General features: G+C 63.1%; 73 protein-coding genes and 1 riboswitch (1 of these 74 running past the window's edge). Of the genes, 28 read left to right on the top strand and 45 right to left on the bottom strand.

From position 1 onward, the window contains the following. Positions 1 to 255: 255 nt before the first annotated feature. From ACE3TY_RS16405 to ACE3TY_RS16390, 4 genes are all read right to left on the bottom strand, one after another. Entirely contained in the window at positions 256 to 969 is a 714-nt protein-coding gene (locus tag ACE3TY_RS16405) for a methyl-accepting chemotaxis protein (protein WP_374654896.1), read from the bottom strand. A gap of 174 nt (positions 970 to 1,143) precedes the next feature. Further along, the gene (locus ACE3TY_RS16400) at positions 1,144 to 2,487 is read right to left on the bottom strand and encodes an NAD(P)-binding domain-containing protein (RefSeq protein WP_374654894.1); all 1,344 of its coding nucleotides are present in this window, start codon (positions 2,485 to 2,487) and stop codon (positions 1,144 to 1,146) included. 201 nt (positions 2,488 to 2,688) lie between these two features. After that, positions 2,689 to 3,519 (bottom strand): phytanoyl-CoA dioxygenase family protein, encoded by an 831-nt coding sequence (locus ACE3TY_RS16395; protein WP_374654892.1) that lies wholly within the window; start codon positions 3,517 to 3,519, stop codon positions 2,689 to 2,691. A 67-nt stretch (positions 3,520 to 3,586) separates the two neighbouring features. Beyond that, a complete protein-coding gene (locus ACE3TY_RS16390; RefSeq protein ID WP_374654890.1) occupies positions 3,587 to 5,275 on the bottom strand; it encodes an APC family permease in 1,689 nt (562 codons plus the stop codon). Positions 5,276 to 5,788: 513 nt separating this feature from the next. Between ACE3TY_RS16390 and ACE3TY_RS16385 the strand changes: the two genes are divergently transcribed. Then, positions 5,789 to 6,391, top strand: coding sequence for a hypothetical protein (locus tag ACE3TY_RS16385; protein ID WP_374654888.1), 603 nt, complete (start codon positions 5,789 to 5,791; stop codon positions 6,389 to 6,391). Between the two features lie 238 nt (positions 6,392 to 6,629). On the opposite strand, the gene ACE3TY_RS16380 is transcribed toward ACE3TY_RS16385, so the two are convergent. From ACE3TY_RS16380 to ACE3TY_RS16360, 5 genes are read right to left on the bottom strand one after another with little or no spacing between them, the layout of a single operon-like run. Beyond that, a complete protein-coding gene (locus ACE3TY_RS16380; RefSeq protein WP_374654886.1) occupies positions 6,630 to 7,034 on the bottom strand; it encodes a hypothetical protein in 405 nt (134 codons plus the stop codon). A gap of 10 nt (positions 7,035 to 7,044) precedes the next feature. Continuing rightward, a complete protein-coding gene (locus ACE3TY_RS16375) occupies positions 7,045 to 8,427 on the bottom strand; it encodes an FMN-binding glutamate synthase family protein (RefSeq protein WP_374654884.1) in 1,383 nt (460 codons plus the stop codon). A 52-nt stretch (positions 8,428 to 8,479) separates the two neighbouring features. Then, positions 8,480 to 9,316: a GXGXG motif-containing protein gene (locus ACE3TY_RS16370; protein WP_374654882.1), complete on the bottom strand. Its 837-nt coding sequence runs from the start codon at positions 9,314 to 9,316 to the stop codon at positions 8,480 to 8,482. A 31-nt stretch (positions 9,317 to 9,347) separates the two neighbouring features. After that, positions 9,348 to 10,283, bottom strand: coding sequence for a glutamine amidotransferase (locus ACE3TY_RS16365; protein WP_374654880.1), 936 nt, complete (start codon positions 10,281 to 10,283; stop codon positions 9,348 to 9,350). Between the two features lie 49 nt (positions 10,284 to 10,332). Continuing rightward, on the bottom strand, positions 10,333 to 11,799 hold the full coding sequence (locus tag ACE3TY_RS16360; RefSeq protein WP_374654878.1) for a glutamine synthetase family protein: 1,467 nt from the start codon (positions 11,797 to 11,799) through the stop codon (positions 10,333 to 10,335). 463 nt (positions 11,800 to 12,262) lie between these two features. Here ACE3TY_RS16360 and ACE3TY_RS16355 point away from each other — a divergent pair, with 463 nt between their 5' ends. Beyond that, the gene (locus ACE3TY_RS16355) at positions 12,263 to 12,901 is read left to right on the top strand and encodes a FadR/GntR family transcriptional regulator (protein WP_374654876.1); all 639 of its coding nucleotides are present in this window, start codon (positions 12,263 to 12,265) and stop codon (positions 12,899 to 12,901) included. A gap of 159 nt (positions 12,902 to 13,060) precedes the next feature. Here ACE3TY_RS16355 and ACE3TY_RS16350 read toward each other — a convergent pair whose 3' ends face one another. Continuing rightward, a complete protein-coding gene (locus tag ACE3TY_RS16350; RefSeq protein ID WP_374654874.1) occupies positions 13,061 to 14,401 on the bottom strand; it encodes an NAD(P)/FAD-dependent oxidoreductase in 1,341 nt (446 codons plus the stop codon). A 167-nt stretch (positions 14,402 to 14,568) separates the two neighbouring features. On the opposite strand from ACE3TY_RS16350, the gene ACE3TY_RS16345 reads away from it, so the two are divergent. After that, on the top strand, positions 14,569 to 15,108 hold the full coding sequence (locus ACE3TY_RS16345; RefSeq protein WP_374654872.1) for a DUF4405 domain-containing protein: 540 nt from the start codon (positions 14,569 to 14,571) through the stop codon (positions 15,106 to 15,108). A gap of 40 nt (positions 15,109 to 15,148) precedes the next feature. Further along, positions 15,149 to 15,490, top strand: a complete 342-nt coding sequence (locus tag ACE3TY_RS16340; protein WP_374654870.1) for a hypothetical protein — start codon at positions 15,149 to 15,151, stop codon at positions 15,488 to 15,490. 9 nt (positions 15,491 to 15,499) lie between these two features. On the opposite strand, the gene ACE3TY_RS16335 is transcribed toward ACE3TY_RS16340, so the two are convergent. From ACE3TY_RS16335 to ACE3TY_RS16315, 5 genes are all read right to left on the bottom strand, one after another. Beyond that, positions 15,500 to 17,098 (bottom strand): alkaline phosphatase, encoded by a 1,599-nt coding sequence (locus ACE3TY_RS16335; protein WP_374654868.1) that lies wholly within the window; start codon positions 17,096 to 17,098, stop codon positions 15,500 to 15,502. A gap of 110 nt (positions 17,099 to 17,208) precedes the next feature. Continuing rightward, entirely contained in the window at positions 17,209 to 20,436 is a 3,228-nt protein-coding gene (locus ACE3TY_RS16330) for an EAL domain-containing protein (RefSeq protein WP_374654866.1), read from the bottom strand. 155 nt (positions 20,437 to 20,591) lie between these two features. Beyond that, the gene (locus tag ACE3TY_RS16325; RefSeq protein ID WP_374654864.1) at positions 20,592 to 21,542 is read right to left on the bottom strand and encodes a GlxA family transcriptional regulator; all 951 of its coding nucleotides are present in this window, start codon (positions 21,540 to 21,542) and stop codon (positions 20,592 to 20,594) included. A gap of 10 nt (positions 21,543 to 21,552) precedes the next feature. Continuing rightward, on the bottom strand, positions 21,553 to 22,080 hold the full coding sequence (locus ACE3TY_RS16320; RefSeq protein ID WP_374654862.1) for a glycine cleavage system protein R: 528 nt from the start codon (positions 22,078 to 22,080) through the stop codon (positions 21,553 to 21,555). 22 nt (positions 22,081 to 22,102) lie between these two features. Continuing rightward, positions 22,103 to 23,278, bottom strand: coding sequence for an NAD(P)/FAD-dependent oxidoreductase (locus ACE3TY_RS16315; RefSeq protein ID WP_374654860.1), 1,176 nt, complete (start codon positions 23,276 to 23,278; stop codon positions 22,103 to 22,105). Between the two features lie 236 nt (positions 23,279 to 23,514). On the opposite strand from ACE3TY_RS16315, the gene ACE3TY_RS16310 reads away from it, so the two are divergent. Beyond that, positions 23,515 to 24,012, top strand: coding sequence for a GreA/GreB family elongation factor (locus tag ACE3TY_RS16310; protein ID WP_374654858.1), 498 nt, complete (start codon positions 23,515 to 23,517; stop codon positions 24,010 to 24,012). Between the two features lie 151 nt (positions 24,013 to 24,163). Here ACE3TY_RS16310 and ACE3TY_RS16305 read toward each other — a convergent pair whose 3' ends face one another. Continuing rightward, complete coding sequence (locus ACE3TY_RS16305) at positions 24,164 to 24,562, bottom strand: cold-shock protein (RefSeq protein ID WP_374654856.1); 399 nt, start codon at positions 24,560 to 24,562, stop codon at positions 24,164 to 24,166. A 158-nt stretch (positions 24,563 to 24,720) separates the two neighbouring features. Beyond that, the gene (locus ACE3TY_RS16300) at positions 24,721 to 25,695 is read right to left on the bottom strand and encodes a fatty acid desaturase (protein ID WP_374654854.1); all 975 of its coding nucleotides are present in this window, start codon (positions 25,693 to 25,695) and stop codon (positions 24,721 to 24,723) included. Positions 25,696 to 25,764: 69 nt separating this feature from the next. Here ACE3TY_RS16300 and ACE3TY_RS16295 point away from each other — a divergent pair, with 69 nt between their 5' ends. The 3 genes from ACE3TY_RS16295 to ACE3TY_RS16285 all read left to right on the top strand — a co-directional run bounded on the left by ACE3TY_RS16295 (position 25,765) and on the right by ACE3TY_RS16285 (position 30,745). Beyond that, entirely contained in the window at positions 25,765 to 26,136 is a 372-nt protein-coding gene (locus ACE3TY_RS16295; protein WP_374654852.1) for a hypothetical protein, read from the top strand. A 96-nt stretch (positions 26,137 to 26,232) separates the two neighbouring features. Beyond that, a complete protein-coding gene (locus ACE3TY_RS16290; RefSeq protein ID WP_374654850.1) occupies positions 26,233 to 27,048 on the top strand; it encodes an alpha/beta hydrolase in 816 nt (271 codons plus the stop codon). A 193-nt stretch (positions 27,049 to 27,241) separates the two neighbouring features. Then, the gene (locus ACE3TY_RS16285) at positions 27,242 to 30,745 is read left to right on the top strand and encodes an LAGLIDADG family homing endonuclease (RefSeq protein ID WP_374654848.1); all 3,504 of its coding nucleotides are present in this window, start codon (positions 27,242 to 27,244) and stop codon (positions 30,743 to 30,745) included. Positions 30,746 to 31,159: 414 nt separating this feature from the next. Here ACE3TY_RS16285 and ACE3TY_RS16280 read toward each other — a convergent pair whose 3' ends face one another. After that, the gene (locus ACE3TY_RS16280; RefSeq protein WP_374654846.1) at positions 31,160 to 32,011 is read right to left on the bottom strand and encodes a GyrI-like domain-containing protein; all 852 of its coding nucleotides are present in this window, start codon (positions 32,009 to 32,011) and stop codon (positions 31,160 to 31,162) included. Positions 32,012 to 32,159: 148 nt separating this feature from the next. Between ACE3TY_RS16280 and ACE3TY_RS16275 the strand changes: the two genes are divergently transcribed. Then, entirely contained in the window at positions 32,160 to 32,636 is a 477-nt protein-coding gene (locus ACE3TY_RS16275; RefSeq protein WP_374654844.1) for a DUF1203 domain-containing protein, read from the top strand. 58 nt (positions 32,637 to 32,694) lie between these two features. Here ACE3TY_RS16275 and ACE3TY_RS16270 read toward each other — a convergent pair whose 3' ends face one another. Together ACE3TY_RS16270 and ACE3TY_RS16265 are read right to left on the bottom strand one after the other, a co-directional pair. Then, positions 32,695 to 33,516, bottom strand: a complete 822-nt coding sequence (locus ACE3TY_RS16270) for a C13 family peptidase (RefSeq protein ID WP_374654842.1) — start codon at positions 33,514 to 33,516, stop codon at positions 32,695 to 32,697. Positions 33,517 to 33,529: 13 nt separating this feature from the next. After that, on the bottom strand, positions 33,530 to 35,026 hold the full coding sequence (locus ACE3TY_RS16265) for a PLP-dependent aminotransferase family protein (protein ID WP_374654840.1): 1,497 nt from the start codon (positions 35,024 to 35,026) through the stop codon (positions 33,530 to 33,532). A gap of 117 nt (positions 35,027 to 35,143) precedes the next feature. On the opposite strand from ACE3TY_RS16265, the gene ACE3TY_RS16260 reads away from it, so the two are divergent. Then, entirely contained in the window at positions 35,144 to 35,842 is a 699-nt protein-coding gene (locus tag ACE3TY_RS16260; RefSeq protein WP_374654838.1) for a pyridoxamine 5'-phosphate oxidase family protein, read from the top strand. Between the two features lie 153 nt (positions 35,843 to 35,995). Here the strand turns inward: ACE3TY_RS16260 and ACE3TY_RS16255 are convergent, their stop codons facing one another. From ACE3TY_RS16255 to xseA, 3 genes are all read right to left on the bottom strand, one after another. After that, entirely contained in the window at positions 35,996 to 37,195 is a 1,200-nt protein-coding gene (locus ACE3TY_RS16255; RefSeq protein WP_374654836.1) for a hypothetical protein, read from the bottom strand. A gap of 74 nt (positions 37,196 to 37,269) precedes the next feature. Continuing rightward, the gene (locus tag ACE3TY_RS16250) at positions 37,270 to 38,079 is read right to left on the bottom strand and encodes a M23 family metallopeptidase (RefSeq protein ID WP_374654834.1); all 810 of its coding nucleotides are present in this window, start codon (positions 38,077 to 38,079) and stop codon (positions 37,270 to 37,272) included. Further along, the gene (xseA, locus tag ACE3TY_RS16245; RefSeq protein ID WP_374654832.1) at positions 38,076 to 39,578 is read right to left on the bottom strand and encodes an exodeoxyribonuclease VII large subunit; all 1,503 of its coding nucleotides are present in this window, start codon (positions 39,576 to 39,578) and stop codon (positions 38,076 to 38,078) included. The genes ACE3TY_RS16250 and xseA overlap by 4 nt, the downstream gene beginning before the upstream one ends. Positions 39,579 to 39,638: 60 nt before the next feature. Here xseA and purD point away from each other — a divergent pair, with 60 nt between their 5' ends. Together purD and ACE3TY_RS16235 are read left to right on the top strand one after the other, a co-directional pair. Then, entirely contained in the window at positions 39,639 to 40,916 is a 1,278-nt protein-coding gene (gene purD / locus ACE3TY_RS16240) for a phosphoribosylamine--glycine ligase (protein ID WP_374654900.1), read from the top strand. A gap of 12 nt (positions 40,917 to 40,928) precedes the next feature. Then, complete coding sequence (locus ACE3TY_RS16235) at positions 40,929 to 41,534, top strand: glutathione S-transferase N-terminal domain-containing protein (RefSeq protein ID WP_374654830.1); 606 nt, start codon at positions 40,929 to 40,931, stop codon at positions 41,532 to 41,534. 46 nt (positions 41,535 to 41,580) lie between these two features. Here the strand turns inward: ACE3TY_RS16235 and ACE3TY_RS16230 are convergent, their stop codons facing one another. From ACE3TY_RS16230 to ACE3TY_RS16215, 4 genes are all read right to left on the bottom strand, one after another. After that, the gene (locus tag ACE3TY_RS16230) at positions 41,581 to 42,507 is read right to left on the bottom strand and encodes a DMT family transporter (RefSeq protein WP_374654828.1); all 927 of its coding nucleotides are present in this window, start codon (positions 42,505 to 42,507) and stop codon (positions 41,581 to 41,583) included. A 51-nt stretch (positions 42,508 to 42,558) separates the two neighbouring features. Next, entirely contained in the window at positions 42,559 to 43,047 is a 489-nt protein-coding gene (locus ACE3TY_RS16225) for a hypothetical protein (RefSeq protein ID WP_374654826.1), read from the bottom strand. Positions 43,048 to 43,154: 107 nt separating this feature from the next. Further along, positions 43,155 to 43,877, bottom strand: a complete 723-nt coding sequence (gene phbB / locus ACE3TY_RS16220; protein WP_374654824.1) for an acetoacetyl-CoA reductase — start codon at positions 43,875 to 43,877, stop codon at positions 43,155 to 43,157. Positions 43,878 to 44,066: 189 nt separating this feature from the next. Continuing rightward, on the bottom strand, positions 44,067 to 45,254 hold the full coding sequence (locus ACE3TY_RS16215) for an acetyl-CoA C-acetyltransferase (protein WP_374654822.1): 1,188 nt from the start codon (positions 45,252 to 45,254) through the stop codon (positions 44,067 to 44,069). A gap of 1,084 nt (positions 45,255 to 46,338) precedes the next feature. On the opposite strand from ACE3TY_RS16215, the gene ACE3TY_RS16210 reads away from it, so the two are divergent. Beyond that, the gene (locus ACE3TY_RS16210) at positions 46,339 to 46,815 is read left to right on the top strand and encodes a hypothetical protein (protein ID WP_374654820.1); all 477 of its coding nucleotides are present in this window, start codon (positions 46,339 to 46,341) and stop codon (positions 46,813 to 46,815) included. A gap of 90 nt (positions 46,816 to 46,905) precedes the next feature. Here ACE3TY_RS16210 and ACE3TY_RS16205 read toward each other — a convergent pair whose 3' ends face one another. The 6 genes from ACE3TY_RS16205 to ACE3TY_RS16180 all read right to left on the bottom strand — a co-directional run bounded on the left by ACE3TY_RS16205 (position 46,906) and on the right by ACE3TY_RS16180 (position 52,907). After that, on the bottom strand, positions 46,906 to 48,543 hold the full coding sequence (locus ACE3TY_RS16205; RefSeq protein WP_374654818.1) for an RNA-directed DNA polymerase: 1,638 nt from the start codon (positions 48,541 to 48,543) through the stop codon (positions 46,906 to 46,908). An 82-nt stretch (positions 48,544 to 48,625) separates the two neighbouring features. Beyond that, on the bottom strand, positions 48,626 to 49,033 hold the full coding sequence (locus ACE3TY_RS16200; RefSeq protein WP_374654816.1) for a hypothetical protein: 408 nt from the start codon (positions 49,031 to 49,033) through the stop codon (positions 48,626 to 48,628). Between the two features lie 126 nt (positions 49,034 to 49,159). Then, positions 49,160 to 50,188, bottom strand: a complete 1,029-nt coding sequence (locus tag ACE3TY_RS16195) for an aldo/keto reductase (RefSeq protein ID WP_374654814.1) — start codon at positions 50,186 to 50,188, stop codon at positions 49,160 to 49,162. A 121-nt stretch (positions 50,189 to 50,309) separates the two neighbouring features. Next, positions 50,310 to 51,569 (bottom strand): pentapeptide repeat-containing protein, encoded by a 1,260-nt coding sequence (locus ACE3TY_RS16190; protein ID WP_374654812.1) that lies wholly within the window; start codon positions 51,567 to 51,569, stop codon positions 50,310 to 50,312. A gap of 6 nt (positions 51,570 to 51,575) precedes the next feature. After that, entirely contained in the window at positions 51,576 to 51,899 is a 324-nt protein-coding gene (locus tag ACE3TY_RS16185; protein ID WP_374654810.1) for a hypothetical protein, read from the bottom strand. 195 nt (positions 51,900 to 52,094) lie between these two features. Next, complete coding sequence (locus ACE3TY_RS16180) at positions 52,095 to 52,907, bottom strand: undecaprenyl-diphosphate phosphatase (protein WP_374654808.1); 813 nt, start codon at positions 52,905 to 52,907, stop codon at positions 52,095 to 52,097. Between the two features lie 183 nt (positions 52,908 to 53,090). Here ACE3TY_RS16180 and ACE3TY_RS16175 point away from each other — a divergent pair, with 183 nt between their 5' ends. Further along, a complete protein-coding gene (locus ACE3TY_RS16175) occupies positions 53,091 to 53,387 on the top strand; it encodes a hypothetical protein (RefSeq protein WP_374654806.1) in 297 nt (98 codons plus the stop codon). A 61-nt stretch (positions 53,388 to 53,448) separates the two neighbouring features. Here ACE3TY_RS16175 and ACE3TY_RS16170 read toward each other — a convergent pair whose 3' ends face one another. After that, positions 53,449 to 54,489 carry an alpha/beta fold hydrolase gene (locus tag ACE3TY_RS16170; protein ID WP_374654804.1) on the bottom strand — a complete coding sequence of 347 codons (1,041 nt, stop codon included), beginning with the start codon at positions 54,487 to 54,489 and terminating at the stop codon, positions 53,449 to 53,451. Then, a complete protein-coding gene (locus tag ACE3TY_RS16165; RefSeq protein ID WP_374654802.1) occupies positions 54,470 to 55,060 on the bottom strand; it encodes a hypothetical protein in 591 nt (196 codons plus the stop codon). Before ACE3TY_RS16165 ends, ACE3TY_RS16170 begins: the two co-directional genes overlap by 20 nt. Positions 55,061 to 55,288: 228 nt before the next feature. Between ACE3TY_RS16165 and phaR the strand changes: the two genes are divergently transcribed. From phaR to ACE3TY_RS16120, 9 genes are all read left to right on the top strand, one after another. Further along, positions 55,289 to 55,936, top strand: coding sequence for a polyhydroxyalkanoate synthesis repressor PhaR (gene phaR, locus ACE3TY_RS16160; RefSeq protein ID WP_374654800.1), 648 nt, complete (start codon positions 55,289 to 55,291; stop codon positions 55,934 to 55,936). Between the two features lie 87 nt (positions 55,937 to 56,023). After that, complete coding sequence (locus tag ACE3TY_RS16155; protein WP_374654798.1) at positions 56,024 to 56,827, top strand: alpha/beta fold hydrolase; 804 nt, start codon at positions 56,024 to 56,026, stop codon at positions 56,825 to 56,827. Positions 56,828 to 56,843: 16 nt separating this feature from the next. Continuing rightward, on the top strand, positions 56,844 to 57,761 hold the full coding sequence (locus ACE3TY_RS16150) for a DMT family transporter (RefSeq protein ID WP_374654796.1): 918 nt from the start codon (positions 56,844 to 56,846) through the stop codon (positions 57,759 to 57,761). Next, on the top strand, positions 57,758 to 58,339 hold the full coding sequence (locus ACE3TY_RS16145) for a gamma-glutamylcyclotransferase (RefSeq protein ID WP_374654794.1): 582 nt from the start codon (positions 57,758 to 57,760) through the stop codon (positions 58,337 to 58,339). The genes ACE3TY_RS16150 and ACE3TY_RS16145 overlap by 4 nt, the downstream gene beginning before the upstream one ends. Positions 58,340 to 58,369: 30 nt before the next feature. Beyond that, positions 58,370 to 59,650, top strand: a complete 1,281-nt coding sequence (locus ACE3TY_RS16140) for an NAD(P)/FAD-dependent oxidoreductase (RefSeq protein ID WP_374654792.1) — start codon at positions 58,370 to 58,372, stop codon at positions 59,648 to 59,650. Between the two features lie 143 nt (positions 59,651 to 59,793). Then, the gene (locus tag ACE3TY_RS16135; protein WP_374654790.1) at positions 59,794 to 60,030 is read left to right on the top strand and encodes a hypothetical protein; all 237 of its coding nucleotides are present in this window, start codon (positions 59,794 to 59,796) and stop codon (positions 60,028 to 60,030) included. Between the two features lie 50 nt (positions 60,031 to 60,080). Further along, the gene (locus ACE3TY_RS16130) at positions 60,081 to 61,511 is read left to right on the top strand and encodes an aldehyde dehydrogenase family protein (protein ID WP_374654788.1); all 1,431 of its coding nucleotides are present in this window, start codon (positions 60,081 to 60,083) and stop codon (positions 61,509 to 61,511) included. Positions 61,512 to 61,698: 187 nt separating this feature from the next. Continuing rightward, positions 61,699 to 63,129, top strand: a complete 1,431-nt coding sequence (locus ACE3TY_RS16125) for an aldehyde dehydrogenase family protein (protein WP_374654786.1) — start codon at positions 61,699 to 61,701, stop codon at positions 63,127 to 63,129. Positions 63,130 to 63,195: 66 nt separating this feature from the next. Beyond that, the gene (locus ACE3TY_RS16120) at positions 63,196 to 64,140 is read left to right on the top strand and encodes a ketopantoate reductase family protein (RefSeq protein WP_374654784.1); all 945 of its coding nucleotides are present in this window, start codon (positions 63,196 to 63,198) and stop codon (positions 64,138 to 64,140) included. A 113-nt stretch (positions 64,141 to 64,253) separates the two neighbouring features. Here ACE3TY_RS16120 and ACE3TY_RS16115 read toward each other — a convergent pair whose 3' ends face one another. The 4 genes from ACE3TY_RS16115 to ACE3TY_RS16100 all read right to left on the bottom strand — a co-directional run bounded on the left by ACE3TY_RS16115 (position 64,254) and on the right by ACE3TY_RS16100 (position 67,530). Beyond that, complete coding sequence (locus ACE3TY_RS16115; protein WP_374654782.1) at positions 64,254 to 65,435, bottom strand: iron-containing alcohol dehydrogenase; 1,182 nt, start codon at positions 65,433 to 65,435, stop codon at positions 64,254 to 64,256. A 200-nt stretch (positions 65,436 to 65,635) separates the two neighbouring features. Next, the gene (locus ACE3TY_RS16110; protein WP_374654780.1) at positions 65,636 to 66,547 is read right to left on the bottom strand and encodes a DMT family transporter; all 912 of its coding nucleotides are present in this window, start codon (positions 66,545 to 66,547) and stop codon (positions 65,636 to 65,638) included. 97 nt (positions 66,548 to 66,644) lie between these two features. Continuing rightward, on the bottom strand, positions 66,645 to 67,076 hold the full coding sequence (locus ACE3TY_RS16105) for a hypothetical protein (RefSeq protein ID WP_374654778.1): 432 nt from the start codon (positions 67,074 to 67,076) through the stop codon (positions 66,645 to 66,647). Beyond that, complete coding sequence (locus ACE3TY_RS16100; protein WP_374654776.1) at positions 67,069 to 67,530, bottom strand: MarR family winged helix-turn-helix transcriptional regulator; 462 nt, start codon at positions 67,528 to 67,530, stop codon at positions 67,069 to 67,071. Before ACE3TY_RS16100 ends, ACE3TY_RS16105 begins: the two co-directional genes overlap by 8 nt. A gap of 117 nt (positions 67,531 to 67,647) precedes the next feature. Here ACE3TY_RS16100 and ACE3TY_RS16095 point away from each other — a divergent pair, with 117 nt between their 5' ends. Beyond that, entirely contained in the window at positions 67,648 to 68,028 is a 381-nt protein-coding gene (locus ACE3TY_RS16095; protein ID WP_374654774.1) for a GFA family protein, read from the top strand. Between the two features lie 98 nt (positions 68,029 to 68,126). On the opposite strand, the gene ACE3TY_RS16090 is transcribed toward ACE3TY_RS16095, so the two are convergent. The 4 genes from ACE3TY_RS16090 to ccrA all read right to left on the bottom strand — a co-directional run bounded on the left by ACE3TY_RS16090 (position 68,127) and on the right by ccrA (position 75,361). Beyond that, positions 68,127 to 70,079, bottom strand: coding sequence for a hypothetical protein (locus ACE3TY_RS16090; protein WP_374654772.1), 1,953 nt, complete (start codon positions 70,077 to 70,079; stop codon positions 68,127 to 68,129). Between the two features lie 174 nt (positions 70,080 to 70,253). Beyond that, positions 70,254 to 72,287 carry an FAD-dependent oxidoreductase gene (locus tag ACE3TY_RS16085; RefSeq protein WP_374654770.1) on the bottom strand — a complete coding sequence of 678 codons (2,034 nt, stop codon included), beginning with the start codon at positions 72,285 to 72,287 and terminating at the stop codon, positions 70,254 to 70,256. A gap of 84 nt (positions 72,288 to 72,371) precedes the next feature. Further along, positions 72,372 to 74,039, bottom strand: a complete 1,668-nt coding sequence (locus ACE3TY_RS16080) for an acyl-CoA dehydrogenase family protein (protein ID WP_374654768.1) — start codon at positions 74,037 to 74,039, stop codon at positions 72,372 to 72,374. Continuing rightward, positions 74,039 to 75,361, bottom strand: coding sequence for a crotonyl-CoA carboxylase/reductase (ccrA, locus tag ACE3TY_RS16075; protein ID WP_374654766.1), 1,323 nt, complete (start codon positions 75,359 to 75,361; stop codon positions 74,039 to 74,041). Before ccrA ends, ACE3TY_RS16080 begins: the two co-directional genes overlap by 1 nt. A 394-nt stretch (positions 75,362 to 75,755) precedes the next feature. Between ccrA and ACE3TY_RS16070 the strand changes: the two genes are divergently transcribed. Further along, positions 75,756 to 77,324 (top strand): trimethylamine methyltransferase family protein, encoded by a 1,569-nt coding sequence (locus ACE3TY_RS16070; protein ID WP_374654764.1) that lies wholly within the window; start codon positions 75,756 to 75,758, stop codon positions 77,322 to 77,324. Positions 77,325 to 77,328: 4 nt separating this feature from the next. Here ACE3TY_RS16070 and ACE3TY_RS16065 read toward each other — a convergent pair whose 3' ends face one another. Together ACE3TY_RS16065 and ACE3TY_RS16060 are read right to left on the bottom strand one after the other, a co-directional pair. Next, positions 77,329 to 78,408 (bottom strand): M48 family metallopeptidase, encoded by a 1,080-nt coding sequence (locus ACE3TY_RS16065; protein ID WP_374654762.1) that lies wholly within the window; start codon positions 78,406 to 78,408, stop codon positions 77,329 to 77,331. A gap of 132 nt (positions 78,409 to 78,540) precedes the next feature. Continuing rightward, the gene (locus tag ACE3TY_RS16060; protein ID WP_374654760.1) at positions 78,541 to 79,698 is read right to left on the bottom strand and encodes a YjgN family protein; all 1,158 of its coding nucleotides are present in this window, start codon (positions 79,696 to 79,698) and stop codon (positions 78,541 to 78,543) included. Positions 79,699 to 79,837: 139 nt separating this feature from the next. Then, positions 79,838 to 79,912: riboswitch (SAM riboswitch) on the top strand. A gap of 69 nt (positions 79,913 to 79,981) precedes the next feature. Between ACE3TY_RS16060 and metZ the strand changes: the two genes are divergently transcribed. From metZ to ACE3TY_RS16045, 3 genes are all read left to right on the top strand, one after another. Next, positions 79,982 to 81,178: an O-succinylhomoserine sulfhydrylase gene (metZ, locus tag ACE3TY_RS16055; RefSeq protein WP_374654758.1), complete on the top strand. Its 1,197-nt coding sequence runs from the start codon at positions 79,982 to 79,984 to the stop codon at positions 81,176 to 81,178. 128 nt (positions 81,179 to 81,306) lie between these two features. Next, the gene (locus ACE3TY_RS16050; RefSeq protein WP_374654756.1) at positions 81,307 to 81,714 is read left to right on the top strand and encodes a GFA family protein; all 408 of its coding nucleotides are present in this window, start codon (positions 81,307 to 81,309) and stop codon (positions 81,712 to 81,714) included. Between the two features lie 101 nt (positions 81,715 to 81,815). Beyond that, positions 81,816 to 83,086 carry the 5' portion of a methylmalonyl-CoA mutase family protein gene (locus ACE3TY_RS16045; protein ID WP_374654754.1) on the top strand. Its footprint extends 727 nt past the window's final position, so 1,271 of the gene's 1,998 nt are visible here — the first part of the coding sequence; the start codon lies at positions 81,816 to 81,818; the stop codon falls past the right edge of the window.

The raw sequence follows: 83,086 nt of genomic DNA, 5'->3' as shown, positions 1-83,086 counted from the left end.
AACTGCAAACGCTCATCCATGACACAGGTCTCTTTCCAAGGCATCGGCAAGTCCCCCTTGCCGACCATGTTGACCTGTTACCCATCTCTCCGGTCCAAACTGTTACCTATCTCTCCGGTCTATACCGTCACTTGCGCCCCCCTCCCGACCTCCCCCCTTAAGGTGGGAGGAGATGAGAGCGGGGTGAAGAGCCCTCCCACCTTCAGGGGGGAGGGTTGGGTGGGGGGCAGTTCAGTTTCGTTCCCCGAGAACGCCTCAATGTCCGCTCTGTGTCGGCACGGAAAGCACTTCCTGCAGCTCGTTCATCAGTTTGGTGATGCGCTCCGCCGACGCGCCGGAGGTGGTGGCCAATGTCTTGATCTCCTGCGCCACGACGGCGAAGCCCAGGCCCTGCTCGCCAGCCCGGGCGGCTTCGATGCGGGCGTTGAGGGCCAGCATCTTCAGCGCGCGCAGAACTTCGAGGATGTTGCTGGTATCCTTGACGATATGTTCGGAGATGGCGGCGATACGATTGATGAGGTCCGTATTGGCCTGCTCCATCTGCTTGCGCTCGGTGATATCGATGATGAAGCCTTCGAGGAATTCAAGCTGGCCGCTTGTATCGAAGACACCGCCGCCGATCTCATGCACCCAGACCGGCTCGCCCTGGCGCGGCATGATGCGATAGTCGATGTTCCAGTTGGACTGCGTTTCCAGCGCCTTGCCGACGGCGGCATCGACACTGGCGATGTCGTCGGGATGAGTGATGGAGCTGTAGCCGCGCACCTTGTTGCCGATGAAATCGCTGGCCGGATAGCCGCTCACCGCCAGGATGCCTTCGCTGATATAGAGCATGGTGTAATTGGCATCGTTGCGGCAGCGGTAGAGGAAGCCATCCATGCGGCCGGTGATGGAGAGCAGGGCAGAAAGACGCTCGTCCGCCGGCGTAGCGTAGCTGCTGGAACTTCCCGTGAGGGCTTCGTCGGTCATGGCGCTTCCTGAATCATTCAGTGTCATGGTCCACCGCACCGCTTGGGGAAATTGGCCGTGACGGGAAAATTAGCCTCGCCAGGTAAACAAATGGTAATCCCGCAGCGCATTTGCAGGCTGGCGCCGCAACCTCACCCGGGTCCGCGGCGGCTCAGTTAACGTCTCATTCATCTTTCACTTGGACTTGAGATAGCTCTCAAGGGAATCGTCCATGGCGGTGAGCCAGGGCGTGTGATGCTTGGGCGAGATGTTGCCGGTCATGACGGAGCGATAGCAATTGTTGCGAAAGCCCATGATGTCTTCCGCCTTGTGATGCTCCCATTCCATGAAGGTCTTGTTGACCGTCTCTATGTCGAAGCTGGGATAGTCGGTAAGGCCGATCAGCTCCTTCACATAGTCGCCCTGGAACCAGATCATCTGTTCGGCGTCCTCGAGCTTCTCTTCCCGGGCGCGCCAGTCGGCGCTGTTCTTGCGCATCTCGGAGAGTGCCGGCAATTTCTGGCGCCCGAGGATCACGTCGCGCGCGTACCAGGCCTGGGCATCGAACATGTTGAAGGTATAGAACTGGTCCTGCATGCCGATATAGTGCAGTTGCGGATTGTCCTCCCACACCACGCCGCGATAGAGACCCAGCGGCCACAGCCGGTTCTCGGTCTTCAGTCGCAGACTGTCCTCGATGAAGGGGAAATGGTGCTGGTAGCCGGTGCAGAGGATGATCGCGTCCACATTCTTCGACGTGCCATCCTTGAAAAAAGCGGTCTTGTTCTCGACCCGCTGCAGCAGCGGCTTCTCCTCCCAGTTGTTGGGCCATTTGAAGCCCATGGGGCGGCTGCGATAGGTGTTGGTGATCGACTTGGCGCCGTATTTGTAGCATTGCGAGCCGATATCCTCGGCCGAATAGGAGCGTCCGACGATGAGGATATCCTTGCCCTTGAACTCGACCGCGTCGCGGAAGTCGTGGGCATGGAGGACGCGACCGTTGAAATTGCGGAAACCCGGGAACTCCGGCACGTTCGGCGTCGAGAAATGGCCCGAGCAGACGATTACATGGTCGAAGCTTTCCGTACTCTTGTGATCCTTTACCAGATCATGCGCCGTGAGGTTGAATTTACCGCTGGCCTTGTCGAAATGGATGTCGCGCACGGGTGTGCGGAAACGCACCCAGCCGCGCACACCGGCTTTCTCGACGCGGCCCTTGATATAGTCCCAGAGAACGGCGCGGGGTGGATAGGAGGCGATAGGGCGGCCGAAATGTTCCTCGAACGTGTAGTCGGCGAATTCGAGGCATTCCTTGGGTCCGTTGGACCACAGATAGCGGTACATGGAGCAATGGACCGGCTCGCCGAATTCATCGAGCCCGGTGCGCCAGGTGTAATTCCAGAGGCCGCCCCAATCGTCCTGCTTTTCGAAGCAGACGATTTCGGGAATGTCGGCGCCCTTGGCGGCGGCGGACTGGAAGGCCCGGAGAACGGCGGTTCCCGAAGGACCGGCGCCGATGACGGCAACTCGCTTTTTCATGTCGGCTCCCTGCACCTGATTTTTAAATGGGTAAAAGCGTGTTCAAACCTCGTCTGGCGGGGGTTGCGGGCGGCCAATCGGGCGGCCGGTGGATCCCGCAAAAAGCTGCACAAGAATGACCGAAACAATAGCCTATGGATCGCAGGGCTTTCAATAACTCCGTTACCAAAGGCAGACAAATTTGGACCAATAACGAACCAATCAGAGTGCATCCAGCCAAGCGGTTCGGTAGCCGTCCGCGTGCCAGAGAATCGGGAAGAAGCTTTCATCCATGCCGAGGTCGTCGTGGCGGCGATAGCGGCTGTAGATGTAACTGACGTTGGTGGGGTGGAAGCGGCATTCGGACGATATGCAGTGCGAGACGAGGGAACGGCGCGGCACCGTCGCGGTGTTGGCGCCGGAACCGTGCCAGACCCTGCCGTGATGAATGACGGCATCGCCCGCCTCCACTTCGATGGGCACGATGTCGATGGCGCCGCCGGCTTCGCCGGCCGCGTTCCGCAAGGTGGCGCGATAATCGTCCGGCGCATGGAACTTGCCGCGCGGTGGCGAGAGCGGCCACAGATGCGAGCCGCGCGCATATTCGATGGTCCCGCCTGCGGCGGTGGTGGCGTCGAGCGGCATCCAGCAGGTGATGTAGCCCGCTGGCACGACCCAGTCGCAATAGCTGTCATCCTGGTGAAAGCCCAGCGACCTGGCTCCGGGCGGCTTCCACAACACATTGTCCTGCCCGAGCCGGGCGCCTTCCCAGCCGCCCAGCCGCGCACAAAGTTCGCCCACCTTGGCCGAAAGTATGATGTGGGCGATGGTGCGATCGGACTTCCAGCCGTTGCAGATCTGCCGTGTCCGGTCCGGCGGATCGCGCCCTTCCTGCCAGTTCCATTCGTCGGGATAGAGGCCGGTCTCGAAACGGCCCTGGAACAATGGCTCGAAGCGGGAGCGGGCGGCCTCGATTTCGGCTGCGCCCAGCAGATTGCGGATGGCGACGAAACCGTCGCGGCGGAAGGTGTCGATGAGGTCTTGATCGATCACGATGTAACTCTTCACGCAAAGAAAATGGGCGGAGCCAAGCCGGCTCCGCCCATCATCTGATCATCCATCAGCCTGTGAATATCCAGTTGGATATCAGCACCACGGCGATACCGGCGCCCAGGGTTACATAGGGCAGCATACCAGCCTTCTTTTCGCCCAGATGGCCTGCATCCTTGATGCCGAGATCATCCAGCATCCGGTCCGGGAACTTGCCCTTGTCCTGGATGTAATGGCGGAACCAGAAGACCGGAATGATCAGTGCCGCGGCACCCAGGCCGTACCAGAGAGCAACGGGGTTCCATACCTTGGCACCGGCGCCCATGAACATGGCATTGACGAAGGCGAGGACCGTGCCGGCCGCGAGGATGATGGTCGGTGCCTTGAACGGGCGCTTAACGTGACCATTGTCGATGCGGTGGATCCAGCCGGCGTTGAGGTTGAGGAAGTTGAAGATGATATAGCCACAGTTAGAGACCGCGAGGATGAAGTAGTAGGCGGTGGCATCGGTTGCCGCGATGGAGAGCAGGAACAGATTGAATGCCAGATCCGTCCACATCGCGCCGGTCGGTGCGCCGTTATGATTGACGTGGCTGAGATATTTCGGCAGCCACCCATCCACGGAGCCCTGATAGAGCGTGCGCGACGAACCTGCCATCGCCGTCACGATGATCAGGATCAGTGACGCGATCATCAGGAAGACGAAGATGACATTGATCGCGCCGCCACCGCCCACCATCCGCGCCATCACGTCGGCCACACCGGTTCCTGCGACCACGCCGCCATCGAGCATGCCTGTCAATCCCAGATAGCCCTGGAAGGTGATCGGCACCAGGATGAAGAGGACGAGACAGAGAAGACCGGAATAGAAAATCGCCTTGAAGGTATCCGTCTCCGGATTCTTGAACTCGCTGGTGTAGCAGATCGCGGTCTCGAAGCCGTAGGTCGACCAGGCGGCGATGAACATGCCGCCAAGGATCAAGGTCCAGCCGGCGACATTCCAGGCGCCAGGTTCCGGTGCATAGGGCACGGCCAGGGGTACGAAGGGCGAAAAATTGGTGCTGTCGAAGTTCCCGTTCAGGAACGGCACCACGCCGACAATGAAGAGTGTCAGCACGATAATGAGACCCACAACCGTCTGTACTTTGGCGGTGCCAAGGATGCCGCGATGCTGGATGGCGAAGGCCACGAGCATGAGGATGGCACCGATGACGAACGTCCAGTTGAAGGACAGGCTGAATAGCCCGAAGCTCCACGAGTGGCCCCAATTGTGCAGCGGCATCAGATTGACAATAGCCGCGGCATCATCGATCACCGCGCCGGCCGCCGTTGAGCGGGCGATTTCGGCGGCGATGGCTTCGGCTGCCGGTGCCGGCTCCACGATGCCAAGGATGTAGCCCGCAGCGATGGCGGAGCCCAGCGAGAGCACTGGCGTCCAGGCGATCCAGTTACACCAGACCGAAAGCGGCGCGATGAACTTGCCGTATTTCAGCCAGGCGGCGGCGCCATAGACCGAGGCCCCGCCCGATTTGTTCGGGAAGAGGCCCGCGATTTCGGCATAGGTGAAGGATTGAATGAAGCCCATCACCATCGAAACGGCCCAGATGGCGAAGGCCGGAATGCCGACCGTGCCGGCAATGCCGCCGATCGAGAAGAGGACGAGGGCCGGAACGCCGCTCGCTACCCAGAAGGCACCGCGCCAGTCGATGGAGCGTACCAGTTCGCCCTTTGCAGGGCCTGACATCGTTTCCGCAGACATCTCTCCAGTTCCCCTCACTATTGAAACTTCAGTTTGCGATGCGGGGTCTTTCGTTCCTTGCTACGTCTCACCCGAGCAACCGTGCAGCCCCCGTTGCCGCCGGTCATCTGCAAATGCTGTCAACGCCACGCGTGAGCAAAAGCACCAAGTAACCAAACGCAGAGTAAGCAACGCATATCGGCCGCTGGGATGAACTATCAGCGGATTTGGTCGTAATTGGTCTGTTGTGTCGTGCCAGCACAATGTCCGCCAGCGGCGGGGGCGCCCGCGGCTGCATGGCCCGGGGCCGCTGACGGGGCCGCCGGCCGTTTCGTGATTTCCATCGTCAAACGCTGCAATCCCAAGCGAAATTCCCCCCTCGCCGGTCACGCGTCGCTACTGAATCAACTCCTATCATCATGCGACAATCTGTCCACCCAATCCAGCACAATCTAATGAAACTTGGTCCAGGATTGGTTGAAGCTAAAGGCGCGGCGCGATATCATTTCACAATGTCTATTGGACGAGGCGCGGATGACGAAGGATGCGGACAAACTGGTCCTTATCGGCGAAGCTGCAACTGCGCTGCGGGAGGACTTCCTGCATTGGCAATGCCGCTTGCGGCAGATGGCGATGCGCGAAGGCGGTGGCCGCCCTTCGGCGGGCATGCGGCCGCTGATCTTCGCGCGCGACGACAGCCAGCTAGCCGGATCGACCGTCGTGCTGCTGCACAAGGCCGAACCGGAGAATGCGACGGCTTTTTTTCGCCATCAGGTGCTGAAAACACAGGATCCGGTCGAGCGCTGGGAGAAGGCGACCGAACACATGGCCGCCGGCTATTTCCAGCGCTATCGCGACTTCGACGACACGCTGACGGCCTTGTTCGGTCCGGCATCGGAACTGGTCGACCGGATGTTGAGTGACGGCAAGATCTATCTGGATTTCGCCGAACTCAGCCAGCGTTTCCGGCTGCTCTGCAAGGTGACGGAGCTGACCGAGCGCGATCTGCTCTATCAGGCGACCTATTGGCACAACCGCATGTTCAACCCGAACATTCCAGCCGGCGTCCGCGTCGTATCCTTCGCGCCGGACTGGGGGCGCAGCCAAGGTGAAAGCGGCTTCGAGGATGAGGCGTAGGGTTCTTCATCATGGTGAGGCAGCTGTCACCCGCGCGCCCACCCAACCCTCCCCGTGAAGGGAGAGGGCTCTACGACTGAGTTCGCATTGCCACCTCGCTCTAATCTCCCTCTCCCTTCACGGGGAGGGTCGGGGTGGGGGCGATGGCGGTCGCGCTCTCACAAACCAGCGCACGCAAAAAAGCCCCGCTGCTTGGTTACGCAGCGGGGCAGGACCTTGAGCTCTTGAGGATGCCGGGTCAGAACTTCCGATAGGCCTTGTTGAGGTCGATCATCGGGTGCTTCTTCGACATCTGGAACTTGATCAGCAATTCGCGCGCGATCATGTCGCGGTCCTGCTGATTGTCCGGCAGCTTGAGGTCGGCGGGCACCGTCACCCAGCCGTTGATATTGCGGTCGAACACCGCTGCGCGGCCCTCCTCATAGCCCATATGGACATCTTCGAGCCAGTTGAGGTCGTCCCAGCCCATCGTCTCCAGATACTTCTTCAGGAACGGTGTCAGGCGGTTGTAGTCGGGCACCAGGTTCACGTCGTAGCGATAGCCGATGTGCTGGCCGATTTCCTTCTCGCGGGATGAATCGAGGCCATCGCCCTTCAGATACTTGTCCACGTCTTCCTTGCCCGCAGGTTTCTTGTCTGCCATGGCTTCCTCCTTAGTAGCGGGTCATGTCGGGGCGCCCGACCGTGTGTTGCGATCCGGCGAGCGGCACCTGAGCCAGGGCCGAGGCCTCCATGGTGAGGGCCGCCAGATCTTCCGGTTCCAGCGAGTGGACGTTGGTCTTGCCGCAGGCGCGCGCCATCATCTGCGCCTCGATGGTGAGGCAGTGCAGGAAGTTGTAGACCCGCTCCGCCGCCTCATCCGGGTCGAGCCTCTTGCGCAGAACGGGGTCCTGCGTCGCGACGCCGACCGGGCAGCGGCCCGTATGGCAGTGATAGCAATAGCCTGCCTCGCAGCCGATCTCCTTGGGGAAATCGGCTTCCGGGATATCCTTGTTGCAGTTCAAGGCCATCATGGCCGAATGACCGATGGCAACCGCGTCGGCGCCGAGCGCCAGTGCCTTCGCCACGTCGCCGCCATTGCGGATGCCGCCGGCATAGACCAGGCTGATCTCGCCGGTCTTGCCCACATCGTCGAGCGCCTTCCTCGCCTGGCGGATGGCGGCGATGCCGGGGACACCGGTTTCCTCGGTGGCGATGTGCGGGCCGGCGCCCGTGCCGCCTTCCATGCCGTCGATATAGATGCTGTCGGGCCCGGTCTTGGCTGCCATGCGCACATCGTCATAGACGCGCGCGGCACCCAGCTTCAGCTGAATGGGAATTTCCCAATTGGTGGCCTCGCGGATTTCCTGGATCTTGAGCGCCAGATCGTCCGGGCCCAGCCAGTCAGGATGCCGCGCCGGCGAGCGCTGGTCGATGCCGGCCGGCAGCGAGCGCATTTCGGCGACCTGGTCGGTCACCTTCTGGCCCATCAGATGGCCGCCCAAGCCCACCTTGCAGCCCTGGCCGATGAAGAACTCGCAGCAATCGGCCAGCTGCAGGTGGTGCGGGTTGAAGCCGTAGCGCGACTGGATGCATTGGTAGAGCCATTTGGAGCTGAAGCGGCGCTCGTCGGGGATCATGCCGCCTTCGCCGGAGCAGGTCGCGGTGCCGGCCATGGTGGCGCCGCGGGCGAGCGCGCATTTGGCCTCGTAGGAGAGCGCGCCGAAGCTCATGCCGGTGATATAGACCGGGATATCGAGGACCAGCGGGCGCTTGGCCTTCGGACCGATGACCGTCTTGGTCTCGCACTTCTCCCGGTAGCCCTCGATGACGAAGCGGGTGAGGGTGCCGGGCAGGAAGGTGAGGTCGTCCCAGCTCGGGATCTTCTTGAAGAGCGAGAAGCCGCGCATGCGATAGCGGCCCAGCTCCGACTTGATATGGATGTCGTCGATAACGCTGGGCGGAAACATGAAGCTGTTGCCCAGGCGCGACGTGTCGCGCGACAGCGGCTTCTTGGTCTTGGGTTCGGTGGCCGGAGCCTTCTTCTCTTTTGCCATGTGGCTGTTCCTTATCTGATCGGAGGAAGCGAAATCGTTCCGGACGCGTCCGTCACAGGATCAGCTTCTTTTCCGAAGGCTCGAGATTGTCGTAGTTCCACAGCTGCTTGCCGGCGACGATCTTGGTCATGTTCTTGACTCCGTTCGGCGTCGTCATGCCATAAAGCTTCAGTTTGCGCTCGAGCCATTGGCAGTCGAGATCGGTCATCTCGTCCGGCACCGCATCGACACCCAGGCCCTCGATCTTGCCGCCGACATAGATTGTGCCGTCATACATGGAATCGCCGAGATTCTTGCCGGCATCGCCGAGCACCACCATGCGGCCGCGCTGCATCATGAAGCCGCAGAAGGCGCCGCAGCGGCCGCCGACGATGATGGTGCCGCCCTTCTGGTCGATGCCCATGCGGGCGCCGACATCGCCCTTGCAGACCAGATCGCCGCCACGGATGGCCGCGCCGAAGGTGGAGCCGGCATTCTTCTCGATGACCACGGTCCCGGCCAGCATGTTCTCGGCGCAGGACCAGCCCACGCGGCCCTTGATATGAATGTTGGGCCCGTCGATGAGGCCGCAGCCGAAATAGCCGAGACTGCCTTCGATCTGCAGGTTGAGCTTGTTGAGGATACCCACGGCGATCGCATGCTTGGCGCCTGGGTTGCGCATGACGATGGTGCCATAGCCCTGTCTCATCAGGTCGCGCAGCTTGAGATTGATGTCGGAGGTCGAGAGCTTCTCGGCGTCGAACTCCGCGCGCTTGTTGAAATCGACGTCATGAGCGCCGGGATAGGTGAGGTTCTCCTCTTCGCTAGCCGAGAAGAAGCGTTGTTGGGTGCGACCCGAGAGTTTCTCGGTATGCATGCCCATTTCATGTGACTGGGTGCGAAGCGCCATGTTCGGCTCCTTGCCTCTTTGCTGATTCCGATTACCGCTTCCAGACCCGCACTTCGCCCTCATAGGGGTCGAATGTGTCGATCTCGTGCGGGAAGATGCTGCGGATGGCGACTTCTTCCGACGCCAGGCCGATGAACTTGTCGCTCTCGTAGAGCACCATGGGCTTTGCGGCCATCACGTCCTTGGCCATGCCGAGGCTGTCGGCGGTCGCCACCAGGTAGGTGAAGACGCCATCGAGTTCGTCGATCGAATCCTTCATCGCGTCCTTGAGCTCGGCGCCTTGGCTCATCTTGTCGGCCAGGTAGACGGCGATGAGTTCGCTGTCGCAGTTCGACATGAAGCGATGGCCGCGCCGTTCGAGGTTGCGCCGGCCGGTCCAGTAATTTGTGAGCTGGCCGTTATGGACGACGGAGACGTCGGCGAATGGATAGGCCCAATAGGGATGCGCCGAGCGGATATCGACATCCGATTCCGTTGCCATCCGGGTATGACCCAGCGCATGGCTGCCCTTGAAGCCCTTGAGGTGGTATTGGTCGGAGACGACCGCCGCATCGCCCAGGTCCTTGATCAGTTCCAGGCCATAGCCCAGCGACAGGATCTCGGCGCCGTCGATATCCTCGATATAGTTGGCGAGCTTCCTTTTGTCTCCGCCATAGTCGAGCGTGTAGCGGAAAGCGTACTCGGTGGCGTCTTCCGCCAGGACGATGGTGGCGCCCAGTTCCTTCAGGCGCTTGTCGACCTCGGCTTTGCGTTCCTTCACCTGGTCGTGAATCTTGAAACCGTGCTTCATGTCGTCCTGTTCGGCGACTTTGAAGCGCATGACCAGGGTATTGCCTTTCGGGCTGCCATAAAGGGCAAAGCCCGTCGAATCCGGCCCGCGATGCTTCAGGCTCTGCAACATCGCCGTCATCTCGGTACCGATATCGCCGGTCGAGCCGCGATGGATCAGTCCTGCGATTCCACACATTGTTACTCTCCTTGTTTATCCGCTGAAGAAGAGAAGGTCGTCCCGCCCGTCAGGGCAGGATGTCCCAATACTGCTCCAGATCCCAGTTTGTGACGGTGGCCATGAACTTTTCATGCTCGTCACGTTTGTAGTGCATGAAGACGCGCATCATGTCGCCGGGCAGGGCGCTGCCGATGACCTTGTCGTTCTCGAGATGGTCGAGTGCTTCGCCGAGACTCATGGGCAGCTTCTTTACCTTCTTGCCGGCGGCGATGGCCTCGTACATGTTGCGCTCTTCCGGCTCGCCCGGATCGATCTTGTTGGTGATGCCGTCATCGAAGGCCTTGAGCAGGGCTGCGGCCATCAGATAGGGATTCACTGCGGCATCGACCGAACGGTATTCAAAGCGGCCAGGTGCCGAGATGCGCAACGCGCAGGTGCGGTTCTGATAGCCCCAGTCGGCAAAGACAGGTGCCCAGAAGCCCGTATCCCACAGGCGGCGATAGGAGTTCACCGTCGAGGAGCCGATGGCGGTCAGGGCATTGAGGTGCTTGATCACGCCGCCGATCGAATAGAGGCCGATCTGACCCGGCTTGCCGCCATTCTTGCCGGGCAAGAAGGTGTTCTCGCCGCCCTTGCGGTAGCTGAACACGTCCTTCTGGCCCGGGAGAGGGCTGAGATGCTGGTCGTTGATCTTGTCCTCGCCGCCGATCCACAGCGACAGATTGTGGTGGCAGCCCGATGCCGACACGCCCATGAAGGGCTTGGGCATGAAGCAGGCGATGAGATTATGCTCGCGCGCAACCTGGGCGCAGACCTGGCGATAGGTGGTGAGCCGGTCGGCGGTGCGCAGGCAATCGTCATACATCCAGTTGAGTTCAAGCTGGCCGGGCGCATCCTCGTGATCGCCTTGAATCATGTCGAGGCCCATCGCCTGGGCATATTCGATGACCTTCATGAAGACCGGGCGCAGGCTTTCGAACTGGTCGATATGATAGCAGTTGGGCTTGGAAAAGCCGCCGTCCGGCAGGCCATTGTCGCCCTTCTTCAGCCACATCATTTCCGGCTCGCAGCCATGCCTGAGATGCAGGCCCTTATGCTTCTTCTTGAATTCCTCGTGGATGATGCGAAGGTTCCCGCGGCAATCCGAGGTCAGATGGCCGCCCGGATTCTCGCGTTCCTCGCGGTTGCGGAAGCAAGTGCAGAAGACACGTGCGACGCGCTTGTCCCAGGGCAGCTGGACGAAGGTTTCCGGATCCGGAAGGCCGACGAGTTCGGATGCTTCCGGACCGTAACCGATATAGTTCTTGCGCCGATCGACGAAAAGATTGGCGGTCGAGCCGTAGACCAGCTGGAAGCCTTTTTCGGCCACCGTTTCCCAATGGTCGGCGGGAACGCCCTTGCCGACGATGCGGCCCGTGACGGAGACGAATTGGTAATAGATATACTTGATTCCGAGTGCGTTGATCTGGGCGCGTACTTGCTTGATTTGTTCCTTGCGCCCTTTTTGTGCGACGTGTGCCTCAAGGTCAGTCATCTCACCCTCCCCAAAGCAGCGACTCGTTGGCCGCTGTTGAGCGATGCCGGGACATTCCCGGCATTCCGCGTCAGTTGCTCACAACAACTCTTCTTCGTTTCGCCTGGCCGATTTTTGCTGTCGGCGCACCCATTGTTACAGGCTTGGCGATCCTTCGCGGGCGGTGGGAATTTGGGCCTTCAGGTCTTTCGCAGGTACCTCCGGAGACGGCAGTCGCGCTCGCTGATGTTGCGCGTGGGCGGGCGTGACTGACGGCGATTGACCGCTTGGCTACCCCACTCGCATAATCCAATCTTGCACGGCGGTCCTAGGGCTGCCAACCAATTTTTTTAAAGGAACAGAATTGGGCCGAATTGGTACATCTACGCGGGAGCCGGCGAGAGAGTCGGGCACCCGCAACGCAGCAGAGGGCGGCGCACTGCCGGTCGATGGCAATCGCGGCTCGGTTTGGATTGCCGGTCAATTGCGTCAGGCCATCGTTGCCGGCACCTACAAGCATGGCGAGAAGCTGCCGGCCGAGCGGCATCTCGCAGACGCATTCGACGCCAGCCGCACCACCGTGCGTCTGGCGCTCGATCAATTGGAACAGGAAAGGTTGGTGACGCGCCGGGTCGGCAGCGGCACTTTCGTCAATCACCGGCCCGTTTCGGACCTCGACAACATTGCCGATTCCACCTCGCCGCTGGAGCTTATCGAGGCGCGCCTGGGGATCGAGCCGCATATGACGCGTCTTGCCGTTCTCAACGCGACCAACCGCGATCTCGAAAAGATGAATGAGGCGATCGAAAAGGCGGAAGCGGCCGGCGACGACCCGGAACTATGGACCGAATGGGACACGCAGTTTCATCTGCTGTTGGCGGAGGCGGCGCATAACCGGCTGGTGCTGTGGCTCTACCAGCATATCAACGAGATCCGCTCCCACGACCAATGGGCCTCGATGCGCGACAAGGTACTCACCCCGGCCCGCATCGCCGAATACAACCGCCAGCACCGCGCGCTTCTGGGCGCCATCGCCAGCCGCGACGTCGAAGGTGCCGCCGCCATGGTGACCAGCCACCTCCATTTCGCCAGGCGCCAGCTGATGGGGATCGAAGGGGCGTAGGCTTTCGCCAACCCGTCACTTACCCCCTCACCCTGACCCTCTCCCGCGAGGGGAGAGGGTATGAGTTATCGACTGCAATAATCATCAAAATCGAAGACTATTGCGGGGCCTGCGCGTAGCCCCTCTCCCCTCGCGGGAGAGGGGTTGGGGTGAGGGGGCTCAGCTCCACGGAAACGGCGAGTTCGAGGTCGGGTGCAGTTTGCCCTCGGCGAAGCGCGAGAAGCGGAACGGGCGCAGCAGTTCGTCGCCCATGCCGCAGATATCGTCCGCCACCAGCTTGCCGACACCGATCATCTTATAGCCGTGGTTGCTGTCGGCGATGATATAGACATTCTCGGCGAATTTGTCGAAGACCGGGAAGCTGTCCGCCGTGAAGCAGCCGATACCGCCCGAGGGTTCCTTCTTGTATTTGGGCATCGTGCCCATGAAGCGCTTCTGGCAGAAGGCCAGGGCCGAGACCCACATATGCGCGAAATCGTCGCCGACGATGAATTCCGGGCTGTCCGGGCCATAGGGGTCGACGCGCACCTTGTCGGTCGGCGTCTTCACCTTGAACGGCATGGCGCCGCCCTGGACGCCGCCGAAATGGAAGTCCGGCTTGTAATAGATGCCCCACAGCTTGTCGGTGATGAGCGAGCCGTCCTCGTCGGAATAAAGCGGCGCGTCGGTATCGACATGGATCACCGGCGGCATCTTGCCGTCATTGGTCTTCTGCAGATCGGGATCGACGCCAAGCGTGCCTTCCTGCAGCGACCAATAGACCCACATCGGCACATTCTCGTGCATTTTCCCGTCCTTGCCCTTGATCGAGATGGCGTCGGGCAGGTCCAGCATCTTCCAGACCGAGCGCACCCAGGGGCCAAGGCCGGCAATGACATAGTCGCACTTGATATCGCCTTGGTTGGTTTCGACGGCCGTGACGGCGCCCTTGCCGTCGCGCTTCAGGCCCTTCACCTCGACGCCGGTAACGATGCGGACACCTTCGGCCTCGGCCTTCTTGGCGAGGCCGTACATGGCGGCGGTGTTGTTGGCATAGCCGCCCTTCTTCTCGTGGAGGACAGAGGTAATGCCCTTGGCCTGCCAATCGTCGAAGATGCCCTTCATATAGGTCATGCAATCCTTCTCGCCCTCGATGAAGGATGAGGTGTAGCCGATCTCCTTCTGCTGCGCGTAGATCGAGGCGACATCCTGATGCATCACCTCCGGGCTGATCTGCATGTAGCCCACGGGATGATAGGAGAAGGCCTTTGGGTCGCTTTCCCAAACACTCACCGAATGCGCCATCAGGCGGCGCATGGCCGGCTGGAAGTAATTGTTGCGCACGACACCGCAAGCGATGCCGGAGGCTCCCGCCGCGATCGCCGTCTTGTCGATGATGAGCACGTCCTTGCCTGAACCCTTGCCGGTCTTTCGCAGGTTCTCGGCCAGATGCCAGGCCGAGGAAAGGCCGTGGATGCCGGCACCGATGACGACATATTTGACGTGGGCGGGAAGGGCCATTGGGCGGAACTCCATCGAAGGAAATGAAAACCGATATCAGCTTCCGCCCGTGGCATCGGGATGGATATCGTGAAATCGACATATGACACAGTAAAATCGTCGTTCGCCCCTGCGACAATCAGTACTCACAGGGCCGCCGCGGATAAGCCGTGAAAGGAAGAGCGGCGATGACCGCGGATTTCAAGGACGACATCATGACTATGCGCGATTTCATCTTCAGATATGCGACCGGCGCCACGACCGGCCTGTTCCTGGTTTCGGGGTTTTCCGGTCTCGCCTTGTTTTTTCATTTCCAGCCGGGGCTCTTCAGGGAGATGCACGAATGGATCGGCCTCGCCTTGCTAGTGCCGGTGAGCCTGCATCTCTATCGCAACTGGCCCGCCTTCCTCGGCTATATCCGGCGCCGGACCCTGTTCATTCCGCTGGCGGCCGCGCTGGCGCTGGCTGCCGCCTTTATCGTCCCGGCCGCCTCGTCCGGCACAGGGCCGGCGACCGGCGTCGCCCGCATCATGAGCGGACTGGAAATGGCTACGATAGATGAGGTTTCGACCCTGCTGGCGACGAGTCCCGCCGCCTTGACGGCGCATCTTGCCAGCCTGGGCTACACGGTCTCCGGGCCCGGCGATACGCTGGCGGCCATTGCCGAGAAGTCCGGCCGCCCGGCGCGCGAGATCGTCATGGCCGCGACGGATGCGCCGGCGCCCTGAATGGCTTATCCTGCCCTGGCATATGAAGGGGCAGGGCAGGATGAACGAAGTATCGCAGGCACCGGCACCGAGGCGCGGGCTTCCGGCACGGCTGGGCCGCCGCAATATCGGCTACATCGTCTTCATGGCTGTACTGGTGCCGCTGGCCCTGCTGCTGGAAGCCAACGGACCCGGTGGGCCTGATTCCGGCGGCGGCATCATGTTCGGCATCATCGCTTGGGGTTTGATCTCGCTCGGCTTCTTCGGGATCAACCTCATTCTGCTGTTCCGCGATCTTGCCCGCGGGCAGCCGGCAGGTAAGGCGCTTATCGCCTGCGCGCTTCCGGTCGCCATCATCCTCGGCACGCTGCTGGCGGAGGAGATCATGATGGGCGGCTCATAGACGCGCGGCTCAGGCAGCGGCGGCGCCTATCCTGCCATCCTCGATGACGAAGCTGGCCAGGGTAGAGCGCGCTGCATTCGGGTCGGCCACGTCGCTCAGCGACCTGAAATGCGTGGCGAGAGTGCCGCCGGAGATTTCGACCAGGGAATAGCCGCGCCGCCGGCTTTCCGCGAAGCGAAGATGCGCATGGGCGGCGCGCTTGGCGTCGAGGTGATCCTGCGGCGGCCCGTCCGAGGTGATGGAAGAGGTGACGAACTCGCTTGCCACGGCGCGGCCGTCGAGCATGAGGTCGTTGCTCCAGAAGGAATGGATGTCGCCGCTGAAGACCACCGGATTGCGCGCCGCCGCCATCTGCCGCAGCAACCGCGTGCGCGCCGCGGGATAGCCGTCCCAAGCATCGGTCCAGGCGGTCACCTTGCCTTCCTCGACCGTGCCAAGTTCGGCCATGATGACGTTCTGCGCCATCAGGTTCCAGCGTGCCGGCGAGGTTGCGAGATTGCCCCGCAGCCACGCTTCCTGTTCGCGCCCCAGCATGGAGCGCGTGGGATCGAGCAGCTCCGGGCAGGAGATGCTGTCGACCAGATGCCCGCCGCCCCGATCGGGCGCGCCGTAGCAGGCGCCGCGCGTCCGGTACTGCCGCCCGTCCAGCAACGAGATGCGTGCCAGGTCGCCGAAAGTGACGCTGTCGTGAATGCGCAGGCCCGACGAAGCCGGCCGGGCGCGCACCGGCATATGTTCGTAGAACGCGCGATAGGCTGCCTGCCGGCGCGGCGCGAAGAGATGCGGCGCGGCGAAGCTCTCCGACCAGTCGCCGGCATAATCGTTCTCGACCTCGTGATCGTCCCAGGTGACCAGGGTCGGCGCCACGGCGTGGAGATTTTGCAGATCGGCATCCAGGCGGTACTGCGCATAGCGGCGGCGATAGCCGTCGAGCGTGGTCGGAACCTCGTTATCGCTGTGCCGCCGGACGACCGGGCGAGTGAGTTCGACCTGCTCGTAGATATAGTCGCCGAGCATCAGGACGAGGTCGGGCTGCTCCATGGCGAGGTGCCGATAGCCGGCGAAATAGCCGCGCTCCAGATTGGCGCAGGAGGTGAAGCCGAGGCGCAGGCGGCTGGCCGGCTGGCCGGCGCGCGGCAGCGTCACGGCGCGGCCGGTGGCACTGCTATGCTCGCCGAGATGAAACCGATACCAATAGGGGCGGTCCGGCATCAGGCCGGCGATATCGAGATGGACCGAGAAGGCATGCTCCGCCTCGGCCAGCGCGCGACCCTGGGCATGGACCTGCCGCATGTCCGGATCGAGGGCTATTTCATAGTCGAGGACGATGCCGCGCGGATGATCGCCAGGCGCGATGCCGCCCGGCCGATCCACGTCACCGGCCAGCGGATCGGGAGCGAGACGGGTCCAGAGCATGAAACCGTCGTCGCGCGGACTGCCGGAGGCGACGCCGAGCGTGAATGGATTGCGCGTCGAGGCCAGCGGATTGCGGCTGCGGCGATGCGCGTAATAGGGAGAAAAGTTGGCAAGACCGCTGCTCGACACGGCGATGCCGGCAAGAGTGGCGCCGGTGGAAAAGAGAAACCGGCGGCGGGGTATCTTCGTCACATGCCTCACTCACCTGATCGATCCTCAGGGAAGAATATGGAAGGGAGGTGACATGACGATGCCAGGACCGAGTCAGCTCGGCTAAGGGTACTGGTCAGTTTTGTGACGCTTCAGATCGCGGGTTCGATGAGGCCGCGCTTCAGCAGATCCTCGACTTCCTTCGCCGGCAGCGGTTTGCTGAACAGATAGCCCTGCGCATAGTCGCAGCCATGTTCCTTCAGATAGGCCAGCTGCGCTTCGGTCTCGACGCCCTCGGCGATCGAATCGAGGCGCAGGTTGCGCGCAAGGCCGATAATGGCGGAGGTGATCTCCATGTCGGCGGTATCGCTCGGTATGTCGCGCACGAAGCTCTGGTCGACCTTGAGCTTGTTGATCGGAAAGCGCTTCAGATAGGTCAGCGACGAATAGCCGGTCCCGAAATCGTCGATGGCCACGCGGGCGCCGAGTTTCCTCAGGGCGGCGAGGCGCATTTCCGCGCCGATACCCTGGTCGATGAGGGCGCTTTCGGTCAGTTCCAGTTCAAGATGATGAGCTGGAAGGCCGACATCCTTCAGGATGTCGCCGACGATCTGGTCGATATCCGGCAGATGGAACTGCCGTGGCGACAGGTTGACGGCGATGGTGCTGAGATCGTAACCGGCATCGAGCCAATCCTTCATCTGCTGGCAGGCGAGGCGCAGCACGCGCTCGCCCAACGGCAGGATAATGCCGGTCTCCTCGGCCAGCGGAATGAAATTGCCGGGCGGCACCAGGCCATTGCCGGGTTCCTGCCAGCGCACCAGCGCCTCGAAGCCGACGATATGGCGGTCGGCAATGCGCACCAGCGGCTGGAAATGGAGCAGGAACTCGTCGCGTTCGATGGCGCGGCGCAGGCGGCGTTCCATGCTGAGCCGCTGGTTGGCCTTGTCCGTAAGGGCCGCGGTGTAGAAGCGGTAGGTGCCACGTCCTTCTTCCTTGGCCCGGTAGAGCGCCGCATCGGCATTCTTGACGATTTCGTCGGCCTGGCCGCCATCGTCGGGAAAGAGGCTGATGCCGATGGATGTGCCGATATAGACCTCGTGCCCGCCGGTAAGGACGAAGGGCTCGTCGAACTGGTCCAGCAATGCCTGGGCCAGATTGGCGACGGCATTCGAATCCTTCACATCCTCGACCAGGACCAGGAACTCGTCGCCCCCCAGGCGCGCCAGCGTGTCGCTTTCGCGCAAGCGCGAGCCCAGGCGCTTGGTGACGGCCAGCAGCAGTTCGTCGCCGGCCGGATGTCCCAGACTGTCGTTGACGTTCTTGAAGCGGTCGAGATCGAGGAACAGGACGGCGCCCGTCGCATGCTTGCGCCGCGCCACCTGCATGGCAAAGCCCAGGCGCGACATGACCAGCAGTCGGTTCGGCAGGCCCGTCAGCGCATCGTGGTGCGCCAGATGCACCAGGCGCGATTCCGTCTCCTTTATACCGGTAATATCGACGAATGCGCCGACATAGGACACTGCCTGGCCGGCTTCGTTCCTGACGGCCGAGATGGTGAGAAACTCGGGGTAGGGCTCGCCATTCTTGCGCCGGTTCCAGATTTCGCCCTGCCAGGAGCCTTCGCGCGCGATGTGCAGCCACATGTCGCGATAGAACTCGCGGTCGTGCTGCCCCGATTGCAGGATGCGGATGTTCCTGCCGATCAGTTCGCTCTCGTCATAGCCGGTGATCTTGGTAAAGGCCGGGTTGACGGCGACGATGTCGGCACCCGTGTCGGTAACGACGATGCCCTCCTGCGTGTTGCGGAAGACGGTATCGGCCTGCTGCAGGGATTTCTCCGCGATCTTGCGGTCGGTAATGTCCGTGATGACGTCGATCACGTAATCCGGCCTGCCGCCGCTGTCGCGTACAAGCGAAGCCGTGACTCCGATCCAGACTTCGCTCCCATCCTCGCGATAGCTGCGCTTCTCCGTGCGGTAGCTCTCCCTGGTGCCGCGCCGGACGGCATCGAGGGCCGTCAGCGTCTCCGGCCGGTCCTCCGGCAAGGTGAGTTCGACAATGCCGATCTCCTTCAATGTTTCCAGCGGGTAGCCGCGAATGCGGCAATATTCGCTGTTGGCCGTCAGGATGTGGCCGTCGAAGCCGAGATGCGCGATACCGACCGGCGCTTTCTCGAAGGTCGCGCGGAAATGCGCATCGGCCAGTTCCCTGGCCTGGCGCTCTGAAATCAAGCCAAGGGCGGCTTGCAGGCGGCGACGCTGCCAGACATAGGAGATGACGGCGACAAGGGCGATCAGGACCGCCAATATGGCGATGCTGATGACGAGCGTGCGTCCATGGACGCCGGTCAAGGCAAGCTCGCGGTCCATCTTCGCGACGACGACCCATTGCGTCGGCGGTACGGACAGGGCCGCCGCGAGAACCGGCTTCCCGCGGAAATCTATGCCATCGATCAGATGTTCGCCGCCGGTCAGATAGCGGACGGACGGCACATCGGATCGTATCAGCGGAATCGTGACGTTGAGCGCACTGTCCTGCCGATCAGAGAGCGCGTTGAGGATGACGGCCTGGTCGGCTTGCCGACGGCCGAGCAGGATCTCGCCCTTGCGCCTGGGCAGCGGCCATGAACTCAGATATGGATCGATGAAGTCGGCCGCACGTAGATCGAACAGAAGGACATCGCTGTTCCGCTCGGCCCCGTCGGTGCTCGGCAATGGGACCGCGAAAGCCAAATGCACCTTCGCGTCGCGTGCCTCGCGATAGAGGTCGATGAATTGCGTCTTGCGCTCGGCGTTGGCGCGGCGGGCGATGGCGGCCAGGTCGAGCGACTGGTGGCGGTCCGGATTGGTGGCGACCAGAAGCTCGCCCTGTGCGCTCAGCAGCGTGATGCGGGCAAAGGCGTGCGCATTGCGCGCGTCGCGCAACGCGCGGAGAACCTCTTGGCTGGCGGCAAGGGTGTCGGCGCGACGCCAGGAGCCGATCATTTCCCGCATGGGAGCATTTTGCGCGATCGCCTCGGCATCGTTGCGCCGTTCGGCCAGCCATTGCGACAGTCCGGCCACCTTCAATCGCGCCACTGCCTGCAGATCGTTGAGGACGTCGCGCTTGGCGGCATCGTATTGCGCTCGGTAGCTGGTGAAGGCGACGAGGGCGATGGTGGCGCCAAGCGCGCAGAGTGCGACGAAAGTCAGCAAGGCGGAGCGGCGCGGTTCGGAGACCGGCTCTTCCTCCGACGTGGCCGGCAGATAGCGCAGCGTCACGAAGAGGAGGGCGGTGGTGATCGTCACGAACGCCAGGCCCTTGAAGGTGCCGAAGGCCATTCCCGTTTCGATGTCGGCGAAGCTGGTAAGAAGGCTGTCGGAACCTAGAATCCACAAGCTCGCGCCAACGGCATATGCGGCAGCGATCGTCAGGATCAGGCGGAGTCGCTTCCTAGGTGTCATGGACCGGCAGGTGACAAGGTGGCATCTCGCCGGACGCTAACAATGGGATGTAAAAATCATCTTAATCTGCGCCGGACAGGCACGAATGCCTAAAGCCGGTCTTCCGTCGGCAGACGCCCGAAGCGCTCGCGATAAAGCTGCGCGAAATGGGATGCGGACCCGAAGCCGCAGGAGAGTGCGATATCGGTGACCGGCAGGACGGTCTGCGACAGCAGGCGCCGCGCCTGGTCCAGCCGCAGGTCGCGATGATAGGCGACGGGCGTGCGCCCCAGCTGGGCGCGGAATTGCCGTTCGAGCTGGCGTTGGGAAATGCCGAGATCGCGGGCCAGTTCCGCCGGCGACAGGCCGCGGTCGAGGACGCTCTCCATCCGCTTGACCGCTTCGATGAGAATGGGCTTCGCGGTGCCCAGGCGATGGATGAGGTCGCCGCGCTGATGTTCGCTCGGACCTCGCGCCCCGCTATGGACGAACTGCTCGCCGACCGCTTTGGAGAATGCCAGGCCCTGCTGGTCTGCAATCAGGCGCAGCATCAGGTCGAGTGCCGCAATGGAACCGGCGGAGGTCACGATGCCGCGGTCGATCACGAACAGTTCGTCGACCAGATCGAGGTCGGGATAAAGTTCGGCCAGGCTGCTGCGGAAATCCCAATGCACCGTGCAGCGGTGGCCGGCAAGGAGGCCCGCCCGCGCCAGGACGAAGGTTCCGGTCGAGACGGCGCCGACATCGCGTCCCATGCGCCGGTGGCGGCGCAGCCAGTTGAGCGCGCCCGCGGCGCGGTAGCGCTCGGCATGAAATCCGGCGCAGACCAGGGCCAGGTCGAAGACGCGCTCGCGCATGTCGGCAATCGGCTGCGTCTGCAGCTCGATGCCGGCGCTGGAGCGGATCTGGCCGCCGCCGTCGGACAGCAAGGTCCAGTCGTAAAGCTTCTTGCCGGACAGGCGGTTGGCGATCCGCAGCGGCTCGATGATCATGGAAAAGGAAGCCAGGGCGAAGTCCGGCACCAGCAGGATGCCGATCCGCCGCGATACCGCCTCGCTCATGCGACTGTCGTCAGCCGACCTGCTGCCAGTGGCATTTGAGGTTGAGCTGCGAGGCGGTATTGGCGATCGTCGCCATGCAGCTGGCGGCCTTGGCGGTCGGCACCGACAAGGCCATGCGCAGCAGGAAGCGGGCGCCGGATTCGGACGGGATGGATTCCGAATTGAGGCGCACGATATTCGCGCCGAATTTCGGCAGCGCCTCCGAGAGGCGCGCGACCAGGCCCGGACTGTCGTCGCCGGTGATTTCTATGCGGTGCGTGATATGCGCCTGCTCATCATGACTCTCGCGGTACTGGAATGCCGCGACGGTCAGCTTCGCCTCCTTGAGGAGCGGCAGGCTGCGCAGCTCCTTCTCGACTTCGTTGAGCGAAATGCCCTGCGGCAGCTTGGCGACCAATGTGAATTCGGCGCCACCGCCCAGCACGGCAAAGGTGGTATCGCCCAGATTGACCCCAAGGTCGAACAGCCGCCCCGTCACCTCGGCGATCAGGCCCGAATGGTCTTCGCAGATGATGGAGATCAGGGCGGTGCCGCTCATGAGATCGCTCCCCTTTTGAATGTCAGACGACGTTCTGCTCGCACAGGGCCGCCCCGGTCAGCAGGCGCTCATAACCAAGGCGCCGCAGGTCGAGGCTACGATACTGGCCGAAAGTGACCAGCTCGCTCAAGGCCCGGCCGATGGCCGGCGATTGCTGCAGGCCGTGGCCGGAAAAACCATTGGCCAGCAGGAAATTCTCATAGCCCGGCGCCGGGCCGACGATGACGTTCTGGTCGAAGACATTGTAATCGTAATGTCCCGCCCAGGCGCGCACCAGCTTGATCGCCTCGAAGGCGGGGACGCGGTGGGCCAAGGTCGGCCAGATCAGCTCTTCGAACAGGCGGTAATCGAGTTCGAAATCGAAACTGTCCGGATCGTCATGTTCTTCCGGCGACACGCCGCAGATGAACTGCGCGCCTTCCGGACGGAACCAGGCGCCGCTGGGATCGATGACGAGCGGCACTTTTTCGAGTTCGTCGCGGCAGTCGAACACATAGATGAAGCGCTTCCTCGAATGGACGGGCAGGTCGACGCCGGCCATCGCGGCAATGGTGCGGCCCTGGCAGCCGGCCGTGTTGATGACGCAGCCGCAGCTGATCGTCTCGCCGCTGGCCAGCGTCACCGCATTGATGCGGTTCTTGTCGTGCGTGAGACCGGTCACGGTATTGTTGATATAGCTGACGCCCAGCGAGCGCGCCTTGCGCTTGAAGGCCTGCAGCAGGCTGTAGGGATCGATCCAGCCTTCGTTCACCGGGCCGAAGCTGCCGCCGGCGAGATCGCTGACATTGAGCCAGGGGAACGCCTCCTGCAACTCGCGCGGATTGAGCAGTTCCGTCGCGGCACCCAATTCATGTTGCAGGCGCTGATTGCTGAGAAGCGTCTTGAGGCCTGCACCCGTCGCCAGGAACAGGTAGCCGTTCTCGCGGAACTCCACGCCGGCAGCCTCGTTGCCGACACGCAAATGCTCATCGGCGGCCTTGATGAAGCTTGCCCCGAAGGCCGAGATCAGCACGTTCTCGGCGGTCGAGAATTGCAGGCGCACGCCGCCGGCCGATCGCGGTGTCGCCGCCTCGGTATAGGTCGGGTCCTTTTCGATGACGGCGATCGTGCCGTTGAAATCGGGCTGGGCGCTGAGGAAGTAGGCGGCCGAGGAACCGACCACCCCACCACCGATGATGACGACGTCGAAGCTTTGCATTTTATGAGCAATCACATGTTGCAGTGGCCAGGATCGGGCCCGTTATAAGGGGCCGCTCGGCCGCGGTCCACACTCACGGCGGCCAAGTCCCGTCTTTGGTGTCTCGCGGCCGCGATCGCCTCCCCCCGGGGGTGCATTCCCCGGGACTTTCCGCCCCGCCGGTGGCTTTAACCTTGACGAAGGCCGGCATCGGCCTAGTTTTACATGGATGTGCATTTTTATTGAATGTGAGTTCGATGAGCCGGGCCTTTGTAAAAGAAAATGACGATCAGGCGACCGAATTGCCGGAGCGGCCCCAATCGCCGCACCCCAATCTGGTGACGCCCCATGGCATGGAACTGCTCAGGCAGCAGGAAGAAGCGCTGGAGCTGCAGCGCGGGCGGCTGCTGGCCGATGCGCAATTGCTGGACAAGGAGCAGCTGCTCGTCGTGGAACGCGATCTGCGTTACGTGCAGGAGCGCCTGGCACGGGCGGTCGTCGTCGATATCGAGGCGCAGCCGCGGGACGCGGTGGATTTCGGCGCCACCGTCGATACGGTCGATGAGAATGATGTCGAACGGCATTTTCAGATCGTCGGCGAGGATGAGGCGGACCCCAATGTCGGGAAGTTGTCCTGGGTCTCGCCGATCGCCTTGGCGCTCAAGGATGCCAAGGTAGGCGACACCGTGGTGTGGAAGCGGCCGGCCGGCAATCTCCAATTGGAGGTGACGCGGATTTCCTATCCGCGCGGCTGACCCCCGGACATCGCGGATGGGACACCGCCCCTGGTTGCGGGGGCGAAAGGCAGGCACAAAAAAGCCCACCTGCGATGGTGGGCGTGCTGCTAACGGCGACCTCAGTGGAGGTCGCCGCTCTCAAGCGCAAATAGAACCGAGAGCCGGTCCCTCAGTCGTCGTGATGGCGCGGGCCCCGGCTGTAACCACCGCCGCCGCCCCGATCGCCACCATAGCCGCCACGGTCACCGCCGAAATCGCGGCGGCCGCCACCGCCGCCACCGCCGAACGGACGGCGCGGTGCCGCCGGTCGCGAGGGAGCTGCCGTCGACGTATCCAGATTGATCACGCGGAGCACCTGGATCCCCTTGCGTCCTTGGCCCACCTCACAGGTGATGGTCGAGCCTTCGGGCGCATCCTGCAGGCCGGCATCCTTGAGCGCCGAAATATGCAGGAACACATCGGAAGAGCCGTCGGCCGGCGTAACGAAGCCGAAGCCCTTCTCCGGATTGAACCACTTAATCTTCCCCCTGAGCTCGCTACCGCCGGAGGACTGGTATTGGTCAGTCATGAGTGCGCTCTTAAAATCGGGACTAGAGATAGGCACTCCACCATGACCGCCAATCGAGGATGAGCGGGTCATGCCGAAAAGCCGCTTTCAGAATGGGCTGCGCAAAATGGAAATGCAAGACTGGTAATACGCTTTCCGCCATTTCTTGTTGCGGCGGGTTAAGAGAGTGGCGCAGCCTCTGCCATCTGTTGCGGCGGTGCCACGGCTGCGGGCCCACGCAGTTGCCGCAATGCAGCGCGCGGCAGTGAATCGTCGAACTGTTCCCGGTCCAGCGCGAACTGGCGGGGCAATTGCCACCAGGGCAGCTGCATCCTCCGGTGGTGGACCCGGTGCATGTTCATGTTGAGGAACAGAAGCTGCAGCGGGGCCGGCAGTGAGAGGTTGTAGGCGTAATCGACCCGGTCGAGCGGTGTCCTGAAATGGTAGACATTGTCGAGGAAGGAAACGAGCAGGCCGCGCCCCAGCAGGAAGGCGGCGAAGGCCGGCCAATAGGAACCCCAGGCAACGAGCGCCGCGGCGATGAAGCCGGCCGCCAGCAGCGCGTCCTGCCGGATCTCGGCAAAGCCCTTCGCTCCGGCCAGGGTCTGCTCCGCCAGTTGGCGCAGCCGCGGCATCGGCGCTTCGTCGCCGCTGTATAGGGCCCGGACAATCCGGGCGACCTGGCGTCGCGGCAGCAGATAGAGGAGGGGCGTCAGCACTTCGATCACATAGAGGCCGCCCAGCGCCTCGGCGAAGAAGCGCAGCCGCGCCATCGCCGGGCCGGTGGTCGCCGGATCGAAGCTGTCCGGTCGGTCAAGTTTATGCCGGTTGAAGCGGTGGTGCATCAGATGACCGAAGCGGAGCAGCCGGAAGGACGATCCCCAAAGGATGGCGAGCGTCCGCCCGGCGCGGCGATTCTCCTCGGCCGCCGGGAAGAGCTGGCCGTGGACCGCCTCGTGCAGTGTCGCCCAGTAGCCGTTGGCGATCAGCCCCAGGGGCAGGAGCGGCCACAGCCACAGCGGCGACCCGAAACGGACCAGGAAAGGCAGGACGAAAGCAGCCACGAGGCTGCCGCCGGCATGGAAAGTGAAAAGCCGGCGGTTGATGCGCCGATAATGCGCCCCCTCCGGCGCGGCGATGAAGCTGTCCGTCATGACCATTTGATGACGCAACGCGCCGAAACTGGCAACGTTCATTCTGACGCAAGAACGGGAGAAGGCCAGATGGCTCAAGGCGTTCGGCTGGCAGTGCTCGCGGCCATTCTGGTGCCGGCCCTGGCGCGCGCGGATCCGACCCTGCCGGCCAGCCCGGACCCCGACCTGCTGCGGACCTATTACGATTACGGTGTCACCGAATATTGCGGGCTGGTCGACATGCCGGTCCATAATGGCTTCGCCCTGCTGCGCCTCGATCAGCTGGCGCGGGGGAACGTTGCGCCGTCGGCGGACCGGCACGCACGGCTGGAGGCGCTGAAAGCGGTGGACGATGAATATCTGGACCGCGGCCTCTCCGGCCAGAAGGGTTGGTGCCGGACCGAAGGCGCCGATGCCGTCCGGCGCTTCATCACCTATTTCCGGACCCGGCACCTACCCTGACAGTTCATCGGAACTTTGCTTGAATTCCAGGCGATTGCCGCGTAACGCTGCGAGAGGAAATTGGATTTGTCTTCCTGGTTGCCGGGGGTTTTGAGAATGCTGTGGGGTATCCTGGTCGCGCTGGCGGCGCTCTATCTCGGCGCCTTGATCCTGCTCTACACCATGCAGCGCAAGATCGTTTTCCATCCCGATCCGGCGCTTGCCGCCATCGCCGATTATCCGGCCCCGCGGGGGCTGGAAACGGTCACCAACCGGACCGCGGACGGGCTCGATATCGTTTCCTGGTATCTGCCGCCGGCGCGACCGGATGGCCGCACGATCGCCTACTTCCATGGCAATGCCGGCCATCACGGCGGCCGCGTCGAGCGCATCGTTCCTTACGCCGCCGCCGGCTACGGCATTCTGCTTGTCGGCTATCGCGGCTATGGCGGCAATCCGGGGGACCCCACCGAGGAAGGACTCTACGCCGATGCGCGGGCGGCGCTGGATTTCTTGCAAGGTCAGGACGTTAAGGCGGATCGGCTGATCCTCTTTGGCGAATCGCTGGGCGCGGCGGTGGCGACCCAGATGGCAATCGAGCGCCCGGCCCGGGCAGTGATCCTGGAAGCGCCGTTCGCCTCCATCCTGCGTTCGGCACGCCAGCGCTACCGCTACCTCGCCTTCGATGCCCTGGTGCGGGACAAGTTCGACACGCTCTCCAAGATCGATCGTATAGGCAAGCCGCTGCTGCTCATCCATGGCGACCTCGACCGCACCACGCCGGCCTATTTCGGGCGCATGGTTTTCGATGCGGCAAAGGAACCCAAGCAGGGCTTCTTCCCCGCCGCCGCCGGCCATAACGACCTCATGCAGCACGGCATGCCGGCCCGCGTTTTGGCCTTTCTCGAGAGCCTCGGAGATGGGGAAGGGTAGGATAGGGTGGACAAGTTTATCCACAGTCCGTGCGAACTGTGATTTGATTGATTTAATAATTAAAAATCAAATACATATAGGTACATCCTTGTGGATACTTCCGGGAGAATAAATCCAGAACACCAATTGACGGTCACCCCTGGAAAGTGGTTAACTGGCTGGCTCGATCTTCGGCATAAGGAACGGACTTAAGATGGCGCAGGTTGCCGCGATTTCCCAACAGATCTGGGACATGAAATACCGGCTGAAATCGCTGGACGGCGTCGCGCTGGATAAGACCATCGAGGATAGCTGGCAGCGCGTGGCCCTGGCCCTCGCCGAGGCCGAGGCGCCTGCCGCGCGGGAAAAGTGGACCGAAACCTTCGCCGAGGCGCTGGCCGATTTCAAATTCCTGCCCGCCGGCCGGATCCTCGCCGGGGCGGGCGCCAAGCGGACCGTGACCCTGTTCAACTGCTTCGTCATGGGCACGATTCCGGACGATATGGGCGGCATCTTCGCCCATCTCCGCGAGGCTGCGCTGACCATGCAGCAGGGCGGGGGCATCGGCTATGATTTCTCCACCCTGCGCCCGAAGGGGGCGCCGGTGAAGGGCGTGGGGGCGGATGCGTCCGGCCCGCTCACCTTCATGGATGTCTGGGACGCGATGTGCCGAACCATCATGTCGGCCGGTCACCGTCGCGGTGCCATGATGGCAACCCTGCGCTGCGATCATCCTGATATTGAAGCTTTTATCGACGCCAAGCAGACGGCGGGCCGCCTGCGCATGTTCAACCTTTCGGTCCTCGTCACCGACGCCTTCATGGCGGCGGTGAAGGACGATGCCCCCTGGGAACTGAAGTTCGGCGGCACCACCTACCGCGTCGTCCAGGCGCGCGAACTGTGGGACCGCATCATGCGGGCGACCTATGCCTATGCCGAGCCCGGCGTCATCTTTATCGACCGCATCAACCAGAAGAACAATCTGCGCTATTGTGAATCGATCAGCGCCACCAACCCCTGCGTCACCGGCGAAGCATGGGTCCAGACCGTCGACGGACCCCGCCAGGTCATGACATTGATCGGGCGGCCGTTCACGGCGCTCGTCAACGGCCGGCCTTATCGCAGTGGCGAGGCGGGATTTTTCTCCACCGGCATCAAGCCTGTCTTCCGGCTTGCGACCGAGGCGGGCCCGTCGCTCCGCCTCACGGCGGACCACCCGGTGCAGCGGGTTCGTGCCGCGAGCCGCTACCGGCTGGAGACGGAATGGACCAAGGCGGGCGATCTGTGCCCCGGCGACGAAGTGGTGTTGGCCGATCAGCGCGATTGCGCCGTCTGGGCCGGCGCCCATGGGCGCGACGAAGGCTATCTGCTCGGCCTGCTCGTCGGCGACGGCACGCTCAAGGCGGACAAGGCCGTGCTTTCGGTCTGGCCGGGCGCGCAGGCGGTGAACGGCGGCTATGCCCGGCCGGGCACGGAAGGCATCATGGCGGACGCCGAGCAGGCTGCACGGAAGCTTGCCCGCGGCGGCGACTTTGCGGGGTGGATGGCGGTCCCCGGCCGGGGCGAACGGCGCCTCAGCCTCGCGGCACTTGGCGAACTCGCCGCCTCACTCGACCTCGCGCCCGGCGATAAGGCGATTACCCCGGCACTTGAGCGTTGTTCGAGCGATTTCTATCGCGGCTTCCTGCGCGGGCTGTTCGATGCCGACGGCTCCGTTCAAGGCAGCCAGGAGAAAGGCGTCAGCATCCGCCTGTCGCAATCCGACCTGCCGCGTCTTGAAGCCGTCCAGCGCATGTTGCAGCGCCTCGGGATCGTGTCGCAGATCTATCGGGAGCGGCGCCCGGCCGGCCCGCGCCTTCTGCCGGATGCCGCGAGGCAGGCTGCCCTCTATGAATGCGCGGCCGACCACGAGCTTGTCGTCAGCGGCGAGAATATCCAGCGCTATGGCGACCTGATCGGCTTCTCCGACACGGAAAAGGCGGCAAAACTCGCGCGGTCGCTCGGCGGCTACAAGCGCCGCCACAACCGGGAACGGTTCGTGGCGCGGGTGGCGTCGCTCGAACCCGTGGGCGCGGAAGAAGTCTTCGATGTCCAGATTCCCGGCATCAATGCCTTCGATGCCAACGGCTTCATCGTGCACAATTGCGGCGAGCAGCCCTTGCCACCCTATGGCGCCTGCCTGCTGGGCTCGATCAACCTAACCACGCTGATCCAGGAGCCGTTCACGGCGGAAGCCCATCTCGATCTCACGGCCCTTGACCGGCTGGTCAGGGTCTCCGTGCGGATGATGGACAACACCATCGACGTCTCCAACTTCCCGCTCGAGGCGCAAGCGGCGGAAGCGCGGAACAAGCGCCGCATCGGCTTGGGGGTTACCGGACTTGCCGATGCGCTCATCATGTGCGAGGCGCGCTATGGCGGGCCCAAGGCGATCAAGCTGACCGACGAATGGCTGCGGGCGATATCGCGCGCAGCCTACCTCGCCTCGACCGAACTCGCCGTCGAGAAGGGTGCCTTCCCCCTCTTCGAGCGTGAGAAGTTCCTGGCTTCCGAGACGGTGCAGTCCCTGGACAAGGACGTGCAGGCGGCGATCGCCAGGCACGGTATCCGCAACGCGCTCCTGACCTCGATCGCTCCCACCGGCACGATCTCGCTCTTTGCCGACAACGTGTCCTCGGGGCTGGAGCCGGTCTTCAGCTTCAAATACACAAGGCATGTGCTGATGCCCGATGGCACACGCCAGGCGGAGGAGGTGACCGACTTCGCCTACCGCCTGTTCCACCGCTTGAAGGGCGAGGACGCAGCTCTGCCGGATTATTTCGTCGACGCCCAGTCGCTCTCCCCCCACGACCATGTGGTGATGCAGGCGACGGTGCAGAAGCATATCGACAGCTCGATTTCCAAGACCATCAACTGCCCGGTCGATCTGTCGTTCGAGGAATTCAAAAGCGTCTACACGGAAGCCTATGAGCTTGGCTGCAAGGGCTGCACCACCTACCGGCCGAACGACGTGACCGGGTCCGTCCTCGAAGTGAAGAAGGAGGCGCCCAAACCCCAGGCCGAACTGCCGCTGGTCACCCATAAGGTCACCCCGCAATCCGAGGCCGTGCGCCTCGATGCCCCCAAGCCCCAGGATGTCTATGAAGCGGGCGGCGTCGTCTACATGACCCAGCCGCTCGACCGGCCGGAGGCGCTGCCGGGTGCTACTTACAAGGTGCGCTGGCCGGAAAGCGACCATGCCATCTACATCACCATCAACGACGTGATCCAGGACGGGCGCCGCCGGCCGTTCGAGGTGTTCATCAACTCCAAGAACATGGAGCATTACGCCTGGACGGTGGGCTTGACGCGCATGATCTCGGCCGTCTTCCGCCGTGGTGGCGATATCTCCTTCGTGGTGGAGGAGCTAAAGGCCGTGTTCGACCCCCGGGGCGGCTCCTGGGTCGGTGGCCGCTATGTGCCCTCGCTTCTCGCTGCCATCGGCGAAGTGATCGAACGCCACCTCATCGCCATCGGCTTCCTGCCCGACCCGGCCCAGGACCGCGCCGAAATCGAACGCATGGTCGCGCGCAAAGTCGCCAATCTCGCCGACGGCCAAGGCAATGGCGACGCGGGGGGGCGCAAACTGCCCCACTGCCCCAAATGCAACTCCCCCTCGATCATCCGCCAGGAAGGCTGCGACCTCTGCACCTCCTGCGGCTACAGTAAGTGCGGGTGAGCTTGCACGAGGTGTCATCGCACGACGGATGACGATCCGGACTTTACAACGTCATGGACATCAAGGCGGGCTGCACCAACACACCGATAGCCACCTCGTCATCCTCCGCGAAGGTGGAGGACCCACGAGTTGCTTTCTTAGTGAGCTCCGTCATCCTCGGGCCTGGCCCCATGGCTAGCGTATGTGGCGTTCTTTGGTCGTCATCCCCGGGCTTGACCCGGGGATTTGCCAGCAGCCGAAGAATAGGGCCCAGTCAATCCTGATGCCCGGATCAAGTCCGGGCATGACGAACTTGGGTACATGCGATAGTCCTCGGCCTTGGCCCGGGGATCCACGCTATCATGCGGCACCAGTGGACAGCCGTGGGTCAAGCCCGGCCATGACGAGTATAGGAAGGGTTCGTGGCGTCCAGACCTAAGCCTTGACCGGCAGCCAGATTTCGAAACCGCCGAGGCCGGTCGTCGGATCGAATCCGGCCCTCGGATCGAAACGGGAATGATAGCGTTCCTGCACGGGCGTATCGGCTGCCTTGAAGCCGGAGGCCGGCAGCCACTTGTTCCAGATCGTGTGGCAGACGCTGCGGATGTCGGAGATGTGCCCGTCATGGCTGAAGACGGCGTAACGCTGCGCCGGCACGCGCAGGCGGAATAGTTCCGGCGGCACGTCGGTGAAATCGGTCACTTCGACGCCCGCCATATAGTCGAAATTGCCGCTGCCGTCATGGGTGTGAGAGATGCCATAGGCGGCGCCGATGACAATATGCGGGATGGCCTCCCAATAGGCGCTAAAGCGCTGCCACAATGCGGGAATGCCGGCGACATTGCTGCTGCTGAACCTGTCGTTGATGCCGACGAAAAGGCGCGCCGGTTTTTCTTCGAAACGGGGTTCGCGCAGGGCGATGGTCTTGATATCGTCCATTCGAATGGGCTCCAGGCATGAAAGGTCGTTGAGGGTTCCGTGCGTCCGCACCTCTTCCGGCGTCTTGCCGAAGAAGTCGCGGAAGGCACGGGTGAAGGCCTCATGCGAGCCGTAGCCGGTCTCGATCGCCACATCGAGGATATCTGGCGCGCCAGCGGCAAGCCGCTTGGCGGCCTCCGTCAGGCGTCTGCCGCGCAGATAGCCAATGACGGAATGCGTGGTCGCGGCCGAAAAAGCCCGCGACAGATGAAAGCGGGATACGCCGCCATTCCTGGCGATGTCATCCAGCGAGATGTCATCGCGAAAGTGGCTTTCGATATACCACAAGGCTCTGTCGACAGGTTTCATCTACGTATCTCACTTGGCCACTTCACTTATGCCAAGCCGTTCGATGTTTCATTTGATCGCTCTTGCTGTTTCCAGGCGCAAGCTCCGGATAGCGCGCGACGGCGGCCGCGGACACTATCCGGTCACCCTATTGACCCGGAGCTTTGCCATGACCGCAAGTGTCAAATTCGTATCCATGCCGACCGACATCGCCCGCGCCTACCAGGCGGGTGCCCCGGATGCCAACGGCCAGGTGCCCGAACGCCATATCTCGGATGGCGATGGCGTTCCCTGCCGTCATTGCCAGCAGGATGTGGCCGCCGGCGAGCCCTATCTCATTCTCAACTATCGTCCGTTCCCCAGCCCGCAACCCTATGCCGAGACGGGCCCGGTCTTTCTCCATGCAGATCAATGCCCGCGCTGTCCGGAAACGGCCGAATTGCCGCCGGTCTTTGCAGTGCGCAAGCTGTTCCTGCTGAAGGGCTACAACGCCCAGGACCGCATCGTCTACGGCACCGGCCAGCTGGTGCCGCCGGCCGAGATCAACGAAACCGCCGCGCAAATCCTCGCCCGCCAGGATGTCGCCTATGTCCATGCGCGCTCGGCCTACAACAACTGCTTCCAGTGCCGCATCGAGCGCGCGTGAGCCACTGTTGTCATTCCCGCGAAAGCGGGGATGACAAGATGAGGTGTCGGCCCTTCGCTCAGGGCATTTCGAGACCTGCGACATCGCCGCCGAAAAACGCCTGCGGTTCCGAAGGCGTGGCACCCAGTTCCGTTTCGCGCTCCGCGACACAGGCCCTGGTGCGGCCATAGAGTTCCGTCCAGGTATAGGCCCAGGTCCAGGAATCGAGCAGGCATTTGTCGAAGTATGTATAGGTCTCGCCCGCACCGCAGCCGAAGGAGGCGCGGTCGTCGCGGGCGGCCGTGAGGATGATGCGGTTGGGCTGCTCCATGCCGTCATGCAGGAAGACGCCGCTGTAGCAGGCGGAAACGATGACGACGGTGGGACGCAGGCCGCAATGATTGTCGAGCCACTGGTCGAGCACGCGCGGCGGCAGGATGGCACCCGTGCCGTTCACCTGGCTGAGATAGAAACCGTCGCGCCTGCCGTGCGAGGTCATGAAGACCAGGCATTTTTCCCGCTGCGTCTTGGTAACGTAGCCCAGGGCGGCGTCGATGGTTCCGATATCGGCGATCTCATTTTCCGACGGCGCGATGCTGGGGTCCGAGGTGAGGCGGCTCAGATTCACGTCCGGCTTGCGGTCGATGATGGCATAGAAGCGCCGTGTCGCATTGTCGAAAGCCTTGATGGAATGATCGCCCGCGATGAAGAGCGCGCCCCAATCGGCCTGCGCCGATGGCACCGGTTCGCTTGCCAATGCGGAGACCGCCGGAGCCGGTTCGGCTGCAACCGGCGCCGCCACGGGTGCCGCGGCCGCGACTGGCCTTTGTCCACTTTGGCAGGCACCTGAAGCGAATGCCGCCGCTGCCAGTATCAGAACTCTCAAAGTGCGCATGTTCATCTTCATTTCCTAATTACAATCGCAGGGCTGCCGCGATTGCCTTGGCACCGGGCTCGATGCGGGCATCGGGCACGGCGGCGTAACCGAACATCAAACCGTCCTGCCCGGCCTTCGGTGTCACATCATAGGCGGAGAGGGGTGACACCGTCACGCCCGCAGCGGCGATTTTTTCGGCGATTCTGGCATCACCCTGGCGCCGCAGGGCCGGGTCCGCCAGCCGTCCGACCAGATGCAGCCCTGCGGTATCCGGTTTCAGCACGATCCGCCCGTTGAAATGCCGCTCCGCCGCCTGCAGCAGCAATTGCTGGCGCCTGGCATAGGTCTGGCGCATGCGCCGCACATGGGCGGCAAGATGCCCGCTTGCAAAGAACTCGGCGAGGGCCGGCTGTGTCGCCATGGCCGGCTGATCGTCGACCACGGCCCGCGCGCTGCGGAAGGCGGCGGCCAGGGCTGGCGGCGCCACCAGATAGCCGATGCGCAAGGAAGGGAAGAGCAGCTTCGACAGCGTGCCCACATAGATGACGCGCCCATCTTCGTCGAGGCTGCGCAGGGCGGCGAGCGGCCGGCCGGTATAGCGGAACTCGCTGTCGTAATCGTCTTCCAGCACCCATGCCTTGGCCTTGCGCGCCCAGGCGAGCAGTGCCAGGCGCCGCTGCAGCGACATCACGATTCCCAACGGGTACTGATGCGATGGGGCGACGCAGGCGAGGCGCGCCCTGGGCGCACGGCGCAATCCTTCTGTCACGTCGAGGCCTTCTTCGTCCACGGCGACATGGACGAGCCTGCCGCCCGAAGCGGCGATGGCGGCGCCGATGCCGGGAAATCCCGGCCGCTCCACCCAGACCTTGTCCTGCGGGTCGAGCAGCAGGCGGCAGGTGAGATCCACGGCCTGGCGGATACCGCTGACGATGAGCACGTCGTCGGGCGCGCAATCGATGCCGCGCGCCTGGCGCAGATAATCGGCGATGGCCGCGCGCAAGGGCGGATAGCCGCCAGGGTCGCCGCCATTGACGATGGCGCGCATCGGCTGGCGCCAGGTCTTGGCCAGCAGCCGCGACCAGAGCGCGAAAGGGAAGTCGCCGCTGTCGATCCAGCCCGGGGCGAAGCAGGGGGCAAGGCTGGCGCGGGCGGGTTCCACGCGCGTGCGCGGCGCCCGCAGCAGGATCGTGCTGCGCCGGGCCATCTGCGGCGCGGCAGCGGCCCGGCCGATGGGCCGCGCGCCTTCCGGCGTCCGGTCCGGCAGATCGCCGGCGACATAAGTGCCGGAACCGCCGCGCATGATCAGATAGCCTTCGCTCGCCAATTGCTCGAAGGCCCCCAGCACCGTGTTGCGCGAAATGCCGAGTTCCCCGGCCAGCGCCCGGCTTGCCGGCAGCTTCTCGCCGGGCCGCAGGCGCCCACCCAGAATGGCCTGGCGCAGCTGCGCATAGAGCTGATGGAACAGCGGCGCCGCGGCATCCTCGTCGAGGGCAATATCGAGCAGCGAGCCGATTCCGGCCGGACGCGGCATGGGAGGCATCTCCAAAGTGGTATCAAAGATTATTGCATTTTGGTTCTTTTCCTGGAACCGCTTTATTGGCGATAGTCGGTGCCACAGATCCCTCCCCTAGCCGAGAGCCGGAAGCCCATGCCCGATTCAAGCTTTACGCCGACCGACCGCAGCCGCGTCAAACGCCTGCACGAGCGCGGCAAATATGACGAAGCCACCGTCTTCGCCATCCTCGACGCCGCCTTCATCGCTCATATCGGCTATATCATGGACGGACAGCCCTTCGTGACGCCCACGGCCTTCTGGCGCCAGGGCCGCACGCTCTATTGGCATGGCTCCGCCGCCAGCCGCATGCTGCGCTTCCAGGAGAAGGGCGTGCCGGCTTGTGTCGCGGTGACGCATCTCGACGGGCTGGTACTGGCGCGCTCGGGCTTTCACCATTCGATCAACTACCGCTCGGTCATGGCCTTCGGCACGGCAAGGCTCGTCGACGATCCGAAGGAGGAATCCGATCAGCTCGACCTCTTCATCGACCGCCTCTATCCGGGCCGCCGCGGCGAGATCCGCCCCAATGAGAAGCAGGAGCTGAAGGGCACCACCGTGATCGCGATGGAGATCGAGGAAGCCTCGGCCAAGACCCGCTCCGGCCCGCCCAAGGATGACGAGCCCGACTACGACCTCGATGTCTGGGCCGGAATCATTCCGATCCATCAGACAGTGGGCGAGGCGATCGCCGATCCATTGTTGAAGGCAGGCGTCGGCTTCCCGAAGGGTCTCACCGGCTACGCGCCGGGCGTCAGGTTTGATGAATTGCTGACGGCGAATCTTGCCGACTAATTATCACTCCCTCTCCCCTCGCGGGAGAGGGTAGGGGTGAGGGGGTGGATCGAGCGAAACTGGCCGATAGATCCCCCTCACCGCTCGCTAACGCTCGCCGCCTCTCCCGCGGGGGGAGAGGCTTAGTTGCGCCGCCCAACGATTTGGCCGCCCCTACCGCCCGACCCCGCGATATTCCGACATCGGCACCGGGGCGGGCGAGCTCAGCAGCTTGTCGATGTGATAGCCCTGGAACATGCCGAAGCCGAGGTCGCGGCCCGTCAGATAGCCGTCCTCGTCATCGACGCGGGCGAGAGCCAGCACGACGCCGGATTGGCGCAGTTTGTCGAAATAGGCGCGCCGGCGCAGCAGTTCCGGCCCAATGCCGGGCTGCCAGAAAACCTTCACCATGTTCGGGTTGAGCTGGGCAAGGTCGATCACATTGACCAGCGACGGCAGCAGCCCATCGACGGCGACCGTGCCGCCGCGACCCTGGATGAGGTCGCGGGCCGCCAGGAATTCGTTGAAGTTCTGCATGATGTCGCCGATGCGGAACTCGAAATTGAAACGGCGCAGCGAATTCAACGAGCGTTTCTCGAACGTCTCGAAATCGCTCGAGAACACGCTCTCGATATTGATGTTGAGCGAGGCGCGCTGCTCCGGCCGCTTGATGCCTTCGATGGCTTTGAGGATGATGCGGTCCAGCGTCACCGTCATCTGGTTGAAGACGTTCTTATTGTGCCGCATGTCGACGCCCACCAGCAGATGCTGCCGCAGGGCCGCCATGCTGGCGAAGAACTCGCTCATCACGGGATGCAGCGGCTTGCCTTCCTCATAGATGGCGATCTGCTGGCTCCTGAGGAACAGGTCGGCAAAGCGCGCATCGCCCAGCTGCCGATAGGCGCTCTCGATCTTGGTGATGTGCTCGAGCAGCAGCATGTCCATCATGTGCGAGACCTGATCGACATTGGCGGCCTGGGCGGCGAGGCGCCGCACCAGATCGAGCGCCCGCTGCCGGTCGCGCCGCAGATCGATGATCTGCGTGATGCGATTGACATCGACGGCGCCGAAATAGTCCGGCAATTGCCGGCCGATCATGCGCAGGAGCTGCAGCTTGGTGTCGGAAAGGATGCCGGAGACCAGCACCTCCTGATCGGCCACCGTCATCACCAGGCTGGCAAGGCTCAGGCGATAAAGCCGGCAGCCGCGGCCCGAGAAATATTCGTCCAGCCGGTCGGCAAAGGCCTTGAGGAATTCCATGCCCTCCTTGCTGCGGGTGAATTCCTCCAGATTGAGCACCAGGACATAGGGCACCATGCCGCGATTGATCGGCGGATTGCTGATCCAGTCCACCAGTTCATCGATCTCGTTCATGGCAGAAATACCCAGGTTAGGAAGACGGCCAGTATGCGGCCTGACCTCGAGTCGTCAAGCAGGCGTCATGTCGCCTAAGGCATGGGCGGGACCAGAAGGGCGGGGTCGAGGCGCGTTTCATTCCAGTTGAGGCCCCAATGGAGATGCGGTCCCGTCGCCCGCCCGGTCTTGCCGACGGCGCCGATGAGATCGCCCTGCCGCACATCCTCTCCCGGCACGACATCCACCCGGCTTAGGTGCAGATAGCTGGAGTAAATCCCGAAACCGTGGTCGATGATGATCGTCCCGCCGGTAAGATAGAAGCCGGTCTCGGCCAGGCGCACCATGCCGTCGGCGGGGGCGACGACAGGCGCTCCTTCGGGTGCTGCGATGTCGGTGCCGAAATGCGGCGCCTTGGGTGTCCCGTTCAAGATGCGCTGGCTGCCATAGACGCCGCTGATCGGACCCTGCGCCGGCCAGATGAAGCTTTGCAGAAAGTCGTGCCGCTCGGACGGATTGGCGCGCGCCGTCTTGACCTTGGCCTGGTCGGCCTTGATGCGCGCTTCCGTCGCCGGGTCCGGCGTCACCATGTTCTGATCCAGCTTATCGATGCGCTGTATCTCATAGGTGCGCGGTGCGATGCCGAGCATCTGCTGCTCGGTGTGGCCGTCGGCGTGGATCACGGTCAGCTGGACTTCCGTCCCCTGGTCGCGCCCGAAGCCGATCACGAAAGTGCCGTCGGCACCGACCATCGCCGGATTGTCACCGAGCAGCACGGTGGCGCCCGGTTCCGCCTTGCCCACGGCAAAGCCGCCGGGGACGAGATGGCCTTTGAGATCGATGGCAAGCGCCGGCGTGGCGATGGACAGCATGAGCGCGATTGCCAGCAAGATGCGCGGGGTCACAGCAGCGATCCTTGCGGTCCGGTGGGTGGGGTTGTCTTGCGCTTCGATTTCTCCGGCCCTTTGCCGCCGGCGACGGCATCGACTGAGCCGTCGCGGAACTGCAAGGTGAGCGTATCGCCGCTGCTGACGGCAGCGGCGGTCAGCACGGGCTTGCCGGCGGCATCGCGCACCAGGGCGAAGCCACGCTCCAGCACCTTCTCGTAGGAATAGCTGTCGAGCAATTGCCCCAGATGATCGAGCGCGGTGCGCTTGCGCGCCACCAGTTCGCTCAGCAAACGCGGGTTGAGTCCGTTGCCGATCCGCTCCAATCCGCGATGCTGGCGCTCCAGCGCGAGGTTGAAGGCCGCACCCAATCTGTTGGCGGCAAGGTCGATGGCGCTCCGTGCTTCCGCCAATTGCTGATGCGGTGTCTTCAGCTCGGCGCGCAATTGCGCCACGCGATCTTCGCGGCGGCGGAAATAGGGCAGGCGTGCATTGGCCCAGCGCTCCAGCCAGCCGTCGAGCGACTGCGCCTTCTCCTGGATGAGGCGCATCGGTTCCGGGATGCCGCGCGCCAATCCCTCGATGGCAAGCCGCGCTTCGCCCAGGCGCCGATTGACGGTGCTGCTCAAACGATGGCCGATCTCGCCCAGCATGGTGATGAGCTCGGCCCGCACCGGCACCGCCATTTCAGCCGCCGCCGTCGGTGTCGGCGCGCGGCGGTCGGAGGCGAAATCGATGAGCGTCGTGTCGGTCTCGTGCCCGACGGCGGAGATGAGCGGAATGGCGCTCTCGGCCGCCGCCCGAACGACGATCTCTTCATTGAAGGCCATCAGGTCCTCGATGCTGCCGCCGCCGCGGGCGACGATGAGGAGGTCGGGCCTCGGCACCGCGCCGCCGGGTTCGAGCGCGTTGAAGCCGCGAATGGCGGCGGCGACCTGGGCTGCCGCCCCTTCGCCCTGGACCAAGACCGGCCAGAGGAGCACATGGCGGGGGAAACGATCGCCGAGCCGGTGCAGGATGTCGCGAATGACGGCACCGGTCGGCGAGGTGACGATGCCGATGATAGTGGGGAGGACGGGCAGGGGCCGCTTGCGCTCCGCATTGAACAGGCCTTCGGCGGCGAGCTTCTTCTTTCGCTCCTCGATCATCTTGAGGAGGGCGCCGATGCCGGCCAGTTCCAGCCGCTCGATGACGAGCTGATATTCCGAGCGGTCGCCATAGGTGGTGATACGTCCGGTGGCGATCACCTCCATGCCGTCTTCCGGAATGATGCCGAGGCGCGCCGCATTGCCTTTCCAGCAGACCGATTTCAGGGCCGCGTTCTCGTCCTTCAGCATCAGATAGAGATGACCGGAGGCGGCGCGCTTGAAGCCGGAAATCTCGCCCTTCACGCGCACACGCTCGAACCGGCCTTCCAGCGTGCGCTTGATCGCCTGGGAAAGCTCGGAAACGGTCAGTTCGCCGGCATTGTGGCCGGGCGGCGGGGGACTTTCTGGAATCGAATCGAAATCTGTCATGACGCGCCATTCTATGGTATCGGAGGCGCATCTGGGTAAGCCAAATTGGACCGAAAATCGATGCGCATTCTGGTGGTGGGATCGGGCGGCCGCGAGCACGCTTTGTGTTGGAAAATCGCGGCCTCGCCGCTCTGCGACAAGCTCTATTGCGCGCCCGGCAATGCCGGCATCGCCGCAATCGCCGAATGTGCCCCCATCGCGGTTGAGGATATCCCCGCTCTGGTTGCTTTCGCCAAGGAAAGGTCCGTGGATTTCGTCATCGTCGGGCCCGAGGGGCCGCTGGTGGCGGGCCTTGCCGATGCGATGGAGGCGGCCGGCATCGCCACCTTCGGCCCCAGCGCGAAGGCCGCCGAACTCGAAGGTTCCAAGGGCTTCATGAAGGACATCGCGGCGAAGTACCGCGTGCCCACCGCCGCTTATAAACGCTTCCGCGATCCCGAGGCGGCCAAGGCCTTTGCCCACACCTTGCCTTTGCCCGTGGTGGTGAAGGCCGATGGCCTCGCGGCGGGGAAGGGTGTCGTCATCGCCGAGACCCATGCGCAAGCCGAGGCCGCCATCGATGCCATCATGCGCGACCGGCAGTTCGGCGAGGCGGGCGCCGAGCTGGTGGTCGAGGACTTCCTCGATGGCGAGGAGCTCTCCTTCTTCGCGCTGTGCGACGGCGCGCACGCCTTGCCGCTGGCCTCCGCCCAGGATCACAAGCGGGTCGGCGATGGCGATACCGGTCCCAACACCGGCGGCATGGGCGCCTATTCGCCGGCACCCGTGGCCTCGCCCGAGATCGAGCGGCGCATCATGGACGAGATCGTGCGGCCGACCGTGGCTGGCATGGCGCTCGAAGGTCGCCCGTTCAAGGGCGTGCTCTTTGCCGGCATCATGGTGACCGGGGCCGGGCCGAAGCTCATCGAATTCAACGTGCGCTTCGGCGATCCGGAATGCGAGGTGCTGATGCTGCGCCTCAAATCCGATCTGCTGCCGGCCTTGATGGCGGCGCGCGACGGCGGTCTCGACAATTTCGATCTGCGCTGGCATGACAGCGCCGCCGTGACCGTGGTGATGGCGGCCAGGGGGTATCCCGGAAAACCCGAGACCGGCACGCCCATCAAGGGGCTCGATGCGGCGGCGAGGATTCCGGGGGCCGTCGTCTTCCATGCCGGCACCAGGCTCAATGCGGCGGGCGACGTCATGGCGGCTGGCGGCCGCGTCCTCGCCGTCTCGGCGGTGGCGCCCGATGTGAAGGCCGCGCAGAAACTGGCGTATCAAGCCGTCGATGCCATCGATTGGCCGGGCGGCTTCTGCCGCCGCGACATCGCCCATCGCGCGATAACTCGTTCCTGACAGGAGAAGTCGATGTTCAAGCTGCGCTATTCCTCCACCAGCCCCTTCGTGCGCAAGGTGCGCGTCGTCGCCTTGGAAACGGGACAGGACAAGGATATCGAGCTGATCAAGACCGTAACGGCCGATCCCACTTGCGATATTGGCAAGGACAATCCCTTGAACAAGGTGCCGGCCCTGGTGCTGGAAGATGGTTCGTCGCTCTATGACTCGCACGTCATCTGTGAGTTCCTCGACGCGCGGCATTCGGGCGCCAGGATCTTTCCGGCCACGGGTCCCGCCCGCTGGACCGCCTTGCGCCAGGAAGCGCTCGCCAACGGGATGGCCGATGCGGGTGTCCTGCGCATGATGGAAAACCGTCGGCCCGCGAACGAGCAATCGCCGGCCTGGATCGTGCGCCAGAAGCTGAAGATGGATCAGGGCCTCGACCAGCTGGAACGCGAAGCGCTGGCTTTCGCCAAGGGCTTCGACATCGGCCTCCTCACCATCGCCATCGTGCTCGATTATTTCGACTTCCGTTTCAAGGCGGAAGACTGGCGCAAAGGCCGGCCGAATCTGACGAAATGGCACGAGGCGATATCCGAGCGCCCTTCGCTCAAGAGCACGCTGCCCTTCGAGTGAGAGTCTCGATCTGGTCCCTCCCCCTGAAGGGAGAGGGGGATTTGCCCTACTTCTTCATATAGAGATCGCGCGCCGCCAGCACGGCGCCGCCGACGATGGCGAGGCAGCCGAGCAGGACGGCCATCGTCGCATTGGCCTTGCCGGTGGCGATGAGGAGCAGGGTGGAGATCAGTGGCGAGGCGTAGGAGATGGCGCCCAGGGCCTTGATGTCGCCTTTCTTGACGCCGTAATCCCAGACGAAGAAGGCGGCACCCACGGGCCCGAGGCCCAGCGCCACGATGGCGAGCCATTCCCAAAGGTCGGCCGGCCACACTGTCGTCTCGACGGCGAAATGGCTGATGAAGCCGAGGAGGGCGGTGACGCCGCAGAAGGCGCCGACGAGATCGGTGGGCGCCGAGCCGAAGCGGCGCGACAGCACGGAATAAGTCGACCAGGTGAAGGCACAGGCCAGCGCCGCGCCATAGCCGACGATGTCGCCAGCCGGCTGGCTCGCATCGCCACCCGGCCCGCGCGCGAGGATGAGGAGCACGGCGCCGCCCATGCCGATGACGGCACCGGCCACATGCTGCCAATAAAGCCTCTCGCCCGGCAGCAGCGCCGAGAAGAGCACGATGAGCAGCGGCCACAGATAGGCGATGAGGCTGGCTTCCACCGCCGGCGCATGGTCGAGCGCCACGAAATAGAAGAAGTGATAGAGGAACAGCCCGCCGATGCCGATGGCCCAGACCGGCCAGGCTTGTTTCAGGAACGCGAAGGCGCCGCGTCCAACCGTCAGCGCATCGCGCAGCCACTTCAGGAAAGCGAAGAGGAAGGCGATGGCGAAGGTCATCGCCATCAGCTGGAAGGGCGGCACCGCGCCGGTCGACGAGGTGAACAGCGCCAAAGTCGCCCACAACAGGACGGCAATCGCGCCAATGAGGGTGGCCCGGCGGGTGGCGGATTGGCTGTGGGGGCTGAGGGTCGTGTCTGTCATGGCCCGCCTGCTATCGCAAGCCGGCTCCAAATCGTCAAGCCAAAGGCCGGGTCAGATCCGCGGCGCCAGGAAGACGATGAGCAGCCAGTTCCCCAGGATGATCGAGGCGATCATGAAAAAGAGCAGGACATAACGATGGAAGTTCCGCTCGCGCTCGGTGACGAGGCCGCGGATGTGGCGAGCGAGGTTGGAGAAGCGCTCGGCGATGAGGTTCATCTTCTCGCGCTCGGCATTCTGCCAGAACTGGTAGATCACCAGCGAATAGATGGCGCCCACGGTGAGGACCAGACTGATGATGATGCACAGCTTGAAGAGAAAGCCGGTCTTGGAGGCATAGTCGCCGGCAATGCCCAGCAGCACGAAGAGGCCGATCGCCCCGCCGAGCGTGCCCCATTGCTGGTGCTTGGCGAAACGGATCGCGTCGGCCGAGGCGCGGTAGAGTTCCAGCATTTCCGCATGCGTCAGTTCGTCGAGCTCCGATGGCTCGACGACCAGCAGCTCCTCGGTTTCCTCGACTTCTTCCTTAGGCGCCTTGGCCATGCTCGTTGCTTTCCATTGCCGGCCTAAAGGCTAGGCCGGCAATGGTTAACAAGCGGTATGCGGCAAGAAATTCTATTATTTACAATGTATTAGTGGCCGACAGACCATCAATACATATGCTGTCCACCATTGATGGAGAGGGTCGAGCCGGTCACGAATCCGGCCTCGTCCGCGACCAGGAACAGAACACCGCGAGCGATTTCCGAGGCCTGGCCCAGGCGGCCGACCGGGATCTTAGCGACGATCTTCTCCAGCACCTGCGGCGGCACGGCGCGCACCATGTCGGTGTCGATATAGCCGGGCGCGATCGCGTTCACGGTGATGTTCTTGGCGGCGCCTTCCTGCGCCAGGGCCTTGGTGAAGCCGTGGATGCCGGATTTGGCGGCGGCGTAGTTCACCTGGCCATATTGTCCGGCCTGGCCGTTGATCGAGCCGATATTGACGATGCGGCCGAAGCCGCGCTCGCGCATGCTGTCGATGACGCAGCGGCACATGTTGAAGCAGGAGGAAAGGTTGGTGTGGATGACCGCCTCCCATTGCTCGGCCGTCATCTTGTGGAGCGTGCCGTCGCGGGTGATGCCGGCATTGTTGACCACGATATCGACCGGGCCCAGCTCGGCGGTGATCCTGGCGATGCCGGCCTTCACCTGATTGAAGTCGGAAACGTCGATCTTGTAGGCGGGAATGCCGGTCTCATGGGTGAAGGCCTTGGCCTTCGCCTCGTCGCCGCCATATACCGCCGCCACCTTGTAACCGGCCGCCTTCAGCGCCAGGCTGATCGCCTCGCCGATGCCGCGCGTTCCGCCCGTCACCACTGCCACTCGTTGCATTCAATTCCTCCCTGGTTCGTTTTTTTGTTTGGTGATTCACTTGGCGCTTCACCCTCTCCCTTCAGGGGGAGGGCCGGGGTGGGGGTGGTATCACGCGCGGTGACGCAGATTCGTCACCCATGCCCCCCACCCAACCCTCCCCCTGAAGGGAGAGGGCCCTTATCGTTAGCGTTCCACGCACCCAAAGCGTTAGCGCTCCACGCACATGGCGATGCCCATGCCGCCGCCGATGCAGAGCGTGGCGAGGCCTTTCTTGGCGTTGCGCTTCTGCATTTCGTGGAGCAGCGTCACCAGCACGCGCGCACCCGAGGCGCCGATGGGGTGGCCGAGCGCGATGGCGCCGCCATTGACGTTGACCTTCGCGATGTCCCAGCCCAACTCCTTGTTGACCGCGCAGGCCTGCGCCGCGAAGGCCTCATTGGCTTCGATGAGGTCGAGGTCGGACGGCTTCCAGCCCGCCTTGGCGAGTGCCGCTTGGCTCGCCGGAATGGGACCGGAGCCCATGATGGCCGGATCGACGCCGACGGTCGCCCAGCTGACGATGCGGGCCAAGGGGGTGAGGCCGCGCTTCGCGGCCTCGGCGGCGCTCATCAGCACCGTGCCGGCGGCGCCGTCATTGATGCCCGAGGCATTGCCCGCCGTCACCGTGCCGCCATCGCCGCGCACGAAGGCCGGGCGCAGCTTGGCCAGGCTCTCGGCGGTCGTGCCATGCTTGGGATATTCGTCTTCCGTGACGACGACGTCGCCCTTGCGGCCGGCGATGGTGACGGGCGTGATTTCGTCCTTGAACCTGCCGGCCTTCATCGCGGCTTCGGCCTTCTGCTGGCTGGCGGCGGCGAAGGCATCCTGCTGGTCGCGGGTGATCTGCCATTTCCGCGCCACGTTCTCGGCCGTGTTGCCCATGTGATAGCCGTTGAAGGCGTCCCACAACCCGTCCTTGATCATCGTGTCGATCATCTCGGCATTGCCCATCTTGGTGCCGTTCCGCAAGTGCATCGCATGCGGCGCCTGGCTCATGCTCTCCTGGCCGCCGGCCACCACGATGTTGCTGTCGCCGTTGCGGATCGCCTGATAGCCCAGCGCCACCGCGCGCAGGCCCGAGCCGCACAGCTGGTTGATGCCATAGGCCGTCTTCTCATTGGGGATGCCGGCGCCGATGGCGGCCTGGCGCGCGGGGTTCTGCCCGGCACCCGCCGCCAGCACCTGGCCCAGGATCACCTCGTCGATTTCGGCCGCCGCGACCTTGGCGCGCGCCAGCAGATCCTTGATCACGGTCTGGCCCAGCACATGCGCCGGCACGCCGGAAAGCGCCCCATTGAACGCCCCGATGGCGGTGCGCGAAGCGGCGACAATGACGACGTCAGTTGAATTGGCCATGGGTCTCATCCTCCGGTAGCGGAATTTTTGAAGTTTGTTGCAATGCAGCGAGAACCCTAGGGGAAATACCCAGTGCGCTGCAAGCCTCCTTTCGTCCAGCCGATATCCCCCGCGCCCATCGGCCGCGCAAGCGCCATCGGACACGCCGGCCGACCGAGCGGTCAAGCGACAAGTTGGGGACCGCATCGCGGATCGCGGCGGGGCTCGCTTTCGGCAGCCATCACTTGCGGCCCCCCTCCCGGCCTCCCCCTTGAAGGTGGGAGGAGATGAGAGCGAGGTGGTTGCAACAGCGGCTCCTCCCACCTTCAAGGGGGAGGCCGGGAGGGGGGCCGAGTTGAAGACTTTTCCCAACGTTTCTCCCAACACCCACCAGGAATTGCTCGGGCAGATAAGCCGGCCGTTCGTCTCGGCCGTGACGGGTGCTGCTGCCTGCAGCACCGAAGGGGAACCCGGTCACCGCATCGGGTCCAGCGGGGGCCGACTTGTCCTAAGGCGGCCCGCAGGGAGCGTCCTGTGACCCGGGACTCGCGGGGGATCGCTCATCCAGCCGATCCGGGAGGCCGGTTCGCCACCGGCCCAGGCTGCTCCAAACGTGGGAGCGATATCGCGGCCTGCGCCCCATTGGAGGCTTGCGCCGTAGACAACCGAGCAATTCCGGCTGGGTGCCGGAGGTAATGTGTGCACCTTTTGTCTAGTACCAAATTCCCAAGATTTTGTCAAGAACAAAATAGGAACACAGAGACATATACCGGAGACCCGTCGCTTACCCCCTCACCCTGACCCGTCACCCCGCGAGGGGAGAGGGAATGAGGTGCCGCTGACAAGGATCATCACAACCGACGGCTATTGCAGGCCTGTGCAAAAGCCCCTCTCCCTCCGCCGCGCATGTCGGCATTCGCCTCCGGGCGGGAGAGGGGTTGGGGTGAGGGGGCTTTTCGTGCGCAGCCATTGTGAGAGAGGGGAAGGTCGAACCTTGCCGCGCCTGGCCGCGACGGAATTCTTGCCATGACCCGACGCCAACTCCTGCTCCGAATGGCCGGTGCGATGCTGCCCCTCGGCGGCGCCGCGTGGAGCGCCCGTGCCGATGTGCCGCCGGCCCCCTTCATCTTCTGGGTCGAACGCTTCTACCGCGCAACTGGCGGCAAGGCTCAAGCGCGAAGGCCGCGCCACGCCGGAGAACCAACAGGGCGCCGAGCCGACGCTGGCCTGGCCCTTACGCGACTATCTGACAGCCGAGATGCAAACCCTCTTCGACGCCGCACAAGGCAGGCCCCTCGCAGCCGACACGCCGGACGGCCCGATCCTCGATTATGTCTTCGGCTGGAGCGCACTCCCGGGCCGCGAGATCGAACTCATCTCCGTCCGTGCGGCGCCCTGGTGGCAAAGCCTCGTCACGCGCGACCTCGCATGCGTGACACTCACCATCAACGGCAATGCGCGCGAGCTCACCTTGCGCGGCGAATACTGCGCAGAAATCTACACCTGGCAAATCGCCGACATCGACTACGGCGATGGGGCGGGGGAGACGTTGCGGGTGAGGTTGGAGCGGGTGGAGGGCTAGCGAAGCCGCATTGGCAAATTGCTGCTCCTGTCTTCAATTCCAATAAAACTATGTCAGATCAGTACAGTTTAGCACTGGAATAACCAGTTCTTAGAACAGATCGTCATCATCGTCCTGAGGCTCATCATCATCTTCTTCGTCATCGTCGTACATGCTGATCCTTCGCTCAATTGCCTCAGCAACAGTATTAAACTGCTTCTCATCAATATTCTCGAAGACCACTGGCAAATTCTGCGGCTCAAAAATGACGACGTTTGATTTGGCCATGCCTTCAATAAGCTGCTGGTCAATCTGGATGTTTTCTATCGATGGCCACTTCCTGCTTACCCACTCAAGCATCAATGGCCAATAAGCACCTGTCGCTGATTCCAGGCTAAGAAGTTCGGCGGCGGTTTCAAAGGCAGCTTTCTTGACCAAGCCTTCGGCGACACAATTTAGCAGCGCAACAATCGTGAGAGCCCCGCAGTTTCGGATAATGTTATCAGCGATTCCGGGGGCAATGCTTATCGATAGTCTCAAACACGCGTAGATTGCCCAGCAAACTTCGCTATCATTTCCCAGTCGGCCGTGGCGATCTAGAATTGCTTCCAAGATTTTCTTCCAAGAGCCTATATCAAGATCGCCCTTAGTAAGGTGCCGCCAAACAATAACTCGCACGACGTAATCTACTGTGTGGCCAAAATGAACTGAAGCCCGTTTCAGAAAAGGCTCGATTGAGTCCCAGTGATCCCAGCGAAACTTGGACTGGTCCAAATACCTCAAAGTGTACTTTAAAACTCCATCATCATTGCCAGCAACCGTCATGGAGAAAGCGGATTCCAAAGCTGCTCGCAACCGTTCTGCGGCCCGACGCCCCTTTGAATCAAGGGCTCCATCTAGTTTCGAGGCGATGTCGCTGGGCCAATCATCTGAGAAGCGAAAGTTTTCAGAGTAAATCTGAGTCTTGGACTCGTTGATGTCCAATTCGTATTCGCGAATACACTCTCGATAACGCCATAGCGCCGTCTCAACGTCTGCGTGAGAGTTCGCGCCAATCCATACGTCGTCAACATGTCGAAGGACAGCGCAGTGCTTTGCTTCATGTTGTTTTGAGAAAGACACGTCGATGGCCGTTGCTATCAGTTCGGCAATTGCCCTTGAGGCATCGGGGCCAACTGGAATGCCTATAGTTTGTCCATCCTGGCCACATCGGAAAATGTAATCGACACGATTGAATGGCACCTTTCTTGAGCTTGGACTTCTGTCAATCTTTGAAGCGGACTTGCCATGGATGGCCCAGGGTATCGAATGTGTATATATGGAGTGATAGAAGCGAGAGATGTCAGTTTTAGCGATGAAGCGAAATTCAGATAATCTTGCCAGTCGAGTTCTTTCAAGTTCGCTGTGGCTAGTTATATCAAGCGCCCTTGCGCCGTCCGGCCTATGAACAGGCGCTGATAGACTGTATGCGCTATTGCTGTAGAAATTTTCTATATCTTTCCAATTTGAGGAGCAAAACTCAGCTAAATCGCTTCCTGTCACGGGATGCACCACCGAAAATGTTCGCCGAGTCATCCCGCGCTTTGATGCGTCGTAAGGTGATGAGCGCACGGGTTTTTTTGCATCGCTTAGATAAGTGCCCTTTGCGGCATTCTTTTCCAGGTAGTCTGCGATTTTGGAACTGGTAAAAGCCGGAGGCATATTCTCCGGCAAATAACCTGACTCAAGGAGTGCGCGTTTCAATGTCATGAGCTACAATTTATTGTAGAAATACATCCTTTGCAATTGCTAACCTCTTAGGTGCGCCCACCCTCTTTCAAAATATGAGCTCTCACTTCATCAAGTTCGCAAACTGCGGGCAGATCGCCTTGGCGCGGGCGCTGACCTGGCCGTGTCTTGCGGGGTTTTCGGTCTTGTCGAACTGGAACCATTTGGCGAGCGCGGGGTCCGAGGGGGCGCGGCCTTCGATCATATCGACGAGGCGCTGCACGTCGGCTTCGGGGATGTCGGCGAGAACCGACTTCATGCCGCATTCAAAGACAGCTTGCCGATTGCCGGCGGCCACGCGCGACGTGTTGAACATCGCATCGGGATCCTTGTTGAATTTCTCTTGCGCCAGCGCCATGAAGCGCGCCTTGGCTGGGTTCTTTGCTGGATCGATGACGGAGAAATCTTCCGCCGCCGCCGTGCCGATGCAGGCCGCGAGCATGAGTACCGTCAATAGTATCCTGCGTGTCATCGATCTTCCGCTCTAGCGATGTCTATTGGACGACCACGGTAAGTCATTCGATCTATCGTGGCTCATTTAACCGACGCGGCCGGCCGGCGGTTGAAATCGGCAGCCATCGCGCGTCTCGCAAGCATACTAACCCACCACTCGCGGATTCAGCGCTGGGAAATCGCGCTGGTGCCAGTAGGGATAGACCGGGACTTTTTCGCTCACGGCGTCGAGGCGCTTGATCTGGTCTGGTGAGAGTTTCCAGCCTGTGGCACCCAGATTCTGTTTCAGCTGTTCTTCGGTCCGGGCGCCGAGGACGAGGTTGCAGACGGTCGGGCGCCGCAGGAGCCAGTTGAGGGCCACTTGTGCCACGGACTTTTCCGTTTCCTTGGCGACTGCATCCAGCACATCGACCACGTCGTAGAGGAACTCGTCGGCGACCGTTGGGCCGCCTTCGGCGCCGCCGGATCTGATGCGGCCGGACTGGTCGGGGGCGCCGCGGCGGATCTTGCCGGTGAGGCGGCCCCAGCCCAAGGGGCTCCACACCATGGTGCCGAGGCCCTGGTCGAGGGCCAGCGGCATGATCTCTTCCTCATAGTCGCGGCCGATCAGCGAATAATAGCCCTGATAGACGACATAGCGGGCGAGGCCGTATTTCTCGGAAACGCTGAGCGCCTTCATCGCGTGCCAGCCGCTGAAGTTCGAGCAGCCGATATAGCGCACCTTGCCCGACGTGACGAGGTCGTCCAAGGCGGACAATGTTTCTTCAACAGGTGTCAGTGCATCGAAGCCGTGCATGAAATAGATGTCGATATGATCGGTCTGCAGGCGCTTGAGGCTTGCCTCCGCCGCGCGGACGAGGTGATAGCGCGAGGAGCCTTTCTCGTTGGGCCCGTCGCCCATGGCGAAGGTCGCCTTGGTCGAGATGAGGGCCTGATGGCGCTTGCCCTTCAGGGCCGCCCCCAGGATCGTTTCGGCGAGCCCGTCGGAATAGACATCGGCCGTGTCGAAGAAGTTGACGCCGTGATCGAGACAGAGATCGACCTGACGGTTGCCCGCTTGGCTGTCTACCGCGCCCCATTTGTCGAAGAACTCATTGCCGCCGCCGAAGGTGGCGGTGCCGAAGCTCAGGACGGGAACGTGCAGGCCGGAACGGCCAAGCTGACGATATTCCATGATGTCTTTTCCCTCACATCGATTCATATGTTCATATGTAGGTGGATTTAGGCGCTGGCGAGGAGACTAACTCCATGGGCCGCTCCGGTTCCACCATGAGCGTAGCAGGGGATTGGGCGCGCTATCTGCCCTTCTTGGGTTCGGCACTCTGCGCGGTGGCTTCGGCGATGCGTTCGCGGAAGCCGGCATCGGCCACGATGTCGCTGAGCTTGAAATTCTCCACCACGATTCCTTCCGCGTTCGCCTCGGTGAAATCGGCCTTGGCGAGGCGGCAATCGACGATGACGGTCGGATAGACCGTATCCTTGTGGCCCTTGATCTTGATGATCTCGGGGCTGAGGTCGGCGTTGCGGAAGATGGCGCCGTCGAGGATGCTGTTGGTGAATTTGGCGCCGCACAATTCCGCCGAGGTGAGGTCGGCGCGGGTGAGATCCGTGCCGGTGAAATTGGCGAGGTTGCTCTTGGCGCCTCGGAGGTTGGTGCCGCGCAGCTTGGCGTTGGTGAAGGTGGCGCCGGTAAGCTTGCTGCCGGCGAGGTCGAGGCCGGAAAGATCGGCGCCGGAGAAATCGGCGCGCTGGCCCTTCTCGCCGCCGGTCGCCACCCATTCGCCGTGGGATTCGATGAGCGCCTTCAGCCGCACGATGGCGTCGGGGGAATCGTCGACCTGCAGGCTGTGCGAGGTGTCGACATAGCCTTCCATCGCACTCGAAAGATCGACGCCGAAAAGGTTGGCGTCCTTCAAGGTCACATGGTCGAGCTTGGCGCCGGTCACCTTGGCATGGTCGAGCCTGGCGCCGGTGAGATCGCTGTTGGAAAGATTGGCGCCGCTGAGATCGGCGCCCCTGAGCTGGGTCCCGGAAAGATCGGCGCCGATCATCTCCGCCCCGCGCAGATTGGCGCCGGAGAGATTGGCGTTGCGGATGACGGCGCCGTTGATCTTGGCGCGCTCGAGGTTGGCGCCGCTCAGGGTCAGCTGGTTCATCTCCGATTTGTCGCGCAGGGCCGTGGCGCCGCCATCGACCAGCAGATTGCCGCTGCGGAGGTCGGCGCCGGAAAGATGCGCCTTGGTGAAATTGGCGCCCGTCAGCTGCGCGCCGCGCAGATTGGCGTCCGCGCAATTGGCGCCGGTGAGGTCGCTGCCCGAAAGATCGGCGCCGTAAAGATCGGCGCCTTCGAGCTGCGCGCCGGTGAGGTCGCAATTGACGAGGCGCGCGCCCACCATCTTGGCCTTGGCGAGATTGATGCCGCGCAGCGATGCGCCTTCGAGGTTGAACTTGCTCAGATCGACCCGGCGGCCGCCTTTTTCATTGGCCAGCCACAGCCTGTGCGCGGCCAGCGCCCCCCACAGCTCGTCGATTTCCATGCCGCCCTCGGTCGACATCGCCGCCTAATCGATGGTGAGGACAAGCGCCAGCTTGTCCTCGTGGCGGAGGATGGATTTCTTGGCCCGCTTGGCCACTGGAATCTTCGAACGGATGCAATGGGTCAGCAGCAAGGCGCCGAGAATCTCGCTCTTCAGTTCGACCGTGCGGCCTTCCGGCTTCTCGCCGCCCTTGATCGTGACGGTCACCTGCAGGTCTTCCTCGCCGACGATGGCGATGCGGCCCAGGCTCTCCTTCTCGCCGATCTTGTTGGTCGACAGCAGATAGTGGAGAATCGCCGTGGCCAACTCGTCCATGGTGAAGACCAGCCGCCGCCATTCGGAAATCATCGCTGAATAAATCCCCCTCGTACGCAGTGCAGCCGGTCTCCCGGTCCGTTCGTTCGCCGGCGAAGACGCTGCCCCCAACACAGTCGGCACGCTATACCGTGGCGGCACGGTATACTGTGGCGGAAATAAAGTGAAGTATCTCCGGCTTTATTCCCGCTGCTGTTCCTGACGCCGCTCCAATATTCGGCGGCTGCGTCAATGGACCGTTCGGTAAAGCAAAATCCCCAGCATGACGAGGCCGAGCGCGATCCGGTAATAGGCGAAGGGGGCAAAGCCGTGCCGGCCGACGAAGCCGATCGCGGTCCGTACCACGATCAGCGCCGTCACAAAGGCGCAAAGAAAGCCGATGCCGATCAGCGCCAGACCCTGCGTGTCGAGATCGTGCCAGTTCTTGTAGAGATCGTAGGCGGTCGCGGCCACCATGGTGGGGATGGCGAGGAAGAAGGAGAACTCGGTCGCCGTCCGGCGGTCGATGCCCATCAGCATGCCGCCCATGATGGTGGCGGCGGCACGGCTCACACCGGGGATCATGGCGACGCATTGGAAGAAACCCACGGCGAGCGCGCGCCGCAGCGTGATTTCCTCGGCCGCATGAAAACGCGGGACGGGGCGGAAGCGCTCGATCAGCAGCATGGCGACGCCGCCCACCACCAGCATCGTCGAAACGACCAGCGGCGAGAACAGGACGTTCTTGATGACCCTGTAAGCCAGCGCGCCGACCACCATGGAGGGGAGGAAAGCCGCCAGGATCACGGCGGTGAAATGCCGCGCCGGCGCGCTGTCATGGAGATGCGCCGCCGTGGCGAGGAGCTTGCCGCGATAGACCCAGCTCACCGCCAGGATCGCGCCCAGCTGGATGACGATTTCGAACAGCTTGCCGCTGGGGCCCGCGAACCCCAGCAGGTCGATGAGCAGAATGAGATGGCCGGTGGAGGAAACGGGCAGGAATTCGGTAAGGCCCTCGACCAGCCCCAGGAGGGCGGCCTGCGCCACGCTGATGATGTCCATGAATATCCGGCTTGCTGCGATTGCGAAGGTTGGGCTCAGGCTTAATGTCTTAGGGGCACATTGTCACGGCTCTTACCCGCATTATCGGAGAAACATTTCTGAGACCTTGCCGTTGGTTCGGTGCAGCGCGACGACCTCGATCGCTGCGGAAGCGACGATTGCCAACAAGGAAAGGATCACGTCATGGCGAACCAGCAGAACCCCGAAAATCCGCGCGCGGCGCAGCAGAACCAGCAGAATCCCAGCGAACGCGAGCGCCAGGACAAGAGCAAACAGGGCCAGCAGCAGCAAGGCACGCCCGGCCAGCCGCGCCAGCCTGGCCAGAACCCGGATGCCGACCGTCAGCGTCAGCAATCCCAGGGCGGCGACGAGCGCGACATGGTCGGCAAGGATACGGATGGCGACGGCAAGGTCGTCCAGCCGGGCCAGAAGCCGGGCCAGAGCCACGGCACGGGGATCAAGCCGGATCAGAAACGCTGACCCGTCTCGAATCCCGGGAAAGAGGAACCCGCGCCTAGCCCAGGGCGCGGGCTTTTTTCGCCTATTGCGCCCGCATCCAGGCCGCAACCGGCTCCCACACCGACGGCGCGGCGTGGCGGCCGACCATCATGCCGATATGGCCGGCATTGGGAACCATCTCCTCGACAAGCCGCAACCGCTTGCCGAGTGCCCGCGAACTGCCCGGCGGCACGATGCGGTCGGCGCTGGGAATGACATTGAGCACCCGCCGCTCGAGGCCCGCCGGATCGACCGCCTGGCCGGCGATCTTCCAGCTCAGATTCTGCGGCGCGTTCTCGCCGTACCAGCCGATAAGGCATTCGCGCGCCACAGGGGCAGCGAGGCTGATCCCGTCATTGAGCCAGTCTTCCAGCGCCACGAAGCGCCGCGCGGCCGGGCTGTCCGGGTCGAGCGTGCCGAAATACTGGAACTTCTTGAGGACCTGAAACGGGTCGAGGCCGGAGAAGAAGGCCTGCAGCATATCGACCGGCAGTTCGCCGAGTATCTGCAGGACCGGTTCCAGCTGCCGCCCGATCTGCCCCATCATCTGCGCATGCGGGGCGTTCTCGGCGTGAAAATCCCAGGGTGTCGCGAGGCAGACGAGGCCGGCGATGTCCGCCTGCCGGCGCAAAGCGAGGCCGAGTGCCAGATTGCCGCCCATGCAGTAGCCGACCAGGTAGACCGGCCCGCCCGGTTCGCGCTTCACCGCGTCCAGCGCCTTGTCGAGGCGACCGGCAATGTAGTCGGTCAAGGTGAAGCCGCGCTCCAGATAGCCCGGGCCGTCCCAATCGACGACGAAGGGATCGAAGCCATGGGCATCGAGCCAGCGCAGGAAGGACGCGTCCTTCTCCAGATCGAGCACATAAAAGCGGTTCACCAGCGACGGGATGACCAGCACGCGCGGCCGGCGCGGATCCTTTCCGGCCGGCTCGGCCATGCGGTAGTCGCGCAGCTTGGTCGTTCCTTCGTCCCACAGGACCGGCGCCGGTTCGGCCGTCCGGGTATAGGCATGCTTGCGATAGGCCTCGATGCCGGTGAGCAGCTGGCCGAAGCGGCGGCGCCCTTCAGCTTGCAGCGCCGTCATCAGCGCCGCCGGATCCGCCCGGCCGATCCGGGGCCCGAGTTCGGCGAGGCTTTGCTGCAGCTGCCTTAGGCTTGGCGGGGGGCTTTCGCCTTGATTTCGGGCCGGGTTGTTCCGCCAGCTGTTCAAGGCGGCGTTCAATGCCGGCAAGGCGGCGGCTGAGTTCGTCCAGGTCGCCGCCGCGAGGCTCAGGTGCTGCGGCAGCGGCCGCGGACCCAGGCGGTGTGGCCTTTTGCCGTTCGGGTGCGGGCTCTCCGTTTGCACGTGTCTCTCCCTTCCACCAATCCTGCGCCATCCAGCTTTGCGTCATCCTGGCCCAGGCCCTGGTCAGATCCTCGCCCGAAGTCCCGCCCTGGCCGCCCATCTGGCCCAATTGGCTCAGCCACATGCCGGGAAGGGGCATCGCCGCCATCAGGCGGGCAGCCTGGGCGGCGAGGTCCGGATTGGCGGCAACGGCCGTCAGCTGGTCCTGCCACAGATCCAGCAGGCGCCGCGCCAGCTCTTCCAGTTCTGGGGCGCCCGCCCCAGTGCCTGCCTCGCCCCCGCCCGCCTGCTTTCCCGTTTCATCAGTCATTTAGCGACTATAGCCCGGCGGGCAAGGGGAGGGAACCCGGGCTTTGCTGCACTGCCTCAAGACCGGCATCCATGGCGGTTTCGCGTTGCAGCGACCGCATTGCCATATGCCCCCGCTCTAGTGCTATGCTGCGTTCAGGCGGCGGGAATTCTTTCCGATCACCTTGCTGCAATGCGCCGGACGCGGCGCCAAAAAGTCAGTGCAAAGGGTTTTACCGCAGGGGAGTAGATGATGGCTTTGCCAGGTGACCAGAACAAAGGCGACCAAGCCAAGTCCGGCGACAAGCAGGCGCCCGTCCGCATCAAGAAATACGCCAACCGCCGTCTCTACAACACGGCGACCAGTTCCTATGTGACGCTCGACTATCTCGCCCAGATGGTGCGCGAAGGTCTGGACTTCACGGTCGAGGACGCCAAATCGGGCGAGGACATCACCCGCTCGGTGCTGACCCAGATCATCGTCGAAGAGGAATCGAAAGGGCAGAACATGCTGCCCATCAATTTCCTGCGCCAGCTCATCAGCCTCTATGGCGACAATCTCCAGTTCCTGGTGCCGGGCTATCTGGAAAAGAGCATGGAGAGCTTCGCCACCAACCAGGAGCAGATCCGCCAGTACATGAAGGATAACTTCGCCAACGTCCTGCCGCTCGACCGGCTCGAAGAGATGTCGAAGCAGAACATGGCCTTCTTCCAGCAGGCAATGAGCATGTGGAACCCCTTCAAGGTCGGCTCGACCGGTCCGTCGGCCCCGGGCGCCGAACCCAAGCCGGAAGCGCCGGCCGCGCGCGGCGAAGAACTCTCCGACCTCAAGGCCCAGATGCAGGCCCTGCAGCGCCAGCTGGAACAGCTGACCAAGTCGGGGCAGAAGGCGGATTGAGAGCCAGGTCGTTTTCGACACTCGTATCGTCATGCCCGGGGATGACGAGAAGAGTGAATAGTCCATCGCAAAAGGCTTTAAGAAGATATGCGCGCGAAGATCAACGGGACTGAGCTTTTCATCGCGGCGACCGGCCCGGAAGATAAGCCGGCCCTCATCCTCAATCACTCGCTGGCCACCAGCCATGAGATGTGGGGCCTGCAATTGCCGGTCTTCGCGCGCCATTTCCGTGTCGTCGCCTTCGACATGCGCGGCCACGGCGCCAGCGCGGCACCCAAGGCCGCCTATACGCTCGACCAGCTGGCCGACGATGTCGTCGGTGTCGCCGATCACCTGGGGTTGAAGCGGTTCAGCTTCATCGGCCTTTCCATCGGCGGCATGATCGGGCAGACGCTCGGCTTCCGTCATGGCGCGCGGCTCGAGAAACTCATCCTCTCCAGCACGCTCATGGGCTCGGTCGGCGCCGAAGGTGCCAAGGCCTGGGACGAGCGCAATGCGCTGGTGAAGGAGAAGGGGGTCGCGAACCAGATCGACGGCACCATGGCGCGCTGGCTCTCGGCCGATTTCCAGAAACATGCGCCGCGGACGTCGCAATGGATCCGCGACCTCATCGCAGCCACGCCGGCCGACGGCTATGCCGGCTGCGGCGAGGCGATCAAGGGCATGAAGCTGACCGCCGACAAGATCGCCACCATCAAGACCCCGACCCTGGTCATCGCCGGCGAAAAGGATCCGGGGGCGACACCCGCCATGGGCGCCGAGATCGCGGCGGCGATACCGGGTGCCAAGTCTTATGTCATTCCGGGCGGTTATCATCTCTGCAATGTCGAATTCCCGCATCTCTTCACCGAGCATGCGCTGAGCTTCCTGCTCGGAAAAGGCAATGGCTGACGGGGCGCGGAGCCCCGTGACTTCCCGACCAGCAGCATCGCCCGACAGCAATCTGCTGCGCGGCGTGCCTGCGCTCTTCGTGCTGCTTTGGGCGACGGGCTTCATGGTGGCGAAATACGCCATCCCCTATGCGGCACCCTTCACGATCCTCACCATGCGCTTCGCGCTCGCGAGCACCATGATGGCGGTGATCGGCCTCATCTTCGGCGCGCGCTGGCCGCGAACGCTGCGCGAGATCGGCCATATCGCGGTCACCGGCATCCTGCTGCAGGCAGTCTATCTCGGCGGCTGTTATGCGGCGATCTATGCGGGCCTTCCTTCCGGCATGGTGGCGCTGATCGCCGGACTGCAGCCGATCGTGACGGCGGCGCTGGCGGGGCCTTTGCTCGGCGAAAGATTGCGTGCGCTGCAATGGCTGGGCGCCGGCCTCGGCTTCGTCGGGCTCACCATGGTCATCTGGCACCGGCTCGTCTTCGACGGCGGCCATCTCTGGGCGCTGTTCTTTGCCTTCGTGCAATTGGCGGGAATCACCGCGGCGACGCTCTATCAGAAACGGTTCAGTCCCAATGCCGATCTGAAGGCGGGTGCCGCCATCCAATATGCCGCCGCGACACTCGTGCTGCTGCCGGTCATGCTGTTCATCGGCGTCGGCGAGATCGACTGGCAGCCGCAGTTCATCATCGCCATGGGCTGGATCGTCGTCGTGCTGTCCGGCATCTCGATCGCGCTCCTCACCTGGATGATTCAGCGCGGTGCCGCGTCGAAGGTTGCCAGCCTTTTCTATCTCACGCCGCCGGTCGCCGCTCTGGGCGGCTATTTCATGTTCGATGAGCGGTTGGATACGCTGGCTTTCTGCGGCATGGGTGTGGTGGCACTGGGCGTCTTTCTGGTCAATCGTAACGATCGTGGGCGCAACGATCGCGGGCGCAAATGACCGAAAGCGAGATGATCGAACGGCGCCGCTATCGCCCCGAACCGGGGCAGGAACTGCGCGTCTTCGCCTATGGCTCGCTGATGTGGCGGCCGGATTTTCCCTTCATCGATATCCAGCCCGCGACGCTCCATGGCTATCACCGTGCCTTCTGCATCACCTCGACGCATTATCGCGGTTCCGATACGCATCCCGGCCTGGTGCTGGGGCTCGATCGCGGCGGGCAATGCCTGGGCCGCGTCTATCGCGTGGCACCGGAAGATGCCGAAGCGACCGCCGATTATCTGCATCGGCGTGAAATGATCACCGGCGTCTACATTCCGCGTTTGCTCAAGGTGCGCCTGCCCGACGACAGCGATGTGACAGCGCTGTCTTATGTGGCCGACCGCAAGCATCCGCAATATGCCGGCAAGCTTTCGGCGGAAGAGGTGGCCGCGCGAATCCGCGATGCCGTCGGCATCGCCGGTCCCAATGTCGAATATCTGCGCAATACGGTGCAGCATCTCGACGAAATGGGCATCGGCGATTGTGCGCTGCACAGTATTTTACGCATGCTCAACGGACCTAAAGCGGCTACATAGAGGCCCATCCTAAACCGATGCAGGGTCATCATGGGGCCGTTCGAACATCCGGATAATTCCTATTACGCCGCGACAGCCAATCCGTTTCAGCGTCTCGAACCGCTGTCTGGCAATGTGTCCGCGGACGTCTGCGTCGTCGGCGGCGGCTTTACCGGCCTGTCGGCGGCCCTGCATCTGGCCGAACGCGGCTACAAGGTCGTGCTGCTGGAACAGGCGCGCATCGGCTGGGGTGCATCGGGCCGCAATGGCGGCCAGATCAATCTCGGCCTGCGCAAGGGACCGGAGGAGCTGATCGCCGCCTTCGGCGAGACGCGCGCCAGGCAGCTCTTCAGCATGAGCGAGGAAGCACGACAGATCATCGTCGATCGCGTGGCCAAACACGACATTGCCTGCGACCTGAAACCAGGCACGCTCCATGTCGCCAGCAAGCCCGGCGACTGGAAGTGGATGGAAGACGAGGTTGCCTGCCTTGAGCGTGCCTATGGCTATAAGGGTGCCAAGTTCCTCGACAAGCAGCAGACCCGCGCGGAACTCGGTTCCGATATCTTCCATGCCGGCGTGCGCGATACGGGCGGCGGCCATCTGCATCCATTGAACTATGCGCAGGGCCTGGCCCAGGCGGCGATCGCCGCCGGCGCCATCCTGCATGAGCAAAGCCATGTCGTCCGCATCGAGAAGGGGGCGACGAACCGGGTCGTCACCACGGGCGGAGAAGTGAACGCCACCTATGTCGTGCTCGGCTGCAATGCCTATCTTGGCGATCTCGAACCGCGCATCGCCGGCAAGATCATGCCGATCGCCAATTTCATCGTCGGCACGGAGCCGCTGTCGGATAACGAGGCGCGCGACGCGATCACCCACGATGTCTGCGTCTGCGACACAAAATTCGTGGTGAGCTATTGGCGCCTCTCCGCCGACCGCCGCATCCTGTTCGGCGGCGGCGAGCGCTACAACACACATCCGCCGGCCGATATCGGCGCTTTCGTGCAACCCTATCTCGCCCGCGTCTATCCGCAATATGCGCATAAGCGCATCGATTACGGCTGGGGCGGCATGCTGGCCATCACGGCCTCGCGCCTGCCGCAGCTGGGGCGCATGGGCAATCTCTTCTTCGCCCATGGCTATTCGGGGCAGGGCGTTGCCACCACGGGTCTCGCCGGCAAGCTCATCGCCGAAGCCGTGGCCGGCACCGCCGAACGCTTCGACGTCTTCGCTGCCATCCGCCACCAGACCTTCCCCGGCGGCACGCTGCTGCGCCACCCGCTTCTGGTTGCGGCGATGCTGTGGTATGCGCTCCGGGACCGGCTCTGACGCGCCGTCAGCGCTTTTGGCTTCTGCCTGCCGACCTTCCTCGGCTGGGTGGGGAGAGGGCCGGGCTGGGTGTCCCTTGCGGCGGCGACATAGCCGGCCGTGTCGCGGGCCTGCGCGGAATTGCCGCGCGCTCCGGCGCCACATTGCTGCATCGCGAAGGCGGCCGGGAGGATACTAATATTCGACTGGCTGGTTTCATCAGCCGGGCCACCCTGGTCTTCCGCCCGCTCGACTGCATCAGCCACGACGCCATGTATTTCCTCAAGCATCTCAGCCGCCAAGCCGGCAACCCCCATGGGCCGCTGCGCACTTCCGGCCCTCCTTCCTTCCTCGCCGCCCCGCGCGGCGTAGATCTCTCCAGGATCGACGCGGCTTTCTGACCGCGCCGCGTCCTGCCATCTCTCCTCACTCTCAACATGAAAGATCGACCATGTCGAACGCGCTCAAATTCTACATCGACGGTGAATGGGTGAATCCGGTGAAGCCGGCGACACTCGATGTCATCAATCCGGCGACCGAGGAAGCCTATGTGAAAATTTCGGTCGGCACGGCCGCCGATGTCGACCGGGCCGTCGCCGCCGCCAAGGCCGCGTTCCCGAAATTCGCCGCAACCAGCAAGGCCGAACGTCTCAAGCTGCTGAGACGCATTCTGGGAATCTATAACGAGCGTTCCGAGGATATCGCGCGCGCTGTCTCCGACGAGATGGGGGCGCCGATGTCCTGGGCGCGCGATGCGCAGACCTGGGCCGGCCGCGTTCATCTCGAGGCCACCATCAAATCGCTGGAGGATTTCGAGTTCGAGCATCAGCGCGGCGCCACGCGCATCGTCAAGGAGCCGATTGGCGTTGCGGCCCTCATCACGCCGTGGAACTGGCCGCTCAATCAGATCGTCTGCAAGGTGGCGCCGGCCATCGCCGCCGGCTGCACCATGGTGCTGAAGCCCAGCGAGATAGCACCCATCAGCGGCATCGTCTTTTCCGAGATCATGCACGCCGCCGGCACGCCGGCCGGCGTCTACAACATGGTCAATGGCGACGGTCCCTCGGTCGGCCAGGTGATGGCGGGGCACAGGGATGTCGACATGGTGTCCTTCACCGGTTCGACCTGCGCCGGCATCATCGTCGCCAAGACCGCGGCCGACACGGTGAAGCGCGTGGCGCAGGAACTGGGCGGCAAGTCGCCCAACATCATCCTGCCCGATGCCGATTTCGAGCTTGCCGTGAAGAAGGGAGTCGAAGGTTGCTTCGGCAATACCGGCCAGTCCTGCGATGCGCCCACCCGCATGCTGGTCCCGCGCGCCCGCCACGAGGAGGCGCTGGCCATCGCCAAGATCGCGGCCGAGGCCCACAAGGTCGGCGATCCGAAAGCCGCCGACACGGTGCTGGGTCCCTTGGTCAGCGAGCTGCAGTTCAACAAGGTGCAGCGCCTGATCGAAGCCGGCATCAAGGAAGGGGCCACGCTGGTTGCCGGCGGCACTGGTCGCCCGGAAGGCCTCAATCGCGGCTATTATGTGCGCCCGACCGTGTTCGGCCATGTGACGCCGGAGATGACCATCGCGCGCGAGGAGATCTTCGGCCCCGTGCTTTCCATCCTGTCCTATGACAGCGAGGCGCAAGCGGTCGCGATCGCCAACGACACGGTCTATGGCCTTGCCGCCTACGTTCAGTCGAAGGATTTGAGCCATGCCCGCGCGGTGGCGCGGCAGCTGCGTGCGGGTCAGGTCAATATCAACTATCCGGATTGGGACACGTTTGCGCCCTTCGGCGGCTACAAGCAGTCCGGCAACGGCCGCGAATATGCCGATTGGGCGATCCATGATTTCCTCGAAGTGAAAGGCATCATCGGCTACGGAAAACCCTAAAACGTCTGTCTGTCTCTTTCGTCATGCCCGGGGATGACGGTTTGGATCGTGGGCCGATCCCCGGTTCGTCACATGGCGGTCATGATATTTCGGGACTTTGGCGGTGGCATGGAATGCTGTATTCCACTGCCATTCGCCAAAGTGACCATCAAAGTGACCACCAAAGTGATCTGAGGAAAGCGCTGTCATGCCCAACAATCTGAAGTTCTACATCAACGGCATCTGGGTCGATCCGGTGAAGCCGGCGACCATCGACGTCATCAACCCCGCGACCGAGGAGGCCTTCACCAGGATCTCCATGGGCAGTGCCGCCGATGTCGACCGGGCCGTCGCCGCCGCCAAGGCAGCCTTTCCCAAATTCTCCCAGACCAGCAAGGCCGAGCGCGTGGCGCTCCTGAAGCGCATCCTCGCCGAATACAATAACCGCTATGAGGACATCGCCCAGGCGGTCTCCGCCGAAATGGGCGCACCGCTCGCCATGGCGCGGGATTCGCAGGCCGCCACGGGCAAGATCCATCTCGAGACCACCATCAAGGCTCTGGAGGATTTCGCGTTCGAGGAACAGCGCGGCGACACGCGCGTGGTGCGCGAAGGGATCGGCGTCGTGGGTCTCATCACGCCGTGGAACTGGCCCTTGAACCAGATCGTCTGCAAGGTGGCGCCCGCCATCGCCGCCGGCTGCACCATGGTGCTGAAGCCCAGCGAAGTGGCGCCGATCAACGCCATCATCTTTGCCGAGGTGATGCATGCGGCGGGCGTTCCCGCCGGCGTCTTCAACCTGGTGAATGGCGACGGCCCGTCGGTCGGCCAGGTCATCGCCGCGCACAAGGATGTCGACATGGTGTCCTTCACCGGTTCGACCCGCGCCGGCATCATCGTCGCCAAGACCGCGGCCGACACCGTGAAGCGCGTCAGCCAAGAACTGGGCGGGAAGTCGCCCAACATCATCCTGCCCGACGCCGATTTCGAGACCGCCGTTTATAAGGGCATCCAGGGCTGCTTCGGCAATAGCGGCCAGTCCTGCAACGCGCCGACGCGCATGCTGGTGCCGGCCGCCCGCCATGACGAAGCACTCTCCGTCGCCATGAAGGCCGCCGAGGCGCACAAGGTCGGCGATCCGAAATCGGCCGACACGGTGCTGGGCCCGGTGGTGAGCGAGGCGCAGTTCAACAAGATCCAGGGCCTCATCGAGACCGGCATCAAGGAAGGTGCCACGCTGGTCGCCGGCGGCACCGGCCGGCCGGAAGGCCTCAACCGCGGCTATTACATCCGCCCGACTGTCTTCGGCCATGTGACGCCCGACATGACCGTCGCGCGCGAGGAAATCTTCGGACCGGTGATCGCCATCATGTCCTACGACAATGAGGAACAGGCGATCGAAATCGCCAACGACACGGTCTATGGGCTCGCAGCCTACGTCCAGTCGAAGGATCTCGCTCATGCCCGCAAGGTCGCGCGGCAATTGCGCGCCGGCCAGGTCAAGATCAACTATCCGGCCTGGGACACCTTCGCCCCCTTCGGCGGCTACAAGCAGTCCGGCAACGGCCGTGAATACGCCGATTTCGGCATCCACGATTTCCTCGAAATCAAGGGCATCTGCGGCTACGGCGCGGCGTGACCCGCGCGGCGTTGGCGTTCCGCCCGGCCCCGGGTTATTGTCGCCTTCCAACATGAGGAAAGCGGCATGAAAATTCTGATCCTGGGCGCCGGGGGCGTTGGCGGCTATTTCGGTGGGCGGCTTATCGAAGCCGGCGGCGACGTCACCTTCCAGGTGCGCCCGGCCCGGGCCCGCAACCTTGCCGCCAATGGACTCGTCATCAAGAGCGCGCTCGGCGATGCCAAGCTCCCCGTGAGGACCATCGAGGATGCGCAAGGGGCCGGCCCCTTCGACCTCGTCATCGTCAGTTGCAAGGCCTATGACCTCGCCCCCGCCATCGAAGCGATCGCCCCCCATGTGGCGGCGGGCGCCATCGTCCTGCCGCTTCTCAACGGCATGCGCCATCACGACGATCTGCGCGCGCGCTTCGGTGCCGAGCAGACCATCGGCGGCATGTGCCAGATCGAGACGACACTGTCGCCCGCAGGCGAGATTCTGCACAAGAGCGAGTTCGCGCGGATGGTCTTCGGTCCGTTCGAGGAATATCCGCCGACCCCGCGCGCGCAAGCCGTCGTCAGCGACCTCGCCACGCTCTGCGGCAGCGCCAATTTCTCCGCCAGGCTGCTCGATCCCGTCGACCAGGCCCTGTGGGATAAGTGGGTCATGATCGGCACTTTGGGCGGCATCACCTGCCTGATGCGCGGCGCCACCGGCGATGTGATGGCGGCGAAGGAGGGGCGCGAGCTCATCGAGGAACTGCTGCAGGAAGCGATCTCGGTCGCCACCGAAAACGGCTATCCGCCCAGCGCCGACTATCTCGTCAATGCCAGGAAGCTCCTGATGGCGCCCGGCTCCACCTTCATGGCCTCGATGCTGCGCGACATCGAGAAGGGCGGCGCCATCGAGGCCGACCATATCATCGGCGACATGTACCGCCGCGCCCACGAATTCGGCCACGACGCCAATGTCCTGCGCATGGTCTATTGCCATCTGCAGGCCTATGAAGCACGGAGGGCGCGGGGCGGCCTCTGAACCGACAGCCCCCGCTCCCCAACGTGGGAGAGGGTTAGGAAGAGGGGGCGCTTCGCGGAAACAAAAAGGCCGGGCATCACTGCCCGGCCTTTCCGCATTCAGTCGAAAGGATCTTACGCCGCCAAGGTGCCGTTGAGGCCCTTCACGAAGATCGACCCCAGCTCGCTGGCGCCGACCTTGATCGGGTTGCCGCCGGCGGAGGGGTCTTCGGCCGCCATCTTGGCTACTTCGTCGACGCGCTTGTCGTCGACGCCGATCTCCTTCAGCGTATGCGGAATGCCGATATCCTTGCGCAAAGCGAGGATCCATTTCTGCACGGCATCGAAGCCCGGATTGGCCAGGTCGAGGAAACGGGCGAGGCGCGTCATGCGTTCGTCGATGGCCTTGCGGTTGAACTCCAGCACATAGGGCATCACCACGGCATTGGTGAGGCCGTGATGCGTGTTGTACAACGCACCCAGCGGATGGCTGATGGCATGCATGCCGCCAAGGCCCTTCTGGAAGGCGGTGGCGCCCATGGTCGCGGCGATCATCATGTTGGCGCGTGCGGCGAGGTTCTTGCCGTCCTTCACCGCGGCCGGCAGGTTCTCCTGCACCAGGCGCATGCCCTCGAGCGCGATGCCGTCGGCCATCGGGTGAAAGCCCGGGGCGCAATAGGCTTCGAGGCAATGCGACAGCGCGTCCATGCCGGTGGCGGCGGTGACATGCGGCGGCAGGCCCACGGTCAGTTCCGGATCGTCGATGACGACGGTCGGCATCATCTTCGGGTGGAAGATGATCTTCTTGGTGTGCGTGGTCTCGTCGGTGATGACGCCGGCGCGGCCCACTTCGGAGCCCGTGCCCGAGGTGGTCGGCACGGCGATGATCGGCGCGATGCCGTCCGGATTGGCGCGGGTCCACCAATCGCCGATATCCTCGAAATCCCAGATCGGGCGGGTCTGGCCGGTCATGAAGGCGATGACCTTGGCGGCGTCCAGGGCCGAGCCGCCGCCGAAGGCGATGACGCCGTCGTGGCGGCCGGCGCGATAGACCTTGAGGCCGTCCTCGACATTCTTGGCAATCGGGTTGCCCTGGATTTCCGAGAACAGGCCGGTGGGAATGCCGGCGGCCTCGTTACCGGCGATCGCTTCCTTGATCATCGGCAAATTGGCAAGGCCCGGATCGGTCACCAGCAGGGGCCGTTTCAGGCCGACCGCCTTGCAATGGTCGGGCAATTCCTTGATACGGCCGCAGCCGAATTTGACCGAGGTGGGATAGTTCCAATTGCCCCGAAGAGCGGCAGCGTCCTGGCTCATGGCCTGTGCGATCCTTGGCTGGTGTTGGCGACATTGAATCGGGCGGCATTCTAGCCTTGTTTCCCTGCAGGAAAAGGGGGAATAGCAGCCGCGAATGGGGGAACGGCCATGCTTCCCGGCGATGGCTTCGCAGACGCAAAAAACGCCTATCTGCGAAGCGGTTGCCGTCGCTTCCATTCATCCATGCCAATCCCAACCCGTTATTCGCCTGCCACCTTGTTGCGCTCCCCCAGCATCACGATGGCACTCGATGCCACGATGAGGACCGCGCCGACGATGCCGGTATGGGTCGGCAGGTCCCGCCAGACGAGATAGCCGAGGATCACCGACCAGACGAGGGCGGTATATTCCGTGGGTGCGATCACGGAGGCCGGCGCATGGCGGAAGCTTTCGTAAAGCAGGTACTGGCCCGATCCGCTGAGCAGGCCCAGGCCCACCATCAGGCCGAGGTCGAATAGATCCGGGCTGTGCCACAGCCAGGGCATGGCGGCGCCGCACAGCAGGGCAAAACCGCCATTGGTGAAGATCATCTGATTGATGGTCGGCTCCACATGCATGATCTTGCGCACGAGGATCGTGGCGAAGGCCCAGAAAGTGGCGGCCACCAGCACCAGCAGCGCCGGCCACAATTCCGGCCGGCCGCCGGGGTTGGCGGCAATGGCGACGCCGATGAACCCGACGATGACCGAGGCCCAGCGCCAGACATTGACCTTCTCCCGCAGGAACAGGATCGACATCACCGTGACGATGACGGGGGCGGCATAATAGAGCGTCACCAGATCGGGGAGCGCCAGGTGTTTGGCCGCTGTGAAATAGCAGAGCCATGCCGCCAGCAGCAGCGCCGCGCGCAAGGTGAGCCCGCCTTTGTTGCGGCTGCGCGCCACCGCCAGCAAGCCGCTTCTGCCGCCGACGCTGAAACTGATGATCGAGATGGTGAGCGAACGCACGAACAGGATCTGGAAGATCGCGTAATCATGCATCACCAGCCATTTGACGATGGCGTCCTGGCCGGAAAAGATGCCATAGCCCAGGATGGCCAGCGCCACGCCCCATTGCGTGTTCTCGGTAATCTTGGTGTTGGTGGCGAGGGTCAAGATGGAACTCGTATGCATTGGGCCCGTCCAGGATGGCCCGCCGCCGCGTCCCTTGTCGAGGCCGCCGGACATGCACGGCTCACATGGCGGCGATGCACGTTGACGCGGTGACTGGTTACACGCGCCCGGCGAGGCGTAATCCGTCGCGCATGTTGAGCGCCATGAGGCTGAGATTGACGGCGCCGGCCAGCAGTTCCACCGCCTGCACGGCATAGAAAACACCGCCGAACTGCAATTGCGCTGCCAGATGGGCCAGATAGAAGGCGGCTGGCATCAGGACGAGCAGGCCGTTGGCGGCGATGATCTTCATGCGTGATTGTTTGGCCGCAATCCGCGCATCGCCGGACTTGCCGGCCATTCTGGCGCCCGAGGCCCCAGTGAAGGCGAGGGCAGGGACCAGCAGGATGAAGCCCCAGGGAATCGTGATCTTGACCGCGACGATGGCGGCCACCGTCCCAAACAGTTCCGTTCCCAGCGTGGACAGCCAGAATGTCAGGATGATGGCAAAGCCGAGACAGCCGGCAATGGGGTGCATGCGCTTAAGCATCGTCCGTCTCCGCTGCCGCTTCCAACTGTTCGCGGATGCGGCGCAGCACGGCATGGGCTGCATCCAGTTGCCTGACGCTCAAGCCCCGCGCCAGATTCGTGGCCCAGGGCCGGTGCCGCCTGATGGCGCCGGCATAGGCCGCCTCGCCCTGCGGCGTCAGTTCCACCAGCTTGGCACGCCGGTGATGCGGGTTGGGCGCAAAGCGCACCAGCCCCTCCGCCGCCATCTCGTTGACGGTCCGCTGCACCGCCTGGCGCGTCAGGCCCATATTGCGCGCGATGTGTGCGACCGGCAGCGCCGGAGCGTTCAAGGCGATGGCACCCAGCACCTGCCAGCGCGCGGAGGTGAGGCCGATCCCCGCCACCAGAACGTCGCCGGCCGCCAGCAGTCGGCCGTTCAGGCGGAACGTCTCCAGCATCAGCTCGGTGATGGCGTCGAGGGCTGTATGTCTCATGGCAATAAACTGCCATATTGACAATATATTGTCAATATTGTTGCCGTCGCTTTCAAGCTGGGTGTTCCGTGCTATCTTCCTGACATTGGTTCGAAAGAAGCGGGAAGGGAGGCTTCAATGCATGAAGGTGGCTGCGAATGCGGGGCTTTGCGTTACCGCGTGACGGGGGAGGCGTTCGGCACCGGCTATTGTCATTGCCGCATCTGCCAGCGTACCAGCGGTGCCCCCGCGCAGGCCTTTGCGCGCATACATGCCGACCAGTTCGCCTACACCAAGGGCGAGCCCGTCGTCTTCAATTCCAGCGAGCATGGCCAGCGCGAATTCTGTGCCGTGTGTGGCAGCCAGTTGCTCTATCGGGGGCGGCAGGGGCCTTTCGATGTCGCCTTCAACACGCCGACGCTCGACGACCCTTCAGCCTTTCCGCCGCGCGAGCATGTCTGGTGCCGCAGCCGCCTGCCCTGGTTCGACACCGCCGACACATTGCCGCGCCAGGACTAGAATCTCCGCGTCGAGGAAATCGAGGAACGCCCGCACTGCCGGCAGCTGGCTGCGGCACGAGGCGAAGACGGCGTGGAATGGTCGCCCATCTGCCGCCCCTACAGTCCCAGACCGAGACCCAGGCTCGTATCCAGCCGCTTTGCAATGAAGACGGCGTAGTTGCGATAGCCGAGATAGTTGGGATGGAAGATGCCGGACGGGATGCCGCCGAAGGCCTTGGTCTTCGAGACCGCATCCAGTCGTGGTTCGATCTTCGCCGTCTCGGCGGCATCGAACAGCCGCTTGACGGCAGGGTCGCTTACCATGGCATCGCTGCCGGTCTTGCGGTCGAGCCCGCCGACATCGGCGGCAGTGAGCGTGACTTCAGGGATGGTCCCCTGGAAGGCATTCGTATCGCTGAAATTCAATGTGAAAGGTGTCAAGCGCGCGCAATAGCCATTGCCGAGGGAAGCGCCGATAAAGCCAGTGCGCACGGTATGGGCGTCACTATTTCCCAAGGTCAGCCAGCCATGCTGCTTGGCTGCGCGATGCACCGCCTTGATGAGCGCATCGAAGACATGGTCGTGAGCGAATGCGGCTTCTGCCCGACGAATGCCGTCCATGCCTTTGACCATGGCCAGCATCGGTATCGATCGCCGCTGTCCCTGTCCCAGCAAGGAACGAATGGTCTTGCGCAGCAGGCTATGCTCGTCGAAGCAGATATCCTCCTTATCGCCGGCGGAAAACCCACTCGACATGACGTCGGGATATTCCATGATTACCAAGGTCTTGGCTTTGATGCCGAGCGCCTTCACCCTGTTGGCAACGAGATCGTTGAGGAAAGGCAGAACCTCGATAGCGGTGTCGACGGCCTTACGCACGGCGGCGATTGCTTCTTCCACGTTGCGATTGTCATTCTCCATGTTGCGGATGACACCGCCGAAGCCGATATCGTTGCCTCCGGTCGACAAGATCAGTGCATCCGGTTGGCGCGCGTAATTGCCGCGGCATCGGCGGGCCGCGGCATCCCAATCGCTGCAAAGGTTGCGGGCGAGATTCTCGACCTGTGGCGGCAGCGGAGTAGCCAGCACTTTTTCATCCAGGCGCGCGGCTTGCGGGACCGGGCCTTTGTCATTGGCTTTCTTGATCTGGCTCGGTACCTCACGCCCGATATAGCCGGTGAGAATTCCGTCGAAGACGGCCGCGCCCGAACAGGCATAGCTGATGAAGCTGTAGCTGGCGTGCTGCGGCCTCTTCGCCGCATGCTGGGCATCGACCAATGCCGCAACCGCCAACGCCGAGCCTGAGAAGAGAGATCGATGGCAACGCTGATCCCACCAATGTGCCGGCAAGACGCGTTTTTGGGCGAAATAGTTTCTCAGACTATATTCCCATTGCGCGGCCTCGCCGAAATGAGTGCGCGCAGCGCGTGGCTCGTCCGGTGCACCTTCACCGGCACCGAATGAGTCGCCCAATGTCACGATCAGGTAATCGCGCGGCTCAATGATGGCGCTGATTGTCTGCGTTGTGCTGCCGGTGCGGATGTCGACCGAAATCTCGTTCTTGGACAGCGCGGTGTCCAGCCTCAGGCTGCCATCGGCGGCGCGCGGGCAGGGCATGTTGCCGGCAGGCGGTTGCGAGTCCGGCTGGCCGGCTGCTTTGAGCGTCGTGCCGATGGGGGTGTGCCAGGTACACGTTGCCCCTGCCGGTACGGCACCGGTCAAATAGAGATCCACCGCGAATGTGGGCTGTTGGAGCCAGGTCGGGTCGTAGTCGTGGGTTTCAGGCCGGTAGTAGGTTTGGGTCAGATAATTTCCCAATTCGCCGCGCGTTTGTGCCGACTCGCTGCCATAAACGAAATAGCGCTTACTGAAGATTGTCGAGACGAAGCTGTCGAAATCCTTGCGCCGCGTCATCGCCATGACCGTGCGCGCCAAATCCATGTAGCGGTCGGCGCCCTCCTGCGTCCTGAACAGGCGCAGCGGCTGCGGGATGGACCATTCGATGGCCGGCGCGTCGGCATGAGCGAAGCTGGGCAAGCCGGTAAGTGCCGCGAAGAATCCTGCGGCCAAGCCGGTCGCTCGCTTTGTCCGGGAAAAGCCACGCTGAGTGCGCGACGAAGATGTCGGCCCGTCGAATAGCATTCCAGCCCTCCAATAAGCAGAGCGATGCCGGATCAATTGTCAGTCGGAATTCGACGATATACTACAATCTTTGGGCGTAGGCGGCAATAAGGATTTTCGCTTTTATTGCGGTGCCATCAATCCCATTCCCCGGTCGCGCGCCGCTCGTTCCATACCTTCATGACGCCCCAGCCGCCGGCCGGCGCGGTGGCCGGCATGGATGGCATGGGCGATGAGGCCCGGCGCTTCAGCGTCGCCGATGCGGGTGATGCTTTTGAAGGCCGCATCATTCTTTAGGGCGTCGAACAGGGTGGTGTTGGGCTCGCGCGATGTCACCGGAACCAGCGCCGCCACGGCGAGGCTCGCCAGTGCGCCGCCATAGACGCAGCCGAGGTCGAGCTTGCCGGACGAGAAGGCCAGCAGCGATTTGTTGAAATGGCAGGCGATGCCCTGCGCCAGCACATGCGCGTGGATCGCGGCCTGGTCGCCTGTATAGCTGGCCCAGGGTGCGACCACGCCGGCACTGGTGACCAGATGCACCGCGCAACCGGCGTTGCGCAGCTTGTCTGCAAGGCTCGGGCCCAGGTAGAAGCCGTCATCGTCGTAGACTGCGACCGGACCCGCAGGCACATGGCCGCGCATGATGTCTTCAGGAGCGATGATGGCGGGATCGCGCGGGTCCAGCGTCGGCGCCTGCGTCGCTCTTCCCGTCCCGTCCTTGCGCCACGTGCTGCCCGTGGCGCAGATCACATGGGCGGCGTCGAAGTCGCGCACGTCGGTGGCGCTCATCTCGCTTTCCAGGAACAGTTCGATATTGGGCATTTTCGAAATCTGCCCAAGCCGCCAGTCGCGCACGCGCGCCCATTCGGCAAGGCCCGGCAGTTTCGATTCCAGGTTCACGCGGCCGCCGGGCTCGCGCGATCTTTCGGCGAGCGCCACTTCGTAGCCGCGCGCGCCCAGCGTCCGCGCCGCCTCAAGGCCCGCCGGCCCCGCGCCGATGATCAGCACGCGTTCCCGTGTCGCGTCGCGCGTGATGATTTCGGGGTGCCAGTTGCTCCGCCATTCCTCGCCCATGGTCGGGTTCTGCGTGCAGCGGATGGGGACGGAGCGCGAATTATGCGCATAGCAGATATTGCAGCCGATGCATTCGCGGATATCGTCGAAACGCCCGTCGCGGATCTTGTTGGGCAGAAAGGGATCGGCGATCGAGGGCCGCGCCGCGCCGACGAAATCGGCGGTGCCGGATTTGACGAGGCGCAGCATCGATTCCGGCGATGTGTAGCGCCCGACCGTGACGATGGCGCCGCTCACCAGTTGGCGGATCCGCGCCACGTTCGACTCCAGCGCACCTTCCTTGACGAAGCGCGACGGCCCCATCTCCAGACTGTAGTCGTTGACGGTGACGTCCCAGAGATCCGGCAGCCCGTCGAGGCTCCCGGTCATCTCCAGCCACTCGTCCTGGTCCTCGGGCAACTCGCTGTTCGACGACCAGCGCAGCGCCACCGCGCATTCGTGGCCGACCGCCTCCTTTACCGCTTCCAGCAGTTCGCGCACGATGCGCACGCGGTTGAGGGGCGATCCGCCATATGCGTCGCCGCGCCGGTTCTCCTTGGTGAGGAAGGAATGCAGCAGGTAATGATGGCAGGCATAGACATAGACGATGTCGAACCCGGCCTTGACGGCGCGCCTTGCCGCCTCCACATGCCATCTGCGGATGTCGGCGATATCCTGCCGGTCGAGCGCCCTGGTCTGCAGCGGATCGCCAGTCAGCACAGGCTGGCTTGCCATGCCCATCGGCGGCAGGCGCGAGGCCATGTTGGCCATGCGCTGTCCGCCCAGGAACAGTTCGACGCCGGCCAGCGATCCGTGTTTGTGGACAGCCTCGGTCATCAGAGCATGCTGGCGGATGTCGTCATCGTCCCACAAAGTCTGGATGGGGTAGGGCGCGTCGTCGGAGGTCGGGTGGATCGTGCAGTATTCGGTGTTGACCACACCCCAGCCGCCCTCCGCCTTCACCCCGCGCATGGCAGCCAGGATGTGCGGCCGCTCATGTCCCATGCCCGAACAATGGGGCACCTGGTAGAAGCGGTTGGGTGCAGTGACCGGACCGATCCGGAGTGGGGTGAAAAGAGGATCGAAACGTGGGTCACGGGGCATGGAAACCGGCCTTGGAACTGAATGAGCATTCAAGAATTGAATGATCGTTCAATTCCAAGGCCGATGTCAATCGCCCTTGGGGACTCAGTTCCGTCCGCTCAGCAACCCACGCGCCACGACCTGGGCCTGGATCTCCGCCGCGCCCTCGAAGATGTTCAGGATTCGCGCGTCACATAGCACGCGGCTGATCTTGTATTCCTGGGCGTAGCCGTTGCCGCCATGGATCTGCAAGGCGTTGTCGGCGTTCGACCAGGCGACGCGGGCGCCGAGGAGCTTCGCCATGCCGGCCGGAATATCGCAGCGCCGCTCGCTGTCCTTTTCGCGCGCGGCGAAATAAGTGAGCTGGCGTGCGATCATGGTTTCGACCGCCATCCAGGCGAGCTTGCCGTGGATGCGCGGGAAGCTGTAGATCGGCGCGCCGAATTGCACGCGCTCTTTCGCGTATTTGAGGCCGAGTTCCATGGCGCACTGCGCGACGCCGACCGCGCGTGCGGCGGTCTGGATGCGCGCTGACTCGAATGTCGCCATCAGCTGCTTGAAGCCCTGGCCTTCGACGCCGCCCAGCAGGTTCGCGGCCTTGACCTCGAAACCATCGAAACCCAGCTCATATTCCTTCATGCCGCGATAGCCGAGCACGCCAATCTCGCCACCGCTCATGCCTTTGGCCGGGAAGGGTTCGTTCGCCGTGCCGCGCGGCTTTTCGGCGAGGAACATGGAAAGCCCGCGATAGTCGCTGGAATTGGGATCGGTGCGAGCCAGCAGAGTCATCACATCGGTACGGGCCGCATGGGTGATCCAGGTCTTGTTGCCGGTGACGCGATAGACATCGCCGTCCTTCACCGCGCGCGTGCGCAAGGATCCGAGGTCCGAGCCGGTATTGGGCTCGGTGAAGACGGCGGTCGGCAGGATCTCGCCGCTGGCGATCCTGGGCAGCCATTGCCGCCGCTGTTCTTCGGTGCCGCCCAGGCGGATGAGTTCGGCGGCGATTTCCGAGCGTGTGCCCAGCGAGCCCAGCCCGATATAGCCGCGCGAGAGTTCCTCGGTCACCACGCACATGGCGAGCTTGCCCATGCCGGAACCGCCGAATTCCTCCGGCACGGTGAGGCCGAAGACGCCCATCTCTGCAAGCTCACCGATGACATCGAGCGGAATGAGTTCGTCCTTCAAATGCCATTGATGCGCCGCTTCGACATGGTCGGCGGCAAAGGCATGGAACTGGTCGCGGACGATGGCGAGCGCTTCGTCGTCGAGCGCCGCTTCGCCGAACTCGCCTTCGACGATGAGATCGGCAAGGCGTGATCGCGCGGCGGAACTGTTGCCGTCATTCTGCAGGGCCTCATCGAATTTCGCGGCACTGGCATCGAGGCCGTAATCGCCAAGGCGCACGATTTCGCCTTGGGCCATCGGCCAGCCGCCTTTGATCTGCGAGAGATATTCGCCAAAGGCGATCTGCAGGATGAGCTGTTCGCGTTCGCCGAAGCGGCCGCTGCCATCCAGGCGCCCGGCCCAGCCCAGCATCTGTTCGAGGCCCGTCACATAGGTGGCCAGCCAGGAAAGCCCGTGGGCGACGAATTGCTGCGCATCGAGCGCCTTGGCATCGACGCGGCCGCCGGCGGTAACTCGGCCGATCAGGCGGCCCCGCACATCGTCGAGAATGGCTTGCGCGGCTGTGAGACTCTTCCGGGCACGGACAAGCAGATCTGAGAGGAGCGGCGAAGCCGCCGCTCCTTCCTCGCGCAAGATGGCGGACATTACTCCTCCACGCAGTCTTCGAGGGTGCGCCGACCCGGACGCTTGGCCTGAATCAGCACGGCCATGTTGCCGGGTTTGTGCTGGTTCTTCCACATTTTGGTATGGGCAGCGGGGATGTCGTCCCAGCCGAACACTTCCGACATGCAAGGGTCGATGCGCCGCTCGACGACCAGGTGATTGGCCTGGCTTGCCTGCAGCAGGTTGGCGAAATGGCTGCCTTGGATACGCTTCTGGCGCATCCAGACGAAGCGCGCGTCGAAGGTGAGATTGTAGCCGGTGGTGCCGGCGCAGAAGACGACCATGCCGCCGCGCTTCACGACGAAGCAGGAGACGGGGAAAGTCTGTTCGCCCGGATGCTCGAAGACGAAATCGACATCGATGCCCTTGCCGGTGATGTCCCAGATCGCCTTGCCGAAGGCGCGGCACTTCTTCATGTAATCGTTATAGCCGTCGGTATCGTCGACGTCGGGCAATTGTCCCCAGCAATCGAAATCATTGCGGTTGATGACGCCCTTGGCACCCAGGGACATGACGAATTCACGCTTCGATTCATCCGAAATGATGCCGATCGGATTGGCGCCGGCGGTGGCGCAGAGCTGCACCGCCATGGAGCCGAGGCCGCCCGAGGCGCCCCAGATGAGAACGTTATGGCCCGGGCGCAGGATATGCGGGCGATGGCCGAACAGCATGCGATAGGCGGTGGCGAGCGTCAGCGTATAGCACGCGCTTTCCTCCCAGGTGAGATGCTTGGGGCGCTGCATGAGCTGGCGGCCCTGCACCTTGCAGAACTGGGCAAAGGATCCGTCCGGCGTTTCATAGCCCCAGATCCGCTGACTAGGCGAGAACATCGGGTCGCCGCCATTGCATTCCTCGTCATCGCCATCGTCCTGATTGCAATGCACGACGACTTCATCGCCGACCTTCCAGCGTTTCACCTTGGAGCCCACCGCCCAGACGATGCCGGCGGCATCCGATCCGGCGATGTGATATGCGGCCTTGTGCACGTCGAAGGTGGAGATGGGCTTACCGAGCGCCGCCCAGACGCCGTTATAGTTCACGCCGGCCGCCATCACCATGACGATGACTTCGTCCTGGTCGGGTTGCGGTGTGGCGACAGCTTCAACCAGCATCGCGGTCTCGGGCGGGCCGTGGCGGTCGCGGCGGATGGCCCAGGCATACATCTGCGGCGGCAGATACCCCAGGGGCGGAATTTCGCCGATTTCGTAGATGTTCTTCCCGGTGACGGGCGCCGCCTTCGGGGGGGGCGCCTTGGCATCGCCGGGTTTGCTTTCGATCGCTACGATCTTGGCCGTCTCACTCATGATGTCGTCTTCCCATCCTTGGCTGGCGCTGCGGCGGCCACCTCTTCGCGGGTGACTTAGCCGTTGCAGCATGAACAATATCCTGCCTTCGCGCTTGCAGCATCGTCAAGTAGGGCGTGTTACAAAAATACGTTAATCATGTTCCGGCGGCAAATAAATGGCCAATCCACTGAAAGATCATGAAATTATATTACTAATCTCATCGGCGCGACGCTAAACGAAAGCCATTGGAAAACCCGGATCTTCGGGTCGGGTTCATTTCGCGAAGGGCGCGCATCGGCACCCCGCAAGGAAGCCTACAGGCCGCGCCGAATCGTCGCCAGCCCGAATTTCCCCTTTCCTTTGGCATGATTTTGATTGAACATTCATTCAATATCAGAAATGGGGGAAACGCATGCGGCGGAAATTGGCGCGTGGATTCAACGGTGGCGACATGGCGCCGGCCAAGATGTCCGGCCTGCATTCGGCGGCCAGCATTCCTTACAGCCCCCTGGACCAGGACGGCGTCGCCCGGATATTGGAGGCGGCGCTGCATCTGCTGGCGGACAGCGGCGCCTGTTTCGAGCCGGGGACGGAAGCGGATGCATTGCTGCGACGGGCCGGCTGCGAGGTGAGCGGCGACGGCATCGTGCGCATTCCGGTGGAGGTGACGCGCCGCGCCCTGGCGACCACGGCGCGCAGCGTCGCATTGTGGAACCGGTCCGGCGCCGCGGCGATCGATATCGATTGCGAACATAGCTGGTTCATTCCCGGCATGACTTGCATCAAGGTCTTCGACCCGGTGACGGGTGCCCCGCGCGAGAGCATGCGGGCGGATCTGGCGACGATCGCGCGGGTGGCCGACGCGCTGAGCCATATCGACGGCGTCTGCGTCGCCTGCAAGAACGTCGCGCGGTCCGATGCGGCGGGGGAGGTCGACGAGTTCCTGTGCCTCGTGGAGAACACGGAGAAGCCGCTATTCTATCTGTGCGAGAATGCGTCCTCATTGGCCACGGCGATCGAGATGGCGCGCATTGTCCGCGGCGGTGCGGAGGCATTGCGCGCGAAGCCCTATTTCCTGCAGATCGTGACACCCCTGCCGCTGAGCTACGCCGCCAGCCATATCGAGCAGATCATCCTGGCGGCGCGAACCGGCGTGCCCGTTTCGACCGGCACGGTCGCCATCGGCGGCGCATCATCGCCGATCACGCTGGCCGGATGCCTCGTCCATTGCCTGGCGACGGATTTCGCCGGCATGGTGCTGGCGCAGGCCGTGCGGCCGGGAGCGTTCTGTATCGGCAGTTCCGACGTCAATTTCATGGAACCGGCCACGGGGGCGATCGGCAGTTTCGCGCAGGCATCGCTCGGCGATCTGGCGGCGGCGCAAATCCGCCGGCATCTCTGCCTGCCGTCGCTCACCAGCATCGCCGGCTCGTCGGTGGCGCGGCGTTTCAACCAGGATGCGGTGTGGGAAATTTCATCGAGCCTGATGCAGGCCTTCTTCAGCCGCCCGGCCACCTGCCACTATCTGGGTTCGCTCGACCAGGGCCTCACCTATTCGCTGCAGGCGCTGCTGCTCTCCAACGATCTTGCCATGCTGCTGCGAAAAATGTGGCAGGGGATTGCGGTCGATGACGAACAACTGGCGCTCGATATCGCCCGCGACGTGGGTCCGCGCGGCAATTTCCTGGGCCAGATCCATACCGCGCGGCATTGCCGGTCGCAGGTCTGGAATTCGCGCTATTTCGGCCCCAACATTCCGTTGAGCAACAGCGACCGGGCGGATGAGGAGTTGTTCGAGCGGATCGATGCCGATCTCAAGACCATCATGAACACGCACCAGGTGCCGCCCTTGCCCGCAGCGGTCGCAGCAAGGCTGGAGCGTTTCGGATTGGATCGGCTGTCATCCGAACAGCCCGTGTTAGAGTCATTAATTGGTGAGTTCGTGGATGGCCCGCCTTCGCGGACCATGACGAGGCGGTAGCCGTCTACTTCACCTTGCAGATACCCTTGACGCTTTGCCATTCGGCGTCGGTCATGGCGGTGGTGCCGGTGCTGTCGGCCTTGGTGTATTCGGCGCGTTCAGTGAGGCCGGGGTGGCTCGCCAGCCAATCGGGGATGATGCTGTCGCCGTCCTTTTCGAACTTGTCCTTCATCACCTTGAAGAACTCCGCCATGCCATCGGCGCGGAGGTTCGCATTCTTGAGGAGTTCCAGCCCGCGATAATCGGCTTCCTGCTCCATCTTCCTGGAATAGGACATCACGGTGAGGAGGGTCGCCACGTCGCCGACGCCGGAGCCGCCCAGGATGATACTCACCGTGGCGCTTATGCCCAGATTGCTGATGGCGCTTTGCGTCGGATGGCGCAGGTCGAGATGGGCGATTTCATGCGCCACGACGCCGGAAACCATGTCGGGCGAGCCGGCAAGCTCGATGAGGCCGCTGGTCACCATGACATGATCGCCGGGCAGGGCGAAGGCATTGGGCAGTTTGAGGTCGACTACATCGATGGTGATGCCGTCCTGCTTCTTGGCGGTGTCCTTCAGGAGCTGCGGCGGTGCCAGGCGATCGACCAGCTTGCGCATGGCGGCCTTGCCTGCCGTACCTTCGCAGACGGTGAGGTTCTTGGTAATCGCCTTGTAGATATGGGCGCCCAGGCGCTGTTCCCAGGTCTTCGGGACAAAGCGGGCGAGATAGGCGCTGCCATCGCGCCAGGCGAAATAGCAGCCGGTGGCGATGAGGATGCCAGCCAGCGTCCAGGCGAGGCCCACCGACCAGCCGCGCTTCATCGCGCGCGCCTTCCAATGCTTGAGGTGCGGATAGGTGTCGAGCAGGTCTTGCCGGGAGGGCGATTCATGCAGGACGAGGCGCGGCGCCGGATCGCTGAGGCGGCCGAAATTGATGGCACCGGTCACCTTGTTGGCATCGATGACGCGCATGTCGCCGGCCGGCCAGCGGGCGAGGTTCGGGTTCTCGGCCGAGCCGATGATGATGGTTGAGCCCATCAACGTAATGGCGATGCGATGCGCGGTGGCGGTGTGGCCGTCGTAAAAGCGGTCGTCGGGCAAGATGGTCCTCGTTCGTTATACTACGCTGTCATGTCCCGGCTTGGCCGGGGCATCCACGAGTTCTTTCATTAGCCGCACACAAACTCGTGGATGGCCCGCCTGCGCGGGCCATGACAGGAAAAGGAATACCACTCACAATATCCCAGGATCGAACGCCTCCAGCAGGCCTTCGCCGAATTTGGGCCGCGGCAGTTCGGCGCGGGTGATGGCTGAACCGTCGATTTCGCCGATGATCTCGATATTGCGACTGAGGAACAACATGGTGCGGTGAATCGCGATCGGCAAGCCCAGGCCGAACGTGAACACGATGATGACGATGTTCCAGAAGTAGCGGCTGACCAAGCGGCCCGTGGTGATCGGCGTTGCGAAGCGAAGACCGCCCAGCTCCAGCGTTGAAGCTACTTCCCGAGCCACTGCGACCACGTAGAAACTATAGGCTATGGGCGCAATAAAGACGTAGGCGATCAAGATCACCAGTATGGGTAGGGAGGCGGCGACCATCTCCGAGTTGGAAGCCGGACCCTGCATTTGTCCACTCGCGATGCCGCCTAGGTTCATTAAACCATAGACTAAACTGGCAAAGCCCCCCACGAAAAGAAAGGTAACGAGAAATACCGCGAGCGACACAAAGTAAGCTTTATACACATTTGCGGATTTCAATGTCGCGCTGGCCTTCGCGTCGCCGAAATAAGAATGATTGACGCGGTCGCTCAGCAAGCGCATCTGCGCCCAGGGCCAGGCGAGGGTGAGCGACAGGAGGGAGAGGATGGAGAACCACATCCCCTTCATTCCCCATTTCCAGGCCGAGCCGGTCATGCCGCCATTGATGCCGCGCCATAGCGTGCGGGTCAGGCGATAGCGCTGGGCCGCATACTGCGCGACAAACACCAGATAGAGAATGAGGAAGGAGACACCCAGCTGCAGCACCAGGAGAATGGGTGAGTCCGGCTCCAAGGCTATGCCGAGTGCCTGGATGCCGATCGAGCCTAGGACATAGGCGATCATGACGATGATGAAGCCGACGAAAAGCTCGCCACCCGTGCCGGTATATTCGAAGCGGTCGCCGGCAAGGCTGGTGTGCGACCACAGGTAACGGCGGATGCGCGTCTTGCCCCAGAACCGCCAGATGCTGAAGGTGACCAGCATCAGCAGGGTGTTCTTGATGAAGATCCAGTAGAGTTCGCCGAGGCGCCCGTCATAGACGAAATGGGCGCGGGTGGGCGCGCCGGCTCGGCTGCCGAAGCCGCCTTGCGCCACGGCGCCGCTGTGATCCGGACTGATCTCGCTCATTGATTTCCCCCATCAATCGCTGTCATTTGCCACGCTTATTGATAGTGGAGGCGCTATGCTTGAACAAGACGCTCTTATGTGACCCAAGCGCTTGACAGGCCGGGGGCAATCATGGCTTAACAGGCGCCGATACCCGGTTTCCGGGGTCCGTGGTGATTTGTGCCGGATTGCGGCCACGTAAAATCAAACGCTAAAAGGTCCAGGAAGGCGATCTTTCGCGCAACCTCGGCCTTAATCGGTCGGGGTTTTTTTGTGCCCGGATTCCGGGCTATGCGAGGCGATCATGACGGTAAAGCGCGATATCAAAGCGAATTGGAAGGCGGCAACGAAGCTGGTGCATGCGGGGCAACTCCGCAGCCAGTTCAAGGAAACGTCGGAGACGATCTACATGTCGTCCGGCTATGTCTATTCCTCGGCCGAAGAGGCCGAATCCGCCTTCGACAACAGCCAGCCGCGCTTCGTCTATTCGCGCTTCGGCAATCCCACGGTTTCGATGTTCGAGAGCCGCATGGCGGCGCTTGAGGGCGCCGAGGCCGCGCGCGCCACATCTTCCGGCATGGCGGCGGTGTTCGCGGCCCTGGCCAGCCTGGTGAAATCCGGCGACCGGATTGTCGCCTCCGATGCCCTGTTCGGGTCGTGCCAGTTCATCCTGGCCGAGATCCTGCCGAAATGGGGCGTCGAGACGGTCTTCGTCGACGGGCGCGATCTCAACCAATGGCAGGCGGCACTGGCCAAGCCGACCAAGGCGGTGTTCCTGGAAAGCCCCAGCAATCCGGGCCTGCGGCTGGTCGATCTCAAAGCCGTCTGCGATCTTGCGCACAAGGCCGGCGCCACGGTGGTGGTGGACAATGTGTTCGCCACGCCCTTGCTGCAGCAGCCGCTGCGACTTGGTGCCGACGTCGTCGTCTATTCCGCCACCAAGCATATTGACGGGCAGGGGCGGTGCCTGGGCGGTGTGATCCTGGGGACCGAGAAGTATATCAACGAGACGCTGCAACCCTTCATCCGCCACACGGGGCCGAGCCTCAGCCCGATGAATGCGTGGATCCTCCTCAAGGGGCTGGAGACGCTGGATTTGCGCGTCGCGAAGCAATGCGACACGTCGCTCAAGATCGCGCAGGCGCTCAAGGGCCATGCCAAGCTGTCGGAAGTGAACTACCCGACGCTGGACGGCTTCCCGCAGGTGGAACTGGCGCGGCGGCAGATGAGTGGCGGCGGCACCATGCTGTCGCTGTCCCTGGCCGGCGGCAAGGCGGCGGCGTTCAGATTCCTCAACGCGCTGGAACTGGTGCTGATCTCCAACAATCTGGGCGATTCCAAATCGCTCGCCACGCATCCCGCGACGACGACGCATCAGCGCCTGACGGCCGAACAGAAAGCCAAGCAAGGCATCGGCGACGGGCTCATCCGCCTGTCAGTGGGGCTTGAGGACGCGGCGGATCTGACCGATGATCTGCTGGGTGCGCTGAAGGCGGTTTGAACGTCTCCCTCTCCCTTCAGGGGGAGGGCCGGGGTGGGGGTGGGGTCAGTCTCCACTCTCGCAGATTCATCGCCCATGCCCCACCCTAACCCTCCCCCTGAAGGGAGAGGGGATCGGACGGAGATGCAATGACAAGCTCGACATCCCTCACCGGCCATTGCGCCTGCGGGGCCTTGCGCTATCGCTTCGATCCTGCCTCGGCCGTGGTCGATTACTGCCATTGCAAGACGTGCCAACGCTGGAGCGGGGCGCCGGTCACGGCCTGGGCGCAGGTGAGGCCGGCGCAGTTCGAGATTGTCGCGGGAGAGGCGAAGGCATTCCAATCCTCGCCCCTCTACAAGCGGCATTTCTGCGGTGAATGCGGATCGCCGGTTTATATGAGCGGCGGTGAAACGATCGGCATCATGCTGGGGACGGTGGACGATGCCTCAAGCCTGGTGCCGCGGGGGCATGGTTGGACGGCCGACCAGATGCCTTGGCTCAAAATCGACGATCGATTGCCGCGCTGGGATGAAGATGCACCTTATGATGGCTAATAATATTATAAATCTGTGGCCGCATTCGGCCTGATCTTGCGCCCTGCGGCAATTCCCCTCTATATTGCGTCGCACAAAAACAAGTTCGGGTGGGAGTGACCATGAGTGCGGCGCCGAAAACTCAGTCGAAGAAGGAGCAGCCCTGGCTGTTCCGGACCTATTCCGGCCATAGCTCGGCCAAGGCGTCGAACGAGCTCTATCGCACCAATCTGCAGCGCGGGCAGACGGGCCTCAGCGTCGCCTTCGACCTGCCCACGCAGACCGGCTACGATTCAGACCATGCGCTGGCCAGAGGCGAAGTGGGCAAGGTGGGGGTGCCCATCAGCCATCTCGGCGACATGATGGCTTTATTCGACGGCCTGCCGCTCGCTGAGATGAACACCTCCATGACCATCAACGCGACGGCGCCGTGGCTGCTGGCGCTCTATATCGCCGCCGCCGAACGCCAAGGCGCGGCCCGCTCGGCACTGCAGGGCACGGTGCAGAACGACATCATCAAGGAATATCTCTCGCGCGGCACCTATATCTTCCCGCCGGAACCGTCGCTGAAACTGATCACCGACGTGATCAGTTTCACTTATCGCGAGGTACCGAAATGGAACCCGACCAATGTCTGCTCCTATCACCTGCAGGAAGCGGGGGCGACGCCGGTGCAGGAGCTCGCTTATGCGCTGGCGACGGCGGTGGCCGTCCTCGATCATGTAAAAGCGAGCGGCCAGGTGCCGGCGGAGGATTTTCCGCAAGTGGTGGGGCGCATCAGCTTCTTCGTCAATGCGGGGCTCCGGTTCATCACCGAGATCTGCAAGATGCGCGCCTTCACCGAGCTCTGGGACGAGATCTGCCGCGAACGCTACGGCGTCGAGGACGCGAAGCTGCGCCGCTTCCGCTACGGTGTGCAGGTGAACAGCCTGGGCCTCACCGAGCAGCAGCCGGAGAACAATGTCTATCGCATCCTGCTCGAGATGCTGGCCGTGACCTTGTCGAAGAATGCGCGCGCCCGCGCCGTGCAGCTGCCGGCCTGGAACGAGGCACTGGGCCTGCCGCGGCCCTGGGACCAGCAATGGTCGCTGCGGCTGCAGCAGATCGTGGCCTATGAGACGGACCTCCTCGAATTCGGCGACATCTTCGACGGCTCGGTCGAGATCACGCAGAAGGTCGAAGCGCTCAAAGCCGAAGCGCGCGAGGAACTGGCGCGCATCGATGCGATGGGCGGCGCGGTGGCGGCGGTTGAATCAAGTTATATGAAGCAGCGCCTGGTGGAATCGAATGCACGCCGCCTGGCTGCGATCGAAAGCGGCGCGCAGACCGTGGTCGGCGTTAACAGATATACCGAAAGCGCCCCGTCGCCTTTGCTCAGCGCCGGCGATGGCGG

Origin of the sequence: Dongia sp. (assembly GCF_041918875.1) — a bacterium.
In the GTDB taxonomy this organism is placed as follows: Bacteria; Pseudomonadota; Alphaproteobacteria; order Dongiales; family Dongiaceae; genus Dongia.
Note: the sequence above shows the minus strand (reverse complement) of the source record. Positions and strands in the feature narration are given on the sequence as shown.

Bases quoted from the DNA above. Each gene is read 5' to 3' on its own strand.
- ACE3TY_RS16405 (WP_374654896.1), bottom strand. From the start codon at position 969: ATGACCGACGAAGCCCTCACGGGAAGTTCCAGCAGCTACGCTACGCCG.
- ACE3TY_RS16400 (WP_374654894.1), bottom strand. From the start codon at position 2,487: ATGAAAAAGCGAGTTGCCGTCATCGGCGCCGGTCCTTCGGGAACCGCC.
- ACE3TY_RS16390 (WP_374654890.1), bottom strand. From the start codon at position 5,275: ATGTCTGCGGAAACGATGTCAGGCCCTGCAAAGGGCGAACTGGTACGC.
- ACE3TY_RS16385 (WP_374654888.1), top strand. From the start codon at position 5,789: ATGACGAAGGATGCGGACAAACTGGTCCTTATCGGCGAAGCTGCAACT.
- ACE3TY_RS16380 (WP_374654886.1), bottom strand. From the start codon at position 7,034: ATGGCAGACAAGAAACCTGCGGGCAAGGAAGACGTGGACAAGTATCTG.
- ACE3TY_RS16375 (WP_374654884.1), bottom strand. From the start codon at position 8,427: ATGGCAAAAGAGAAGAAGGCTCCGGCCACCGAACCCAAGACCAAGAAG.
- ACE3TY_RS16370 (WP_374654882.1), bottom strand. From the start codon at position 9,316: ATGGCGCTTCGCACCCAGTCACATGAAATGGGCATGCATACCGAGAAA.
- ACE3TY_RS16365 (WP_374654880.1), bottom strand. From the start codon at position 10,283: ATGTGTGGAATCGCAGGACTGATCCATCGCGGCTCGACCGGCGATATC.
- ACE3TY_RS16360 (WP_374654878.1), bottom strand. From the start codon at position 11,799: ATGACTGACCTTGAGGCACACGTCGCACAAAAAGGGCGCAAGGAACAA.
- ACE3TY_RS16350 (WP_374654874.1), bottom strand. From the start codon at position 14,401: ATGGCCCTTCCCGCCCACGTCAAATATGTCGTCATCGGTGCCGGCATC.
- ACE3TY_RS16345 (WP_374654872.1), top strand. From the start codon at position 14,569: ATGACCGCGGATTTCAAGGACGACATCATGACTATGCGCGATTTCATC.
- ACE3TY_RS16340 (WP_374654870.1), top strand. From the start codon at position 15,149: ATGAACGAAGTATCGCAGGCACCGGCACCGAGGCGCGGGCTTCCGGCA.
- ACE3TY_RS16325 (WP_374654864.1), bottom strand. From the start codon at position 21,542: ATGAGCGAGGCGGTATCGCGGCGGATCGGCATCCTGCTGGTGCCGGAC.
- ACE3TY_RS16320 (WP_374654862.1), bottom strand. From the start codon at position 22,080: ATGAGCGGCACCGCCCTGATCTCCATCATCTGCGAAGACCATTCGGGC.
- ACE3TY_RS16315 (WP_374654860.1), bottom strand. From the start codon at position 23,278: ATGCAAAGCTTCGACGTCGTCATCATCGGTGGTGGGGTGGTCGGTTCC.
- ACE3TY_RS16310 (WP_374654858.1), top strand. From the start codon at position 23,515: ATGAGCCGGGCCTTTGTAAAAGAAAATGACGATCAGGCGACCGAATTG.
- ACE3TY_RS16305 (WP_374654856.1), bottom strand. From the start codon at position 24,562: ATGACTGACCAATACCAGTCCTCCGGCGGTAGCGAGCTCAGGGGGAAG.
- ACE3TY_RS16300 (WP_374654854.1), bottom strand. From the start codon at position 25,695: ATGACGGACAGCTTCATCGCCGCGCCGGAGGGGGCGCATTATCGGCGC.
- ACE3TY_RS16295 (WP_374654852.1), top strand. From the start codon at position 25,765: ATGGCTCAAGGCGTTCGGCTGGCAGTGCTCGCGGCCATTCTGGTGCCG.
- ACE3TY_RS16290 (WP_374654850.1), top strand. From the start codon at position 26,233: ATGCTGTGGGGTATCCTGGTCGCGCTGGCGGCGCTCTATCTCGGCGCC.
- ACE3TY_RS16285 (WP_374654848.1), top strand. From the start codon at position 27,242: ATGGCGCAGGTTGCCGCGATTTCCCAACAGATCTGGGACATGAAATAC.
- ACE3TY_RS16280 (WP_374654846.1), bottom strand. From the start codon at position 32,011: ATGAAACCTGTCGACAGAGCCTTGTGGTATATCGAAAGCCACTTTCGC.
- ACE3TY_RS16275 (WP_374654844.1), top strand. From the start codon at position 32,160: ATGACCGCAAGTGTCAAATTCGTATCCATGCCGACCGACATCGCCCGC.
- ACE3TY_RS16270 (WP_374654842.1), bottom strand. From the start codon at position 33,516: ATGAACATGCGCACTTTGAGAGTTCTGATACTGGCAGCGGCGGCATTC.
- ACE3TY_RS16265 (WP_374654840.1), bottom strand. From the start codon at position 35,026: ATGCCGCGTCCGGCCGGAATCGGCTCGCTGCTCGATATTGCCCTCGAC.
- ACE3TY_RS16260 (WP_374654838.1), top strand. From the start codon at position 35,144: ATGCCCGATTCAAGCTTTACGCCGACCGACCGCAGCCGCGTCAAACGC.
- ACE3TY_RS16255 (WP_374654836.1), bottom strand. From the start codon at position 37,195: ATGAACGAGATCGATGAACTGGTGGACTGGATCAGCAATCCGCCGATC.
- xseA (WP_374654832.1), bottom strand. From the start codon at position 39,578: ATGACAGATTTCGATTCGATTCCAGAAAGTCCCCCGCCGCCCGGCCAC.
- purD (WP_374654900.1), top strand. From the start codon at position 39,639: ATGCGCATTCTGGTGGTGGGATCGGGCGGCCGCGAGCACGCTTTGTGT.
- ACE3TY_RS16235 (WP_374654830.1), top strand. From the start codon at position 40,929: ATGTTCAAGCTGCGCTATTCCTCCACCAGCCCCTTCGTGCGCAAGGTG.
- ACE3TY_RS16230 (WP_374654828.1), bottom strand. From the start codon at position 42,507: ATGACAGACACGACCCTCAGCCCCCACAGCCAATCCGCCACCCGCCGG.
- ACE3TY_RS16225 (WP_374654826.1), bottom strand. From the start codon at position 43,047: ATGGCCAAGGCGCCTAAGGAAGAAGTCGAGGAAACCGAGGAGCTGCTG.
- phbB (WP_374654824.1), bottom strand. From the start codon at position 43,877: ATGCAACGAGTGGCAGTGGTGACGGGCGGAACGCGCGGCATCGGCGAG.
- ACE3TY_RS16215 (WP_374654822.1), bottom strand. From the start codon at position 45,254: ATGGCCAATTCAACTGACGTCGTCATTGTCGCCGCTTCGCGCACCGCC.
- ACE3TY_RS16210 (WP_374654820.1), top strand. From the start codon at position 46,339: ATGTGCCGCCGGCCCCCTTCATCTTCTGGGTCGAACGCTTCTACCGCG.
- ACE3TY_RS16205 (WP_374654818.1), bottom strand. From the start codon at position 48,543: ATGACATTGAAACGCGCACTCCTTGAGTCAGGTTATTTGCCGGAGAAT.
- ACE3TY_RS16200 (WP_374654816.1), bottom strand. From the start codon at position 49,033: ATGACACGCAGGATACTATTGACGGTACTCATGCTCGCGGCCTGCATC.
- ACE3TY_RS16195 (WP_374654814.1), bottom strand. From the start codon at position 50,188: ATGGAATATCGTCAGCTTGGCCGTTCCGGCCTGCACGTTCCCGTCCTG.
- ACE3TY_RS16190 (WP_374654812.1), bottom strand. From the start codon at position 51,569: ATGTCGACCGAGGGCGGCATGGAAATCGACGAGCTGTGGGGGGCGCTG.
- ACE3TY_RS16185 (WP_374654810.1), bottom strand. From the start codon at position 51,899: ATGATTTCCGAATGGCGGCGGCTGGTCTTCACCATGGACGAGTTGGCC.
- ACE3TY_RS16180 (WP_374654808.1), bottom strand. From the start codon at position 52,907: ATGGACATCATCAGCGTGGCGCAGGCCGCCCTCCTGGGGCTGGTCGAG.
- ACE3TY_RS16175 (WP_374654806.1), top strand. From the start codon at position 53,091: ATGGCGAACCAGCAGAACCCCGAAAATCCGCGCGCGGCGCAGCAGAAC.
- ACE3TY_RS16170 (WP_374654804.1), bottom strand. From the start codon at position 54,489: ATGACGGCGCTGCAAGCTGAAGGGCGCCGCCGCTTCGGCCAGCTGCTC.
- ACE3TY_RS16165 (WP_374654802.1), bottom strand. From the start codon at position 55,060: ATGACTGATGAAACGGGAAAGCAGGCGGGCGGGGGCGAGGCAGGCACT.
- phaR (WP_374654800.1), top strand. From the start codon at position 55,289: ATGATGGCTTTGCCAGGTGACCAGAACAAAGGCGACCAAGCCAAGTCC.
- ACE3TY_RS16155 (WP_374654798.1), top strand. From the start codon at position 56,024: ATGCGCGCGAAGATCAACGGGACTGAGCTTTTCATCGCGGCGACCGGC.
- ACE3TY_RS16145 (WP_374654794.1), top strand. From the start codon at position 57,758: ATGACCGAAAGCGAGATGATCGAACGGCGCCGCTATCGCCCCGAACCG.
- ACE3TY_RS16140 (WP_374654792.1), top strand. From the start codon at position 58,370: ATGGGGCCGTTCGAACATCCGGATAATTCCTATTACGCCGCGACAGCC.
- ACE3TY_RS16130 (WP_374654788.1), top strand. From the start codon at position 60,081: ATGTCGAACGCGCTCAAATTCTACATCGACGGTGAATGGGTGAATCCG.
- ACE3TY_RS16125 (WP_374654786.1), top strand. From the start codon at position 61,699: ATGCCCAACAATCTGAAGTTCTACATCAACGGCATCTGGGTCGATCCG.
- ACE3TY_RS16120 (WP_374654784.1), top strand. From the start codon at position 63,196: ATGAAAATTCTGATCCTGGGCGCCGGGGGCGTTGGCGGCTATTTCGGT.
- ACE3TY_RS16115 (WP_374654782.1), bottom strand. From the start codon at position 65,435: ATGAGCCAGGACGCTGCCGCTCTTCGGGGCAATTGGAACTATCCCACC.
- ACE3TY_RS16110 (WP_374654780.1), bottom strand. From the start codon at position 66,547: ATGCATACGAGTTCCATCTTGACCCTCGCCACCAACACCAAGATTACC.
- ACE3TY_RS16105 (WP_374654778.1), bottom strand. From the start codon at position 67,076: ATGCTTAAGCGCATGCACCCCATTGCCGGCTGTCTCGGCTTTGCCATC.
- ACE3TY_RS16100 (WP_374654776.1), bottom strand. From the start codon at position 67,530: ATGAGACATACAGCCCTCGACGCCATCACCGAGCTGATGCTGGAGACG.
- ACE3TY_RS16095 (WP_374654774.1), top strand. From the start codon at position 67,648: ATGCATGAAGGTGGCTGCGAATGCGGGGCTTTGCGTTACCGCGTGACG.
- ACE3TY_RS16085 (WP_374654770.1), bottom strand. From the start codon at position 72,287: ATGCCCCGTGACCCACGTTTCGATCCTCTTTTCACCCCACTCCGGATC.
- ACE3TY_RS16080 (WP_374654768.1), bottom strand. From the start codon at position 74,039: ATGTCCGCCATCTTGCGCGAGGAAGGAGCGGCGGCTTCGCCGCTCCTC.
- ccrA (WP_374654766.1), bottom strand. From the start codon at position 75,361: ATGAGTGAGACGGCCAAGATCGTAGCGATCGAAAGCAAACCCGGCGAT.
- ACE3TY_RS16070 (WP_374654764.1), top strand. From the start codon at position 75,756: ATGCGGCGGAAATTGGCGCGTGGATTCAACGGTGGCGACATGGCGCCG.
- ACE3TY_RS16060 (WP_374654760.1), bottom strand. From the start codon at position 79,698: ATGAGCGAGATCAGTCCGGATCACAGCGGCGCCGTGGCGCAAGGCGGC.
- metZ (WP_374654758.1), top strand. From the start codon at position 79,982: ATGACGGTAAAGCGCGATATCAAAGCGAATTGGAAGGCGGCAACGAAG.
- ACE3TY_RS16050 (WP_374654756.1), top strand. From the start codon at position 81,307: ATGACAAGCTCGACATCCCTCACCGGCCATTGCGCCTGCGGGGCCTTG.